Source organism: Streptomyces sp. NPDC093591 (assembly GCF_044764885.1).
Classification (GTDB): domain Bacteria; phylum Actinomycetota; class Actinomycetes; order Streptomycetales; family Streptomycetaceae; genus Streptomyces.
In genome coordinates, this window is the sequence record NZ_JBIWIY010000009.1 from 1 (window position 1) to 112,160 (window position 112,160).

The following is a 112,160-nucleotide window of genomic DNA, read 5'->3' on the forward strand; positions in this document are numbered from 1 at the left end:
AGCCGGTGGCCGTTCATCTATGCGGGCACCATCCCGATGCCGGAGCAAACCCCCGGATCAGGTCGAACCCGTACACCATCTCCCTGGACGCAACCGCGCCAGGTCATGGTCCTGGCGAGCGAGATTCTTGCATCTACTGCTCTGCGCGCGCGTTCGGCGATCTCAGATTCAGACAACTGACCGGCGAACAAGGAACGCAGGCTTGCGGCTTCCTTCTGTTCGTCGTCCGCTCGTTGCGATTCCAACTGAGCAAGGAAGGCAGGGTTAAACGACCATTTCACCGGCCCCAGGCGTGCAGAGTCAGGCGATTTGGGCTCAGGCGTAGGTTTCATGCCTGCCTTGGCCTGTTGCTTCCTCAGCCTCCCATCTTCCTTTTCCCGTTCGTGTCCTTCGTCGACCGCAGGCATGTCGTCATACCCGAAGAGCACACTCACGCTGATGGAGCCCGTTCCGTCGTTGCTTGGCACTGCCATGGCGAACTGGACCCCGGCTCGGCGTAGCGCTCCGTAGGGACACGAAGGGTCATGAAACGGTTCGGAGAAGCAGGTGCTTCCCACAGGCAGTTCCGACACACCTCGTCGTTCAAGTTCGGCCAGAGCCGGGCCGACTGATGCGAGGAAGTCCTTGGAATCTCGCGCCCCCTTCTTACCGCGGGGGGCTTTGGCTCTTGCCCTGCTGGCCACCGTGACGTGCCATCGAGCACGCAGTTCCGGGGCCGGATGAGGTGTGATGTAAGGGTTCCAGGTGTGTTGGTTTCGTTCGGCAACGCTGCTGGTCGCAAACGTGACTTCCAGCGCACCGTCCTCGCCGTGGTGGAAGTCGTACCGGCCGTCGGTGGGGGTACCTCTGTCGTGGAAGTGGTCACACTCGACGCACCTGTCGTACGGCTCAATTCGACGGCCGGTCACGTACTCCACTGCGCGTGCGGCCTGCAGCTCACTCTCGTCGGTTCCACGCGACATTACGGCTCCTCGGCAGGGGCAGGAATTTCCCAGGGGAGTGATAGTTGCTGGGGAAGGCGAGAGAGAGTGAGTAGGAGATCGTCGCGGCGAAATCGGATGCCGGCTGTGAGCAAAGTGCGAGCGTGTCGGTCGAGTGCGGCGAGGAGGTCGGCGGGCAGACCGACAGTGATGGGAATTCGCCAGGCATCACTGAGCAGGGCATCGAGCTCGTGCGCTTCTGCGCGCAGATACACGTGAATCGACCACGGCTCAACGGACTTCATAGGTCCGCGGACGGAACGGCCACGCTTGCCCAGGAGTCGGTTTCCGGCAAGTTCGAGCGCACGCAGTACTGCCATCTCCGAGACGGCAGCGACTAACGGGCCATGGCCCTGTTGGCTCATGTTGCTTCAGCTCTTCCATTCCTGGGTGCGTTCGCCATCGTACTGACGCCGTGCTAGTTCAGACGATCGAATTTCGTTGAGCTTTACCGCCGGGCCAGGCGTCATAGCCCGTGCGGCACGTGGTGCGCAGGGCAAGACGCTGAATCCGGCTGAGTCGGCGAGGAAGGCGACCGGGTTCCCCCCCGCCCACTGAGATGTCCCCTGACGGTTCTGACCGTCCTCTGCTGGGGTTGACCTTCCAGCTACACCCGCGTGAGATCTCGCAGTACCGGCGTGAGCTGCACCGCTCCTGCTATCCGTCGGACGGGCCTGTGACCCGTCCGACGGGCCACTGCTGGTCAGGCGGGGTCTGCCCGACAAGTCGGCCAGGAGTGCGTTGATGACCCGGTCCGTGGGGGCGGTCATGTTGACGGATTCGGGGGCGAGCAGCCACTGGATCTGCAGGCCGTCCATGACGGCGATGATCGCCGTGGCTGCCTCTTCGAGGTTGAGGTCGGGCCGTGTCTCACCGAGTTCGGATGCCTCGGCGAGGGCCTCGGTGACGAACGCGCGCAGGCCCGCGTAACGCTCGCGGAAGTAGTCCTGGGCAGGGTGACCTTCGGTGACGCTCTCCGCCGAGAGGACGGCGTAGAGCCGGACGATGCCTTCGCGTTCGGTGTTGCGGCGGACGGTGTCGACCAGGTGGCGCAGGAAGGCCAGGCCCCGGGGACGCTCCGGGCCGAGCTGTTCGATGTCCGTCTCGTTGCGCAACGCCAGAACGCTGGTGAGCAGTTGGGCCTTGGAGCGGAAGTAGTGCAGGACGCCGGCCTGGGTGACACCGGCGCGGTCGGCGATCTCCTGTAGGGAGGCGTTGTTGTAGCCGCGGGCGGGAGAAGGAGCAGGAGTTCGAGCGCCAGGCGCTGGCGAACCGGACCAAGGACTCGAATCTTCTGCAATACCTGGGAGCGACGCCGACTCCGCAGCCCGCCGACGACTCGACCGGCCGCTACACCGTCTTCGAGGACACTCTGGAGACCTTCCTCGACCGTTACTGGACAGCCTGGGAGGAGCGGCGACAGGAACTCGTCCGCGCGGGCGATGGCATCGATGGGAAGAACGCGGCCACGTATCTGGAGACGACCCGCACCGTCGCGGTGGAGCCGCCCTTCCTGCTGCATGCGCTGCTGGAGAACGTTCGGCCGCTGTCAGGACGGCGCTAGCCGACTCGTCGACCGGCTGGCCACGCTGTACGCGCCCGAGTTCGCGGCTATTCGGCGAGAGTGATTTCGGTCCGCCTCCACTCGGACAGCGGAGCCCGCGGTCCACGAACGACAACACGGCGCCCATCCGCGAACTCAAGAGGCCCCGGATGCCGCACTCTTGCGCACCAGACACAGTTGATCCCTATGGTCTGCTCATGCCTGCAGGGGGATGGGGGATCGCGTGGACGGTTGGCTCCTTCATGCTGGGGATCGTCGCAACCCTGGCGTCAGTGTTCATCAACAATCGGCATACGCTCCGACGTGAACGGATCGCTCGGGCGGCAACCCGTGGTGGTACCTTCCAGGACCGCCGCGATGAGTTCGAGACCACGCACCTTCTGGACCTGCACACAGCTGTCGCAGATCAATACGATGCTTGGATCGAGATGGCCCACAACCGTGGCAAGAGGGCCACCCTGCGTGGAGGAGACCCGCACAGCGACCAGGAGTCCCAGAGCAACCCGGAGCTCGATCAGGAACTCTCGGCGGAAATAGCCGAGTTAGCCCCACGACTCGATGACGCCGAACGTCGGATCCGTCGCCTGGTCGGCCTGGTCCTGCATGACGAAGTGCGTGGATACGTCCGTGACTGTCTCACCGACCTCAACCGCTTCCATATCCACTACCCCGAGATGCAGCTGCCCGAGATGCTGGAGCAAGCAGACGCAATCGCTGGCAAGCTCCACGCCCTGCGCGAGGTGATTGCCGCGCGTCTCCGCCACGTCTACACAGGCATTCGTCCGCGCGGCATCTGAGCGCGCCGTCCTTCGCCGAGGAGCTGCGTGCGGGATCGGCCGTACCCTCGCCCTGCACGACCTCAACCTCGCCGCCCCTCAGAGGCGCGATGACGCCCTGCTCAAGGCTGTCGTCCGTTCAGCGCTCGGGAGAGGTCAACACCACGCGGGCCGCCATGGCGCGGTCGGCCTCCTCGGTGTGGACGAACATGCCCATCAGGGTGCTGGCGGCGGCTAGCGGCTTCATCTGGTCGACGAGGGCCTGGTGGTACAGCACAAGTGCGGCTTCCAGAGGAGCATCGCCGTCGCCCACGGTCTCGGCACCTATGTGCAGGCCCTTCAATACGAAGGGGAGGGTCGACGGTGAGATCCAGGGCTGGATGAGGACCTGGAGCGAGTACGCCCGGAGGTTGCGTTGCCGGTGCAAGGGCAGTGTGGCTCGGTGTAGACCGCTGTAGGCGGTGCTGAGCCATCCTGCGGCCTCGTGCGGAAGGGAGCCGATAGTGCGGGAGGCGGCGTTGAGGGCGAAGGCGGCTGTCGCCGCCGCGTCGGACCATGCGGAGGGCCGGGACAGGGCTACGGCGACTGCCTTCGCCTGCCAGCTGTCTGCCAGTGCTGCGGTGCGATAGAGGTCGGTGGCGAAGGGGATGTCGACGTAGTGGTTCCGCAGCAGCTCAGCCTTAATGAGCACGCCTTCCTCGGGCGTGGTCAGGCCGGCATTGAGGCGGGCGTCGACGAGTGCGAGGGTGCCGAAGGCTGGCACGCCTACAGACAGTGCGAGGGCCCGCAGGATCCGATCGTCGCACCACAGGGCAAGACCGTGATCCTTGGCGTAGTCGAGGGCTGTAAGCCAATGTGTGGCGCCCCGGCCTGAGGGCAGAGGCGGAAGGCTGCGCAGTTCCGGCCGAGGTGCCCGGGGGATCGCTCGAAAGACCTCGACCAGGCGTGCCGAAGTGGACCGTAGTTGAGCGAGATCCTCGGCGGAGGTGGTCAGGACTGCTGGGCGTGAGCTCTCTTCGTCCCAGGCAAGGGTCATGTCGGATCGCAGTGCGATTGATTCCTTCGCATGCAGCGCGTCGGTGAGGAGTTGGTCGGTCGTTACGAGTGATCGGGGGTGGCCCATGAGTTGCTCGGCCACGCCTGGCTCCAGCAGAGCGAGGGTGACGGCTGCACTCGTATCCACGACTACTCGGCCGCTCTGGGCACCCAGGGCAGCAGCGGTCTCTGCTGGGGTCAGGAGGACGTCGGCGGCGTAGACGTGTGGGCGTTCAGCGGTAGGACGCAGCAGGACTTCGGCGTAACTGCGGCCGGAGAGCAGCGTGAGAGAGCCGGCGGGCAGTTCACCCGCGGCGGTCTTGTTGCGCAGGTCCTTGAGGTTCTTGGCGCTCTCGTGGGAGCGGCGCAGTTCTTCGGCGATGTTCTTGAGAGGGTCTTCGTCGGGCCCGAGCTCGACTGCACGGAAGGCAGTGCTGTCGGGGAAGCGCTCCAGATAACTGGCCGTGGCGGTGCGGAGTTGTTCGGCTTCTTGATCGGAGAGGGGTGGTGTGGGCTTGGCAGCGCGCCAGTGCAAGATGGAAAGGATCTTGCCGACCAGGTCGCTGTCGTCCTGCCAGCGTTGTGTCAGAGTGAGAGCCCGCCCGATGAACTGAGGGTCGGTGGAGAACCGTGCCCCCAGTGTGACCCACAGGGCTGTTTCGTTCGGGGTACGTGGGTCGAGCGGCTGGCCCAGCTCGGTGAGTGTCTGCCAAGCTTGATCCAGTAGGGCCCGTTCCACATAGCACTTAGTCAGAGCCCAGCGGGCGTTCGCGTCCAGGCGGTCGAGCTCGAGAAGGCTCAGAGCCGCGTCTGTGGCGCGGTCGATGCGCCCATCGGCGAATTCGGCCTCGATGAGCAGTGCGTACATGCGGCCCCGCCCCGCCCAGCCGGATCCGGCCATCCGTAGTGCATCCTGTGCGCACTCGCGGGCGGAGGGGTAGTCCTTGGTCTCCTGGAACAGGCCCGCAGCCATAGCCATCAGGCGAGCGTCGTGCCACTGGGCGGCACCGCTCTTCAGGGTTTCAGCTGCCAGACCGAGGTCTCCGCTGCGGTGGTAGCTCTCGGCGAGCTTGACCACGATTGCCGGGCTTTGGGTGACGTTGGCGCGCAGCAGGGCCTGTGGATCGTCCTCGTTGGCATGTAGTGCCCGGGCGAGCAGTTCCAGTTCTTGGACGCGGTCGGGGAAGACAGCTTCAAGTTGTTGAAGGTCGGGCAGGTCCGCTCCCGCTGCGACCAGGCCGGCCGCAGCCGTGAGCTGTTCTCCTTCTGTGCCGGCGGCTTCCCAGGCCCTCTGCCACAGCTCTTTCGCGTCGACGGTGGCCTCGTCCTGCGCTGCCCTCGATTCCGCGAGGACCGCCGCGACATGAGCACGCCCGAATCCTTCGGGCATTTGCCGCACCAGTTCTTCGGCTTCTCCCCACCGACCCGTCAGGGCGGCGACCAAGGCAGTCTGCTCCTGCATACGGGCGTCTTCTGCCTCGTACTGCTCGGCTTCCCCCTCCGGCGACGGCTGCGTCAGCTTCCATGCCAGGGCCATGTCCTCGCTTATCACCGCCGCGTGCACCGCCAGCACGGCTGCTTCGGCGCTGTCCCCGAACCAGGAACGGCGGCTGTTTCTCACGCGAATGGCTACTGCCAGGGCCTCCTGGCCGGCACCAAGCCTGTTCGTGGTGTGGCTGTGGTGGGCGTATTCCAGAAGCGCCCTGGCCAACGCCATGCCAGCACCACTGGACGCTTCGTCCGTTGCCCGCAGTACAGCCAGTCCTTCATTCATCCGCTCCAGATGGAACAGGGCGTTGGCCTCGAACTGGGCCTTGATTGCCGACGCTCGCGCATGGTGCGGCTCCCACTGCCTGAGATCCTCCAACCCGCTGGCCCATGTGCCGTCCAGCAGCCTGCGCAGTGCTGCCAGCAACGGGGACGAACGGTTGTCCTCGTAGGCGGCTAGGTAGCGGAGCGCAGCCTCGTCTGTGCCGTCTTCCTCCTGCAGCACCGCCAGCGCCGTGTAATAGTCTCGGGGGTGTCCCCCTTCGCCCAGGCACTGCTCGAAAAAGTGCCGGGCTGCGGCAGTAGCGTCGTAGTCGGCGGCGAGGTGTCCGAGCCAGGCGTACGCGTCCGCAGGGGCGTCCTTGAGCCACGCCGGTTCCTTGTCTGCCCACTGCCGCAAGACTTCACCGCGCGCCCGCCCGGCAGGAGACAGGGTCGCCATCGCCTTCGTCACTCCCGGCCACGACGCGGCCAGGAGAAGTGCATCTTGGGCAGCCCAGGGGCTGAGCGTGCGGACATCCTTCTCAAGATCGTTTCTGCCTCGCACGTCTTTTTGCAGTTCCTGGAACTGGTTCCGGGTCTTCTGCCCTTCTTCCTGAGTGGTCTGCCGCCCCCAGAGGCCGACCAGGAGTGCGGCCTCTGAGGGATCAGCAGCGCGTACCGACTCCTCCATCACGATCTGCAGGACTTGCAGCGCATTGCTGCGGCGTTCCTCGGTGTTGTTACCGGGCATGACGAAGGCGAGGCGTCCGGCCGCCTGGTTGAGAGACGACTCGGTGCAGTCGCGCAACTGTGCGCCGGTGTCACTGCGCGCCAGCCACACCCGTAGCGACTTCGCAGACACAGGAATCCCCGCCGTTGCGGCCCGTTTGGCTGCGGCGCGCGCCACTCTGGGCCTACGGATGACCTTCTTGAAACCGCTCAACCCGAGCTTGCTGGCCCAGGGCGCGGCTGTCTTCGCCAACACCGCAGAAGTGATCACATCCACGCGTCCCTCCCCAACAGGGCCCAGGCTCACTCAATCCTGACGCATGGACCCTACGGCGGGGGTCTGACAACGACCCCTGATCCCGATGCACATGCGCTCGGGTCTGACTCCGAGCCGGCGAACGAGGTCTACGCGACCACGATGAGGCCGCCCCAGTCGTTGGATGCGTGCTAGGAGGGTGGAAAAGCTGGCCGCCCCCGAATACTGATGTTGCTCCCCAGCTGACGGCCATCCTCAGACGAGAGAAGTCAGTCCAGCCGGTCCATATCTGGCCGCAACGCGTGGCTGACTGACCCATCACTCGGGGTGGGCCTGACCGGTGGACAGGCCCCAGCAGGTCCGAGCCAGCTCAGAGGCCCGTCACGGGCTGTCCAGTGAGTGCTTGGGCGATCTGCCAGAGCTGGCCGCCGCGCGACGCCTTCACGAGGACGACATCGCCAGGGCGGATGACGGACTTCAGGTACGCGGCGGCGGTGGCGTTGTCACCGACCATCGCGATGTCTGGTACGCCCGCCGCTCCGGCCGCGAGGGCGAGTTGCTTGGCGAGTGCGTCGCCGACCGCCACGACGAGATCGACGCCATTCTCGGCTGCCATACGCCCGACTTCGCGGTGGGCTTCGACGGACTCGTCACCCAGTTCCAGCATCTCTCCGAGTACGGCGATCCTCCGGCCGGCTGCGGCCTCGGTCGTGTCGCCGTCTGTCTCGCTCATCAAGACTCTCCGTTGTGAATGAGGGGCGCGAAGGTGATCGCGCGGCCGGTGTAGGAAGCGGAGACGCGGCTGAGAGAGACGCGATCGTGCGTCTGGCCCCAGGCCGACGGGTCTCGGAAGTGGATCGCCGGGTCGGGGCCGTCCTCGTAGCCACGAAGGATGACGAGGTGGCCGCCGACGCGGCCGTCGTCGGGGAGCTGCTCGGTTACGGAGACGATGAGCGGGGCGTCGTCGAGCCGCCTCGTCAGGTCTTCGACCGGGACGGGCTCGGCGGTCGAGGCAACTCCGAGTTCGGTTGCCAGGCTCGCGATCCCCGCGTGGAGTGCTCCACGCGGGGTCAGGACCTCATTCTTGACCGCGAGTTTCAGGAGTTCCGTGACCGTGGGTGCTTCGCGCCCGTAGGCGAGCAGGATCATTCTCAGGGACGCCAGGCCGCACGCCCGGTTTGACCACTCGATCCTGTCGCCTAGTGCCCATCCTCCGTGCAGTTCCCATTCGGTGGGGTCGATGAGCTGACGGCACATGGGGACTTCGTGGACGCGCGGCACAGCGGCGGGCTCCTACGGCGAGACGGCAGCCTCCCGGGTCAGCGTGGTGCTGGCGAACGCGGGAGTGGGCAGGGGCACATCGTATGGCGGGCGTGCCAGGGCCTCGTGGAGCATCGCCAGTACGACGTCCGTGTGCGTGAGTCCGACCATCGCCGCTCCCACTGCGAAGTTGCTGTCGCGGGACATGCCCGGCGTGGTGTTGACCTCCAGCACGTACGGCTCGCAGTCATGGGTGAGGATGAAGTCGATGCGCGCCGAACCACGCAGCCCGAGTCCGTCCCAGAGTGTCTGCGCGTGCTCGGTGATCTTGTCCAGCGCATCGGGCGCCACGTCGGCCACGCGCAGGGTCACCGTTCCCCGGGAGTCCACGTCGAGCTTCGTGTCGGCGTCGTAGAAGTCGGCTTCGGTGGCCTCTGTGATCAGCGGCGGGAAGACGACGACCGAGCCGCCCGGCAGTTCCAGCAGCCCCACCGTCATCGGCGTGCCCGTCACGTACTCCTCGACGAGCACGGCCGCGCCCTCGTCGCCTGCGGCGTCCGCCAGAGCGCCAGGCAGGTCCGCCGGATCGCGTACGAGGCTCATGCCGACGCTGGATCCGCCGAAGGGTGGTTTGACCATGACGGTGCGCCCGTTCCAGGTCGTGGGGCCGCCGGACCAGACGTGCCAGCCGGGTGTAGGGACGCCGAGGGTGAGCATCACGCGCTTGCAGAGGATCTTGTCGGCGGCGACCGCGGATGCTCCGACGCCGCTGCCGCAGTAGGGCACGCGTAGGTAGTCGAGCAGGCCCTGCAGTCGGCCGTCTTCGCCGTACGGGCCGTGCAGGTTGGAGAGGGCCACGTCGTATTCGACCAGCTCCATGATGAAGTCGGGCTCGCACGGGTTCAGCACTTTCCAGCGGGCGCCAATCTCTTCCAGTGCCTCGGACAGGGCGGTGGCTGATCGCTGTTCGACGGGGCATTTCGAGTGGTAGAGCCTGTCCTCGGTGGACACGGGCCCGTAGACGAGCGCGACGCCGAGGCCCTGGCGGCTCTGCCCCCACTCGCGAAGCTCCTCGGCGGACTTCTGCACCGCACGGTCCGAGCTGGGGTTGAGGAAGAGAGTCATGCGAGTACCCCTTCGAAGGTGTGGGTGACCGGGCCGCCGACCCAGTGAGTCCGGTTCGGCCGGGCGTCGTGCGGCCGGACCGTGAGCGGCTCCCCGGCAAGGTTGTGGACGGTGACGGCGCGTCGCGCCACTAGTCCGCGCATCGTGGCGACGACGACGGCTGCCACTGCCCCGCTGCCGCACGACAGAGTCTCCGCCTCGACCCCGCGCTCGTAGGTACGGATCTTCAGGGCCTGGTGGCCGGCGGGCTGAACGAAGTTGACGTTCGTCCCCAGTGGAGCGAGGTCGGCGTGGTGGCGGACGAGGCGCCCGACCATGACCGCGTCGATGGCGTCTACGTCGTCCACGATGGCTACGACGTGTTCGGTGCCGGTGTGGGCGCTGTCGAACCAGGTCGGCCTTCGATTGATAACGGCCTGTAAGCGCCGAGGGAGAACGTCACCACCTCGGCCGTGACCCACACGGAGTCATCGGAGACGACCGCATCGTGCACCACGCCGGCCATATGGAGACTCATCTGCTGGAAGCCGTGATCACAGTGAGCGGCCCAGGCGGAGCACCGCAGGGCATTGCCACACATGGTCGCGATCGAGCCGTCCGCGTTGAAGCAGGCGACTTCGAGGACGGCAGGGCTGTCGCTGATCAGCCTGCTGATGACCAGGCCGTCCGCGCCAACCCCGGTGCGCCTGGCACACAGACGTTCCGCCTCCTTGGGCCACTCGATGTCGTCGTCCGGGCCGAGGTCGGAGAGCAGGATGAAGTCGTTTCCGGCGCCATGGATCTTGCGAAAACGCATGGCAAGGCTCCTCGCATGGTGAGGTGGGAGTGACGATGCGACGCCCGAACAGGGCGGAGGTCAGCGGAAGTCGATGGGCCGGTACGTCGTGCGGGCTTCCCGCATGACCCAGGGCTCCCGCCCGGCAAAGATCAGTACGCGGTGGGCTGCGGTGCCGACCGACCGCATGTCCCGGACTCGCTGGTAGGCGCCGTCGAGGTAGATGAAGTCACCGATACGGACGTCGCTCGGCGGCCGGGTGCTTCCGATTGTTCCGCGAGGCGGAGGCGGTATGGAGGGCGGCTCCTTGGTCCTGCGCTCGTGCATCAGCCCCTCCAGACTCCGAGCAGGAGGGAGCCGCTGATGGCGATGAGGCTTAATACGTAGGCGAGTTGTTGGCTTCGCGGAGTCATCGGGTTCCGATCAGGTGGTGCTCCACGCGGCTGCGGACCGACGGGATGCCTATCTCGGTGAGGGGCACCCAGGCCGCTGCACCCGTCTCGATCACCGAAGGGAAGACCGCGCCCGAATGGGCCCGGAAGAGGTAGCGGATGCCGACCCGGAGGCGCGGCCCGTACCTGTGCTGGCCCGGCCTGGTCACGTCGATCAGGAAGGGTCCCTCGGAGCCGGGCTGCGTCCATACGTCCCGGATACCGGCCTCCTCGGCCAGCAGGCGCAGGGCTGCCTCGCTGAGGGAGTCGTCCGCGTCCTCTGGCTCCGCCTCCGCGAGGGCATACCCGTTCTCGTGCCGCAGGCACAGGACGCGGTTGCGTTCGTCGAGGACAACGGCTCCTGTGACAACGAGGGGGCAGCGCTGGCCGTGGGTGCAGGTTCGGCGCTGTGAGTGGTCGCGGGCCGCGTCGTAGACCGGCAGCAGCGCCATCCTGTCGGCGGGATGCTCGTGGAGGTAGTGGGAGAGCTCCCGGATGATCTGGTCGTCCCTGACGCTCACGGCGCATCCAGCCCGTTCCGCTCGACGTAGATCCACAGCAGGCGCTGCGTCAGTAGGGCGACATCGCGGAGGTAGAGGTACGTCCCGAAGGCGGGCGTCTCGGCGGTAGGCCGGTTCGTGAGGTCGACCAGCCTGGTCCCCTGACGAAGCAGTTGCCGCACCTCGTTGTCGTCGGCGGCGCCCAGGTCCTCGCGGAGCAACCGGTTCAGGTCACCAGCGACGGCCGGCAGCTGCCTGTCCATCGCCGCGCGGGTCGTGGTGTCCATTCGCAGGCCGAGGACGGAGTTCGTTCGGGAGGAGATCGCCTCTACATCGATGAGGGTGTTGTCGCCGTCGGTGTCCTCGGCCGTCTCGATCGTCTTGCCGGTACTTGCCACAGTCATCTCTGGCCCTTCCGGAGCACGCTTTCAGCCGTGCCTATAAAGCTAGGAAGGGAGTTGGACAGGGCTCCATGAGTGTGCCGGAACTTGCCGGGCATTCACCCTAGAGATTCGATGGCAGCGGTGATGAGTTCACGCGCTGCGGGGCCGTAGACGGCAAGTTCGGCCAGCTCGCTGAACGTTTTGGCATACATGGCAAGTTCGTGCCTCTGTACGACGCTGAGATGGGCCGAGGTCAATTCGACGTTCACCAACTCGTCGTCGTACAGGAAGAATCCCTCGACGGGCCAGAGTCCCGAACGGTCGGCGTCCTGGGGGATGATGCCGATGCTCACTGAGGGGAGAGCCATGGCACTGAGGAGATAGCCGAGTTGGCCCGCCATGACGTCGGTGCCACCGATGCGATACCGCAGAACGCTTTCCTCCAGGAGGATGGCGAACGTGTGGTTGCCGTAGACGACCTGTTGCTTCTCCACGCGCACCTTGACGGCCGCCGGCACGTCGTCGATGAGTCCTCGGCGGTCACGAATGGAGGTCAGAAGCGCGGTGATGTACGACGCCGTCTGCACGGGGCCGGGGATGAGCCACGGCGAGTAAATGCGAAAGCGCTCGGTGCGCTCCCACAGGGGAACGACGGACTCCTGCGCCCACTTGAGTCCGTGGCGCTCCATCTTGCGCCACTCGACATACATGCCCTCAATTCCGCGGGCTGTCGAGACGAGGTCCTCTGCCTCGCTCTCCGCACCGCAGACGGAGCACCAATCGCGAAGGTCGCGCTCCGAGGGGGCGCGGGCGCCGCTCTCGAAGCGCGAAGCCTTCGACTCGTGCCAGCCCAGGCTCTGGGCCAGCGATCGCTTGGTGAGACCAGCCGCTTTCCGGATCTCGGCCAGGCGTTGCCCGAGCGCCTTGCGGGCTTCCTGGACGCTCGAAGAGGGTGATGTCATGTCGGTGCGAGGGTGCTGTTCGAACCGTCAGGCCAGCTCGAACTGCGCATGCGGCGTTGCCCGCTTCCACACGGCTTCGAAGGCCGACTCGCAGAGCTTCGCCACTTCAGCGTCCTCGGTGAGTTCGACCTCCATGTTCTCGCCCTCGCCGTCGAAGTGGTTGACGAGGACGAGGCTGGAGTCGAACAGCCAGAAGTCATTGCCCGGCAGGGCGATATCGGTCGCGTTGCGCCGCGAGAGCCACCGCACGCTTTCGCCGGCGGCGATGTTCAGTCCATCGGTCACGTCGTACTCGAAGCGGATGTACTCGCTGACCGGTGTCGAGATGACGCGTGCGCGTCGAACCTCGACGCCTCGTGAGCTCGCATCCGTGACGATGGCGTGCCAGTCGGCCCAGCGCTCCGCGGGATCGACGACCACACCGGCCTTCCAGTCGACGAAGGCAGGGTCCGACTTCATGTAGGCGTCGCGCATCTCCAGATGGACAGCCGTCCTCTGGCAGTCGCGGAACAACTCCTCAAACGTCGGGGTCCTCGTCATCCTTCTTCACCTCCAGGAAGAACTGCACCATGCGACGGGGGATCTCCACCACCGACTCGTGGCCGGGGATGTCCATCTGGCCGAGGCGCTCGGCGTCCTCCACCCTCCACCCCTGCACCAGGTAGCTGTCCTTCTCCTCGTCGAGGTAGATGGTGGGCGAGCCGCCACTGGGACTCTCCGGGTCCTTGCCGAGCTTACGCAGGGCCATGATGTCCTCCTCGGAAGCCGGTAACGATCTCTGTGCCAGAGCTTGCCCGCGAACGCGCTGTCGAGCCAGGAACTTGCCCAAACTTGCCAGGACTTCGGGTGGTAACCCGACCGGGAAACCTTGTCGGGGCTGGCCGTGTGGATGCGGTCCGCGTGTGTAGGTTCTCACTTTCGACGTCATGTGCCGACGCTGCGACCTGGACGTTCCCTCCTCAGTCTCACGACATGTCGGCAGGCGGCTGTCGCAGAGCGGTGTCATTTCCTCGAGCTGTCCAGCCGCCTCCACCACTGTCCAGGGCGTCACGAACCTGCATCGGCAACCATCCGTTCCACCCACTCATGCACCTTCACTGCTCGCTCGATGCGGCTGAGGAGGTCCTTCTTGGACGCCGTGTCCCAAGGTCTCCGGGATCTTGTCGAAGGTGTCGGGAAGAACGTTGAGGAGACCCCAGATCTGTTCGCCGGTGCTGACGGTCAGCGGTTGCTGGCACCTCCACTGCAGCGGCGTCTCGGGCCGGTGCGTGAGCCACTGCACGAGCGTCGGGAACAGGTAGTGCGTCGCATCTGCGGCGAGGTGCTCTCGAAGCCAGTCGACCGGGAGCCGCTGGCTGAAGCCGTGCATGGCGGCCTCCTGGGCCAGGTCCAGGAGCTGAGCGGTGTCGACGGCTCGGACGGTGCGGGGAAGGGTCGGGGGCATGCCGAGATGATCCCAAGAAGCCTCCGCGGCGCCGAGAGGTCGGATTGGCCGGGACGCGATCTGCGGACGGGCAGAAGCCCAGACTTCCTCGAACTCCTCGTAGGCGAGTTGTTCGGGGTCGTGGCCTTCCCATTCCGAAACGGGCAGCTCGGCTGTGATCCCGAACCTGCTGTCGTACTCACCGAGGCGGCCTGCGTCGCGGGCCCGCTGCCACTCGGCGAGGCAGGCAGCTGTGATCGGGATCAGCTCAGGCCCTTCGAGTCCGACCGCCGAGTCACCCGCGGGTGTCCGTACCGGGAGGGCCGCACGGGAGGAACAGTAGGGCCGGGCTCGGACATCGCCGAGTCACTGCCGTCGGTGTCGTCCGGGTACAGGCGGCGGTTGAGGAGGCGGCCGAGCGTGTGCACGGCGGTCTGGATCGCCAGGCGGTCGGCGGCCGTGAGCTGGGGGCCCAGCTGCGGGTGGTCGCTGCTCACGGCGGTCCATCCGGCGGGCTCGAAGGGATCGGGGTCGAACCTGACGCTGAAGGTCTCTCGGGAGCCTGACAGGCCGAGGGTCAGCTCGACGCCGTGGATCACGGCCTGGCCCTCGCCCCCGACGGGGACGGCGGTCCGAAACGCCGTCAGATGCTCTTTGCGGGGGGTGTCCAGTTCCGCCCAGTGCTTCTGCGCGGCCTCCTGGGCAGCAGCCAGTAGCGCGAGAAGGCTCTCGCCCGCGTCCACCTTCCGGTCGGAGTTGGTGGAGTCCTCCAGCAGGATGCCGATGCGGTCCAGGGCGATGCTCAGGTGCCAGGCGGCCCAAGTCGCCCAGTCGGGCCGGCAGGTGAGCATCGCGGGCCGGACCAGGGACCATGCGTGCTGGGCGAGTTCCCGCACGGGGTCGGCGGTGAGCGGTGCGTAGGGCGGAAGGATGCCGACGCCTTCGGCTGTCTTGTCGGTGGGTTCGACGCCGCGGGCGCGCAGGTCGTCGTAGACGGTGTCGCGGGAGACGTCGGCGGCGCGGGCGAGTTCGGCGACGGTGCGGGTGCCCGCCCACCAGGCGGCGGCCATCAAGTCGGCGCGGTTGTCGGCGAGGCGGTCGCGGCGGGTGGCCCAGCCGCGCAGAGCGGCCAGCGCCGCGCCGCGCACGTCTGTCGGTTCGGTGTCGAGTGGGTCGACAGTGGAGTTCATGCCCCTCACGGTATGTCGAGCGATTCGACATGTCGATTGGTTCGACGCTTTCGGGGCCTTTCCGGGAAGCGGAGTTGACGATTCGTGACCTGCCTCACCGGAGTTGGGCCGTGTCTCACTGAAGATGGACGGAGGCTGGTCCGTCTCACCGAAGGTGGACAGCAGGCGCGCGACCGGCTCGAAATTGGAAGGGCCAGAGTGCCCTCGTTGGGGAAAGCGCCGTCCGTGCGGTACGTGTCGCGCTACTGTCCCCACCTTGCGGCACTGACATGTTGGGAGATGACGATGGACCGGACAGAGCTAAAGGCCAAGATCGACGAGCTGATGCGCCAGTACGACGAGGAGGAGATTGACGGCGCAACCTACGCCCAGGCGATGATGGAGTTGACCACCTCCGCCCAGGAGTGATGACCGGTCCGCAGTTGATCCCCTCGTCATAGGTGAGCAGCCGACCCATCTCACCGAAGGTGTACAGATGCGCGGTAGCGCTGGTCACGCCTGATCTATCGCGTACTTGGCCAGAGCCTCGGCGTCGGCGCGAGGCTACGGTCGTCTCACCGGCAGGCGCCTCTCCGGTGTCGGCGCACCATCGACGGTGAGTTCCGACTCCATCCCCACTCCCGAGTTGGAGTTGCCCCCCCCGGCAGCACGATGCTCCCGCCCAAGACGCCGACGGGAGCACACCCGCAACGCTTCCACTCGAATGAGGTGCAGCAGCGACCTGCGAATCTCATCACTGACCACCAGTTCGCCGGAGGCAGACGGGGAAGATCCCACAACTACTGGTGCGCCGCGTACAAGCATGTCAACGTGGACGACCTTATGAAACCCCAGGTCAACGACCGTCAGCGACCTGTCCCGAGCCTACGGAGGCGCCTCTGCACCCGCACCACCCCAGCGATCCCTTCCGACCCGAACTGCCGGACCCGGTGTACTGGGTCACCCCGCGCCACTTGGCCGGAGATGACGATGCGCTCGCCGAGCGGATCGGCGAAACCCTGGTCGGCCTCGGCTGGCGCATGTGGCCCACCGCCCGTCACACCCTGCTGTACGTCAGCCCGGACGGGCTGTGCGGCGCCGAGTGGATCCTCGCGGCCTACCCGTTCGAACTGGGCGGGCTGCCGGCGGCCTGGCAGTTGAGTGCCCGCTCCCGTGCCACGTCCGTGATGACGGAGTGGAACGCGTACTTCACTACCGGCGTCCCGTACGAGGCGCTCGCAGACCTCCTCGTGGCCATCGATGCCCGTGAAGCAACCGATGCCGACTTCGAGGGGCCCGAGACGGTCCTCCACGCGCTCAGCTCCTGCGGCTGGATCCGCGACGTGGACCGCCCCCGCACCACCGCTATGGACCCCGGGTTCTCCTCCTGTGTCTCCCTGGAGATGCTGCCGCCGCTCATCGAGGACGCCGACCCGCGTCCTGACTTGGTGGGCTGGCAGGCGTGGGCGGAACCGGCTCTCGGGAGCCCGTAGTTGTGGTGCGCGAGCTTCAGCGCCAGCGTCCCCCACGGCCTGGTCGCGGCGTTCGCCTCGTCCCTCGCCTCTCCGGCCCCGGTACCCCGCTGCACTGTGCCCAAGAACGCTGAGGGCCGGCTCACCGTCGTCCGCCGCAGCTGACGACCCCTGCCTCCGGCGGATCCGCTGGCGGGCGGCTCGTCGCCATCCCTCTGAGCAGAGGCACATTCGTAGTGCCCGCCAGAAGACAGAGAGGAAGAGATCTTGTTCTTTCGACGTGCTCGCGAGGACCGGGTATTCCGTGAAGCCCAGCGCGCGGGTTACGAGTTGATCCTGCAGCTACAGGCCACGCAGCCGTGGCCTGACTTCCCCGAGCAGACCGCACCAGGTCCGGCTGAGGAAGCAGTGGCGGCGGACTTCCTGCCGCCGGACCTGCGGGTGCCGTCGCGGCAGGAGATGGCCGGGTTGATGATGCGCTGGCTGCAGCCGCTCATCATTGAGGACGAGGTCCGTACATGCCCAGGCTGTGGCGCATACCGGGACTGGATCGTCTTTTGCATGCGCGATGACTCGGTGTGGCTGCGCTGCCGGTCCGGTCACGAGACGAAGGAGCCCGGTCTGGATGCGGCTTGGTACAACCGCAACTCCGGTCCGGTCGAGCGGTTCCACCCCACTCTCGAAGAGGGTCTGCGTTACCTCGGCCACTGAATCCCGGAAACCTCTTCACCTCTCCGCGATGCCGGTGCCTGGAGGGCTGGCTCGGTGAGCCCGTCTGCTTCGAACTGGCTCTGAGGCAGGTGTGCCCTACCGAGGCCACAGCGCGACGGCTGCAGCGCCGTGTTGGCCGGGCACACCTGTTCATTCAGGAAACGAGAGGAGCGTTCACTCGGTGGACGTTCGATCTGTTCACTCAGGAAACGCCCGGAGCTCCTGTCCCGATTCGGAATGGCCGTCGTGTCCCGAGACGGAACGGCCGTGGTGTCCCGATTCGGGACGGCCGCTGTGTTCCTAATCGGAACGGCGGTTGTGTTCCGAGGCGGAACGGGTTTGGTGTTCCGAGACGGAACGGGGCTGTGTGCTGTCACCGCGGCGGTTCCGTTGACCGTCTCCGGCTCCCCTGGGCTCGTGGACGCCGTCCTGGAGAATACGTACACCGAGGCCCGGGTCACGCCCCAGGTCCTGTCCCCTCTGCCTTGGCCTCGGCAGAGGGGCTCGGGGTATGTGCTGAATCATCGTGCCCTGCCGGGTTGATCGCTTCGACTCGCGGCAGGCCGGGCGGTGCGATCGTTGCCCGGGGCCGAGGTGGTGGTGCGTTGTGGCATCGCGGTGGCGTCGGCGGGCAGGTCTGCCATGCGGCGCAGCCGCCACATCAGCACCTCGGAGACCGAGTCCGCGGTCGCAAGCTCCCGCCGTCCAGCCGCTTCGGACAGGAGCCCGGCAGGGTCGTGTCCGGCGGCCTCGGCGTCGGCGAGCGTGGCGGCCAGCGCGAACCAGCCCGGCTCGGCCAGAGCCTGTTCCGCCAGCTCCGGTACTGCCTGGCGGAGGTGAACAGCCTGTCTCTCGCGCAGTGGCTGGGACAGATGCCGGCCCCGCAGATACAGCGCGCCCAACGGGATGTCGGCGGCGGCCCGGTAGGCGGTGCGCAGGTGCTCGGCGGCCTGGCGGGCAGCAGCGGCCTGCTGGGCGTGGTTCTTCTTGGCGTGCCAGTGGGCGGCGGCGGTGACAAGGAAGAACAGCATGTCGATGGCCATGGCGGTGGTGGCGCCGTCTTCACCGCGGCCGAGTGCTGGCCCGCTGTAGACAAGGTCGCGGGCGGCTTGGCGCAGGGCGCGGTCGTGGCCTCGTTCGGCCTGGACGTGGGAGCGGGTTGCCCGCTCGAACGCGAAGGCTGCCTCGCGTAGTTCGGCGCGGGTGTGGGCGGCGGAAGTCTTGGCGAGCGCATCCAGGACCTCCGCTGCCGCCGCAATGTGCGCGGCCACCTGCGCATCCGAACCCTGGTCGATGACCAGCACCGCCTGCCAGGTCGCGGTGGCGGCTCGGCGCCGCGCTGCCGCTGGGCTACTTGATGCCGGGATCGCGGTCCGGTCCGGTGGCTCGGCGGGGTCCTGGGCGGCGGCGCCGTCGGACCAGCGTCGGCGGATGCGGGGCAGGGACAGGTCGGGGGAGAGCGTGGAGCCCGCGTAGAACACAGGCTCTTTGTTGCCGTTGCGGTCGTCGGGGAGTGCGACCTTGTAGCCGAGCAGGTCACCGGAGGGTGCGACGCGTTTGTGGATCAGCACGCCGGCAGCGGCCAGCCGGTCGAAGAACTCCTCCTCGCTGGTGGCGCCGGCCACCGCGCGGCGCACCGTCTCCCGCAGTTCCTCGCGGGAGGTACGGTCCTTGCCCTGGCGCTTGGCCTTGTGGCGTTCGGCGCTGGTGGGGCGCTTGGCGGCGGTGCCGTCCCCCGTCGGGACACGGCGCAGGTTGTAGTCGGCTTCGATGCGGCGGCATTCGGTCTGGGCGCGGCGGGCCTCGTTGTGCAGGCGGGGCCGACGGCCGTCGTCGCGGACCAGGGTGGCGATGATGTGGATGTGGTCGTCGGCGTGGCGGACGGCGGCCCACCGGCAGGCTTGCTCGTCGCCGTCGGGGGCGATGCCGGTGGCGGCGACCATGCGGCGGGCGATGGCGGCCCAGTCCGCGTCGGACAGGACTGGGTCCTCAGGGGCAGTCCGCACCGACAGGTGCCACACGTGCTTCTTGGGACGGCGGCTGGCGGGCAGGGCGTTGACGGGCTGGTCGAGCAGGCGCTGAAGCTGCTCGTAGGTGGCCTTGGGGTCGCGGCCGGGGTCGGGGGTGAGTGGGTCGAAGGCGGCGACCAGGTGGGGGTCGATGTGCTCCTCTTCGGTGCCGGGGCCGTACAGGTAGCGGATCAGCCCGATCGTCTCGCTGCCGCGCTCGTGGATGCTGGGGATCACTCAGCGGCACCGCCGTCATAGCGGGCGAGCAGGGCATCGGCGGCGTCCTCCATCCGGCGGGCAGCGCTCCGTACGGCCTCGGCTGCGGCATCCAGGTGGGGTGCATCGGCGCCGGAGTTCAGGGCCTTGGCGACCTGGTTGAACAGGCCGTGGATGCGGCCCAGGTGCCGACGGGCGGCGAACAGCTCCTCGATGGCCTCGCGTTCGGTGGCGATCTCGGCGGCGGTGCGGTTCAGGTCGCGGGTGGCCTTGTCGACGGCGTAGGCGAGGAATGCGGCGTTGGACATCTTGCACTGGGCGGCGGCGTCGGTGAAACGCTTGAACTCGGCGTCGTTCATACGGCAGCTGGGCTGCTTCAGGCGCTTGCGCTTCTTCGGCTGACGGGCGCGCTGACGTCTCTTCGACAGGGACTCGGCCTGCCGATCCCCTCCCGGCTGCGGTCCGCCCTCGGTCGCAGCCTGACGGTCCGGTGCCCCCTGGCGCCGGACCGAACCCGCCACCCCCGGGGCGGGCACACCGGGAGCATTGCTCCCGGTACAACTTGCTGGGCTGGCTGGGGCTGAGGTGGTTGATATCGCCTGCTGGGCAGTGGGGAGTTCGTGGTGCTGGTCGGGCATAGAGCGTGTCTCCAGGGGGTGTGCGGGGAAGCGGATGCGTGTGTGGTGAAGCCGGGTAGGAAACGCTGTTCGTCGCCCTCGTGGAGGGAGGCGTTAGGAAGTACCGCGGCGGAGTTGGCTGAGCTGTTGGCGCAATCGAGTTGAGCCGCCCAGTGGTGTGAGCGCTGGTGGCGGAGTTCGAATGGCGGCGCCCGGCGTTGACGGGTCGTCTTCCGCCAATGCCCAGGCATTCCGCCATGGCGGTTATGCGGCAGCGTCGGTGTTGGCGGCGGAGGAGAGCTCCGCCGTGACGGCGTTGGCGATCTCCTTGGCGCGGTCCTTCTGGATCGTGTAGCCCTCGGCCCTGACCTTGTCCTCCAGGGTGGTGCGGGGGACCGTGCCGAGCTCGGCGCCGATGGCGCGGGCCATTGACCACAGCACCTCGTCGGGAACGGTGGTCTTGCGCCCACCGGGCTTGGGTTTCGCCTTGGTCGGTGGCGCCGGGGCGATGGCGGTCTTCGCCTCGGGCCCAGGTACGTCGGCCTTGGCGGAAGGAGCGGTGGTGCCGCCGTCTGGCGCTTCTTGGCGGACCCGGTGGCTCGGCTTCTCTGCCCGTGCCGTTGCCGTGCTGGGCGGACGGGCGGGCGTGGCGTTGCCCGAGCCGTCGGCCGTGGGATCGGGCCAGCGCGCGGGCAGGGCGATGGCGGCCAGGGCGAGGGCCTGTTGGCGGGTGGCGAGCTTGCGCAGCAGCAGCTCGTCCTGGCGTTCGTCGCGGTCGACGTCGGCCTGCTCCAGTGCCTGGTGCAGTCGGCGGGTGAGGCGCCGGCCTCGCCACTTGGTGCGCTTCTCGGGCTTCATGGCTTCTGCCCGGAGGATCAGGGTGACGGCTCGGTCGATGGCGCGCTCGCGGATGATCCGGGCGGCGTCCGCGTCCCGGTCGGCGATGCCGAGCCGTGCCAGCAGCCGCTCGCGTATCTGCCGGGCGAGGACGGCGGTCAGACTGCGGGAGTCGGAGTGCGGGCTGCGGTTGCGCAGTTCGATGCCCATGGCCAGGTGCCACAGCACGGCCGCCAGGACCGGGCCGACGAAGGCACGTACGGTTCCGCCGAGCGGCCCGGATTCCGCGTAGGCGGGCAGGATCTGCACGCCGGTGATGACCCAGGTGAGAGTGCCGGGCACTCCGGGCGCCCGCTTTGGGCCGTTGAGGTTCTCCCGGGCGAGCAGGGCAGTGGAGAACAGGGCGAGCTCGGCGGCGGCGAACATCGCGGCGCGTTCGAAGGCGCTGCCCATGTCGAGGTAGTCGGCGGCGAACCGCCAGCTGGTGTCCGCGCTGTAGGCGGTGCAGCCGATGGCGGCGACGGCGGCAACCCGCACTGCGGCGGTGCCCCGGCGCTGCCCATCGCCGGACTTCCGTAGGCGTCGCCATAGCCATGCCGTGAACAGGGCGACGACGAGGAGCAGGACCGCGATGGCCGCAGGTGCAGTGATCCAGTGCCACAGGGTGTCTGCGCCTTGGGCGCTGGTGAGCATGGTGTTGCCAGGTGTCATACAGGGGCTCTCCAAGGGGCCCGCGCGAGCGGGGGCAGGCGTGAGCGCGGCGGGCGATGCGAGGGTGGAGGTGGGGAGGAAGTCCGCGGGCCGGTCAGGCAGTGGGCGCGGTGCGGCGCCGGTCGGGGCCGGTGAGGATGACGCGTTCGGTCATCTCGGCGAGGCGGGAGGCGACGCGGTCGCCGAGCGCGGTGCGCAGCTCGGGGATCGGCAGGTTGGTGGTGATGAGGGTGGGGCGCAGGTGCTCGTACCGGTGGTTGATCAGCCGGTAGGTGAGCTCCTCGGTCCACTCGCTGGTTTTGGCCGCGCCGAGGTCGTCCAGGAGGAGCAGCGGGCAGCGGGCCAGCGTCTGCAGGTCGCGTTCGGCGTCGTGGCCGGCTCGGGGACGGAGCCGTGCGTGCAGGTCGGCGGAGGTGGTGGCTTCCCAGCGCAGGCGGACGCCTCGGGTGAGGAGGGCGCGGATGGCGCCGTACGCCTGGTGGGTCTTGCCCGTGCCTGTGGGGCCGGCGATCAGCAGCGACGGGCCCTCGGCGATGCCGGGTCCGCCGGGTCCGGGGCGTCCGGCGCGGGCGATCTGGTCGGCCCAGGCAGTGATCTGGGGGTGGTCGGCCATGGCGCGGCGGTAGCGGGCGGGGATGCGGGCGTCCGCGAGTTCCAGTGCCGTGACGGGCTCCGCCGGCGGTTCCTCGGCTGTGACACCGGGGTCGATGCCGCGGCTGGCCAGGATGGTGTTGAGCCGGTTGGCGAGCGGGCCGACGTGGTGGGGCTCGCGGGTGAGGGTGGCGGTCAGAGGTCACCTCCGTAGGCGGCGTCGACATCGGCGGGGTTCGTCCACGGCCTGTGGACAACCGCCGCCGTGGCTGTGGCGTTCATGGCCTCGTGGACGAGGCTCGGCAGGGTGCTGGGGTGCAGTCCCTTGGCCCGGTGCCGTTCGAGTCCGGCTCGGATGTGGGCGGGGGCGATGCCCTCGCCGAGGAGCTTGTGCACCTCCCGGCCCAGATGACCCAGGACGTCCCTGGGCGGGCGGTGGGCACAGGCGGCGGCGTACTCGGAGATGAGCTGCTGGGCCGAGATGGTGTCCGGTGCGGGGGCGCTCGCGCCCCCCGAAGGGGTATTTCCTAGATCCATGATCCTAGGTCCTAGATCCGGACCGTGAGGTGTCACTGCCGCCTCACGGAGTGCTCCGCGCTCCCTCACGGAGGACTCCGTGATTTCGCTCTGACCTGCAACTTCGTCATCTGCGCCGGGATTCGGCGCGGGCTGGTGTACTTCTCCGGAGCGTTCACGGAGGGTTCCGTGAGGCTGCGGTGAGGGCTCCGTGATGCCAGGCCCCGCAGCCGGCGCGGCGACGCCTGGCGCGGTGCCGACGGTGGCGTCGTGGTGGGGGCAGGCGGGGAGGCGGCTCTTGCTGGGCCGGTTGATCTTCTGGTGCTGGTGCCAGGTGACGATGTGCAGGTGCCGCTTGTCGTCCGGCCCCGTGTAGCGGCAGATCAGTCCGGCGTCGGCGAGCTGGGCGAGGTCCGTCTCGACGTTCGAGGGCCCGTGCTCCGGGCGCAGCACCCACAACTGCCCGGCGATGATCGCGGCGTGGTCGCGGTGGCGGCCCTGGTCGTCGGCCTGCGTGAGCAGCCCGAGGAAGGTGCGCTCGGCGGTCAGGGAAACGGCGGCCAGGGACTCGGAGACGAAGGCTTCGGGCTTGATGGTGCGGATTCGGGCCAAGAGGGGCGGTTCCTCACTCGGTGCAGGCGGGCAGGAGCCCACGGCTCACCGTCGATGGGCGGTACGGGCGTCAGGGGAGGGGGAGTTGGCCGGCCAGCGGCACAGGGCGCGCTGATGGCCGCTCACGCTTTCCGGGGGTGTCGTCAACATAGCCACACCCGGGCCGCGCAAGTCCAGCCCAATCCCGCGCAATCTCTGACGGCAGAAAGGCTGCCGAAAAAGAAGGCGGTGGAGGGCGGTCCCAAAACTGTAGGGCACGATCGCCGGTTGCCGAAATAATGCCCCGTCAGATGAAGCCAGAAGCATCACATCGGGAAGCTGTTGACGTACTGCAGACGGGGAAGCTACAACACAACACCCCATGTCAGAGCATCCTTGGAGTGTCGATTGATGTGCCGGTTTTCGGTACTTCCCGACCTCCGGTAAACCGCTTCGCGTCGAACTGCGGAGCGCAACATAGACCACGATCGCCGGTTAACCAAACCGGCGAATGGACGCTACAAATGGAGCCATGGCAGCACGCTCATTGGAAATCGGCCCGGCAGGTATACGGGCGGCCCGCACCATCGAAATCCTCCGCACCCAACGCGGTCTCGCTCAGCGTCAGTTGGCAGACCGCGTCACGGCCCTCGGCCGTCCGATGTCCAACACGATGCTGTCCCGAATCGAACGTGCCCAGCGGCGCTGCGACGTCGACGACCTCGCCGCCATCGCCGAAGCCCTTGCCGTATCGCCCCTCGTGCTGCTGCGAGGACCAAGCGCCACCTGAGACGAGCCGCCGGCGCCGCTACCCGAGCACCCTCCACCGACGTAAGGATTCATCGCACTTGCCCCACCCCGCGATACCCCACGCCCTTCCCCGTATCCAGCGCCCCACCCCGAAGGAGGTGATCGTGAATGGCTGACCGCCTCCTCACAGTGGCCGAGGCTGGCGAGATGCTCGGCACCGGCGAGCGCTTCGTCCGCCGCCTCATCGCCGAGCGTCGCATCCGCTACGTCAAGCTCGGCCGCCCCGTCCGCATCCCCGAGAGCGCGGTCGCCGAGTACGTCGAGGCGCGCACCGTCGAGCCGGTCCGCCGCATCCGTGCCCGCTACGGGAAGGCGGCCTGATGGCGGGACGCAAGCCGCAGCGGCGGCGCGAGTTCGGCACGGTGCGCAAGCTGGCCTCCGGCCGGTGGCAGGCCCGCTACATCGGCCCGGACGGCGAGCGGTACACCGCCCCGGAGACCTTCGAGACCAAGTCCGACGCCCAGGACTGGCTTAACCTCGTCCGCGCCGACATCGAGCGCAACGTCTGGCGCGACCCGGATGCCGGAGCGGTCAACTTCGAGAAGTACGCACTGCGTTGGACGGAGGAGCGCGGCCTGGCCCCGACCACGGTCGACCGCTACGACGGCCTGCTGCGCCTGCACATCCTGCCCACCTTCGGGGGCAAGAACCTGGACGAGGTCAGCCCGCCCTCCGTCCGCACATGGAGGGCCGAGCGCTTGAAGGCGACCGGTGCCACCACGGTCGCCAAGTCGTACCGGCTGCTGAGGGCCATCCTGCAGACAGCGGTCGACGACGACCTGCTGCCCAACAACCCGTGCCGCATCAAGGGCGCAGGCAAGGAGGAGGCCGACGAGCGCCCCACCGCTACCATCGAGCAGGTCTTCGACCTTGCCGATGCCATGGGCCCGCGCTGGCGTCTGATGGTCCTGCTCGGCGCCTTCGCCTCCCTTCGCCCGGAGGAACTGGCCGAACTGCGCCGTCACAGTGTCGATCTCGACGAATGCTCGCTGCGCGTCACGCACGCGTCCCCCGAGCTGACGAACGGCAGGCGGGTCACCGGTGACCCCAAGACCCGAGCAGGCAAGCGCACCGTGTACCTGCCGGACTTCATGCTCCCGGAGCTGCGGCGACACCTTCAGTGGTTCGCCGAGAAGGAGCGCGACGGCCTCCTGTTCGTCGGCGAGAAGGGCGCCCCGTTCCGTCGGTCGACCTTCGGCCGGAAATGGCGCAGGGCGCGCACCAAGGTCGGCATGCCGGACAACTTCCGCTTCTACGACCTCCGCCACACCGGCAACACCCTCGCCGCCGACACCGGCGCCAAGCTGAAGGACCTCATGGTCCGCGCCGGCCAGTCCTCGGAGCGGGCCCAGCTGATCTATCAGCACTCGACGGCGAAGCACCAGCGCAGGCTGGCGCAGGGCATCGATGCCGAGGTGCGGCAGCAGCTGCGAGAGTCCGCTGCCGGGCAGCGGCGGAGTGCGGAGGCATGACCACGCCTTGCTGTTCGGACCCGGCCGGGGTTTCTCCGACCCGGGTCCGGTATGCAGTCCCCAGGCCACGCCGCGTGCACGGTTTTCGGCAAGGGAATCGCCTTCCGTCTTTGCTGTGCGTCCTGTGTTCTGTGGTGTGCACGGCGGCTCCGAAGCCGAAGTGAGGCACTGCCCGTCCTGTGTGGCGTCGCGAGTGCTCGGCCCCATTCGTGTGCACTCAGGCCGCCCCGAACCTGGAGGTGGCCTGTGAGTAGAGCGGAATGACTGACGCCTCGCCAGCTCGCCGGATCGCGGGATCTGCCTTTCCGCTCCATCGACTTTGAGCCGCACTAGCAAATGATCGGGTGGACTTGAACATCGGCGCAGGCGGTCACGTGAACATGGGCATGGAGCCCTCTACCCCCGCCCTTCCTGGAGCGGAGCGATCACCCTCCGTGACGGCGCAATTACCTGTACCCGCCGCGGCAGCTCATGCATCGCGGTTGGCCTGGCTGGACGCGCTGCGCGGCATCGCGGCACTCGTTGTGGTGTTCGATCACTCGTCGTACTCGTTCCTGGCAGAGTTCCGGCGAGAACTGATGCCGGAGTTCAACACCAGCCGGTACGGCATCATGGTGTTCTTCCTGGTCAGCGGCTACATCATCCCAGCATCGCTTGAACGTCGGGGATGCGTCCGAAGGTTCTGGGTTGGACGGTTGTTCCGCATCTACCCGCTGTGGGCCGTGGTCGTCACCGCGGTCCTCGCTGCCAACCTGATGGGTATTGCGCAGGTCCGCGACTTTGGCGGCCAGAGTGCCGCGTCCGTGGCAGTCGCCCATGTCACCTTGCTCCAAGAGCTGCTGGCGACACCCAACCTGCTTCTTGTCCTGTGGACGCTGTCGTATGAGATGGCGTTCTATCTCCTGGTGGTTGCTCTCTTCACGGTCCGTCTGCACCGGCGTTCGGCGGAAGTATCCGTCACCCTGGCCGTACTTGCCGCCATCAGTGTGCTGGCGGGTGTCACGCTGCCGGCCTCCGCCCTGTCGGGTGCGCTGGGCGCCGGCCCGCTCGTCGCGATCGCCGCGATCGCCATGGTGGTCGCCATCTGCTGTGCCAGCGCCAAGGCGCCTGCGCTACGGGTGTTCGGGGGCGTGCTGGGCGGCGTGTTGGCGCTCGTCCTGGTCCCCTTCAACAGCGGGGTCCCCATGTGGGAAGGGCTGGTGATTCTGGCGGTGATGTTCCTCGGCACTGCCATCTACCGGGCCCAGCACGGTGAGAGCACGTGGCGGTACGCGGCCTGCGCCGCCATCGTTGTGGTCGCCTGTGCTGTGGGGAGCGCGTACCAGTACGGCGACGGCAGCAATTTCACCCGCCGCGGTTGGATCGTGGCATTCTTGTTGGCCGTGCTGACCTTCGGTGCCGGGCTGGCGTTGCGGCACCGGCGGATACCGCGCTGGCTGATCGGGCTAGGGACGATCAGTTATTCGGTCTACCTGGTGCATCCGGTGCTCCTGGCGGTGAACGATGGCACCATCGGCAGGTGGCAGCGGGACAACCCTCTGCTGGAAGTCGCGTTCTATGCCGTGCTCCTGCCCCTGTGTGTGCTGACCTACCGCTACATCGAAGCGCCGGGCCAGGCATGGGGCCGGAAGCTGGCAGGTCGCATGCAGCCGCCGTGATGACGGACCGTGCCGCGAGCGCGCCGCATGATTGCCTGGAGCACGCGGCGCCCCGTGACCGACAAGGTCCCGGGGCGCCGTGAAGGTAGATCCTGGCGGGAACTGCTCAGTTTCACCCCAAGAGTCCCGACCGCAAGCGAGCTCGGGTGCGCTATGGAGCCCTCGAAGGTGGGGGCGGTCAGTGCGACAGTATCCAGCCCTGGTTCGCCGACCCGTCGCAGCGGAACTGGGCCGCCTGTGCACCGTTGGCTGTACTCGCACCTGAAATGCCCAGGCACAAGCCGCTCTTGCGATTCCTCAGCGCGAAGTACTCCCCGCTGTAGGCGTCGTCGTCCTTCACCCAGTCTTGGTTGGTGTCGCTGGATCCCCTCGCCGTGATGGCCGCCGCGCCTACAGCGGTGCTGGCACCGTCGATACCGAGATTCAGCCCCGACTGGAAGTTCTCGAAGCTGCGATAGGGCTCGTCCAAGATGAGGAACCAGTCCTGCAGGTTGACGCCAACCTCTCTGGGCTGCTGGACAACCTTGGCGCCGTTGGCAGAGCTCACGGCCTGCAGGACCTTTCCGGACTTGAGGTTCTTGATCGTGTTGAACTCCTGGCGGGGCTGTCTGGTGTCACTGCTCTGCGGCTCCTGGGCCTGAGCGACGGCCGGGCTCGCCACAGCCATCAGCGCCCCGGTAACAACCGCAGCAAGGACACTCCTAGCTCGTGTTGCGTGCATGACATCTCCCTCTGTGACGGGTCGTGGTGATGTTGCCGCGAGTACTCAACCAGCCAACCGAATGATTCGTGAGCTTGTTCGATAATTTGGGCTGAAAGCGCTCGCTAACTGGCGTGATCCCCAAGACGCGTCCGCGGGTGCCCGCTAGGAAGTGGGCGTCGACCCCTACCGAGTGCGTGCACCACGCATCAAGGCCGTCTTCGGTCGCTGAACATGGCGCTGGCCCGTCGTGCCGATGGCCTGCTCCGCGGTCATGTGTGTGGGGCCTGGTTCTTCGCGGCGACCGAGTATTGGGCGCGCAACGCTCCGCAGGACACCCTGACCCGGTCCGGGTCAGGGCGCAGGGCGGGCAGCAAGCGCGACCGAGTCGGCGGGCGGAGGGCAGGGCCACATGCAACACGCAAGCGTCAAGTAAGCGCTTTCAGTCAAAGCGTTCGAACTCTCTTGCGACCTCGATGGCGGGCCTGATTGGGTGCTCTCGGTAACACCAAGAGCACGCAACGCAAGGAGACATAACATGCGCAAGAGATGCACCAGGAACGTCCTCGGGGCGGTTCTGGCTGGGGCGCTGATGGCGGCGGCCAGTCCGGCCGTGGCTAACGCCCAGTCGTCGCAGGGCAGTGACCCGACGCCCGTGGCGCGCACGGACATCCAGTCTGCGGCGCGCACGGACATCCAGTCTGCGGCGGTCGTAAGTTACAGGGTCAAAAACACCAAGTCCCAGAAGTACCTGCAGCCTTCAGGCGGTAGCAGCGCCGTAGGCGCCAAGATCGTTCAGCAGCCCTTAAGCTCCGCTTCGTCGCAGCGATGGGCGCTCGTCCCCGACGGCAGCTACGTCAGCTTCTGGAACCAAGGGTCAGATTTGAACATGGGCATCGACGGCGCCAGCACCTCGGCCGGCGCGGCGGCCATCCAGGCGACCCCTTCTGGCGACGCCAATCAGGACTGGCTGATTACTTGGCGCTCGGACACGGTCTTCGAAATGAAGAACCGCAAGAGCGGGCTGTGTCTGGGTATCTCGGGCGCGAGCACCGCGAATGGCGCACAGGCCGCCCAGTTCCCCTGCGATGGGACGGCGAACCAAGGCTGGGCGTTCACCGAGTAACCACGGCGGCAAGAAGACAGCGAAGAAGCAGCTGACCAAGAAGACCGCCAGGAAGAAGACGTCTGTGCCGCGACCGCGCAGTGCTTGATCTTCCAGGGCGAGGACGTCGCCGCGTGCAGCGTCGATCACTGGTCTGCGGCCGTGAGGGTGGGAACATCTGCCGGGCGCTGTCGGCTGATGGAGGTGTGGCGATGAAAGGGGCAATGCCCCCGGGCCTCACCTATCGCCAATGAGGGCGATCATTCTGCTGAAGCCTCATGGAGCCTTTCATCGCGTAGGCGACCACCCTTCGCGACCACGCACGCTGATCGGCCCCGACCGGCGCCCTCGCCGGCCGGGGCTGATGCGCTTCAGCGCGCCCGGCCCCGGGCCCCCACCCCCTCGTGCGGCACCGGTCTGCAGGTTGCCATGAGGATGTCCCGGATCCACTGGGTCTCCGGGACCTCCCGTGCTCCGGGCGTCGTCAGGCCAACGTGTGCTCGGGCTCTTGTCGCGGCGGCTGAGCGCGGAACGCCGTCAAAGGCCCCTTGACCCACGCGCCCCCTCCCCCCTACCTCGACGGTCACACCCTCAACCCTCGACACGGTTCACGAGACGGCCGTCGCCCCCCGAAGCCACGCATGCGCCCTGACCGGCAGAGGCCGTGCACCTGACCATGCCCGCCGGGTCCTTCTCTCGCTCCACCGAGTCCCACAGCCAGATCAAAGTCGGCATGGGCACCATCGCCGCCCGGCACGCCCGTACCGCAATCGGTCTCGCTGTCCAGGTCGCCGCCATCCACCTTCTGGCCCTCGCCCAGGCCACCGACCTGCACCGCCCACCCCACCTCGCACCCGCCACCCGCACCGCCCACACCGTGCTCCGCCAGCACAGCGCCTCCGTCGAACAGGACCGCCCCCTGGACGCCGACATCCCCCTTGTCACGGACCTCATCAACACCGCCGCGATCAGGTCCCAGGTCAGCATCGCCTGACAAGCGGTACGAGCCACTCAACTACCGCTTTGCTTACGCGACTTAATTGCATTTGCGCGAACCTGTGATCCAGGTCACCGAAACTGTATCTCGATATTTGAGACAACCTGGCGCGATCGCGTCCGAGTCGACGCCTGAAGGCCCCTGGAATGGCTGCTCGACCTGCACTTAGGGCACGCAGAGGGCACGCCGCCCTCAAATTGGTCTAGATAACAAACAAACCCCAGGCCGCTGACCTGGGGTTTCTCTCTGGAGCGGGTGACGAGAATCGAACTCGCGCTCTCAGCTTGGGAAGCTGATGTTCTACCATTAAACTACACCCGCGTAAGACGCCTGCCCCGAGATCATCCGGAGGCGGTGTCCGATCGCCTGGTCACTGTACCCCATCACCGGCCCCCGGCGCTGACGCCGTGGGGCCTGAGTGCGTTTCAGGGGGCGGGATGTGGCTGCGGGGTACCGGAGTTGGGGCGTACGGTGGAGGGGTCGGAGAGGGTCCGGGTGGGGGCGGAGTGCCGCCTGGAGGGCCGTCCCTTTGATCCCGTAATGTGGCCTCTCGTCGTCAGGCAGGTAGCAGCCGACGCGGCTCTTGGGGAAGGGACTCTAGGACTTGATGGAGCGCACCGTCGTCCGTTGTGCCGATGGGCACGTGTTCAGCACCGCTTCGTTCCCGATGCAGCAGGCCGAGCGACTCGGTCCAGGCCGGCTCCTCCGGTGTCCCCGGTGTGCCCGGCTCCGCAGTGTGGTGCCGGTGCCGGTGGTGCTGGAGAAGCGGTAGCGGTGAAGGCCGGCTGTAAGGGGTAGCGGGAGCACGTGCCGTAGGAGCAGTACTACCAGTACCAGCAGTACCAGCAGGTGCAGTGCCGGGCGCGCGGGCGGTCAGGATTGTGGCCGTTCCGCGCGCCTTGCGTATCCTCGGGGCGTGCTTCTCTCAGACAAGGACATCCGGGCCGAGATCGACGCCGGGCGGGTACGGATCGATCCCTACGACCAGACCATGGTGCAGCCGTCCAGCATCGACGTACGGCTGGACCGGTACTTCCGGGTGTTCGAGAACCACCGGTACCCGCACATCGACCCCTCCATCGAGCAGGCGGACCTGACCCGGCTCGTGGAGCCCGAGGGCGACGAGCCGTTCATCCTGCACCCCGGGGAGTTCGTGCTGGCCTCCACGTACGAGGTCATCACGCTGCCCGACGATCTCGCCTCCCGGCTGGAGGGCAAGTCCTCGCTCGGGCGGCTCGGGCTGGTCACCCACTCCACCGCCGGGTTCATCGACCCGGGCTTCAGCGGGCACGTCACCCTCGAGCTGTCCAACCTCGCCACGCTCCCGATCAAGCTCTGGCCCGGCATGAAGATCGGGCAGCTGTGCATGTTCCGGCTCAGCTCGCCCGCCGAGTTCCCGTACGGGAGCGAGCGGTACGGGTCCCGGTACCAGGGGCAGCGCGGGCCCACCGCCTCCCGGTCCTTCCAGAACTTCCATCGGACCCAGGTGTGAGCGACGGGATGGGTGACAACAGGGTGCGGGAGAATCTGACCTACGAGCGGTTCGGTGTCGCCGTCCGTGAGCTCGCGCAGACCATCGCCGATGACGGGTATGAGCCGGACATCGTGCTCAGCATCGCCCGTGGGGGCGTGTTCGTCGCAGGTGGGCTCGCCTACGCCCTCGACTGCAAGAATCTTCATCTGGTGAACGTGGAGTTCTACACGGGCGTGGGGACCACCCTCGACATGCCCGTCATGCTCGCTCCCGTCCCCAACGCGATCGACTTCACCGACAAGAAGGTCCTGATCGCCGACGACGTCGCCGACACCGGCAAGACGCTGAAGCTCGTGCACGACTTCTGCCTCGACCATGTCGCCGAGGTGCGGTCCGCCGTGATCTATGAGAAGTCCCACTCCCTCGTGAAGTGCGAGTACGTGTGGAAGCGCACCGATGAGTGGATCAACTTCCCGTGGAGTGTGCTGCCTCCCGTGCGCAAGCCGGGAGAGGCGGCGCCCAGGGAGAACAAGGAAGCCCTCTGACCTGGAAGCCCTATGAGCCGTCCGCGCGCGGGTCGTCGGGTCGTCGTCAGTCGTGACGGCGGCGGGCGTTGAGGCGGGCGGCCTGGCGGGTCAGGTGGTCGCGTTCGGCGATGTTGGGTGCCTTGTGGGCTGCCTCGGCGTACAGGCGTGCCGCCGTCGGAAGGTCGCCGTCGCGCTCGTGGAGGTACGCCGCCACCGCGGCATAGCGGGGCAGTGAGGCGTCCAGTTCCGAGAGTGCCGCCAGGCCTGCGCGGGGGCCGTCCGCCTCGGCGACGGCCACCGCGCGGTTGAGCCGGACCACGGGGCTGTCCGTCAGGCGCGTGAGCTCGTCGTACCACTCGACGATCTGCACCCAGTCGGTCTCCTCGGCGGTGGGCGCGTCGGCGTGGAGGGCCGCGATGGCGGCCTGCGCCTGGAACTCGCCCAACCGGTCGCGGGCGAGGGCCGACTGGAGGATCTCGATGCCCTCCGCGATCGACGTGGTGTCCCAGCGGCCGCGGTCCTGCTCGGCGAGCGGTACGAGGCTGCCGTCGGGGGCGGTCCTCGCGGCGCGCCGGGCGTGGTGGAGCAGCATGAGGGCGAGCAGCCCCGCCACCTCGGGGTGGTCGATCGCGGCCGCGAGCTGCCGGGTGAGCCGGATCGCCTCGGCGGCGAGGTCGACGTCCCCGGAGTAGCCCTCGTTGAAGACCAGGTAGAGGACGCGCAGCACGGTGGCGACGTCGCCGGGCTGGTCGAACCGTACGCCGGAGACGGTGCGCTTGGCCCGGCTGATGCGTTGCGCCATCGTCGCCTCCGGCACCAGGTAGGCCTGGGCGATCTGGCGGGTGGTGAGCCCGCCGACCGCGCGCAGCGTCAGCGCGACGGCGGACGACGGGGTCAGCGACGGGTGGGCGCACAGGAAGTAGAGCTGGAGTGTGTCGTCGACGTCGGGGGCGGGCCCGGGCGCCGGTTCCTCGTCGACGAGGTCCTCACGCCGGCGGCGGGCCTTCTCCGCCCGGGCCTGGTCGAGGAACTTGCGCCAGGCGACCGTGACCAGCCAGCCCTTCGGGTCGCGCGGCGGGTCGGCGGGCCAGACGCGGACCGCTTCGACCAGCGCGTCCTGTACGGCGTCCTCGGCCGCCGCGAAGTCGGCTCCGCGGCGGACGAGGACGGCGAGCACGCTCGGGGTGAGGCTTCTCAGCAGCGCCTCGTTCATCAATGGCACTCGGTGATGGTGGGCGACGCGGTCAGGAACGGGCGGACCTCCAGCCACTCGTGGATCGGCTTCCCGCCCGCCCCGGGAGCGGCCGACAGCTCTCCGGCCAGCTCCACGGCGCGCTCGTAGCTGTCGACGTCGATCACCATCCAGCCGGCGATGAGGTCCTTGGTCTCGGCGAACGGGCCGTCGGTGACCGGCGGGCGCCCCTCACCGTCGTACCGGACCCACGCACCCTCGGGAGCGAGCGCCTGACCGTCGACGAACTCGCCGGTCTTCTCCAGCCGGGCCGCGAAGTCGCTCATGTACTGCATGTGCGCCGAGATCTCCTGCGGCGTCCACTGGTCCATCGGCACGTCGTTGACCGCCGCCGGAGCGCCACGGTAGTGCTTGAGCAGCAGGTACTTGGCCATCGTGTCTCTCCTCGGTACTGGTGCGACCATCTTGGCCGCGTTCACCCCGGGGACGGAGCCGGACGCGGGTTCTCGACATCGATGCCCGAGATTTTTTGAAAAAAGGGCCCCCGGCGCGAACGCCGGGGGCCCTTGTGTACGTCGGCGGGCCCTAGAAGGTGCCCAGCTTCACGATCGACAGCAGCGCGACCAGCTGGATCGCGCTCGCGCCCAGCGCCTTCGGCCAGGGCAGGTCGTGGGACTTGGAGACCATCACGGTCAGCAGCCCGCCCGCCGCCACCCAGGTCACCCAGCCCAGGATCTGGACGAACGTCGCGTCGCCGCCGGCGAACATCGCGAAGACCAGGCGGGGCGCGTCGGTCAGGGACATGATCAGCATGGAGAGGCCGACCGTCGGCTGCCAGGCGCCGTCGCCGCCCAGCTGGCGGGCCAGGGTGTGGGTGACCACGCCCAGGACGAAGGACGACAGGACCATCGCCACGGCCGTCGTCAGGACGATCGGGACCGCGTTCGACAGGGTCGCGTTGATCGCGTCGTTGCGGGCGCCGTCGAAGCCGAAGACGGCCAGCAGGCCGTACAGGAAGGTCACGACGAGGGCGGGGCCCCACATCGTGTAGTCCCGCATCTGCAGGAACGTCTGGGCGGGGGACAGGACGATGCCGCGCAGCAGCTGCTTCCAGTGCAGGCGGGGGCCGATCGGGGCGGCCGGGGCCGCGCCCGCCTGGTAGGTCTCGCCCCGGCTGTAGGGGTCCTCGCCGACCGAGAAGGCCTGGGTGTGGCCCGGGTTGTTCGCCGCGTACGGGTCCGGGGCGCCGCCCGGGTCGTGCGGGTAGCCGCCGTCGCCGAAGTACTCCGGCTCGTCGTGACCACCCTGGCCACCGTGACCGCCGGCGCCGTAACCGCCGTGGGCACCGCCGCCGTTCGCCTGCGGCCAGCCGCCTGCGCCGCCGCCCGAGCCGCCGTACGGCTGCTGCGACGGCGGGGGATAGCCGTACGACGGTCCCTGGGGCGCCTGCTGCCCGTACGGAGGTTGTTGGGGGCGCGTCTGCGGGGTGCCGTTGTTCCGGCTGCCCCGTCCGATCCTGAATCCAGCCACGTCTTCGAACGTACCTGGTCCCGGAGAGTCGCGTGCCGGGCCCTGCGGTTCGGGCCCGGCTTTGCGGCCGAGCTGTGACATCCCCTAAGGGAAGCCTATTAAGGGTTCAGGGAGCCGCTAGCGCAGCATCACCTGCCCCAGCCTCAGGTAGCCGGACGTCGGCAGGCCCGTCGAGCCGGGGCCGAAGCTGACCGCCTTGTTGGTGGTCACGCCCGAGGCCGAGCCGCGCAGGCTGTAGACCGAGCCCGCGGGGTGGTTCTCGCCGTCGGCGCCGACGGACAGGTCCGCCTTGCGGTCGCCGTTGAGGTCGGACAGCCGTACCGACGCGCCGAAGCGGTCGGCGGACTCCGCGGTGCCGGGGACGCCGGCCGTGTTCTGGGTGAAGGACTGGACGCCGGTGGTGGTCAGGCCGGCGGCCGAACCGCGCAGGACGGTGACACTGCCGGCGATCTTGGCGGCGCCGATGGTCTCGTGGATCGTGCCGACGGCCAGGTCCCCGTAGCCGTCGCCGTTGATGTCGGCGATGGACAGGGCGTTGCCGAACCAGTCGCCTTCCTCGTCCGAGCCGGGGACGCCGGGGGTGTCCTGGGTGATCGTGGTCTGCGGTCGGGTGCGGACGCCGTCCGCGCTGCCGAGGTAGGCGTTGACGGAGCCGCCGATGCTGGTCACGCCGTCATCGCCGTACGTCGACGTGACCACGTCGGCGTAGCCGTCGCCGTTGAGGTCGCCGACGGCCGCCAGCTCGTAGGCGCCGTTCTTCAGGAACGTCTGGCGGGTGAGGCCGGCGGTGGAGCCCAGGTAGACGAAGGTGCCGTCGTCGTACGTCTCCGCCTGGCTGCCGCTGACGACCAGGTCGGCGGTGCCGTCGCCGTTCACGTCACCGGCGGCGAGGCTCTGGGCGCCGTAGATGCTGCTGCCGGGGTACAGGTCGGTGGCGAGCTGGTAGCGGGACGCGGCGCCGGAGGCCTTGGTGAAGCCGCCCTTGTGGATCCAGATGTCGCTGCCGGTGCTGCCGACGGCGAGGTCGGCCCGGCCGTCCCCGCTGAAGTCACCGACGGCCAGGGACATGCCGTACTCGTCGTGGGCCGACGGGGCGGGGTCGGGGACGACCTGGCCGCCGGAGAGGCCGCTCGCGCCGCCCCAGACGATCACCACGGCGCCGGCGTCGGCGTTCTCGCCGTTGCTGCCGATCACGAGGTCCGCGTACCCGTCCCGGTTCAGGTCGCCGGACGTGAGGGAGGTGCCGAACTCGTCGCCCTGCTCGGCGGCGCCGGGGATGCCGGCCGTGTTCTGGGTGAGCACGGTGCGGCGCGCGGCGCTGATGCCGTTCGCCGAGCCGTAGTTGACGACGACGGCGCCCGCGTCGGTCTTGCCACCGACCGGGGTGTACGGCGCGGCGGTGGCGAGGTCGCGGTAGCCGTCGCCGTTGAAGTCGTCGGCGTACTTGGCGGGGGCCGCGGCGGCCGGTACGGCGGTGAGCAGCGGGACGGCCGTCAGCGCGGCGGCGACGGTGGCCGTGGCGAGGGCGGGGAGGCGTTTGCGGCGGTGGTGCTGGAGCATGTGGGGTTCTCCTGCGGTCGGGTCGGGTCTCGGGTCGGGTCGGGTGGTCGAAGGGTGGATCGTGAAGTCCCTTTCGTGGGTCAGGAGTTGAGAGCCGTTCCGTAGCCCGGGCTGCCTGCCGTGGACACGCCCGTCGTCGCCGGGCCGAAGCTCGCCGCCCCGCCGGTCGTCACGCCGCCCGTCGCGCCGCGCAGGGACCAGATCGCGCCGTCGCCGTTCTCGCCGGTGGCGGAGACGGTGAGCTCGGCGCGGTGGTCGCCGAAGCGGTCGTTCGACTCGGCGGCGCCGGGGACGCCGACCGTGGCGCCCGGTGCGCCGATCGCGAGGTCGACGCGGCCGTCGCCGTCGAAGTCGTACGGCTTGGCGGCCGTGGCGGCGTGGGCGCCGAGGGTGAGCCTGAGCGGGGTCAGGGCCGCGGCGAGGAGGGTGACGGAGACGCCGTTCCGCAGGGGAGTGCGGGCCTCGCAGGGGAGCTGACGGTACGTCACTGGGCGATCACCGAGCCGAAGCTGCGGCCGTACTTGAGGGAGACGTCCGCTGCCGTCAGGCCCTTGGCGCCGGTCGTGGTCGGGCCGGTGGAGGCGCCCCGCAGGGTCCACACACCGCCGGCCGAGTTCTCGCCGTCGACGCCGATGACGAGTTCGGCCTTGCCGTCCTTGGTCAGGTCGGTGAGGTCGACCGCGGAGCCGAAGCGGTCCCAGGACTCGGCGGTGCCGGGCACGCCGGTGGTGTTCTGCGTGTAGGACAGGGCGCCGCTGCTCTTCAGACCGGAGGCCGAGCCGAACAGCACGGTCACCGAGCCCGCCTCCCCGGCCGAGCCGAGGTCCTCGCCGGGGACGCCGACCGCGACGTCCGCGTAGCCGTCGCCGTTGATGTCGCCGGTGCTCACGGCCGAGCCGAAGGCGTCGTCGGTCTCGCCCGAGCCGGGCACGCCGGTGGTGTCCTGGTGGACGACGGTCGGCGTCTGCGCAGGGTCGGGGCCGTTCGGGCCGCCGTACCAGACGGTGATCTGGCCGCCCTTGTGGCCGCCGGGCTTGTGGCTGCTGGGGTCCGTGGCGTCGCCGAGGACGAGGTCGCCGTAGCCGTCGCCGTCGATGTCGGCGATGGAGCCCGGGAAGCCGTCGGCGTTCGGCAGCTCGTTCAGGGTGTACCCGGCGCCGGGGCCGGAGCTGCGGTAGTAGAAGATCTGGCCGCCGGAGTCGCCGTCCACGGCGTGCGGGTAGACGCGCTCGGCCGCGCCGTCGCCGGTCATGTCGCCCGCGGTCACCTCGAACGTGGTGCCGAGCTCGCCGACGCGGTAGTGGCTCAGCGGGCCGCCGGTGCGAGTGAAGGGGCCCAGGTACAGGCGGGTGTGGCTCTGGCCGGTGAGCGTGACGTCGGTGTCGCCGTCGCCGTCGAAGTCGCCGGCCGCGATGCCCCGGGAGAAGCCGCCCCACTCGGCGAGCGTGGACGGCTGCGGCAGCCCCTTGCCGCCGGACAGGCCGGAGCTGGAGCCCCACAGGACGGTGCCGGAACCGACGCCGTCCCGGTCGCCGATGCTCTCGCCCGTGGCGCCGACGACGAGATCCGAGTAGCCGTCGCGGTCCAGGTCGGCGGCGGCGAGGGCGCCGCCGAACACGTCTCCCGACTCGGCGGTGCCCGGCACCCCGGCCGAGTTCTGGGTGATCACGGCCTTGCGGGTGGCCGAGACACCGGTCGACGAGCCGTACAGCACGACGACGGCGCCGGCGCAGCTCGCGGAGCCGACGTCGGTGCAGGGCGCGCCGACCGCGACGTCGCGGTAGCCGTCGCCGTTGAAGTCGCCGGCGAGCCCGGAGGGAGCGGCGGAGGCGGTGGCCGCCGGGAGGGCGGTGAGCAGGCCGGTGGTGAGGGTGGCGGCGAGGAGAAGGGGGCGCTTGCGCAAGGTGGGTGCTCCTGGGAAAGGGGTGCCGGGCCCGTGGGGACGAACGGGCCCGGCAGGTGGTGTCCTACGGCTGCTCAGTCCGCGAAGTTGGCGCCGAAGTACGGCGTGCCCGTCGTGGAGACGCCCGAGGTGCTCGGGGCGATGGAACGGGAGCCGGTGGTGATGATCTTCGTGCCGTCGGAGGGCAGGTAGGTGACCCCGCCGTTGCCGGCGTTCTCCATGGAGCCCACGACCAGGTCGGCCTTGCCGTCGCCGGTGACGTCGTCGAGCTTGACGTCCATGCCGAAGTTGTCGTCGTCCTCGTCGTTGCCGGGGACGCCCGCGGTGCTCTGGGCGAAGCCCTGGGTGCCGGAGGTGGTGTTCAGGCCGTCGGCGGTGCCGTAGAGGATCGTGACCGCGCCGGTGTTGGCGGCGCTGCCGATGTTCTCGCCGGCGACGCCGATCGCGAGGTCGAGGAAGCCGTCGCCGTTGATGTCGCCGAGGTCGAGCTCATGGCCGAAGCTGTCGTTGGTCTCGGCGGCGCCGGGGACGTTGCCGGTGTCCTGGGTGATGCCGGTGGCGTACGAGGTGAGGGGACCGTCGTCCGAGCCGTAGGTGACCCAGACCTTGCCGCCCTTGCCGGAGTCCGGGATCGCGGTGCCGTCGCTGGTGGTGGTGTTCCAGTAGGCGCCGCTGACGACGTCGCCGTAGGCGTCGCCGTCGATGTCGCCGATCGCGGTGATCACGCCGGGCTTGAGGGCCTTCGCACCCGCGGTGCTCAGGCCGGTGGGGCCGCCGGGGATGAAGTAGTTGCGGTTCCAGCCGTTGCCGGTCTCGGTCTCGTAGCCGTCGACGACCAGGTCGGTCTCGCCGCCGTTGATGTCACCGGCGGTCAGGTTCATCGGGCCGCCCGCGTCACTGCCCATGATCGGGGGCTTGATGGTGTAGCGGCCGCCCGCGACGCCGGAGGCGTTGAAGCCGCCCTTGAAGACGTGGATGGTGGCGGTGCTGTTGCCGACGGCCAGGTCGGCCTTGCCGTCCGCGTCGAAGTCGCCGGCGGCGAGGTTCTTGCCCCACCAGTCGTGCGAGGACGGTGCCGGGTCGGCGACCGTCACGCCCTTGCCGGTGATGCCGGAGACCGAGCCCCACAGGATGGCCAGCCCGCCGCCGTCGACGTCGCTGCCGACGTCCTCGCCCCAGGCGCTGACGGCGATGTCGTCGTATCCGTCGCCGTTGAAGTCGGCGTAAGCGGTCTCCGCGCCGAAGTTGTCCCCGGCCTCGGCGGTGCCCGGGCTGCCGGTGGTGTTCTGGCTGATCGTGTGGCGCTTGGCGGACGAGACGCCGCTCGTGGTGCCGTAGAGGACGACGAGCTGGCCGGCCGCCTTCTTGCCGCTCACGTAGGCGCCCTGGGCGGAGAAGGCGACGTCGCCGATGCCGTCGCCGTTGAAGTCGGCGTGCGGGACGTCGGTGGAGTCGGCGGCGGTCGCCGTGGACGCCGCGAAGGTGAGCAGACCGCCGGTCAGCGTGGCCGCGGCGGCCGTCGCGAGGGCGAGCCGTGCCGTGCGGCGCGGGTGGTGCTTGTGCATGCGGGATCTCCTGCTGCATGCGGGGATGCCTGGCGGGCATCCGCAGTCGATGGGGTGCGACCGTGCGCGTTTGCCCGGAGTTGTCCTCAGGTTCATGGCACGGTCGGCGATCAGGAGACCGGCGAGGGGGCGTAAGGGTTGTACGTGAGTTCGGTAATTCTTTGAGGCGTCCGGGGCTGTGGGGGCGGTGGTGGTCGGCCGTCGTGGGAGGTCCTCCGGGGAAGGCCCTCCGTGGGGGAGGTCCTCTGTGGGCGGTCGCGGGGCTGGTCCGGCGGTTGCGGGACGACATCGAAGAAACAGCCGTCCGCTGAGGCCTTCAGGTGAGGCCCTCGAGGAACACCGAGAGCGCGGTGTGCAAGGTTTCGGGCTGTTCCAGGTGCAGGTCGTGGCCGGTGCCGGGGATGCTCAGTGACACGGTCTCGGGTCGCTGCCGGAGCATCTCGTCGGCTTCCCGCGCAGGGATGAAGCTGGACTGGGCGAGGACGGCGAGGGTGGGGCACGCGACCTGCCCCCACTCCTGCCAGAACGACCGCCGGGCGTTCTCCGCCAGCGAGCGGACCATCACGTCCCGGTCGAAGCGAGGCCACCACCCGCCCTCACCGCCTTCACCGCCCTCGCGTTCCTCCAGTCCGGCCGCCCAGCCCGCACCGACCCGTCCGCCGCCGAGGAACGCGGCTGCGGCTTCGCGTGAGGGAAACGGCGTCGGCCACGAGTCGAGCCATCCGCCGATGTCCACGGGCCCGTCGGGGTTCGGTCCGCCGGGGCCCGCCTCGACGAGGACGAGCACGCGGACCACTCCGGGATGTGCGGCGGCGGTGAGCATCGCCGTGTGCCCGCCCAACGACTGGCCGACCAGGACAGGTCGCCGCAGCGCCAGTTGCTCGACCACCGCGATGACGTCGGCGACGTAGGCGGCGCGGGAGACGTCCCGCGGGTGCCGTTCGCCGGCGCCGTGCCCGCGCTGGTCGACGGCGACGACGCGGTACCGGGGGCTCAGACGCCGCGCCGCCACGTCCCATTCACCGGCGTGACCGGCCAGGCCGTGCAGCAACACGACGGGCTGCCCCGGCCCGCCCCAGTCCCGGCAGACAAGCCGGACACCGTCTCGCACCACCACGCGTTCGGACCATGTCATGCCGGGCCTCCAGGGAGGGACGGTTCAGTCGAGGTCGTCTGTCTCCACGAGGTGTGCCGTGAAGGCCGAGGTGGTGCGCCTCGGTCCTGAGCCACCTGGCGACCGTGGCTGTCAAGCCCTCGTACGGCAGGCGGGCCCCAACTCTGCCCGTCCGGCGGGGCGAAGACGTACGTGACGCGTCGTCACCTCCTGCTCCTCCGGCTCCCAGGCCTGGAGCAGGTCGAAGAGACGCCGGTCGCCGTCGACCTTCAGGGGGTCCACCGTAATGCGGCCGTACAGCAGCTGCGGGGCACCCACGGTGCCCTGGGCGTCGTAGGGCCTGCGGCGATGGTGGCGGTCCAGACGCGGCGCCCGTCGCCCAAGGGTGCTGCGCCAGATCGAACAGCGTCCACTCGGGGCAGGTCGTAGGCGCACGCAAGCCATGGTGAAACTTTGTGTGCTGATGTGTTGACCTCTGTTCGGATCGTCTTCTAGTTTGCGGGAGCTATCCCAGTCGTCGACCGTGTCTGCGGGTTTCGCGAACGCAACTGCTCAAAAGGAGACGCCGTGTTGCAAAAGGACCATCGCCGGACAGCCTGCCTCGGTGCATTGCTGGCCTGCGCCACGGCGTTCGGGGGAGTACTCACCTCCCCCGCATCCGCCTCCCCCGAAGCCGCATCCCCCACATCCGGCAAGGCGGCCGTGATCCCCGTCAGCGACTTCCGTGGGGTCAACTGGGCCGACCCGCGGGACAACTACGCCGATGACGCGGTCGTGCCGTCGGGGCTGTCCACCTCCGACAGTTACGCCACCACCTACGCCAAGTCCCAGGCCATCATTGGCGGGTTCGCCAAGCTGGGGGCCAACACCGTCCGGCTGCCGGTCAACCCGACCTCCGTCAACGGCCCGTTCTGGAAGTCGTACAAGGGAGCGATCGACGCCGCCACCGCCAAGGGGTTCAAGGTCATCCTGGGCTACTGGGAGGCCGACAACGCCAAGGACGGCAAGATCGACAACCAGGCCGCCTACGACCAGATGTGGGCGCGGATCACCTCCTCCTACGTGGGCAACTCCCGCGTGTACTTCGAGCCGATGAACGAGCCGTTCGGCTACACCTCCCAGGAGTGGCGCGACATCGCCGCCCGCTGGGTGACGACCCACCGCTCCGTGCCCCGCGACCGGATCCTCGTCGGAGGGGTCAAGTACAGCGAGGACGTCAAGCCCGTGTGCGCCGACAGCCGGCTGGACGGCACCCGGCTGGCCCTGCACAACTACGGCTTCTGGCACACCGACTGGACCAGCTCCGACCAGTGGAAGCAGGACTTCAAGGCGCGCATCGGCGACTGCGCCTCGCGCACCATCCTGGACGAGTTCGGCGCCACCATGACCTCCGGGCTGAACTACAACGGGCCGATCAACGGCTCCAGCGAGATCGCCTACATCCAGGCGGCGACCGACACCATCCGTGAACTGGGCCTGGGTTCGGTCTACTGGCCCGGCCTGCGCAACGGGGACACCTACTCCCTCACCACCCTCCAGGGCACAGGCACCGACCTCAGCCTGCGGGTGAACAACCAGAGCGGGCTGGACCGCCTGCACTGGGCCTGGAGGCAGTGACCGGCGAGACCGCGGGACACCCGGGAGCGCCCTCGTGGGTCGAGCCGCGAGGGCGCTCCGGCGTAAGCCGTCAGGTCAGCCGGTCAGGCCCGCCCCGAAGCCGCCACAGGTCCGAGGCCGCGTGGCGAAGGCGGCGAGCCCGGCACGGTACTCGAAGCCACCCGCGCCCGACTCGCCGCCCTCATACGCCACCTCAGTCGCTGAACGGCCCGCTCATCTCCGGCAGTTCCGTCAGCCCACTCGTCGTCGGCCCACCGCTCGCACCGCGCAGCAGCAGGCCGCCGCTCACCGCGCCGATTCCCAGGTCCGCCTTGCCGTCGCCCGTCACGTCGCGCAGGCGGAGCGTGTGGCCGAAGGACTCGAGCGAGGCGGCCGCACCCTGCACCGTCTGCGGGATCCACGAGGACCGCACACCGTCCAGGCCGCCGGAGCCGCCCCGGAACACGTGGACGCCGCCCTGGTCCTCCAGCCCGTTCACGTCCTCGTGCGGTACGCCGACCACCAGGTCCGCGTACCCGTCGCCGTTGGTGTCGCCGGCCGAGACGGCGTAGCCGAAGTTGTCGTCCGCCTCGGGGCTGCCGGAGACGCCGGAGCTGGCCTGGTTGTACGTCATCGAGCCGCTCGGGCCCGAGGACGTGCCGCGCCAGACGCTGACGATGCCCTTGCCGCTGTTGTTCTCGGGCAGGCCGACGGCGATGTCGCCGTAGCCGTCCTTGTTGAAGTCGCCGATCGCCGCGTTCCAGGGATCGCTGATGTACGTCTTGGAAGCGCCGGAAGTGAGGCCGCCCGAGGCGCCCTTGAGGAACCAGACGCGGGGGGTCGGCTTGTTGTCGATGAACTGCGTGCCGAGCACCACCAGGTCGGTCTTGCCGTCGCTGTTGACCTTGCCGGCCGCGAGGCCGGACGAGTACCAGCCCTGGCCGGTCTTGTCGATCTTGCTGACGCTGCCCGTCGTACCGGACTTGGTGAAGCCGCCGCGGTACAGCCAGGCCTCCTCGCCCCCGATGGCCGCGAGGTCGGGCGAGCCGTCGCCGTTGAAGTCGCCGGTGGCGAGGTCGCGGCCGAAGTAGCTGCCGGCGCCGGACTTCGGGGTCACGTTGGTGCCGCCGGACAGGCCGGACCCGGAGCCCCAGACGATGGTGACCGAGCCGCGGTACTGCGTGCTGCCGACCGCCTCCATCGGGTTGCCGACGATCAGATCCGCGTAGCCGTCCTTGTTGAGGTCGGCGCTGGTGATCGACTCGCCGAACATGTCGTCTTCTTCGCCGGTGCCGGGGACGCCCGGGCTGTCCTGGTGGATCACCTGGGTGCGGGAGGTGTCGAGGCCGCCGGCCTTGCCGTAGACGACGTTGACGGCGCCGCCCTCCCAGCCGTCGGCGCCGGAGATGCCCTTGTAGTAGTGGCCGTATGCCACGTCCCGGTAGCCGTCACCGTTGAAGTCGTCGTAGTGCTTGGCGACCGCGGCGGACGCCGGGGTGCTCAGGGCGAGCGGGGTCAGGCCCGCGGTGAGGAGGGTGGCGGCCAGGGCCGCCGAGGTGTGTCTGCGCATGGGTGGAGGGTGCTCCTTGTGTCTAGCCGGCCATGATCATGCCGAGTCGGGGGTCGTCGCCGGTGGAGATGCCGAAGCCGCTCGGGCCGTACGTCGCCGCTCCGGACGTCGTGATGCCCGAGGCCGAGCCCTTCAGGACGGTGACGAGGCCGTCGAAGTCGTTCTCGCCGTTCGCGGCGGTCACCAGATCGGCCTTGCCGTCCTTGTTCAGGTCGGTGAGCAGGGTGCTCTCACCGAAGAAGTCGTTCATCTCGGCGGAGCCGGGCACACCGGCGGAGTTCTGGGTGAGGGTCACGGCGTCCGTGGTGAGGCCCGCGGCTGCGCCGTAGTGCAGGTGGACGGCTCCGGCGACCCCGCCCTGGGTGGAGTCGTCGGGGTCCCCGAGCGCCAGGTCCCGGTAGCCGTCGCCGTTGATGTCGCCGGCGGAGGGGATGCCGGGCCACGGCAGCTGGAGCGTGGAGGAGACGCCGGAGGAGGTGAGGTACGACACGACCGCCGGGCCGTTGCCCGCCATCGTGCCGCCGGTCGCGGTCTGGGTCCAGCCGGTGACGACGTCGCCGTAGCCGTCCTTGTTCAGGTCGGCGACGGTGAGCTGAGTGCCGTACGGAAGTTCGCGCTGCCTGGTCGGTGCCGACGTCGTGCCGAAGTAGAGGTGGTTGTGGTCGAGGTAGTTCTCGGAGGAGAGCTTGGAGCGGCCGCCGACGACGAGATCGGCCTTGGTGTCGGTGTTGACCTTGCCGGACACGAGTCGGCGCACGCCGCCGCTGCCGGTCCACGTCGTCGTGTAGGTGATCTTCGAGCCCGTCGTACCGGACTTGGTGAAACCGCCCTTGATGATCCACTGGGTGGTGCCGGTGGCGCCGACCGCGAGGTCGGGCCGCCCGTCACCGGTGAAGTCGCCGACGGCCAGGGCCTGTCCCCAGCGGTCGTGCTTGGTGGGCGCCGGGTCCTTGACGGTGGTCGCCCCCTTCAGGCCGGTCGACGAGCCCCAGACGATCACCACGGCACCGCCCTCCTCGTCGTCGCCGACCTTCTCCGCCGGTGTGCCGACCACGAGGTCGCTGTAGCCGTCCTTGTTGAGGTCGCCCACCGCCACGGCCTCGCCGAACAAGTCGTTGTGCTCGGCCCCGCCGGGCACACCGGTGGTGTTCTGGCTGACGGACGCCGTACGGCCGACGCCGCTCGACGAGCCGTACGCGATGCCGACGGCACCCGCCCACCACATCCCGCCTACCCGGGCCTGGGTGGCGGAGGCGACGGCGTCCTTGTAGCCGTCACCGTTGAAGTCGGCCGCGTACTGTCCGGTCGCGGCCGTCGCCGGCGCGGCCGCCGTGAAGGTGAGCAGTCCGCCTGCCAGCGCGGCGGTGGTGGCCGTCGCGAGGGCGAGGCGCAGGGGGTGGTGCTTGTGCATGCGGGGGTCTCCTGCGGCATGCGGGGATGCCTGGCGGGGCATCCGCAGTCGGTGGGGTGCCGGTCTGCCCGCGTTCGCCGGGAGTCGTCCTCGGCCTCACCGGGTGATCGGCGATCAGGAGACCCTTGGAGGGCGGTAAGGGTTGTACGAGTGTTCGGGAAATTCGTGAGGCGGCTGAGGCAGGCTGTCTGTCGGCTGTCGCCCCCGGTCCTAGGCCGTGGGCGCCGGGGTGAAGTCGTCCGGCAGCCGTGGAGGAGTGCCCTGGGTCCACACGACCCGCAGTGCTGAGGCGGAGATCCGCCAGCCGTCAGCCGTCCTGACCAGTTCGGTGTCGGCATGGCCGGCGGAGATGAAGACCTCGCCCGAGCCATCGGCCAGGACGTGGGTGCTGAGCTGGGCGCCACGGGCAGTGGCCCGGGCACCGTCGACCTCGATGACGGTGTTGGTGCCCAGATGCACGGTTCGGTCGAACAGCGCCATTCCCCGCCGGACATGAGCCATCAGGGCGTCGCGGCCATGGACGGTGCCGATGGGCAACTCCGCGGTGACGTCTTCGGTGTGGAACGTGCGAGCCCACTCCTCGTCGAAGACCCCGTCGTCCAGGGAACGCAGGTAGCGGTCCATCAGGTCGGTGATCTCAGCACGGTCGGTCAGGGCCTGCAACTGTCGCTGCATCTCTTCGGTGTCCATGACGGAAGACTCCTTCCTCAAGCATGCTTGAGGTCAAGGTGCCTTCTTCGAGCTACGGCCAGTTCCTAGTCGCCTCCACCACCTCCACCACCTCCACCACCGTCTCCGCCCCCACTGTCGCCCCCACCGCTGTCGCCGCCACCTCCGCCGTCCCCGCCCCAGCCGTCGCCGCCGCCAGGTTCGTTGTCGGCGCTGCTGTTCCCGAGGTTGCTGAACCAGGCACGGTCCCACCACTCGTCGAGGGCGATCGGCTCACCGCCGTCCAGCGGGCGCCGCTGCGAGCGGAACCGCGCCCAGCCCGTCGTGTCCCCGAGCCCGAAGGCGACGGCGAAGGCCTGCGCCATGACGGCATCCAGCGGGTCGGGGCTCTCGTACCGCACGGGGGACAGCGGCCGCAGCACCGCGCCCGGCTCCAGTACCGGCCGGCGCGGGGGCCGCTCCAGCAGGGCGACGGGTCGTTCGTTGCGCAGCAACCGCGAGCTCACCGCGTTCTCCCGCCGCAGCACCCAGTGCTGCCCCGGGAGTCGTACCTCCACGGAACTCTTGGACCTGCGCAGCTTCTTGCTGAGTTCGAGCTCCGCCGCGACGTCGCCGATCGTCAGACGCAGGCCCTGTGCAGGGTCGGGGGCGTCGCGGCGGAAGCCGTACGGCGCTCGGATCCGTACGGCGGGAGCGTGCGGCCCCCAGACGTCCACACGCACCAGGCGCCGGTCCACGGCAACGGCGATCGGCCCGGCGGGCCCCGGCGCGATCCGCCGGGCGATCCACAGCGGTACGCCCTCGGCCCGGGCCAGGGTTGCCAGGGCCGCCACCTGGTCGGGCCCGCCGCACCGCCATACCGCCAGCTCACCCAGCCGGTGTGCGAACTCGGCCGCCTGCCGCACCCGCACCGGAGAGGTGGTGCCGGTGACGCGGGTCACGGGAACGACCCCGGTCCCGTGCGTCAGCCGCTGCAGCGGGCGCTCCGACCCGCCGCCCCCGAGCCAGCACCCGCGCAGGAACGCCTCGGCCATGGCGCCGAGGTTCAGCTCACTGAGCGGCGTGGACCTGCCGCCGTTGCGCAGCCGGTCCTCGGTCAACTCCACGGTCCGGGCCAGCGGATTCCATGACTGCTCGCTGTAGCGCACCTGGCTCACGACACCCCCCGCATTTCCCGTATTCAGTGGGCCTACAAGGCAGAGCATGCCCGGCCCCTCCGCGGTTCCCGAGGCGGCCAGAGCTTCCGAGCGACCTTCGCGACCTCGGCACAGGGCATCGCTCTCCGACACCTTGATGCCGTGGGCTCCCGGAAGCACTACCGCGACATGATGGCGGGCATCGCGCACACGGTGTCTTCCACGACCCGATGCCGGAGATCGAGCGCGCCGCACCAGGTGAGCCCGACGGCACGGGGGGCATCGCGGGCGACATCGCATCCGACTTCGGCTGACCGGGACGGGCACATGGCCATGGACCTCGACAAGCAGGGCTTCGACGGCCCGGTGGCATGGGACACACCGGGCACTCGAAGCGCACTCCACCGCTGGGCGGCGTGGAACCTGGCCAAGGCGCTCGGTTGGGTGGTGTGGTGGGTGGGGGCGCTGTATGTCACCCTCCTGCTGCCCGTGGCCGCGGTGGTACCCATGGTGCTCGTTCTCTTGGCGATCACGGTCCTGGCGATCCAGGCCCTCAGCCGACTCGCCAAGGGGGTGCGGATGCGGCGCATCCTCGCCGTCTACCCCTGGCGTCAGCAGCGGGGTGCCGTCCGGATCAACAAGGGCAAGGCGGTCTTCGTGTTGCCCGACCCGGACAAGCCCGATTCGACGGTGTCGCTGAAACCGGCTGCCGGGCTGTTCAGGTCCTGGACCCATGAGGCCCTCAAGGCCTACGACCACGAACTCTGGTATGCGGGCGACCCACGCTTCGCCTGCGTGGTGGCCAAGCCCGGCCTGCGCGGCTTGAGCTGCCTCGCCCAGCCCACCGCCTACAACTACCGCACCTCTCCCCGCCGCAAAGGCCTCAGCCCCGAAGCCCGCCGCCGCGCCCGGGCCGTCGGAGCGCGCGTCGCCGACTGAGCGGGTCCGGGCGTGGCTACCGCTCCCGGAACCCCGAGCTGGAGAACCTGACCGACGGTTCCGCCGCCACCAGCCCCTGCTTCCTCCCCGGGTACACGGCCACGGTGTCCTTCGTCTCGCCGGCGGACGTCCGCACCACCAGGTCCGCCCGCCCGTCCCCGTCGAAGTCGCCGACCGTCACGACGCGGGTGGTGCCCTGCGCGGGTGGCTCCACGGTCACCATGCCCGCCGCCGCGATTCCTGTCGTACGGCCGCGGAAGACCCGCAACTGCGAGCCGCTGGAGACGAGTTCGCTCCGCCCGTCGCCGTCGAAGTCGGCGGCGTCGAGCACGGAGCCGGGGACTTCGAGGGTGCCGCGTACGGCCGCGGACGGGAGGTCGTAGCGCAGGAAGGTTCCGTCCATCGTGCCGACCGCCGCGTCCAGGTCGGCCTTGTCCTTGCCGAAGGCGCCGAGGGCCACGTCGATGCCGGCGGGCAGGACGACTCCGGTGCGGGTGGGACCGTTCGGGCCGCCGAGGACCACCGCCGATGTGCCTGTGCCCTGTGCCGTACGGACCACCAGGTCGTCGTACCCGTCGTGGTCGACGTCGGCTGCCGGGCCCGTGGGGGCGTTGCCGGGGGCCGGGATGGGGGCGGCCGCGGCGGTGGGCTTGCCCTTGCGGGAGAACGGGCCCCGGAGGAAGGTCAGTTGGACGTCCGAGGCGTGGACGACCAGGTCCTGCGCGCCGTCGCCGTCGAAGTCGCCGCACACCGGCTGGTCGGGCCAGTCGTTGCCGGCGCGGGCGGAGGCGGGGATGGTGAGCTTGACCGCCTTGCCGGTGAGGCCGTTGGGGGAGCCGAAGAGGAGCTGGAGGGGGACCGGGGGCCGGCCCTGGCCGTCGTAGGGCGGGTCGGTGGAGGCGACCAGGTCGGTGAAGCCGTCGCCGTTGAGGTCGCAGGTCTCCTCCGCGTCGAAGACCGCGGGGAGTTGGCCCCTCGTCGGGGCCGCCTGGCGCCGGGGGCTGAGCAACTGCCGTGCGCCCGGGGCGAGCCCGCGGTCACCGCCGTAGACGATGCCGATGCCCGGGTCGTCGGCGTGGGCCTGCGACTTGACCAGGTCGTTGAGGACGAGGTCGCGGTGGCCGTCGCCGTTGAAGTCATCGGGGGTCTTGCTGCCCTTGCCGTGAGGTACGGGGAGTTGGGCGGGGGCGTCGGCTATCTGGACGGGGGTGTGCGGGGCGGGCTCGGCGTTGTCGCTGTGCGGGCCGGGACCGCAGGCGGCCAGGGCGAGGATGCCGAGAACGCCGAGGGTGGCGAGTGTGCTGGTCCTGGCCGCCGTACACTTCCCGCTTCTTCGCGCGCGCACCGCTCACCTCGTCAGCACCAGGGGCAACAACTGGGTAATCATGCACGCGTTCGAGAACGGGCGACAGTCCCTTTGCGGGCATGAGTGCGGTCCGTGTGCGGAAGGTTGGTGGCGCGCGGGCTTGATGACCGGGAACATCCCGGCAGACCGCCTCGTTGACCTCAAGCCTGCCGCTGCTGCTGCGGCTATCGCCGCTGCCGTGACCCGCGAACCGAGGAGTCCTGTGCCCGACAGTTCGTCCAACGCCACCGTGACCTCGCTCCCGCCGCTCACCACCCAGGCGGAACGCCTGATCGAGCTCGGGGTGCACGACCTCGCGGGGATACCCGCCGACGAGATACGCACCTTCGCGCAGGACGCCGGCAGCGGAGGCAGCGACGCGCTGCTCGCCGTCCACCCGGACCGCGCCCCCGCGTCCGCCCTCGCGCCGCTGCTCCGTCACGACGGCAAGCCCGGCTTCGTCGTTGTCGACATGCCCGACGTCGACCGTTTCGCCCCCGACACCGTCGAACTGCCCGACAGCCCCCTCTACATCGTCACCGGCGTCGACCGCGGCGACCGCATGGCCAACTGGAGCCCGGAAGAGGCGCTGCCCGCCCTGACCAAGGAGGACCGCACCCCGCTGCTGCTCACCGAGGGCATCCACTGGGTGCTCCAGCAGCCGCCGATCCTCGAGCGCAACCGCTGCTTCATGACCATCGGCTCCCGCCTGCGCAAGCCGAACGGCACCCTGGACACCCGCACCCCGGCGATCTGGATCAGCAACGGCACGGGCCGCGACGGCCGCGAGCGGCGCAACGCCCCGAAGGTCGGCTGGTGCTGGTGGGGCAACCGCCATACATGGCTGGGCTTCGCCTCCGGTACGGGACGCAGGGGCTAGGCAGTACTCGCTGGTGCCGGCGAGGCCGCCGGCACCACACCCTGGCCCCGCTGACCGCCATCAGCGCAGTCCGCGCACCATGAACACGTCCACCGCGTCCTCGGCCTCGACGGTGAACCCGTGCCGCTCGTACAGCCGTTGGGCCGCACTGCCCCGCAGCACGTTCAACCGGACGAGGAGGCCGCGGCGGTCGCACCGCTCCAGCAGCTCGCGCAGCACGCCCGAGCCGATACCGCTGCCCTGAAGGCGCGGGGCCAGATAGAAGTGCTCCAGCCAGTGGGCATCCACGGCCGGTCGCAGTGCCACACAGCCGGCGAACGCGCCGCCCACCTCGATCACCCAGGTGTGGGCCGGATCGAAGCCGTCCCGCAGTCGCTGCCGCACCCGCTGCTCGTCGTAGCGCCCGAGCCGTTCCAGATCCGCCCGCAGCACCACGGCGCGCAACTCGGCCACCGCCTCGACGTCCGACAGCGACGCCTGCCGAATCCCCCAGTCCGCCATGATCACCACGCTAACGCGCCCTCCCCTGAGGGGCGGAACGGTTGCTACGTTCCCCTGTGTGACTGGGAACGCCGTATCCCGGGGCAGCGACGCGCGAGACGAGGCGCGTCGGATCGTCCTCGTCATCAGGGCCGTAACGGACGTGCCGGTGTGCGGTGCCGGGATCGCCCGGGCGCCGGAGTGGGCCCCCGAGCTTCCGCACCCCATGCCCTCGCACCCCAAGCCCCCCAAGGACAGCGAGCACATATGACCGCAACGCCGGAGCGACGATCCGCCGCGACCCCGGCCTCCGCCCCCGCCCCTCAGATGTGGCCCCTCTACGCCGCCGGCTTCACCACCGCCTTCGGGGCGCACGGCATCGCCGCCAACCTCGGTGGGTACTCCGACGACGCCGTGACCTCCCTGCTGGTCCTCGGCGGGCTGCTCGCGCTGTACGACGGTGCCGAGGTCGTGCTCAAGCCGCTCTTCGGCACGCTCGCCGACCGGATCGGGGCGCGTCCGGTGCTGCTCGGCGGCCTCGTCGCGTTCGCGCTGGCCTCCGCCGTGTACGCCGTGGCCGACAGCCCCGGCTGGCTCTGGGCCGCCCGGCTCGGCCAGGGCGCCGCGGCCTCGGCGTTCTCGCCGTCCGCGTCCGCGCTGGTCGCCCGGCTGAACCCGGCGGCGGGGCACGGCCGGGCGTTCGGCAGTTACGGCTTCCACAAGTCCATCGGCTACACCCTCGGCCCGCTGCTCGGCGGCGTCCTGGTGTGGGCCGGTGGCCTACGACTGCTGTTCACCGTGCTGGCGGTACTCGGCGCGGCGGTCGCGCTCTGGGCCGCGCTCGCCGTGCCGCACGTACCGCCACTGCCCAAGCGGCGGCAGACGGTACTGGACCTGGCCCGGCGCCTGGCCGACCCGGCGTTCCTGCGTCCCACGGCCGCCCTGGCGGGCGCGACCGCCGCCCTCTCCGTCGGCGTCGGCTTCCTGCCGGTCTCCGGCGCCGCCGCCGGGCTCGGCACGGTCGCGACCGGCGCCGCGGTGTCGGTGCTGGCGGCCTGCGCGGCCGTCGTACAGCCCAAGGCCGGGCGGGCTTTGGACGACGGCCGCCTCACCGCACGCACCGGTCTCACCGCCGGCCTGCTGATCACGGCGGCGGGGCTTGCCTCGGCGATGCTGCCCGGCCTGCCCGGCGTCCTCCTCGCCGCCACGCTGATCGGCGTCGGCACCGGCCTGATCACCCCGCTCGGCTTCGCCGCGCTGGCCGCGTCCACGCCCGCCGAACGGCTCGGCCAGACCATGGGCTCCGCCGAGCTGGGCCGCGAACTCGGCGACGCGGGCGGCCCGTTGCTGGTCGCCGCCGTCGCCTCCCTGGCCACCCTCACCTCCGGCTACGCCGCCCTCGCCCTCCTCCTCGCCGCCGGCCCCGCCCTCGCCGTGATCTTCCGGAACCGGACTGCCGGATATCAATAACACCGCATCACACATATTCTGAATTTCACCGTCCGGGGCCTGTCGTTGGATATTCCTGATAATCACCGTTGACGGATATTCCCCCGAATGCCAGATGTCCTGCGCGGCGTGGCGCTCGTTGAGTGGGCGTGACTTGGCGGGAAACACACGTAGATGATGATCATCCGTTCCGCTTGCGGCAGGCGGTTGATCAGACCGCTGCGGAAGGCATCACGCACTGCTCTGATCTGCTCGACGATTTCCTCAGAACCATCAGCCGTATGGAGAGTGAATATCTTCGGGCCGCGATGGAGGGGGAGGGGTTCTAGAAATGCGAACCGACTACGAGGCGGTCGACGAACAGCCTCATTACACGCAACAGCTCGACATGCAGAACCTCTGGCACGTCCCTGATTCGGCGATCTCGTCGTCGGGCGGCTGGGATCTGGATGAAGAGCTCGCCCAGATGCTGAACACGACGCAGGGGCTGACGGTGCCGGGCCTGGCGGGTCTGGCGGGGCAGGGCCTGGATCCCGCTCCCGCCCCGGCTCCCGCTCCGCCCGCGCCGGACAGCGACAGGCCGCTGCCCCGCCCGGTCCATCGACGGCGGCCTCAGCCCAGCGCTCACGTCCTTCCCAGAAACCCGAAGATCATCACTGTCGCGGTCCTGGTCACACTCATCACCCTGTGCGCGGGCACGATGCTCACCTGGTCAATTTCGTATTCGTACGATCAGCTGCGCTCCATCGCGCTGCTCGTGGTCTCGCCGAAGCTGGCCCATTGGTGGCCGTTGACGGTGTACGGGCCGTGGCTGCTGGCAGGGCTGTCCATTCTGCGGGCGTCCGTTCAGCGCCGAACCGCTCGCCGGTCCTGGGCCGTCATGCTCGTCTCCTCCGGCACTGCGGTGGCCCTGTGCATCGGCCAGTCACCGCATTCCCTGCTCGCGATGGTGGTCGTCGGAATTCCGCCGATCACCGCCCTGGTCTGCTTTCGCGAGCTCGTCGGCCAGTTCTCGTCGCGGCCCGGCCCCCGGCACGCCGCTGACGCGGTGAACGGGCCCAAGCAGCCGAGGTCGTGACGGCGCGGGGGCTCAGGACTGGTACGGCTGCTGCGGCTGGCCGTACTGCTGCTGACCGCCGCCGGCGGCGGACTGCGTCTGGAGCTGTTCCGCCTGCTCCTGGGTCACCTTCTGATCGGCGCCGCAGAAGGTGCACTGCGTCGCGTACTTCGTCGAGATCGGGAACAGCGGCACGAAGAACAGCGTGAACTTCGTGACGCGCTTCCTGAGCGTGTGCGCGGCGGGGTTCCCGCACTGGCCGCACACCAGCGTGAGTATCGCCAGCTGGTAGAGGTAGCCCTTGGTACCGAAGATGATCACGCTTGGGTCCTTTCTGATCAGGTTCTGCCGTACAGTGCCCGCGGCGGGCGAGGGACACGCCTCGTCGGGGAGGGCACATGCGTACCGCGCTGGTGTGGATCGTACGGCTCTGTGCGTCGGCGGGGTGGATCGCGACAGCTGTCGCGTGTGCATGGCTGCTGGGGGCGACCGCCATGTCGCGGCCCTGGCACGAGCCCCTCGTCTGGGGTTCCGTCGCCGTCGGATGTGCGGTGGTGCGTGCGGTCGCGCTGTGGGTGCTGCGCGACGAGCCCGACGGGGACGTCTTCACGGGCGGCCTCTGGGTCAAGCTCCGCACGGGTGCCGTCTGGGTGCTCGTGACGTTCTCCTCCGCCGTGTTCTTCGTCGCCCTGCTCACCTCCGCCGACGCGGGCGGGAAGCTCGACGCCCTGCGCGACGCGGGCGCCGAGGTCAGCGCCGCGAGGGTGGTGGAGCGGCAGTCGACCCGGGAGGAGTCCGACGGCGAAGGCGGCGTGAAGGGATACGCGTCACGGCTGGTGGTCTCCGTGCCCGGCGGGGCCGAGCGGCTCACCGTGCGCGGCGCGTACACGTTCGAGGAGCCGCGCCGGGGAACCGAGCTCGACGTCCTGTGGGCCCGGTCGGCGCCGGAGCTCGGCGGTTACGCCAACGAGAGCAAGGACATGCACGCGCTCGCCGGGAATCGCTGGAGCGCCTTCCAGGACGACGAGTTGGGCACCGGGTCGGTGATCGCCTTCGTCGTCATCGGGCTCGTCGGCACCGTCCTGGGCCTTGTGTTCACCCTTGTGCCCGACGGCGACGACCTCCAGGAACTGGCCTGGTCGGCCCCGCTCCAGACCGTGCGCGCCGCGCTGGCCGGGGCGCTGTTCTGGGGCTGGCTTCCCCTGCTGCTGGGGCAGACCCCGAGCATCCCGCAGATGCTCTGCGTCGTCGGCGCGTTCGTCGTCGTCCTGCTCGCCCACGTCTTCACCTCGGTCCGCAGCATCGGCTGATACACGACGGCGCCCCCTGCCCGCGTACAGCAGGGCAGGGGGCGCCGAACAGAGCCGAACAGGACGGCCGTAGCGGCTACTTCACCGGCTCGGGCTCCGGCTCGCTCTCCGTCTCCGCCGCGTCCTCGGGGTCCACCGGCGTCTTGACCGACTCCAGCAGCAGCTGGGCGACGTCGACGACCTGGATGGACTCCTTGGCCTTGCCGTCGTTCTTCTTGCCGTTCACGGAGTCCGTGAGCATGACCAGGCAGAACGGGCAGGCCGTGGACACGATGTCCGGGTTGACGGAGAGGGCCTCGTCGACGCGCTCGTTGTTGATGCGCTTGCCGATCCGCTCCTCCATCCACATCCGCGCACCACCGGCGCCGCAGCAGAAGCCGCGCTCCTTGTGGCGGTGCATCTCCTCGTTGCGGATGCCCGGGACGCTGGCGATGATCTCGCGCGGGGGCGTGTAGATCTTGTTGTGCCGGCCCAGGTAGCAGGGGTCGTGGTAGGTGATGATGCCCTCGACCGGGGTCACCGGGACCAGCTTGCCCTCGTCCACCAGGTGCTGGAGCAGCTGGGTGTGGTGGATGACCTCGTAGTCGCCGCCGATCTGCGGGTACTCGTTGCCGATCGTGTTGAGGCAGTGCGGGCAGGTGGCGACGATCTTCTTCGCCGACTTCGGCTTCTTCGACTCGGGCGTGACGTTGCCCTCGTCGTCCATCTCCTCGCCGAACGCCATGTTCAGTGCCATGACGTTCTCCATGCCGAGCTCCTGGAACAGGGGCTCGTTGCCGAGGCGGCGGGCGGAGTCACCGGTGCACTTCTCGTCGCCGCCCATGATGGCGAACTTGACGCCCGCCATGTGCAGCAGCTCCGCGAAGGCCTTGGTGGTCTTCTTCGCCCGGTCCTCCAGGGCGCCGGCGCAGCCGACCCAGTACAGGTACTCGACCTCGGTGAGGTCCTCGATGTCCTTGCCGACGACCGGCACCTCGAAGTCGACTTCCTTGAGCCACTCCAGGCGCTGCTTCTTCGCCAGGCCCCAGGGGTTGCCCTTCTTCTCCAGGTTCTTGAGCATCGTGCCCGCCTCGGACGGGAACGCGGACTCGATCATCACCTGGTAGCGGCGCATGTCGACGATGTGGTCGATGTGCTCGATGTCGACCGGGCACTGCTCGACGCAGGCGCCGCAGGTGGTGCAGGACCACAGGACGTCCGGGTCGATGACGCCGTTCTCCTCGACGGTGCCGATCAGCGGACGCTCGGCCTCCGCGAGGGCGGCCGCGGGGACGTCCTTGAGCTGCTCCTCGGAGGCCTTCTCCTCGCCCTCCATGGTCTTGCCGCCGCCGGCCAGCAGGTACGGGGCCTTGGCGTGCGCGTGGTCGCGCAGCGACATGATCAGGAGCTTCGGGGAGAGCGGCTTGCCGGTGTTCCAGGCGGGGCACTGCGACTGGCAGCGGCCGCACTCGGTGCAGGTGGAGAAATCCAGCAGGCCCTTCCAGGAGAACTGCTCGACCTGGGAGACACCGAAGACGTCGTCCTCGCCGGGGTCGGTGAAGTCGATCGGCTTGCCGCCGGAGGTCATCGGCTGCAGGGCGCCGAGGGCGGTCTCACCCGTGGCGTTGCGCTTGAACCAGATGTTCGGGAAGCCCAGGAAGCGGTGCCAGGCGACGCCCATGTTGGTGTTGAGCGAGACCGTGATCATCCAGATCATGGTCGTACTCAGCTTGATCATCGCGAAGAGGTAGACGAGGTTCTGCAGCGTCGCGACGCTCAGGCCCTTCAGGGCGAGGATCACCGGGTACGAGGCGAAGTAGGCGGCCTCGTAGTGGTCCACGTGGTGCAGCGCGCCCTCCAGGGCCCGCAGCATGTAGATGGCGAGCCCGATGGTGAGGATGATCCACTCGACGAAGTACGCCTGGCCCATCTTCGAACCCGCGAACCGCGACTTGCGGCCCGCCCGCGAGGGCAGGCTCAGCAGCCGGATGACCATCAGCACGGCGATGCCGAGGGTGGTCATCGCGCCGATGAACTCGATGTACATCTCGTACGGCAGGAAGCCGCCGATGACCGGCAGCGTCCAGTCGGCCTCGAAGAGCTGGCCGTAGGCGGTGACGATGGTCGGCGGCAGGGTGAGGAAGCCGACCGCCACGAACCAGTGGGCGAAGCCGACGATGCCCCACCGGTTCATCCGGGTGTGGCCGAGGAACTCCCGCACCAGGGTCACACTGCGCTGGTAGGGGTTGTCGGTCCGGGTGCCGGCGGGCACGGGCTGGCCGAGCTTGAAGTACCGGACGAACTGGCCGATGGCGCGTGCGAGCAGCGCAACGCCGACCACGGTCAGCACCAGCGACACGATGATCGCGGCGAGTTGCATTTCGGGGCTCCTCGGGCCTGCGAGGGGTGGTTCGAGGGGGTCCCTCGACATTACTGAGAGGACATTACTAAGCGGTAACTTATTCAGTCTGTCTGAGACTACCCGCATCCTCCGCCGCACTGTAGCCAGGTGTGGAGTGATGTGAGTCGCTGAGGGTTGCCTTAAGAACCGATCGTGTTATTCATCCCGAAATGGTATATACGGCACTAACCTAGCCCCGTGCTTTACGGGATCGCAGCAGCCACCACCTCTCTCCTCCTCGCCGCCTTCCTCGCGGCGCTGCTCCGGCTGCCCGCCCTGCGCCTCGGCATCGTCGACCGTCGTCGCCAGCGGCCGCTGCCGTTGCTCGGCGGTGCCGGTGTCGTGCTCGTGACCTGCCTGGTCGTCGCCGCGGGGGAGTGGACGGGCTTCGCCCCGCTGGGCCCCGAGATCGAGCGGCTGCTGATGGCCGCGGGCGCCGTCGCCCTGCTCGGGCTGGTCGCCGACGTGCGGCGGGTGAAGGCGCGGTTCCTGGCCTGCGGTACGGCCGTGGCGGCGGCCTGCGTGGTGCCGTACGGCGAGACGGGCTTCCTGCTGGGGGTGCCGGCCGTCGGCTGGATCGTGCTCGTCGCCGTCGGCTTCAAGGCGCTCGACCATGCGGACGGGCTGGCCGGCACCGTCGGGGTCGTCACCGCGTTCGGTGTCGGACTGCTGGCGGCGGCCGAGGTGATGGACGAACTGGCCGTGCTGCTGAGCGTGCTGGCCGCCGCCCTGACCGGTTTCCTCATGCATAACTGGCACCCCGCCCGGGTCGGGCTCGGGGCGTGCGGATCCCTGTTCATCGGGTTCGTGCTGGCGTCGACGGCCGTGATGACCCGTACCGGACACGACCCGGTGTCGAGCATGGGCGTGCTCTACGCGCTCACCGCGCTCGCCACCGCCGACGTCCTCCTGGTGGCGCTGTCCCGCCGGCTGGTCGGACGGCCGCTGCTGCGGGGCGGCCCCGACCATCTCGCCCACCGCCTGCGCCGGCTCGGCCTCACTCCGCCGGCCGCGACCGTCGTCCTGGGTGTGGCGGCCTTCTGCGGGGTACTCGTCGCCGTTCTCGTGCACATGGGATGGCTTGCCGAGTCGGGGGTGTTCTGGGTGGGGGCGGGGGCCCTCATCGCCGTCTTCGGACTGCTGCTCGTCAAGCCCTACGCGCCTCGGCGTCAACCCTCATTTCCCGTGGGGGGTGCTGTTCGGCCGCCCGCTCAAGCCACATCTACGCAGGTCGGAGCCCAGTTGCGTGTAAGGAACGGATAAGAGTTGAGTGGGGTCGACTCAGCTCTGTTGACCGGGCGGGGGCCGTCATGCACACTTGAGTCCGTTCCACTCAAGTCAGCTGGAGGAATCAACCATGGCACGTGCGGTCGGCATCGACCTGGGCACGACTAACTCCGTCGTCAGCGTTCTGGAGGGCGGCGAGCCCACCGTCATCACCAACGCCGAGGGCGCCAGGACCACGCCTTCCGTCGTCGCCTTCGCCAAGAACGGTGAGGTGCTCGTCGGCGAGGTCGCCAAGCGTCAGGCGGTCACGAACGTCGACCGGACCATCCGGTCCGTGAAGCGTCACATGGGCACCGACTGGAAGATGGAGCTCGACGGGAAGCCCTTCAACCCGCAGCAGATCTCCGCCTTCATCCTCCAGAAGCTGAAGCGGGACGCCGAGTCCTACCTGGGCGAGAAGGTGACCGACGCGGTCATCACCGTCCCGGCGTACTTCAACGACTCCGAGCGCCAGGCGACGAAGGAGGCCGGCGAGATCGCCGGTCTGAACGTCCTGCGCATCGTCAACGAGCCGACCGCGGCCGCGCTCGCGTACGGCCTCGACAAGGACGACCAGACGATCCTCGTCTTCGACCTCGGTGGCGGCACCTTCGACGTGTCCCTCCTGGAGATCGGCGACGGCGTCGTCGAGGTGAAGGCCACCAACGGTGACAACCACCTCGGTGGTGACGACTGGGACCAGCGCGTCGTCGACTACCTGGTGCAGCAGTTCAAGTCCGGCCACGGCGTGGACCTCGCCAAGGACAAGATGGCCCTCCAGCGCCTCCGTGAGGCCGCCGAGAAGGCCAAGATCGAGCTGTCCTCGTCCACCGAGACCTCGATCAACCTGCCGTACATCACCGCCTCCGCCGAGGGCCCGCTGCACCTGGACGAGAAGCTCACCCGGGCTCAGTTCCAGCAGCTGACCGCGGACCTTCTGGAGCGCTGCAAGACCCCGTTCTTCAACGTCATGAAGGACGCCGGCGTCTCCATCAACGAGATCGACCACGTCGTCCTCGTCGGTGGCTCCACCCGTATGCCCGCCGTCGCCGAACTCGTCCGCGAGCTGACCGGTGGCAAGGACGCCAACAAGGGCGTCAACCCGGACGAGGTCGTCGCCATCGGCGCCGCGCTGCAGGCCGGTGTCCTCAAGGGCGAGGTCAAGGACGTCCTGCTCCTCGACGTGACCCCGCTGTCCCTCGGTATCGAGACCAAGGGCGGCATCATGACCAAGCTCATCGAGCGCAACACCACGATCCCGACCAAGCGGTCCGAGATCTTCACCACGGCCGAGGACAACCAGCCGTCCGTGCAGATCCAGGTCTACCAGGGCGAGCGCGAGATCGCGGCGTACAACAAGAAGCTCGGAATGTTCGAGCTGACCGGTCTGCCGCCGGCCCCGCGTGGCGTCCCGCAGATCGAGGTCGCCTTCGACATCGACGCCAACGGCATCATGCACGTGACCGCGAAGGACCTGGGCACGGGCAAGGAGCAGAAGATGACCGTCACCGGTGGCTCCTCGCTGCCGAAGGAAGAGGTCAACCGGATGCGCGAAGAGGCCGAGAAGTACGCGGAGGAGGACCACGCCCGCCGCGAGGCCGCCGAGTCCCGCAACCAGGGCGAGCAGCTCGTCTACCAGACGGAGAAGTTCCTCAAGGACAACGAGGACAAGGTCCCCGGCGAGGTCAAGACCGAGGTCGAGGCCGCCGTCGAGGAGCTGAAGACCGCGCTCAAGGGCGAGGACACCGCCGAGATCCGCACCGCCACCGAGAAGGTCGCCGCGGTCTCCCAGAAGGTCGGCCAGGCCATGTACGCCGACGCCCAGGGCGCGCAGGCCGCCGGCGGTCCCGAGGGCGCCACGGCGGGCGGCAAGGCCGCCGACGACGACGTCGTGGACGCCGAGATCGTGGACGACGAGCGCAAGGACGGTGCCGCGTAATGACGGAGGAGACCCCGGGCTTCGAGGAGAAGCCCGACGTCCCCTCCGGCGCGACCCCTGACGACGCCGAGTCGAAGGCCGCCCCTCAGGAGGGGGCGGCCCCGGCCGGGGACGGAGCAGCAGACGCGGGCCTGGTGGCCCAGCTGGACCAGGTGCGTACGGCGCTCGGTGAGCGCACGGCGGACCTCCAGCGGCTCCAGGCCGAGTACCAGAACTACCGCCGCCGCGTGGAGCGCGACCGGATCACGGTCAAGGAGATCGCCATCGCGAACCTCCTGACCGAGCTCCTGCCCGTGCTCGACGACATCGGCCGCGCGCGGGAACACGGCGAACTCGTCGGCGGATTCAAGTCCGTCGGGGAGTCGCTGGAGACCGTCGCGGCGAAGATGGGCCTGCAGCAGTTCGGCAAGGAGGGCGAGCCCTTCGACCCGACGATCCACGAGGCCCTGATGCACAGTTACGCGCCGGACGTCACCGAGACGACCTGCGTCGCGATCCTCCAGCCGGGGTATCGCATCGGCGAGCGCACCATCCGCCCCGCGCGGGTGGCCGTCGCCGAGCCCCAGCCGGGCGCGCAGACGGTCAAGGCCGACGAGGCGGCCGAGGCGGGCGACGACAAGGAGAGCGGTGGCCCGGACGAGGGCTGACGTTGAATTGACGAGGGACTACGGGAAGGGGGTACGTCGAGGATGAGCACCAAGGACTTCATCGAGAAGGACTTCTACAAGGTCCTCGGCGTCCCCAAGGACGCCACCGAAGCCGAGATCAAGAAGGCGTACCGCAAGCTCGCTCGCGAGTACCACCCGGACGCCAACAAGGGCAACGCCAAGGCGGAGGAGCGCTTCAAGGAGATCTCCGAGGCGAACGACGTCCTCGGCGACCCCAAGAAGCGCAAGGAGTACGACGAGGCGCGCGCCCTCTTCGGCAACGGCGGCTTCCGCCCGGGGCCGGGCGGCGCGGGCGGCTCCTTCAACTTCGACCTGGGTGACCTCTTCGGAGGCGGCGCCCAGGGCGGGCAAGGGGGAGCCGGCGGCTTCGGCGGCGGACTCGGTGACGTCTTCGGGGGCCTGTTCAACCGCGGTGGCACGGGTACGACCCGTACCCAGCCCAGGCGCGGCCAGGACATTGACACCGAGGTCAGCCTCAGCTTCACCGAGGCGATCGAGGGGGCGACGGTCCCGCTGCGGATGTCCTCGCAGTCTCCCTGCAAGGCCTGCGCCGGCACCGGCGACAAGAACGGCACACCGCGGGTGTGCCCGACCTGCGTCGGCACCGGCCAGGTGGCGCGGGGTTCCGGTGGCGGCTTCTCCCTCACCGACCCGTGCCCGGACTGCAAGGGGCGCGGCCTGATGGCCGAGCACCCCTGCCTGGAGTGCAAGGGCAGCGGCCGGGCCAAGTCGTCCCGGACCATGCAGGTCCGCATCCCGGCCGGGGTCTCCGACGGCCAGCGCATCCGGCTGCGCGGAAAGGGCGCACCCGGTGAGCGCGGCGGCCCGGCGGGCGACCTGTACGTCACCGTGCACGTCGCCGCGCACCCGGTGTTCGGCCGCAAGGACGACAACCTCACGGTGACCGTCCCCGTGACCTTCACGGAGGCGGCCCTCGGCGGCGAGGTCAGGGTCCCCACCCTGGGCGGACCGCCGGTCACCCTGAAACTGCCGCCCGGCACCCCCAACGGCCGCACCATGCGGGCCCGGGGCAAGGGCGCGGTCCGCAAGGACGGCACCCGCGGCGACCTCCTGGTCACCGTCGAGGTGAGTGTTCCGAAGGACCTGACGGGGAAGGCTCGTGACGCACTGGAGGCGTATCGCGAGGCGACCGCGGGCGAGGACCCGCGGGCGGAGCTGTTCCAGGCCGCGAAGGGAGCATGAGTCAGATGGACGGTCGTCGACGCAACCCGTATGAACTGACCGAGGAAACCCCGGTCTACGTCATCTCGGTGGCGGCCCAGCTCTCCGGCCTGCACCCGCAGACGCTGCGCCAGTACGACCGTCTGGGCCTCGTGTCTCCGGACCGCACGGCCGGCCGGGGCCGCCGCTACTCGGCCCGCGACATCGAACTGCTGCGCACCGTCCAGCAGTTGTCGCAGGACGAGGGCATCAACCTGGCCGGCATCAAGCGCATCATCGAACTGGAGAACCAGGTCGCCGCGCTCCAGTCCCGGGTCGCCGAACTGCAGTCGGCCCTGGACGGCGCGGCGGCGGCGATGCAGCAGCGCGAGGCGGCGGTGCACGCGTCGTACCGTCGGGATCTGGTGCCGTATCAGGAGGTCCAGCAGACGAGTGCGCTGGTGGTGTGGCGGCCGAAGCGGCAGCAGTCGTCTGATTGACGGAGCGTCAACTCGGGCCCCTGGGCCCGCAGGTTCACGGATTCACCGGATCCACGGATTCACCGGAACCTGCGGGCCCAGGGCTTTTTGACCTCAAGCTCGGTTGAGGTCCTAACGTCACGCTCATGATTCTCGTGACCGGAGCCACCGGAAACATAGGCAGCGCCCTCTTGAAGGAACTCCGGGGGACGGGCGCGGGCGGACCGTTGAGAGGGCTCACCCGGGACGCCGCGCGGGCCGTGTTCCCCGCGGGGGTCGAGGCGGTCGAGGGCGATCTCGCCCGGGCGGCTTCACTGAAGCCGGCGCTGGACGGGGTGCGTTCCCTGTTCCTCGTCTCGCGCGTGGGCCCGGACGCGGAGATCCTCGACGCCGCCCTGCGGGCGGGGGTGGAGCATGTGGTGCTGGTGTCGTCCATCACCGTGCTGACCCATCCGCGCCTCGGCCCCGCCGCGGAGAACCTGGCTGTCGAGCGTCTGCTGCAGGACAGCGGTATGGCATGGACGATCCTGCGGCCGACGCAGTTCGCCTCGAACGCCTTGTGGTGGGCGGGGGCGATCCGCGGCGGCGAGACGATCCGTGTGCCCTATGCGGACATCGGCCTGCCCACGATCCACCCCGCGGACATCGCCTCGGTGGCCCGGGCGGCGCTGACCGAGCCCGGCCGTCGAGGACGGACGTACGCGCTGACCGGCCCGGAACGGATCACCGCCCGGCAGCAGGTCGAGACCCTCGCGGAACTATTGGGCCGGGAACTGCCGTTCACCGAGATCAGCCGGGCGGAGGCCCACCGTGACTTGGCCGCGTTCATGGGCGACGAGACCGCCGACGCGGTGCTCGATGTGACGGGCGGCGACGTCAACGACGAACTGCTCCTGGTGCGGGACACCGTTTCCCGGATCACCGGTGCCCCCGCCAGGACGTTCCGGCAGTGGGCGTCGGAGAACGCCGCCACTTTCCGCTGAGCTTCTGGTCGATGTGCAGGTCGTCGCGGCTGCGGGGGCGTGACGGCGGTGAGGAGGCCGCCTGCCTCGGGGAGCGCCCCAGGGCTGTACACCTCAGTGCGAATCCCCGCGCGTGCGGATGTAGCGCCAGCCGAAGTACAGCGTCGCCAGCGCTCCGCCGATCGCACCAGCCCAACACAGTGCGATTGCCCATAGGTCCTTGTTTTCCGTGAGCCATAGCAGGCTCACTACGACCAGCGCTATGGAGAGCGCGAATCGCTCTCCATAGCTCCAGTCATGGCGACCGGTCAGTCCCCGTTTGCTGTGCATGTGTAGGTCACGCCCCTCATTTTGATATCCGTCCAGCCTATCTTCGTGTTGAGGGGGGCGACATCAGTGCCGCCGCCACCGCCGCCACTGTCCTTCTTACGGCAGTAATAGCCGAGCGCATCGAGCTTCTTGAGATCGCTCATCGCGTGGTACTTCTTGTACGACGCGATCATGGCGGCCCGCCTTTGCGCAGGCGTGGCTTCCTTTGCCTTCGAGTACAAATAGCATCCAACGGCGGCACCGATTCCTGCCACCGACGCACCCTTGGCCAGCGCCTTGGCGAGACCTGCCGCGCCAGTGCCGATCCCCAGGATCGTGCAGATGTCATTGGCGTCGACGCGAACGTGTCCTGCCGTTGTCGCCCGCGCGACCGTTGCGGTCCTCTCGCCTTCCGGTGAAGCTGCATGTGCGGCGTTCGCGCCAATGCCGCAAAGCGTGCCGGTCATAGCGACGGAAATCGCGGCGGAAATTCCCTTGCTTCGTATGCTCACGAAGTCGATCCCCCATTTAATTCGCAATTACTGGTCAGGCAATTGCTTGATCAATTACGGGGGACGCTACCAGTGGTCACATGCCTACGCAATGGCGAACTTTGCTCGCAGGGAAACTCCTTAACGTTTCCTTACCGAGGCCTCACTTACCGGAAACGGCACGGTTGGAGACGGGCGGGGCCGGCCTAGGGAATCAGGTCGCCGATCGCATCGCCGACCAGCATCCACATCGGCTGGGCGCCCGTGCCGAACGCGGCGGCGAGGGCGTAGCCCAGGGCGGCATCCGTGGCGTCAGGCGCGGTGTCAGGCCCGGATTCCGGTCGCCACTCCGCCGTCACTGCCCCGTCGCCCTCGGAGCAGAAGTTCCCCAACCGCCGCCCGTCCCGCAGGAACTCGCTCCCCGGCAACGAGTCGGGCACCAGCCGCCAGACGTGGCCCGCATGCCGGACATCGACCCGGAACGAACGCCGGGTCAGCCGGCCCTTGGCGGGGCGCACGGAGGCTTCCTCGCCGTCGACGGTGAGGGTGAGCCGGCCGCCGTCCCGGGTACCGACGGGGATGTGGTCGTCGGTCTCGGTGCCGGCGGCACGGCTCAGCACGATCCGCGGTAGCGCCTCGCCCCCGACGACGACTTCGCCCCGCTCGGTGTCCAGACGGACGGTGAGCGGGCCGAACAGGCTGTCCTCGACGGGGGTTTCAGTCACGGTCATGCGGATGATCTTCGCAGGTGGGGCAGGGGGCAGGGGGGCAGGGGGGCAGGGGGCAGGGGGGGCAGGGGCAGGTCAGGCGGCGGGTGCGGTGACCGTCCAGTCGCCCGCGGGCACGGACTCGGTGCCGTCGGCCTGCACACCGGTCACCCAGTAGTAGGACGTGGTGCCGCGCCGCGCGCCCGTGTCGGAGTACGTGAAGGCACCGGCCGGAAGTTCGGCGATCTTCTCGTACGCCGAGGAGGCCGGGTTCCACCGGTAGACGCGGAAGCTCTCCGCGGGGTCGGTGGACTCCTCCTCGCCCGCGCCGAGCCCGGACCACTCGAGGCGGTTGCCCTCGTCGCCCTCCGCGCCCGTGGCCGTCAGGCGCAGCGGTGAGCCCTCGGGCGTCGCCACGCTCGGCGTCATGTCGAGTTCGGTGACCCGCACGGCCTGGATCGGGTCGTCGCTCCACTTGTTGGCGGAGTTGCCCTCGTCGTCCACGGCGTCGACGAAGAAGCAGACCTCGTCACCGTCGGGGAGCGTGGTGTAGGCGTAGGAGGTCTTGTCGGGGGAGACGTAGTCCACCAGGCTCGCGGCGCAGACCTGTTCGCCCTCGTCGCCCCACAGCTCGCCCCAGTGGATCGTGTAGTGCCGCAGATCCCCGGCCGGGCTCTTGTCCCAGTCCAGCTGGAAGCCGTACTCGGTCGGCGTGACGTTCAGCCCGGTGACCAGCGGCGGCGGGTCGTTGTCCCAGATCTTGCCCCGCTGGGGCTCGGTCAGGGCGGACTCGTTGCCCGCCGCGTCGACGGCCGAAAGCCGGTAGTAGTACACGGTGCTCTCGACGGCCGAGGTGTCCAGGTAGGACAGCTGGTCCGTGCTCGCGACCTCGGCGTACGTGCCGTTCTGGCTCGCCGCCCGGAAGACGCGGTACGTCGCCGCGTCCGCGACCTTGTCCCAGCCGACCAGCAGTCCGCCCGTACCCCCGGTCGGGGTCACCTCGCCCGTCGCGCTCGTGATGGTGGGCACGCCCGGTGCGGTCCGGTCGGCGGTGGTGACGGCCTGGTCCGCGGTACCGGTCGAGACGTTGCCGGCCTTGTCGTAGGCGCGGACCTCGTAGTAGTAGACGTCGCCGGTGACCGGGAGGGTGGCGTCGGTGTACGTGGTCGTGGCGGTGGTGGTGGTCGCAAGAGGCGTGCCGGGGAAGGCGGTCCCCTTGAGGCGGCGGAAGACGCGGTAGCCCGCGAGGTCCATCTCCTTGTTCTTCGCCCAGGTGAGCTTGGCCTTGCCGGTCGTGGCGTCGTACGACACCGACGTTCCGGTCGGAGTCAGGGGCTTGACCGTGTCGACGGACGCCGAAGTGCGCGGCGTGTAGCCGAACTTGACCTTCGCGCTTCCGGTCCAGTTGGCGAAGTCGATGCGCAGGGTGTGCTTGCCGGAGGGAATGGTGACGTTGACGGTCTTGCTCACCGTCGTCGACACGTTCTTCCACAGGTCGATCTTGCGGACACCGTCCAGGTAGACGCGGATGCCGTCCTGTGCGGAGGCGGCGAAGGAGAACGGTCCGCCGGAGCCGAAGTCCCGTGTCACGGTCCAGCGGACGGAGAAGTTGTCCTTCGGCAGACCGGTGACGGGAACCCCGCTCCAGCTCTGGTCGATGGCGCTGTCGCAGTCCGTTTTCTTCGCGGTGCCCGAAAGGGTCGTATTCGCGAAGAACTGCCGCTTGAAGACGGGTGAGGTGCAGGTCACGGCGGCGGACGCGGGGGTCGTCGCGAGCAGGGTGCCCGCGGTGGCGAGCACGACCGTCGTCGCAGCTGCGGCGGTCGTACGTCTGGCTGGGTTCATTCGATCCTCTGGTCGAGTGCGGGACAGCGGTCGGGGAGCTGTCCTGATCACGACTCGTGAGGAATGGCATTGGTTGTACGGATCTTGGTCGACCCTTCGAGCAAGGTTCGATGGAGGGTGTGTAATGGGCGTTTGGAGGGGTTCCGTGTTGTCTTCACATGGGCAGCGGAGCGTGGTGTTGCGCACTCGTTAAGTAGTTCCGCTTGACGCTGGGGGCCGTCGCCGCGTTGTCTTTTCAGACATCTGGGCGCAATGGCGCGTCCGAGTCCCGAAGGCATCAGAAGTGAGCTCCTCTATGCGTCCCATGCGCCCCCTGCGCCGCACCGCCACAGCCGTGGCCGCCGCGTCGACGATGACCCTTTCGCTGGCCGCGTGCGGGGCACTGGGCGTCACCGGGGACAGCACTGAGGCGAGCCCGACCAAGGGCAACGACATCACCGTGGGACTGCTGCTGCCGGAGACGGCGAACACGCGCTACGACAAGTTCGACTACCCCATCATCCGGAGCAAGGTCCAGGAGCTCACGGACAAGCAGGGCCGGGTCGTCTACCTGAACGCGGACGCGGACGCGAAGAAGCAGGAGAGCCAGCTGCAGAAGATGATCGACGACCAGGTCGACGTCATCCTGCTGGACGCCGTCGACGCGAACGCCATCGCCGACGGCGTGCAGAAGGCCAAGGACGCCGGGATCCCGGTCATCGCCTACGACCGCCTGGCCGAGGGGCCGATCGACGCGTACGTCTCCTTCGACAACGAGCTGGTCGGCGAGGTGCAGGGGCGCAGCCTGCTGGAGGCCATGGGCCCGAACGTGGACTCCTCCGACAAGATCGTCATGATGAACGGCTCGCTCACGGACCCGAACGCCAAGCAGTTCAAGGCGGGCGCCCTCTCCGAGCTCAACGGCTCGGTGGACATCGCCAAGTCCTACGACACCAAGGACTGGAAGCCGGAGAACGCCCAGGCCAACATGGCTCAGGCGATCAAGTCCATCGGCGTGAACAACATCAAGGGCGTCTACTCCGCCAACGACGGCATGGCCGGCGGCGTCATCAAGGCCCTGAAGGCCGCGGGCGTCACCGAACTGCCCCCGATCACCGGCCAGGACGCCGAACTGGACGGCGTCCAGCGGATCGTGAGCGGCGAGCAGTACATGAGCGTGTACAAGTCGTACCCGCAGGAGGCGGAGAGCGCCGCGGAGATGGCCGTGGCCAAGGTCCAGGGCAAGGACATCCAGTTCGACTCGCTCACCCAGGACCAGGTCGACAGCCCGACCCACAAGGGCATCCGGGCCCTGCTGGTCCCCGTGGTCGCCCTGACCCAGGACAACATCAAGGAGACCGTCGTCGCCGACGGTATCTACAAGATGTCCGAAATCTGCACCGCCAAGTACAAGGCCGACTGCCTGTCCATCGGCCTGAAGTAGCCTCCGCGGCTGACGTACAACCAACCCCGCCCCTCGTGAGTCGTGATCAGGACAGCCCACTGGCGGGCTGTCCTGATCACGACCTGAGGACTGAATGAACCCAGCCAGACGTACGACCGCAGCGGCCGCGTCCGCCGTCGTACTCGCCACCGCGGGCGGCCTGCTCACCGCCGTCGCCACGCCCGCCTCCGCCGCCGTGACCTGCACCTCGCCCGTCTTCAAGCGGCAGTTCTTCGCGAACACCACCTTCTCCGGTACGCCGAAGAAGACCGACTGTGACAGTGCCATCGACCAGAGTTGGAGCGGGGTTCCCGTCACCGGTCTGCCGAAGGACAACTTCGGTGTGCGGTGGACGCTGACGCGGGACTTCGGTTCCGGCGGGCCGTTCTCCTTCGCCGCTTCCGGGCTGGACGGCATCCGGGTGTATCTGGACGGTGTCCGCAAGATCGACTTGTGGAAGAACGTGTCGACGACGGTGAGCAAGACCGTCAACGTCACCATCCCGTCCGGCAAGCACACCCTGCGCGTCGACTACGTCAACTGGACCGGAAGCGCGAAGGTCAAGTTCGGCTACACGCCGCGTACTTCGGCGTCCGTCGACACGGTCAAGCCCCTGTCCCCGAGCGGGACGTCGGTGTCGTACGACGCCACGACCGGCAAGGCCAAGCTCACCTGGGCGAAGAACAAGGAGATGGACCTCGCGGGCTACCGCGTCTTCCGCCGCCTCAAGGGGACCGCCTTCCCCAGCGCGCCCCTGGCGACCACCACCACCGCCACGACCACGTACACCGACACCACCCTCCCGGTCACCGGCGACGTCTACTACTACGAGGTCCGCGCCTACGACAAGGCCGGCAACGTCTCGACCGGTACCGCGGACCAGCCCGTCACCACCGCCGACCGGACCGCACCGGACAAGGTCACGGGGCTGTCGGCACTGGGCACCACCGCCGGTAACTCGCTGATGTGGCAGGCCGCTTCGGCGAAGGACGTCGACCACTACGAGGTGTGGGCCGCGCCCGTGGGGGAGGCGGATCCGGACGGGCCGCAGCCGGTCTGGGGCACGTCGTGGACGGACACCACGGCCGACCCGGGGAAGGCGTACACCTACACGGTGCAGGCCGTCGACGCCGCCTCGAATTCCGCTCCGCTCTCCGATCCGGCGACGGTCACCCGACCCGTGGCGTCCGGCGTCCCCGCCCCGACCGCGGTGCAGGCCACGCCCGCCGACGCGCACACCCGCCTCACCTGGGCCCCGGCCGAGGGCGACACCACCGGCTTCCGTGTCTACCGGCGCACCGAGGCCATCGGCGGCTGGGCGCTCCTCGGCAGTGCCGGTGCGTCGGAGACGTCGTACGACGACACCTCCGCCCCGCAGGGCAAGGCGTACTACTACGTCGCCGCCGTCGACAGCGCGGGCGCCGAGTCGGTGCCGTCCGGCGAGGTCGTCGTCGACCGGCTCACCCCGGCCACGGCGAGCGGGCCGGCGGCGCCGCGGCTGACGTTGGTCTCCGCGGGCGGCACCCGGTTCCCCATCCAGGTCACGGCCAAGCCCGGTGCCGGGGACGAGGGGCGCCTGCTGAAGGGGTACTCCTGGGAGATCGACGGTGCCTGCGGGTCCAGCGGTACGCGGCTGAGCACGACGGGCGGCATCGAGTGGATACCGCCGTACAACGGCCCGTGCATGGTCACCGTGTACGCCGTGGACGCCTATGGGCGGGTCGGTGAGCAGAGCTCCTCGCTGGAGTTCATGGTCGCCCGCTGACGCGCGAACGGCCGGGAGGGAGGCCGCACCAGCTCAAGCCCCTCTCCCGGCCGTCACCCGCCCCGGTCCGCTCACGCCACCCGCGTGAACTCCACCGTCACTTCCGGCGGCCCGCCGGGCACACCGCGGTAGATGCCCTTGTGCGGGGTGACGTCGTCGTAGTCGCGGCCGCGGCCGACGACGACGTGGGACTCGTCGGCCCGCGTCCGGTTGGTGGGGTCGTAGCCGCACCAGTCGCCCGCCCAGTACTCGATCCAGGCGTGGCTCTGCCCGGCGACCGGCCGGTGCAGCTCCGCCTCCCGCTCGGGATGGAGGTAGCCGGAGACGTAGCGGGCGGGCAGGCCCACGCCCCGCAGCAGCGCGATCGTGAGATGGGTGAGGTCCTGGCAGACGCCCGCGCCCTGCTCCCAGGCCTCGGTGGCGGAGGTGTTCACGCTCGTGGTGCCGGGGAGGTAGGACACCCGGTCGGCGACCAGCGTCGACACCGCGAGCGCCGTCTCGTGCGGATCGAGCCCGGCCGCCGCTTCCCGCGCCTTGTCGAGGAGCGCATCGGGGACGGTCGTGCGGGAGGTCGGGCCCGCGAACTCCAGCAGCCGGGAGGACGCCACCTCCTCGGCCAGTTCCCGCCAGGTGGGCGCCTCGGGGAGCGGGCCCGGCGGGTGGGTCTCCACCAGGCTGGACGCCGTGATGGTGAGGTCGGCGTGCGGGTCCATCAGGTCGAAGCCGGTGACCTGGGTGCCCCAGTAGTCCCAGTACGCCCAGGTGGTGGCCGTCGGGCTGACGGTGACCCGGGCGTCCAGGGTGGTCTGGCCGGGCAGCGTCAGCGGGGTCATCCGGACCTCGTTGTGCGAGGACGCGGCCGGCTGGGCGTACGAGACGCGGGTGATGTGCTTGATGCGGAGACGGCGAGTTCCCTGGGCGGTCATCTCACGCTCCTTCCTGGGCCCACTCGACGGGCCCCTGGTACGGGAAGAACCGGTCGGCCACCGCGTCCGCCGAGGCGATGCAGGCCTGCTGCAAGTCCCTCAGCAGCTGGGGCAGTTGGTCCTCCAGCGCGTGGGTGTCCAGGTATTCGAGGCGGGTGCGCATCCGGCCGATCGGGCGGCGCGCCGGGTCCTGGCGGGGACGGCCCAGCGCCGTGAGGCACTCCTCCGCCGTGGTCAGCGCGTGCAGCGCCGAGCGCGGGAAGTCGCGGTCGAGGAGGAGGAATTCGGCCACCCTCGGCGTGTCGCCGAAACCGCCGTACACGCGCGCGTACGCCTCGTCCGCGCCGGACGCGCTCAGCAGGGTCGGCCAGTCGGGCGCGTGCGCGGCGTCCAGCACCCGCACCGACAGCAGCCGTACGGTCATGTCCACCCGCTCCAGGCTGCGGCCCAGGACGACGAAACGCCAGCTGTCGTCCCGGCTCATCGTGGAGTCGGCGAGCCCGAAGAACAACGCCGCGCGGCGTCGCACGAGTTCCAGGTAGGCGTACGGGCCCGTCCGCCGGGCCGCCAGCCGCTGGTCGGCGAGCGCGTGCCACGTCGAGTTCAGGCACTCCCACATCTCCGACGACACCGCCTCACGGGCGCTGCGCGCGTTCAGCCGGGCGGCGCCGAGGGCGCCCTCGATCGAGCCGGTCGAGCGGGCGTCGAAGGCCAGCTGGTCGAGGACCTGCTGCATGTCGACGGGCCGGCCGCCGGCGTCCATGCCGAGGATCGCGTACAACGACCGGCACGCCACGTCCTCGTCACGCCAGGGGTCCTCCAGCATGCGGTGGAGGTAGGCGTCGAGGATGCGGCCCGTGGCGTCGGCACGCTCGACATACCGTCCGGTCCAGGTCAGAGCCTCGGCGATACGGGAGAGGATCACGTCGTTCACTGCTGTTGCGCCCCTTCCTGTACGACGGTGGGGGCGCCGTCGGGTCCGAGCTGACGCGGCGCGACGGCGAGCGGATCGCCGGCGCTGAGGGGCGCGGGCGACTCCGTCGGGCCGTCGGCCAGCACCCAGGTGTCCTTGGAGCCGCCGCCCTGGCTGGAGTTGACGATCAGGTTGCCCTCCTGGAGGGCGACCCGGGTGAGGCCGCCGGGCAGCACCCAGACATCGTTGCCGTCGTTGACGGCGAAGGGCCGCAGATCGATGTGGCGCGGTGCCATGCGCTCGCCCGCCAGAGTGGGCGAGGTGGACAGGGCGACGGGGCGCTGGGCGATGAAACCGCGCGGGTCGGCGATGACGGCTTTGCGAGTGCGTTCGATCGTGTCACGGTCGGCCTTGGGCCCGATGACGATGCCCTGGCCGCCGGCGCCGTCGACGGGCTTGATGACGAGCTGCTCGATCTGGTCGAGGACGGCATCCAACTGGCCTGGCTCGTCGGGCCGGTACGACTCCACGTTCGGGAGGATCGGCTCCTCGCCGAGGTAGTACCGGATGAGGTCCGGGACGTACGTGTAGAGCAGCTTGTCGTCGGCGATGCCGTTCCCCACGGCGTTCGCGAGTGTGACCGTCCCCGCCATGGCGGCGCCCATGATGCCCGGGCAGCCGATCACCGAGTCCGGACGGAAGTGGAGGGGGTCCAGGAAGTCGTCGTCGAGCCGCCGGTATACGACATGAACGGGCACCTCACCGCGCGTGGTCCGCATCCACACCCGGTTGTTGCGGCACACGAGGTCGTGCCCCTCGACGAGCTGCACACCCATCAGCCGGGCCAGCAGGGCGTGTTCGAAGTAGGCGGCGTTGTTGGGTCCGGGAGTGAGGACGACGACGCGCGGATCGTCGGTCCCGTCGGGCGCGGCGGCCCGCAGGGCGGCGAGGAGCCGCTGGGCGTAGCCGTCCACGGGCAGCACATGCTGCTCGGCGAAGAGGGAGGGGAAGATCCGCGTCATCGCCCGCCGGTTCTCGATGACGTACGAAACCCCGCTGGGCACGCGCACATTGTCTTCCAGCACCCGGAAGTCCCCGGCCTCGTCCCGTACTAGGTCGATCCCGGCGACATGGATCCGCACCCCGCCCGGTGGCTCGACCCCATGGGCCGCTCTGTGGAAGTGCGGGGAGTTGAGCAGCAGCCGCCAGGGCACGACGCCGTCCTCGAAAGCGCGGGCGTGCCCGTAGGCGTCGGCGAGGTACGCCTCCAGGGCGCGCACTCTCTGCCCCACCCCGCGTTGTATGAGATCCCACTCGAGCGCGTCGAGGATCCTGGGCACGAGGTCCAGCGGCCAGGGCCGCTCCTCGCCCGCGAAGGCGTACGTCACGCCCCTGTCGGTGAACGCCCGGGCCATCTGGTCGGCCCGGAAACGCAGTTCACTCGGCTCGATCGGCTGAAGTGCAGCCAGCACCGGCTCATAGGCGGCCCTGACCTCACCCGGCCGCTCAAACATCTCGTCCCACGCGTCGGCCAACGCGTACGCGTCAAATATGTCCGCCATGGCCTGACGTTAAGTGGGGTGTGTAACACGGCGATCACTGGGGGATTTCCGGGAGGTGCACGCGGAAGCGAAGGCTCCGGGTGCCGGGGGCGGTCGGTTCACCCATTCGTGTGCGGGATTTGCGCGCACACGGCGAAGGCCGGGCGCCACACCATCAGCTTGTTGCAACTCGACGGACGGAGGCCCGGAAATAGCGGGACGTACAGGTGGTTTACGGCGGCCGGCCCGGCGCGAGCCGTGTTGCGGAGCACGGCCTGTCCGCGCATAGTTGCGCTGCGGAAGCGCGAGCGAACCGTAGGCCCGAAGGGCTGAGCACGGTGGGCCTGTCGACCAGGGCCACGCCCGGCCCGGGTGTCCCGGCGCAGGTGTCGACACCGCGCTCCGGAGGTGGGCGAGCCGGCGAAAGAGGCAGGAACCGGGGGTGGATGGGCGATGGCCGGGCAGGGGGCGCAGGAGCATCCACACGGTGCCGACCGGCTGTGCGCGGCCGGGGATCGCGTGTATTCCCGGGCGGTACGGCACGGCCGGGTGCCGCGCCGGGACGCGGACCCGGTGCCCTGCCTGCTGGATCTGGCGCTGCTGCACCCCGACCCCGACGACATGGACTGGCTGGTGCCGACGTCCCCGCAGGAGGTCATGACCCGGCTGCTGCGCGGGGTGTACGACGAGGTCAGCGCGAGCCGGCGGCGGATGGGCTCGGCGGTGGCGGCCTTCGAGTGGTACGCCCGGCTGGGCCCGCAGCCGGCGCGGGCGCCCGGCGCGGAGGGCACGGCGATCCGGGTGCTCGACGGGGCCTCCCGTATTCAGGCCGCCCTCGACGAGGCGACCCAGGCGTGCGCGACGGAGGTGCTGACCGTGCAGCCCGGCGGCATCCGTCCCGAGCACGAGCTGACGGAGGGGCTGCACCGGGCGATGGCGCTGCGGGGTCGGGGCGTGCGCATGCGGGACCTGTACACACACGTCGCCCGGCACGGCCACGGGCTGCTCAACTACCTGGAGCTGATGGGCGATTCGGTGGAGGCCCGCACGCTGGACGAGGTGATCGACCGGCTGATCCTCTTCGACCGAACGGTCGCGTTCATCCCGGCGAACGCGGACCGCACGATGGCCCTGGAACTGCGGCATCCGGCGCTGGTCCACTACCTGGTGACGGTGTTCGAACGGCTGTGGCGGCTGGCGATCCCCCTGACGGCGCCACTGCCGGACACGGGCATCGAGGGCATCTCCCACCGCGAACAGTCCATCGCCGCGCTGCTCGCCGAGGGCCATCAGGACGCGGTGATCGCGGAGCGGCTGGGGATAAGCGTGCGTACCTGCCGGGCGCACATCGCGCGGCTGTCGGAGACGCTGGGGGCGGCGAGTCGTACGCAGTTGGGGGTGCGGATCGCCCAGGTGGGACTGGACCGGTCGCGCGCGTCGTCGTCGGAGGCGGCGGTGATCAGCCTCGCCGGGGTGCCGGGGGCTCCCGGGGTTCCTGCGGTTCCTGGTCAAGAATCCCCGACCGGCCGATGAGATAGCCGAGTTGGGCCCTGCTGTCGCTGCCGAGCGTCGCCGCGAGTTTGGCGATGTGGACGCGGGCGGTGCGGACGTTCATGCCGAGACGGTCGGCTATCACGGCGTCGGTGTGGCCTTCGACCAGGAGGGCGGCTATCGCGCGCTGGCGGGGGGTGACTCCGTTGAGGGTGGGCTGCTGGACGGCTTCCGGGTACATGGGGGTGGCCAGGCGCCAGAGGCGGTCGAAGGTGGTGGCCAGGTAGGTGACCAGGGCGGGGTTTCGGATTTCCAGGGCGAGGGTGCGGTCGCTGCTGGCGGGGATGAAGGCGACGGCGCGGTCGATGACGATGAGCCGGTCGGTGACCTCGTCGAGGGTACGGGCCTCGGCATCGCCTCGCAGTTGTTCGTACCGGCCCATGACGGCGAGTGAGTGGCGCTGCGTGTGCTGGTAGAGGGTGCGGATGCGGCCCCCGCGGTCCAGCAGGCCCTGGTCTCGCCCCAAGGACTCGGCGAGGCGGGCGGCCGACTTGGTGCCGTAGTGGGGCTGAATGGCGAGGAGTTCCCCGGAGGCGGCTGCCATGGCGTCGGCGATGGCCAGGTTGATCCGTTCGAGGCCCCTCAGGAGACTGACCCCGGTGGGCTCCGCCGGGTTCGCCTGTTCGATGTCGAGCGCCAGGAGCGGCTCGAACGCCTCGGTCAGCCGGCTTTCGGCCCGGCGCCGCTGGGCGATGTCCTCGGCGATGGGCCGCAGCAGCCTCGGGAGGACCAGGGCGGGAGCCACGGGCTTCAGCCGGCGTGGGTCGTCGGTGTCCGGGCGGAGCAGGTCGGCGTGCAGCAGGCAGGGCACCGGCGAGGCGGCGCGCTCGGGCACGGATCCCTCACGCAGGGCACGGGCGTACACCTCCAGGCCCGCTTCGCACGGGTTCTCCGGGTCGTGGCCGTGCGCCTGTGCCGTCACGCCCGGGTCTCTCCCGTTGCCGTGCGCTGGTCCTGGTTGAGGATCCCTGACTGGGCTATCAGGAAGCCGAGCTGGGCCCGGCTGCCGCTGCCCAGGGCCGTGGCCAGCTTGGCTATGTGGGCGCGGCAGGTGCGTACGTTCATCCCCAGGCGGCGCGCTATGGCCTCGTCGACGTGGCCCTCGATGAGGAGTTTGGCGATGGAGTGCTGGACGTCGCTGATGCCGTCGGCAGCTGTTTCGTACGGGGTCCCTACTTTCAGGGGCACCGCGCGCGCCCACATGAACTCGAAGACCTTGACCAGGTAGCGGACCAAGCCGGGGTGACGGATCTCCAGAGCCACCTGTCGGTCTTCTCGTATGGGGATGAAAGCCGCAGTCTCGTCGCAGATGATGAGGCGCTCGACGAGCTCGTCGATGGTGCGGACCTCTACCTTGCCGTTGGAGATCTGCTCCACGTATGCCAGAGTCTCGGGGCTGTGCCGCGCGGTGTGTTGGTACAGCGTGCGGAATCGGACTCCGCGTTCGATCAGAGGCCTGTCACGGTCCAGGCCTTTGACGAGGTTCCCCTCGCGTCGGCGGCCACCGGGCTGCACCGTGAGCACCTCGGTTTGACACTCGGAGGTCGCCAGGTTCAGTGCCGCGTTGATCCGGTCCCGGCCCTCCAGCACCGTGATGGCGTGGGTTGTCGCGGTGCTCTGCGCGCTGGCGGCCATGTACGGCTCGAAAGCATCGGCCAGCTGAACGGACAGACGCCTGCGTTCCGTGATCTCTCGCTCGAGGGGATAGAGATGCTGAGCCAGAGCTATCGACGGCGGTACGGGACGCAGCCAGTTCGCGTCATCAGGGTCCGGGTGCAGGAGGTCGAACTCCATCAGGCATGGGGCACACTCCACGTCAGCCCGGGCGATGCGGCCTGCGCGGAGCGCGCTCGTGTAGAGCCGGTTGCCTTCGTCGCACAGGTCGGTTATGGCATGGGGATGTCCCGCTTGCATACCATTTGTGCCCAATTCTCCACCCCCCAGGGTCCTGAACATGCAGGAACATGATGCATCGATAGTGTGGCCATGACGTGCCTGAATAAGCCATCGTCTTGTCCGACGGGGGAAGAGGAGACCATCGAGTGAGGACGAAGCCGACTATGCGTAAGAGAATGCTTCGCTCGGTTCTTGCCGCTGCTCTTTCCGCCGTCGTTGTTTTCGGGGTCGGGAGCGGCCTGGTCGGCAAGGCGAGTGACGTGCGGGCGGTCAGTAGCTCGGCTGCGGTAGCCGGCGGTGGCGAGCACACCGAAGACACCTCCTGGGACTGATCGCGATGACGACTCCACCCGACGACCGCTCCTTCCGCAGAGAAATGGCCACCGCCTACCGCTCCGGCTGGCACTTCATCGACCTTGTCACCGCGATCCCCCACCCCGGTGACTCGTTGATGGTGACAGTCTTCGGTGAGCCGGTCGTCGTCACGCGGGACGAGGACGAGGACGTACGGGCTTACCGGTGTCTGCGGCGGCCTCGGGGGGCGCCGCAGCCCGTGCGGTGTGCCATCCGGTACGGAATGATCTTCGTCAACCTGGATCAGCGCGACCACCGACTGGTGGAGCCGGAAGCCCCGGCCCAAAGGACCATCTCAGCCACCCCCCGCAGTGCCTGACGCGATTCCCCCGTCGTAACAGATCGCTCAGGTGCTTCCCCCCGCAGCGGCGTCACCGTGACCTGAACACGGTGACGCCGCTGCAGTTTTCGGAGGACATTTCCCCGTATCGAGCAGTTCCTGCGGTGGCTGAAACCGGTCGCCCGGTATCCGGCCGACCCGGCACCCCGGCCGACCCGGCACACCCCGGTCACCCGCGCCCCATCCCCCGCCGCAACTCGATCTCGATCACCACTCGGTCGGGATTCGGCGCCGGCGTCCGCCCGTACCGCTGTGCGTACCGCCGTTCCGCCTCCGCGACCCGCTCGCGCTCGGTCCGGACCCGCGCCATCCCCTCCAGCGTCGCCCACCGCCCCCCGTCCACCTGGCACACCGCCACCCGCGCCCCCTCCGGGCCGGCGGCCAGTACATGGCCCACCTTCGCGCTCGACTTGTTGGTGATCACCCGAGCAAGTCGCGCCTCGGGGTCGTATGTGACTCCGACGGGTACGACATGGGGGGTGCCGTCCGGGCGCAGTGTCGTCAGAGTGCACAGGTGCCTCTCCTGCCAGAAGGTGAGGTACGGCGCGTCCGGCGCGCCCGGGTCCTGCGGGTGTGCGGCCATGGTCCGGAAACCTAGCCGCCGCAAGCCTCCTCGACCACCTTGAGCGGAATAGACTCAACTTTGTGTACGCTGACTCAGTCAGTACTCAGTCGGTACTGCGAGACGCTGACGCCAGGAGGAGAACGCCAACGTGGACGCCGAGCTGACCAACAGGAGCCGGGACGCGATCAACGCGGCCAGCAACCGGGCCCTTACCGAGGGCCACGCGGACCTCACCCCTGCCCACCTGCTCCTCGCTCTGCTCCAGGGGCAGGACAACGAGAACATCGTCGATCTTCTCGCCGCCGTCGACGCCGACCAGGCCGTCGTGCGCGCCGGTGCGGAGAAGGTGCTCGCCTCGCTGCCCAGCGTGACCGGGTCCACCGTCGCGCCCCCGCAGCCCAACCGCGAGCTGCTCGCCGTGATCGCGGACGCCCAGGCGCGGGCGAAGGAGCTCGGGGACGAGTACCTCTCCACCGAGCACCTGCTCATCGGCGTCGCGGCCAAGGGCGGACACGCGGGTGAGGTGCTCAGCCGGCAGGGGGCCACTGCGCAGAAGCTGCTGGACGCCTTCCAGAAGGCGCGCGGCGGGCGCCGGGTGACCAGCGCCGACCCCGAGGGGCAGTACAAGGCGCTGGAGAAGTTCGGCACCGACTTCACCGCCGCCGCCCGGGAGGGCAAGCTCGACCCCGTCATCGGGCGGGACCAGGAGATCCGGCGGGTCGTGCAGGTGCTGTCCCGCCGTACCAAGAACAACCCCGTCCTCATCGGTGAGCCCGGCGTCGGCAAGACCGCCGTCGTCGAAGGGCTCGCCCAGCGCATCGTCAAGGGGGACGTGCCCGAGTCCCTCAAGGACAAGCGGCTCGTCGCGCTCGACCTGGGTGCCATGGTGGCCGGGGCCAAGTACCGGGGTGAGTTCGAGGAGCGGCTGAAGACCGTGCTCGCGGAGATCAAGGGCTCCGACGGGCAGATCATCACCTTCATCGACGAGCTGCACACCGTCGTGGGCGCCGGTGCCGGTGGGGACACCGCCATGGACGCCGGGAACATGCTCAAGCCCATGCTCGCGCGCGGTGAGCTGCGCATGGTGGGTGCCACCACGCTGGACGAGTACCGGGAGCGGATCGAGAAGGACCCCGCGCTGGAGCGGCGGTTCCAGCAGGTGCTGGTCGCCGAGCCGACCGTCGAGGACACCATCGCGATCCTGCGCGGGCTCAAGGGGCGCTACGAGGCCCACCACAAGGTGCAGATCGCGGACAGTGCGCTCGTGGCGGCGGCGACCCTCTCCGATCGGTACATCACCTCCCGCTTCCTGCCCGACAAGGCCATCGACCTCGTCGACGAGGCGGCCTCCCGGCTGCGGATGGAGATCGACTCGTCCCCGGTCGAGATCGACGAACTCCAGCGCGCCGTCGACCGGTTGAAGATGGAGGAGCTCGCGCTGGAGAAGGAGACCGACCCGGCCTCCCGCGAGCGCCTGGAGCGGCTGCGCCGTGACCTCGCCGACAAGGAGGAGGAGCTGCGGGGGCTGACCGCCCGCTGGGAGAAGGAGAAGCAGTCCCTCAACCGCGTCGGCGAGCTGAAGGAGAGGCTCGACGAGGCGCGCGGGCAGGCCGAACGCGCCCAGCGCGACGGCGACTTCGACACCGCCAGCAAGCTGCTCTACGGCGAGATCCCGGCCCTGGAGCGGGACTTGGAGGAAGCCTCGCAGGCCGAGGAGGCAGCCGCCAAGTCCACGATGGTCAAGGAGGAGGTCGGCTCGGACGACATCGCCGACACCGTCGCAGCCTGGACCGGCATTCCGGCCGGGCGTCTCCTGGAGGGCGAGACGCAGAAACTCCTGCGCATGGAGGAGGAGTTGGGCAAGCGGCTCATCGGGCAGACCGAGGCCGTGCGGGCCGTGTCCGACGCCGTACGGCGCACCCGCGCCGGCATCGCCGACCCCGACCGGCCGACCGGCTCCTTCCTCTTCCTGGGCCCGACCGGCGTCGGCAAGACCGAACTCGCCAAGGCCCTCGCCGACTTCCTCTTCGACGACGAGCGGGCGATGGTCCGCATCGACATGTCGGAGTACAGCGAGAAGCACAGCGTGGCCCGGCTGGTCGGCGCGCCCCCCGGGTACGTCGGCTACGAGGAGGGCGGCCAGCTGACGGAGGCGGTGCGCAGGCGGCCGTACAGCGTCGTGCTCCTCGACGAGGTGGAGAAGGCGCACCCGGAGGTCTTCGACATCCTGCTCCAGGTGCTGGACGACGGGCGGCTGACGGACGGTCAGGGCCGTACGGTCGACTTCCGCAACGCGATCCTGGTGCTGACGTCGAACCTGGGCAGCCAGTTCCTGGTCGACCCGATCACCAGCGAGGCCGAGAAGAAGGAACAGGTGCTGGAGGTGGTCCGGGCCTCCTTCAAGCCGGAGTTCCTCAACCGGCTGGACGACCTGGTGGTCTTCTCGGCCCTGATGAAGGACGAGCTGGGCCGCATCGCGCGGCTCCAGATCGACCGCCTGGCCAAGCGGCTCGCGGAACGCCGCCTCACCCTGGAGGTCACCGACGAGGCCCTGGCCTGGCTCGCCGACGAGGGCATGGACCCGGCCTATGGCGCCCGCCCCCTGCGCCGCCTCATCCAGACCGCGATCGGCGACCGTCTGGCCAAGAAGATCCTTGCCGGCGAGGTCAAGGACGGCGACACGGTCCGGGTGGACACCTCCGGGGACGGGCTGACCTTGGGCCCGGCGGCCGGAAAGACACTGTGACCCGGCAGGAAGCCGTCATCGCGGGTACCCGGTGGGTCCGGGTACCCGCACGGAGTGACCGGATCGAGTCAGCCGAGGGCTGACAGCCCCGTCCGGGCTTGCCACCCCCCTCCCCGCATGGGGGAGGATGGCGGAATCCGTACGAAGGGAAAATCACGGTGAGCATCGACCCGTCCTCGATTCCGAACTTCGGGGGTCAGCAGCAGCCGCAGCCCGGCCCGCCGCCCGGCCCCGTTGTCCCGGATCAGGACCTCGTGAAGCAGCTCCTGGACCAGATGGAGCTGAAGTACGTCGTCGACGACGAGGGTGACCTCGCGGCGCCGTGGGAGCAGTTCCGTACGTACTTCATGTTCCGCGGCGAGGGCGACCAGCAGGTCTTCTCGGTGCGGACGTTCTACGACCGGCCCCACCAGATCGACGAGAAGCCGCAGCTCCTCGAGTCGATCGACGACTGGAACCGCCGGACCCTGTGGCCCAAGGTCTACAGCCACACGCACGACGACGGCACCGTCCGCCTGATCGGCGAGGCGCAGATGCTGATCGGCACCGGCGTGAGCCTGGAGCACTTCGTCTCGTCGACGGTCAGCTGGGTGCGGGCCGCCATCGAGTTCGACAAGTGGCTCGTCGAGCAGCTCGGCCTGGAGCAGGAGATCAACGAGGCGGAGAAGCCCGAGGACGAAGACGGCGAGTAAGCCGCGACAGCAGGCGTGGCCCACGGCGGCGTACCGGCGAACACGACCGGGCACGCGCCGCGGGCGAGGCAGAGCCCGGCCCAGGGCACCGGCCGGCACGGCCGCGTGCCGGGCCGGGCTCTCGCCGTCCACAGCCTGTGGACAACTGTGGGGCCTCAGCCCGCCAGGGCCTTGAGCCGCCGCACCGCCTCCTCCAGCACCCCCGTCTGCTTGCAGAACGCGAACCGCACGAACGGCGCCCCCGCCTCCCGGTGGTCGTAGAAGACCGCGTTGGGGATGGCGACCACCCCGGCCCGCTCCGGCAGCGCCCGGCAGAAGGCGAAGCCGTCGCTCTCGCCGAGGGGCCGGATGTCGGTGGTGATGAAGTAGGTGCCGGCGGGCTTGAAGACCTCGAACCCCGCCTCCGTCAGCCCCGCCGCCAGCAGGTCCCGCTTGGCCAGCATGTCCGCGCGGAAGGCCGCGAAGTAGCTGTCGGGCAGGGCGAGCGCCTCGGCGACCGCGTACTGGAACGGCCCCGACGAGACGTAGGTCAGGAACTGCTTCGCCGACCGCACCGCCGTGACCAGGCCGGACGGCGCGGTCACCCAGCCGACCTTCCAGCCGGTGAAGGAGAACGTCTTGCCCGCCGACCCGATGGTCACCGTCCGCTCCCGCATCCCCGGGAAAGTGGCCAGCGGCAGGTGCTCGGCGTCGTCGAAGACCAGGTGCTCGTACACCTCGTCGGTCACCACGAGCAGGTCCCGCTCGACGGCCAGCTCGGCGATCGCGGCCAGCTCCTCGCGGGTGAGGACCGTGCCGGTCGGGTTGTGCGGGGTGTTGATCAGCAGCAGTCGGGTGCGGTCGGTGACGGCGGCGCGCAGCTCGTCCAGGTCGAGCCGGAAGCTGCCCTCGCTCGGCCGCAGGGTGACCGGCACGCGCGTGCCGCCCGCCATGGCGATGCAGGCCGCGTAGGAGTCGTAGTACGGCTCGAAGGCGATGACCTCGTCGCCGGGCTCCAGCAGCGCGAGCAGTGTGGCCGCGATGGCCTCGGTGGCGCCCGCGGTGACCAGGACCTCCGCGTCCGGGTCGTACGACAGCCCGTAGCGCCGCTCCTGGTGCGCGGCGATCGCGGTGCGCAGCTCGGGGACGCCGGGTCCCGGCGGGTACTGGTTGCCGCGCCCGTCCCGCAGGGCCCGTACGGCCGCCTCACGGACCTCCTCGGGGCCGTCGGTGTCGGGGAAGCCCTGGCCCAGGTTGATGGACCCGGTCCGCAGGGCCAGCGCGGACATCTCGGCGAAGATCGTCGTCCCGAACTCGGCGAGACGGCGGTTGAGCAGGGGGCGCGAGGTGGAGGTCATGCCGGTCATCCTGCGCCCAAGCTCTGGAGTTGCTCAACTCTGCTTTGGGTCGTGAGACGGCCGGGCATCTCACTGCCACGCACCGAGCGGGAGGCGCCCACGGGGGGACGCCTCGGTCCGCTTCGGGGGAACGGAAGGAGGCTGACGCCATGACCACAGTATTCGTGGGGGCGCTGGTCGCAGTGGGGTTCGTGGTGATCGTCGTGTCCATCGCACGCGCCGGCGGTGGCGGTTCGGCCCACCGCACGCGTAGTCGCCGGGGGAGCTCGCACGACAGCTCGGGCGCGTCCGGCGGCAGCTGGTGGGCCGGCGGGGGAGACGGCGGCTCGGGGGGTTCGTCCTGCGGAGGCGGCTCGTCCTGCGGAGGCGGGTCGTCCTGCGGAGGAGGGGGCGGGGGCGGATGCGGTGGCGGAGGCAGCTGACACGGGGCAGCTGAGTTCCCCCAGGGGGAACCGCATCCGGAAGGAGCGGGGCCGGTGCCTGGACCGGCCCCGCTTTGCTGTTTTCCGTACGGCTTTCGCGGCGGGCAGATGCGCCCCGGCGTACGCCGGGGTTGAACAGTTGAGCTGATAAGCCCTCTGAGGGATGGAAACCCTACGAACTTGGGTAAAAACGCTGTGACGGCGCCACCGTTCATGATTCAGTGAAATTCACCAACGCAGCCCCTCGGACGTCCCGCGGACACCTCTTCTGACCGGCCGACTGGGCTGACCCGGCCGACCTCCCGGTGTCGGCCGGGGGTGCGCCGGAGACCGATACCTCCCTTTCCTTGCGTGCTAGCGGAGCCCATCCATGCTCACGACCCTGAACACCGCCTATACCGACACGCGCGCGGCAGACCTCGCCTGGGCCCTGGGGCGGGAGCCGCTGCCCGCACTGGCCACCCTCGACCTCGAACTGACCGGCGCGAAGCTCGAGTTGAGACTGCTCGGCGCGTCCCATCAGGTACTCCTGCAGGAGGAGCGGGGCATCTGCTCGGAGACCGTGGCATGCATGCCGGGCAGCAGCACGCCGCTGCCGCTCGGGGTGGCCAAGCGGGTGGGCGACTGGGAGTACGAGTTCGCGGCCCGGGTGGAGGTGCTGTCGCCGGGTCAGTTCGCGGGCCGCGCACAGGAGTTGCTGGCCCTGGTGGCCGACCACCCGCACGGCCTCGCCGGGGTGTTCCCCGGCAGCCCGCACGCCTTCACCGCGCTGCTGGCCCAGCACCACGAGGGGCAGATGCACTGGCGTACGTGGCACGCGTATCCGCAGGACGGGCAGTTGGTGGCCACCCGGACACGGGTGGGGGTGCGGGTGGTGTCGGGTACGTCCCGGCGCCGGGGAGGGGATCTCAGCCCGTCCGGCGTCTGAGGCGACGCAAACGTCCCTCGCATCAACACCACACGTGTGGGTGACCCAGCGTGCCGCAGGCGTAACGTACCGTCGGCAACGTGATCGAACCGCACGCACCCGCCCCACCCGGCACAGCGCCGCCCCGGGGCGGCTGCGCGCGGCTCCCGGTCCGGCCGGGCACGGCCCGGTTCCTGGTCCTCGCGGGCGTCTTCGTCTGCGCCGCCTGCGGGCTCGTATACGAACTCGAACTCGTCGCCCTCGCCTCGTACTTGATCGGCGACTCGGTCACCCAGGCCTCCGTCGTGCTGTCCGTCATGGTCTTCGCGATGGGCCTCGGCTCCCTCGTCGCCAAACGCCTGCGCCCGCTCGCCGCGGCCGGGTTCGGCGCCATCGAGGCCGTACTCGCCCTGGTCGGCGGCTGCAGCGCGCTCGCCCTGTACGCCGTCTTCGCCTGGACCGGCGACTGGGGCGGTATGTGGGCCAACGGCCCCCGCTGCCTCCTCGTCGCCTTCTCGCTCACCATCGGCCTGCTGATCGGCGCCGAAGTGCCGCTGCTGATGGAGCTGATCCAGCGCATCCGGCGCCAGGACGCGGGCGGCGCGGTGGCCGACCTGTTCGCCGCGGACTACGTCGGCGCCCTCGTCGGCGGTCTCGCCTTCCCCTTCCTTCTGCTGCCTCTGCTGGGCCAGTTGACCGCGACCCTGATCACCGGCGCCGTCAACGCCGTCGCGGGCGGCGCACTGGTCCTCGGCCTGTTCCGGGGGGACCTGACCCGCCGCGCCCGCTGGCTGCTGGTGATCGCCAACCTCACGGTGCTCGGCATCCTCGCCTCGGCCGCCGTCCTCGTCGACGACTTCGAACGGGCGGCCCGGCAGGCGGTGTACGGGCGGGACGTACGCGTGGCGCTCCAGACGGACGTCCAGGAGGTCGTCATCACCGGCGGCACCCACGGCCGCCCCCTCGATCTCTTCCTCGACGGCCGCCTGAGGGTCAGCGGCCGCGACGAACGCCGCTACCACGAGGCGCTGGTCCACCCCGCGATGAGCGGCGACCACACACGCGTACTGATCCTCGGCGGCGGGGACGGGCTGGCGGCGCGCGAGGTGCTGCGCCACTCCGGGGTGCGGCGGGTCGACGTGGTCGAGGCCGACGCCGGGGTGGTGCGGTTGGCGCGCCGGGACCCGCCGCTGTCGAAGCTGAACAGCCATGCCTACGACGACCCTCGCGTCCACGTCATGACGGGCGACGCCTTCCGTCGGCTGCGGGCGGCGCCGCCGGGGACGTACGACGTCGTCATCTCGGATCTGCCCGACCCCGGCATCACCGCCAGCACGAAGCTGTACTCACAGGAGTTCTACGGCCTCGCCCGCCGCGTCCTGACCCCGCACGGGCGCCTCGCCGTCCACGCCGGGCCGGTCTCCTCCCGCCCCCGCAGTTTCTGGACGGTCGACACCACACTCCGCGCGGCCGGTCTGCGCACGGTGCCGTACTGCGTCAGGGGCCGCGACTCCGGCTTCGCCCCGGGCCCCGACCGCTCGGCAGGCCCTACGCGGGCACCGCACGACTGGGGGTTCATCCTCGCGGGGCGGGGGGAGCGGCCGGCGCTGCGGCTCCGGGAGGGGGAGGGGGCGCCGCGGTTGGGGACGTTGACGCAGGAGGGGCTGGTGCGGCATGCGGGGGTGGCGGAGGGGACTCGGGTCGGGGGGCTGGGGGTGTCGACGTTGGTGCATCCGCGGTATTGAGGGCGGGGGCAGGGCAGGGGCAGGGGTGCAGGGCGTGGGCGGGGCGGAGGATACGCCCGGCGGGTCCGGAGCCGGTGAGAATCCCCGGATGTGCGGGTGCGCTTCGCGCCATGCTGGGTAGGCTCGCTCACCATGGAGCATGAGGTGTTCGTTCCGGTTGCGGCCGAGCGGCTCAGGGAGGTGCTGGCCGATCCCGTACGGGTTGCCCGGGCGGTCCCCGGGCTCCAGCAGGACGCCGGGGCCGAGCCTGTCGCCGGGCGGCTGAAACTGCGCGTCGGTGGTCACACCATCACGTACCGGGGTGCTGTGCGGGTGTCCGAGCGCGAGGACGGTTCGTACGCCGTCGAGGGCGACGCCACCGAGGCTCGGGGCAGCGGTTCGGTGAAGCTCGCCTTGACGGTGCGGGTTCGGGAGGCCGACGGGGGCTCCGCCGTGACGTTCGAGGGGGCCGCTTCGGCGGACGGGCGGGTCGCGGAGTTCTCGGCGGAGGCGGTCGGGACGGCCGTGGCTCGGTTGCTGAGCCGGTTCGGGGAGCAGCTCGGGGTGGTCGCGGGGGAGACGGCTTCGGTGGTGGGGGAGGACGAGGCAGGGGACGCCGAGGACACCGGGGAGACTCTGGAGACCCTGGCTCCGGGGGAGTTCGAGACGCGGGTCACCAGTGACTTCGAGACGACGCCGGATGCGGATGATGCTGCGGCGCCTGAGCCTGCGGCGCGTGAGCCTGCGGCGCCTGAACCGGGTGCTGAAGTGAGCGAACCTACGGATGCTGGTGCCGATGGTGGTGCCGATGGTGGTGAGCCTGCCGTCGCTGAGGCGGCTCATGCCCGGCGGACGATGATCGGGCGTAGTGCGGAGGAAGTGGACCATGCTCCGCCGCGGGGGCGTTATGCGCCGGTGCCGGCGCCGCAGACCGTCGCGCCGAGTTCCGCGTTGCGGTGGGCGGCTCCGGCGGCGGCCGTGGTGGTGGCGTCGGCGATCGTGGTGGGGCGGATGCTGCGGCGACGGCGCTGAGGGTTTTCGCCCCCGCCGCCCCTACCCGTCCCGTCCCCAGGGGCTCCGCCCCTTCGACCCCGGGCTCCCCGGGGGCCTGCGGCCCCCAGACCCCCGCTTCGGCCCTGAACGGGCCTCGTCCTCAGACGCCGGACGGGCTGAAATGCACGGGCCGGCGTTGAGAGGTGAAGCCCCCGGCGGGTGGGGGGTAGGAACGGCGTCGTCCTCCACCGCTGGACGGGCTGGATACGCCCCCTTGATCACCCCAGTAGGGTCGTCCCGTGAGTAACGAACACATCACGCTGACCGCGGGTGACGCGGAGGTGGACGTGCTGCCGGGGAACGGCGGGCGGGTCGGGGGGCTGCGCGTCGGGGGGAGGGAGCTGTTGCGGCAGGGGGAGCGGTTCGGGTGTTTCCCGATGGTTCCCTGGTGCGGGCGGATCCGGGACGGGCGGTTCCTGGACGGGGCCGTGGTGCGGCAGATGCCGCTCAACGCCCCGCCGAACGCCATCCACGGCACCGTACGGGACGGCGCCTGGCGCGTCGCCCGGGTCGCCGGCGACGAGGCGGTCATCACGTACGACCTGGTCGAGCCGTGGCCCTACGCCGGCCGTGTCACGCAGGTCGTGCGGCTCGCGGAGGACAGTCTCAGCCTCACCATGTCCGTCGAGACGTACGAGACGTCCTTCCCGGCGCAGATCGGCTGGCATCCCTGGTTCAACCGGAACCTCGGAGGGGAGGGGGCGCAGGATGTGCGGCTCGACTTCAGCCCGGCCTGGCAGGAGGAGCGCGGGGACGACCACCTTCCCACCGGGAATCGGATCGAGCCGAAGCCGGGGCCCTGGGACGACTGCTTCGGTATGCCCGACGGCGTCGACGTCACGCTCACCTGGCCGGGGCAGTTGGAGCTGAAGGTGAGCAGTCGGGAGGAGTGGGTCGTCGTCTACGACGAGCAGGAGGCCGCCGTCTGCGTCGAGCCGCAGACCGGGCCGCCCAACGGGCTCAACAGCATGCCTCGCCTGGTCACGCCTCTGGAGCCGCTCGAGGCCACGACCGTCTGGAGCTGGCGGCGCCTCTAAGCTGGCGGCATGACTGACGTACGTGGCGATCTGCTGCAGCAGATCAAGGACAAGGCCGTGGTGCACGGCAAGGTGACCCTGTCGTCGGGGCTGGAGGCCGATTACTACGTCGATCTCCGGCGGATCACCCTCGACGGGGAGGCGGCCCCGCTCGTCGGGCAGGTGCTGCTCGATCTGACCGCGGAGCTGGAGTTCGACGCGGTGGGCGGGCTCACCATGGGCGCCGACCCCGTCGCCGCGGCGATGCTGCACGCCGCCGCGGCGCGCGGGAAGAGGCTGGACGCCTTCGTCGTGCGCAAGGCCGCCAAGGCGCACGGGCTCCAGCGGCAGGTCGAGGGGCCGGACATCGCGGGGCGGCGGGTTCTCGTCGTCGAGGACACCTCGACCACGGGCGGTTCGCCGCTCACCGCCGTCGAGGCCGTGCGGGAGGCGGGCGCCGAGGTCGTCGCCGTCGCGACCATCGTCGACCGGGCCACCGGCGCCGCCGAGAAGATCCAGGAGGGCGCGGGGGTGCCGTACCTCTTCGCCTACTCCAAGGACGAACTCGGGCTCGACTGACCGAGGTCCGGCGGGCGTCCATCTCGGCTGATGACAGACGCTCGGACCATCCCGGTTCGTCTGGAAAGATGGGGCCGACGACGACGTCGCAACCCCCCCCAAGGTCTAGGTCAGGGCCGTAAGAAGAACGCCGTACGCAGTTACGTACGTAGTACGTCAACCCGCACACTCCAAGGAGCGGACAGATGCCCATCGCAACCCCCGAGGTCTACAACGAGATGCTCGACCGGGCGAAGGCAGGCAAGTTCGCCTACCCGGCCATCAACGTCACGTCGACCCAGACCCTGCACGCGGCCCTGCGCGGTTTCGCGGAGGCGGAGAGCGACGGCATCATCCAGATCTCGACGGGTGGCGCCGAGTTCCTGGGCGGCCAGCACAACAAGGACATGGTCACCGGCGCCGTCGCCCTGGCCGAGTTCGCGCACATCGTCGCCAAGAAGTACGACATCACCGTCGCCCTGCACACGGACCACTGCCCGAAGGACAAGCTCGACGGGTACGTACGGCCGCTGCTCGCCGTGTCCGAGGAGCGGGTCGCGCGCGGTGAGAACCCGCTGTTCCAGTCGCACATGTGGGACGGCTCGGCCGAGACCCTCGCCGACAACCTGTCCATCGCGCAGGAGCTGCTGGAGCGCGCCCGCGCCGCGAAGATCATCCTCGAGGTCGAGATCACCCCGACCGGTGGCGAGGAGGACGGCGTCTCGCACGAGATCAACGACTCGCTGTACACGACCGTCGACGACGCCATTCGGACCGTTGAGGCTCTCGGTCTCGGGGAGAAGGGACGCTACCTGCTCGCCGCTTCCTTCGGCAACGTCCACGGTGTCTACAAGCCGGGCAACGTCGTGCTCCGCCCCGAGCTGCTCAAGGAGCTGAACGAGGGCGTCGCCGCCAAGTACGGCAAGGCGTCCCCGTTCGACTTCGTCTTCCACGGCGGCTCCGGCTCCACCGCCGAGGAGATCGCGACCGCGCTGGACAACGGCGTCGTCAAGATGAACATCGACACCGACACGCAGTACGCCTTCACGCGTCCGGTCGCCGACCACATGTTCAAGAACTACGACGGTGTCCTCAAGGTCGACGGCGAGGTCGGTTCGAAGAAGACCTACGACCCGCGCACCTGGGGCAAGCTCGCCGAGGCGAGCATGGCCGCGCGCGTGACGGAGGCCTGCTCGAACCTGCGCTCCACGGGTACGAAGATCAAGTAACCCGAGCGTTCACCCACCTCGCAGCGAGCCCGGTGCCATGGCGCCGGGCTCGCTGTATACCTGGGGGCATGCCCGACGTCCGGCTGGCCTCCCCGCAGGGCAAGTGGATCCTGCTCACCACCGTCCTCGGCTCCAGCATGGCCATGCTGGACTCGACCGTCGTCAACGTCGCCCTCCCGCGCATCGGCCGCGACCTCGACGCCGACCTGGCCGCGCTCCAGTGGACCGTCAACGCGTACATGCTCACGCTGGCCGGGCTGATCCTGCTCGGCGGTTCCCTGGGGGACCGGTACGGGCGCCGCAAGATCTTCGTCGTCGGGGTCGTGTGGTTCGCGGCGGCCTCGCTGCTGTGCGGGATCGCCCCGAACGCGGGGGTGCTCATCGCCGCCAGGGCCTTGCAGGGGATCGGCGGGGCGCTCCTCACGCCGGGTTCGCTCGCGCTCATCCAGGCGTCCTTCCATCCCGACGACCGGGGGCGGGCCGTGGGCCTGTGGTCGGGGTTCGGGGGCGTCGGCGCGGCGGTCGGGCCGTTTCTGGGCGGGTGGCTGGTCGACGGGCCGGGCTGGCGGTGGGTGTTCCTGCTCAACGTCCCGCTGGCCCTGCTGTGTGTGCCGGTGGCGCTGCGGCATGTCCCGGAGTCGGGGGACGGCCGTAAGCACGGGCGCTTCGACGTGCTCGGCGCGGCGCTCGGTGCGGTGTCCCTCGCCCTGGTGACGTACGCGCTGATCGAGGGCCGGTCGGGCTCGCCGGTCGTGGTCCTCACCGCGGTGGGGGGCGTGGCGGCCGGGGTCGCCTTCGTGTACGTCGAGCGCCATCGCCCCGACCCGATGATGCCGCTGGACATCTTCAGGTCCCGCCAGTTCACGGCGGTCAACCTCGTCACCCTCTGCGTCTACGCGGCCTTCGGCGGCTTCTTCTTCCTCGCCGCCCTCCAGCTCCAGGTCGTCGTCGGCTACTCCGCTCTCGCCGCCGGTACGGCCCTGCTGCCGACGACCGCCCTGATGCTGCTCTTCTCGGCCCGCTCGGGTGCCCTCGCCGACCGGATCGGCCCCCGGATCCCGCTGACGGTGGGACCGCTGCTGTGTGCGGCCGGGATGCTGCTGATGCTGCGGGTCGGGCCGGACGCCTCGTACGTCGGCGACGTGCTGCCCGCCGTGCTCGTCCTCGGTCTCGGCCTGGTGACCCTGGTCGCCCCGCTGACCGCCACCGTCCTCGCCTCGGTGGACGTCGCGCGGGCGGGACTGGCCAGCGGCATCAACAACGCGGCGGCCCGGGCGGCCGGGCTCGTCGCCGTGGCGGCGCTGCCGCTGCTCACGGGTATGGGTCAGGAGGCATACCGCTCACCGGACGCCTTCGACGACGCGTTCGGCCGGGCAATGCTTCTGTGCGCGGGCGCACTTTCGGCCGGGGCACTGCTCGCCTTCGCGACGGTACGACGCCCGCCCCCGGACTGCACCCGCCCAGAGTGCCGCACCCACGGCGGCGTGACGGCACCGCCACTGGAGGGACGACCGACGCGGCGCCGCGTGCCGTAGCCACCGGGAGTTTCCTCGCCCCTGCCGCCCCTACCCGTCCTGACCGCCGCTTCCGTCGCCCAGAGCTGAGTCGTAGACCGACAACGACAAGAGCGCGCCGTGCGTACGGGCGGCCGAGGGAGACGACCGGTTCTTCGTGCCGTAGGCCTTGCCGGCCTGAACCTGTGGCCGCAGACCTGGATGGTGCCGCGGGCGATGCCCGAGTCGCCGGGCCGCCGGAACCGCTCCACCCGCTCGCCCACACACGTTGATCATTTTTATCTCGACTTTCACGTAAAAGTGGGTTAGTTTTCGGTCTGAGACGTCGCCGGGGGGTGGCGTCGACAGGGGGAGTCGGGGGATTTTTACCCTCGACCTGGCATGCCTGACCTAGCATGCGACAATTCCCTGTTGCCCCGTATCGCATAGAACTGCTATGCGACGATCGAGGAGTAACAGAGTGCGTACTTTCTGCGCAAGTTTTCTGCCGGTGCAATAGTGAGCGTTGCCGTGGGGACGATGACGCTGGGAACTCTGGCGGGCACCGCCACGGCGCGAACGCGCGGCCAATGTGGCCAGGCGAAGACCGCTGAGACCGACGGCGCTACGGCGAAATGGACTCTGGACTGCAGCGGTGGCCAGATCACGGTATCGGGTTGGTATCAGGACGATGAACCCGACGGGGACTGTGTCGGTGTGAAGGCGTACTTCGCTGACGGTTCGACCAAGCGCAATCAGACGTGCGACGGGTGGGGGTCCAAGAGGACCTTCAAGTGGACGGCTCCAGGCGCCCTTGCTGACGTCTATCTGTACGAGTACTGAGAAGAACCTGTGTCGCACGTACTTGAATACAGAAGGAGCCACCACGCCAATGGCCGAACTCAATAACCTCCGCAACAAGGCGCTCAAGGCCGGCACGTCGGTCGGTCTTGCGCTGGCAGCAGTGCTTACCGTCGTAGGCTCTTCCTACGCAGCGGTCGATTCTCAGATGGGCTCGTCGCAGACGGCTGAGGCCGGCGTGCGGGCTTCGGCGCCGCGGTTCATCTCGGGCTACAGCCTTCACTGTTCCGAGGAGATGGCCAAGGACAGCATCACGGGTCCCGAGGCTCAGAATGTAGTGGCCACCAAGTATTCGGCAGCCAGGTACGACAGGGCTCGGAAGACTTGGAAGTACACTGGCTCAAAGGTAGTTGTGGTACTCAACGACAATGGCTATTGCGTGACGGCCTGGCGACGCTAGCCCTACACACTCGGGAGTCGAGGGGATTTATATGGCAAGTCGCATAGATTGCCACATTCGCTACGATCCAGAAGTTGACGTGGCGCTGCTTTCCTTCACGGAATCATTGTCCAGTTCGGGCGGTGTAGCGCTGGAGTTTGATGACGAGACCGGGTTGGCAGGCCTTCTTCGTCTTGACGTCGAGGGTAAATTCGATCACCTGGAACTCTTGGGGGCGAAGCGTGCACTCCCTGAACTCGTTGCAGGACTGCACAGACCTGCATCAGGGGTACGGGATTACTACCGAGGTCTAGTGAATGTGCGTATGGCGGCGGCCGAGCAGGGCGCCGTTCGCTTTGATCTCGTCGACACCGCCGCCAGAGGCGGCGAGTGCGAGGTTTCGGTAAGAGCGAAATCGTCGTCCTCAATTCTTGCCACCCTGAGGTACGACAGAGATTCAGGTGCGCTCCGTTCGCTGACCCTCTGCGCTGATGTGAATTAGCAATGAACAAGCCCCCTCAAACGCCGGACGGGCCGACTTACCCAGCCCGTCCGGCGTTTGAGGACGAGGCCCCTTCAGGGCAGAAGCGGGGGTCTGGGGGCGGTAGCCCCCGACGAAGGTCCGGGGCGCCCCGGGATGGGACGGGTAGGGGCGGCGGGGGCGAAACACGGCTGACCGCCGGGCGCGGCGATGCCTCACACTTGAACCCATGGCCATTCACGAAAACCTCCTCGGGGGCCCGCCCCCGACCCACCTCCCCGACGACCCCGAGCCGCGTGAGCTGCTCGCCGGGGGCACCGCGCCCGCGGACGTCGCCGCGAAGTACCCGACCTCCTCGCTGGCCTGGGCACAGCTGGCCGACGACGCGTTCGAGCGGGGCAGCGTCGTGGAGTCGTACGCCTATGCCCGTACGGGCTACCACCGTGGCCTGGACTCTCTGCGCCGTAACGGATGGAAGGGGCACGGCCCCGTCCCCTGGGAGCACGAGCCGAACCGCGGCTTCCTGCGCGCCCTGCACGCCCTCGCCCGCGCCGCCGGAGCCATCGGCGAGCAGGAGGAGTACGAGCGCTGCAGCCAGTTCCTGAAGGACTCCTCGCCGACGGCGGCCCAGACGCTGGGCTAAGGCCGCCCTAGGGGTGTCTTCTGCCGGGCCCGCCTGTGTGATCAGGCGGGCCTTGCCTTTTCGGCGGACCATCGAAGAAGATGCCCGGCGGGGACCGGGGCCCCCGTGTCGATAACGGCAGGGGCGGACCGCTACCCGGAGTTACAACAGGAGACAGCGATGTCCCACGAGGCTCACGAGGCTGAAGAGCCGTCGACTCCGCATCTCGACTTCGCAGGCACCACGCCGTACGAGGACTACGTACAGGCGGACGTCCTCACCCACCTCCAGCACACCCTCTCCGACGATCCCGGAGAGATGGTCTTCCTGGTCACGACCCAGGTGATGGAGCTGTGGTTCACGGTCATCGTCCACGAGTGGGAGACGGCGGCGAACGCCCTGCGCGAGGACCGCGTGCCGGTGGCGATCGACGCGCTCAAGCGTTCCGTACGGGAACTGGAGGCCCTGAACGCCTCCTGGAAGCCGCTCGGCCAGCTCACGCCTGCCCAGTTCAACGCGTACCGCAGCGCCCTCGGCGAGGGCTCCGGCTTCCAGTCGGCGATGTACCGGCGCATGGAGTTCCTGCTCGCCGAGAAGTCCGCGTCCATGCTGGTCCCGCACCGCGGCGCCCCGCGCGTCCACGCGGAACTGGAGAAGGCGCTGCACGAGCCGAGCCTCTACGACGAGGTGCTGCGCTTCCTCGCCCGACGCGGCTGCGCCATCCCGCAGAGCGTGCTCAAGCGCGACGTGTCGCGGCGGTACGAGCCGTCGGACGCGGTGGAGGCCGTCTGGACCGAGATCTACTCCGGTGACCAGAACGGCGAACTCGCCCGCCTCGGCGAGGCGTTGACCGATGTCGCCGAGCTGGTGTGGCGCTGGCGCAACGACCACCTCGTCGCCACCCGGCGCGCGATGGGCGCCAAGGCCGGTACGGGCGGCTCGGCCGGGGTGGCCTGGCTGGAGAAGCGCGCGCAGAAGAACGTGTTCCCGGAGCTGTGGACGGCGAGGTCTCATGTCTGACATACGTGACCTCGGCGTCAGGGCGGCGGAGCTGGACGCCCGCGACGAGCTGGCAGGGCTGCGGAAGCAGTTCGTGCTCGACACCGTGTCCGATCATGCGGCTGACGCCGCGGGCGTCTACCTCGACGGCAACTCCCTGGGCGCCCTGCCGGCCAACGTGTCGGGGCAGGTCGAGGACGTCGTACGGCGGCAGTGGGGCGAGCTGCGTATCCGCTCCTGGGACGAGAGCGGCTGGTGGACCGCGCCCGAGCGGATCGGTGACCGGATCGCTCCCCTGGTCGGCGCGGCGCCCGGCCAGATCGTGGTCGGCGACTCGACAAGTGTCAATGTTTTCAAGGCGGTTGTCGCCGCCGTGCGGATGGCGCACTCCGCGGACGGCGGGGCGGGCCGGGACGAGATCCTGGTCGACGCGACGACCTTCCCCACGGACGGGTACATCGCCGCGTCGGCGGCGCGGATGACGGGGTGCGCGCTGCGGCCCGTGACGCCCGCGCAGGTGCCGGCCGCGCTGAACGACCGTACGGCCGCCGTCCTGCTGAACCACGTCGACTACCGCACCGGCCGGCTGCACGACCTGCCGGCCCTCACCGCCGCCGTGCACGCGGCGGGGTCGTACGTCGTGTGGGACCTCTGCCACAGCGCGGGCGCGCTGCCGGTGGGCCTGGACGAGCACGGGGTCGACCTGGCGGTCGGCTGTACGTACAAGTACCTGAACGGCGGGCCCGGTGCACCGGCGTACCTGTATGTGCGCAGTGACCTGCAGGACCGCTTCGACTCCCCGCTCCCCGGCTGGAACTCGCACGCCGAACCCTTCGGCATGCGCGGCGACTTCGAACCGGCGGCGGGCGCACTGCGCGGTCGCGTCGGCACGCCGGACATCCTCTCCATGCTGGCCCTGGAGGCCGCGCTGGAGGTCTGGGACGGCGTGTCGATCGAGGCGGTGCGCGCCAAGTCCCTCGCGCTGACGGACTTCTTCCTGGAGTGCGTCGGGGCCTATGTGGGGGAGGGGCGCGTGGAGTCGGTGACTCCGGTGGCGCACGCGGAGCGCGGCAGCCAGGTGGCACTGCGTTGCGAGGGCGCCGGGGAGGTCATGAAGGCGCTCATCGAGCGGGGCGTGGTCGGCGACTTCCGCCATCCGGACGTGCTGCGCTTCGGTTTCACGCCGCTGTACGTCGGGTTCGCGGACGTGGAGCGGGCGGCACGGGTGCTGGGCGAGGTGCTGGCGCAGGTGCCGGGGGAGGTGCTGGAGGAAGGGTTGCCGGAGGGGGCGGCCTAGGTTCCGACGCGCTGACCGACGTACACCCCCGCCACGGCAGCCGCATGCGCGGCCCGCGCGGCGCGCTCCGCGGCGGGGGCGTCGGGGACCACCCCGGTCGTCAGCAACTGGTAGTACAAGGGCGCCGACACCGCCCGTACGACCGCCGCGGCGTCGGTCCCGGCGGGCAACTCCCCCCTGGCGACGCCCTGTTCCACGCACGGCGCCCACTCCGCGACCCGTACCTCGTAGAACCGCCGCAGCGCCTGCGCGGTACGTTCGTCGCAGGTCGCCGCGGCGATGACGGCGCGGAACAGGGCGCCCTGCCGGGCGTCCGCCAACGTCCGCCGCACCAGCGCCGCGTTGGCCCGCAGGTCCCCGAGCACGGACCCGGTCTCCTCGCGCGGCAGCGACTGTTCGGCCATGTCGGCGAGCAGGTCGGCCACCAGGCCCGTCACCGAGCCCCACCGGCGGTACACGGTCGTCTTGCCCACCTCGGCGCGCCGGGCCACGTCCGCGAGGTCGAGGCCGGCGAATCCCTGCTCCGCGAGCACATCTCCGGCCGCCCGCAGGACGGCCGCACGGACACGCGCGGTACGCCCTCCGGGACGTACGGTGCCGGGTTCGGCGGACATATCGGCCTCCTTGGTGCACGTACGGGCTGCGGTGCGAGCTGTGTGCGGTCCGTGAGGTCAGCGTAACGAAACGACAGAACCATTTAACCCTCACCGAGCGTGACATCCCTGTGTTCGCGCACGTCACCAGCCTGATACCGTCCCCGCCAGCGCGCCGAATTCCCAACCTGGTCCGCCACCCCCTTTCGTTCAAATCCGTTCCATCGCTGAGAGGTTGGAGCATGCCGGACGACGTCGCAGCAGCCCGGGCCGCTGCCGAAGAGGAGTCGGCCTTCTCGCACCCGCCCGTCGATCCCGACGCCATCGCGTCGTACGGCGACCACCCCGACCAGGTGATCGACTTCTACGCGCCGCGCGGCGTGGCCGGGCCGGGCGGCCTCGCTCCGCTGGTCGTTCTGCTGCACGGCGGGGCTTGGCGGGCTCCGTACGACCGGCGGCATGTCACGCCGTTCGCGGACTTCATGGCTCGGCGGGGGTTCGCCGTGGCCAATGTGGAGTATCGGCGGGGCGGGGAGGGCGCCGCGAGCGCGCAGGGTTCGGAGGGCGCGGACGGTGTGGGGGGCGGGCCGGTCGCCGGGCGGTGGCCGGACACCTTCGACGACGTGGCCGCCGCGCTCGACGCGCTGCCCGCGCTCGTACGGGAGATGCTCCCGCAGGCCGACCCGCGCCGCATGGTGCTCACCGGTCACTCGGCCGGCGGCCACCTGGCCCTCTGGGCGGCGGCCCGTCATCTCCTGCCCGCGGACGCCTCCTGGCGCACGGACCGCCCCGCCCCCCTGCGCGGTGTGGTCGCCCTGGCCCCGATCGCCGACTTCACGGTCGCCGACAAGCTGGACGTCTGCGGGGGTGCCGCGCGGCAACTCCTGGGCGGAGCGGTGGAGTTCGCCGAGCGTCAGCCCTACGCCGATCCCGCGCTCCTGCTCCCGACCGGCATCGCCACGACGCTCGTCCAGGGGCGTACGGATGTCGTCGTCCCGCAGGCCGTCGCCGAGTCGTACGCGGACGCGGCGGCGAAGGCGGGGGAGGTGGTCGGTCTTACGCTGCTGTAGGACGTCGGGCACTTTCCGCTGATCGATCCGGCGGCGGACGCGTGTGCGGTGGTGGTGGAGGAGATCGCGCAGTTGGCGTGGTGAGGCGGGGCTCCTCCCGGGGGAGACCCCTTCATACCCGTAATACCTGAGAGCTACGTCGCAGGTGAGCTCCCTGGCGGGACGCGGGTGACGAGGCCGGATCCGTAATTTCCCATCCAGACAAGCCCGATGGCCGGGCGGACTGGAAGGGAAGACGACCATGGGGCGGACCGCGGGGCGTACCACGGGGCCTACCGAGGGGGTCGGCGCAGCCGGGGCGAGCGAGCCGAGGCAGACGAGCGAGCCGAGGCAGACGAGCGAGCCGACGAAGAAGGCTCCCCGTACTCACAGATGGCGCCGAGCTCTGCTCGCCACGCTGATCACCGGTGCCGTGGTCGTCCCGCTGTCCGGTGCCGCCCGCCCCGAGATCCCCGCACCGGCCCCGGCCGCCCTCGCGCCGGTGACGGCGGCGACCCTGGACGAGACGTACGCGGCCAACCGTGCCAACGCCGCCGAGGCCTCCAGCATGGCCGCGGCGCACGGCAACCGCGAACGGGCCGCCGCGGACCGCGAGATGGCCGACCCGTCCCGTCACTTCCTCTCCTTCGACGGCCGCGGCCCCGGCCTCGCGACAGAGGTCTTCGGCGACCTGGCCCACGCCGACCGCATCGCGGTCCTGGTCCCGGGCTCCGACACATCCCTCGACACCTACGACCGTTTCCGCGACGCCGCCCGGGCCCTGTACGAACGCCTCACCCGGGAGGCCCCGCAGGGCACCGGCACCGCGGTGGTCGCCTGGCTCGGCTACGAAACCCCGGCCACGGTCAGCACCACGGTCACGACGGCGGGCCGAGCCGAGGAGGCCGCCCCGAAGCTGCGGGAGTTCATACGGCAGCTGCGTGCCGTCGCGGACCGCTCGTCGGTCAAGGGCCACCGCGCGTCGAACACCGACGGCAGGCCGTACGACGGCGGGGCGTACTGGCCGGCCGGCAGGAAGCCGCACATCTCCCTGGTCTGCCACTCCTACGGCTCGGTGGTCTGCGGCCGTGCGGCCTCCCACCTGGACGTGGACGACATCGCCCTGGTCGGCAGCCCCGGCACCGGCGCGGACACCGCGGCGGCCCTGCGCACGCCGGCCCGCGTCTGGGCGGCCCGCGGCAGCGACGACTGGGTGGCTGAGGTGCCGCACGTCAGGCTCGACCTGTTCGGCACGGTCGTCGGCTTCGGCACCGACCCGGTGTCCCCGTCCTTCGGCGCCCGGGTCTTCGCGGCGGGCGACGGCGGCCACAGCGACTACTTCCGGCCGGGCTCGACGTCCCTGGCGAACCTGGCCCGCATCGTCCTGGGCGAGACCTCGGAGGTGAGCCATGGCTGAGTCCTCGGCCGAGCTTTTCGTCGAGCCCGCGGAAAAGCCCGTGGCCGATCCCGTGGCCGACCCTCGCGCCGAAGGGCGCCTGCGCGGCGCGTGGCAGGGCATACGCCGGGGCGCCGCCCGTGTCGACGCCGTCACCCCCGCCGACCGGGACCGGGCCGTCGACGCCCTGCGGGCCTTCGCCATCCTCGGTGTCGTCCTCGGCCACTGGCTGGTGACGGCCCTGGTCGCGGACGGCGGGACCGGCCTGCGCACCGCGAGCCCGCTCCACTACCTGCCCTGGCTGGCCCCCATCTCCTGGGCCTTCCAGACCCTCGCCGTGTTCTTCCTGGTCGGCGGCCATGTGGCCACCCGCGGCTACACCTCGGCCCGAGCGCGCGGCGTGACGTACGGACAGTGGCTGACGTCCCGGTTGTCCCGCCTGTTCAAACCGGTGGCGGCGGTCCTCACCCTGTGGACGGTGGCATCGGTCCTGCTGCTCGTCTCCGGCACGGACGCCGACACCATCCACACCCTGGTCAAGCTGGCCCTGTCCCCTCTGTGGTTCCTCCTGCTCTTCGCCGCGCTGACGGCGGCGACGCCCCTGCTCCTCCGGCTCAACCCGCTCTGGCCCCTCGCGATCGTCCTCCATGTGGACCTGCTCCGCTTCGGCCTGGGCGGCCCGGCCTGGCTCGGCTGGGTGAACGTGGCGGCCGGCTGGCTGGTGCCGTACACCCTGGGCGCGGCCTGGACCCGGGGCGAGCTGGAGCGCCTGCGCGCGGGCTGGATCCTGCTGACGGGCGGCGCGGCGGCGACGGCCGCACTGGTCGCCTGGGCGGGCTACCCGGCGTCCATGGTCGGCGTCCCCGGCGCCGCGATCTCCAACCTCAACCCGCCCACGCTGGCCGCCGTCACGTTCGGCCTGGCCCAGTGCGGTCTGGCCCTGCTCCTGCGCGGGCCGCTGCGCCGCACGATGCGCCGCCCCCTGGCCTGGGCGGCGGTGGCCCTGCTCAACCTCTCGGCGATGACGATCTTCCTCTGGCACCAGACCGCCCTGATGGCGACCACGGCCACGGGCCTGATGGCGGGCCGGCTCCCCGGCCTGCACACCGTTCCCGACCACCTGGGCTGGGTGGCGGCCCGTCTGGCTTGGCTCCCGCTGTTCACCCTGGTCCTGGCGCTGTGCTGGACCACGTTCCGCACCTACGAACAGGGCCCGCGGCGTCCGACCGGCCGCCCGTCCCGGGTGATCCGATCCCAGCCGGCCGCTCACGGCACCGAAGCGGAGGCACAGCACCATGCCTAGGGTTGACCCTGTGACGGAGGCGGGGAATGGGCGGGATTCGACGAGTCGAGTCCGGCGCTGGCTGCGAGTACTGCGCGACGACCTGTGGACCACCCAGCCGGATCCGCTGCCCCCCTCCACGTGGCTGCGCTGGCTGCCGCACGGCCTGCTGTGCCTCGTCGCGTTCGGCGTCACCATCGGCGCGGTGGCACAACTGATGGACAACGGCGGGGTGGGCGGTCAGATCGCCACCCTGATCGGGCTCGCGCAGGGCGGTGCGGTGGTCCTCGCGCTGTGGCGGCCGGTCCCCGGGTGGTGGCTGTCGATGGCGGCCACGGTGGTGGGTGCCGTCGAGGTGCGTCGTCAACTGCTGGCCGGTGGCGCGCACGACTTCGTCTGGCCCTGGACCGCGGCCGGGATCATCGGTCAGATGGCCGTGCTGCTGCTGCTCGCCCTGCGCGTACGCAGCCGTGTGTCCTTCGAGGCGCTGGCGCTGACCGCGCTCGCCGCCTACGTCATCCAGGGGCTGTGGGGGGCGCGCGACTACCAGCCCACCGGAGTGCTCGCGATCGTCCTGTTCACGGTCGTCGTGGTGCTCGGCATGGCGCTGCGCGGCCGCCGCGAGGCGCGCGCGGAGCTGATGCAGCAGACCACGATCACCGCCGAGGAGCGGGCCCGGCGCACCCTGCTGGAGGAGCGCAGCCGTATCGCACGCGAGCTGCACGACGTGGTCGCCCACCACATGTCGGTGATCTCCATCCAGGCCCAGGTCGCCCCCCACCTCGTCGAGAACCCGCCCGACGAGCTGAAGGAGAACCTCGCCGGCATCCGGCAGAACGCCTTGGACGCGCTCACCGAACTGCGCCGCGTGCTGGGCGTCCTGCGCTCCGAGAACCCCGAGAACGGGGAAGACCCCTACGGTCTCGGCGAACCCGGCAGCGCAGCCGCCCCCGACGCCCCCCAGCCCATGCTCGACCGGCTCGACGCACTCATCGACAACACCCGCGCCGCCGGACTGGACGTCGTCACCGACATCAGGGGCGAGGCCCTCTCGTACCCCACGGGCGTGGAGCTGTCCGCGTACCGGATCATCCAGGAGGCGCTCAGCAACGCCCTGCGGCACGCGCCGGGTTCGGAAGTGCGCGTCGAGATCTCGCACGACTTCCACGGCCTGCATCTGGGTGTGGTCAACTCCCGTCCCCAGCGAACCGTTCCACGTTCCCCGGGCGCGGGTCACGGACTGCTCGGCATGCGTGAGCGGGCGGCTATGCTCGGCGGCCATCTCACCGCGGCCCCCACCCAGCACGGCGGTTTCGCGGTCTCGGCCTTCCTCCCGCGGGGCGACACCTCGCCGACCGCCCACCCCTGACAGGAGAACCGACCCCATGACGAGCAGCCCCATCCGTGTAGTCATCGCCGACGACCAGCAGATGGTCCGGCAGGGGTTCACCGTGCTGCTCAACACCAAGCCCGACATCGATGTGATCGGCCAGGCGGTCGACGGGCTGGACGCGGTCGCGAAGGTCGCCGAGCTCGTCCCCGACGTCGTCCTGATGGACATCCGCATGCCCGAACTCGGCGGCATCGAGGCCACCCGCCGCATCACCACCGAGTTCCCGCAGATCAAGGTGCTGGTGCTGACCACCTTCGACCTCGACGAGTACGTGTACGAGGCGCTGCGTGCGGGAGCCTCCGGCTTCCTCCTCAAGGACGCCTCCGCCGACCAGCTGGCCGAGGCGGTACGTGTCGTGGCGGCCGGCGACGCGCTGCTCGCGCCGGGCATCACCCGCCGGCTGATCACCGAGTTCTCCCGCCTGGACAACCGGCCCCGCGCCCCGCTCAAGGAGCGCGTCGGCGATCTGACCGAGCGCGAGACGGAGGTCCTCGCGCTGATCGCCCAGGGCCTGTCGAACGCGGAGATCGCCGAACGCCTCGTCGTGGCCGAGCAGACCGTGAAGACCCACGTGGGCCGGATCCTGGTGAAGCTGGGGCTGCGGGACCGGACGCAGGCGGCGGTGTTCGCCTACGAGTCGGGACTGGTGCGGCCCGCCGGGTATTGAGCGCGGGTCCCGGCGGGTCCCGCACCGGGCGCGACCAGCGGGGATACCCGTAGTACCTGAGATGGATCCGCCGGAACCCCTCTCACTGGGGACGACCGCTACAGGGCCCTGCGCCTACCGTTCTGTACGTGACCGAGACGACTCACCCGCAGACCCAGCCGCCGGTGGACAGGGCCAAGCCGCGCAGCCCGGAGTTCCGGATGGCCTCCGAGGCCCTGCGCGGGCTGCGCCAGGACCTGATCCACGACGCCTTCGCCTACCGTCCGCTGCCCCGCATGCGGGTCGACGGCCCGCTGACCAGGCGGCTGCCGGCGCGCCTGCGGGAGCACGCGTCCTGGACCCCGCACGCCCTGATCGGCGTGGCCGCCATGTTCACGCTGATGTTCGCCACGGTCGACTCCAGTGGCTCGGCCCTGCTGCTCGGTCCGCTCTGTGTGATCCCTGTGCTGCTGACCATGGTGCGGCCCGTAGGAGCCTTCTGGCTGTCCATGGCCGCCACGCCATTCACGGGTGTGCTCGGCCACAGCGTGGGCGAGTGGCCGTGGGTGCCCGGCGCCCTCGCCTGCCATTTGACGGTGCTGACGGTCGTGGCCATGCGCACCCGGCCGCGTACGGCCCTGTGGATGTGGCTGGTGACGGGGGCGTACGGGCTGGCCGCGGGGGCCGGTATAGGCCCGGGCTACTACGGCGCGAACACCGGACCCATGATGGTCATCTCCGCGATGATCCTGCTCTGCGTCGCCCTGTGGCACATACGCCGGGAAGCGAGGCAGGAGGTCACCGCCCAGCAGACCGTGACCGCGCAGGAGCGCTCCAGGCGCACCCTGCTGGAGGAGCGCACGACGATCGCCCGCGAGCTGCACGACGTGGTCGCCCACCACATGTCGGTCGTCGCCATCCAGGCGGAGGCCGCCCCCTACCGGGTGGAGAACCCGCCGCCGGAGCTGGAGCGGGCCTTCGTCACCATCCGGGAGAACGCGGTGGCGGCGCTCACCGAACTGCGCCGCATCCTGGGCGTCGTCCGCGCCGAGGACTACGAGGCCCCGGACGCCCCGCAGCCCACCCTCGCCGACCTGGACGCGCTGCTGGCCAATGTGCGGGACGCGGGCCTGGACGTCGAGAAGACGGTGACCGGGGCGGTGCGCGCACTCCCGCAGGGCGTCGAGCTGTCGGCGTACCGCATCGTGCAGGAGGCACTGAGCAACAGCCTGCGCCACGCGCCCGGCGCGAGCGCCCGAGTCGAGATCGGCTATGTCCTCGGCGGTCTGGGCCTGCGCATAGTCAACGGCCCGCCGCCCGCGTCGGCCCTGCTGAAGCCCTCACCGGGTGCGGGGCACGGCATCACCGGGATGCGGGAGCGGGTCAGCATGCTGGGCGGCGAGATGACGGCGGGCCGGATGGAGGACGGCGGCTATGAGGTGGCCGTGTTCCTGCCGGTCACCACGACGGCGGAGGACGGCTCATGACCATCCGCGTACTGATCGCGGACGATCAGATGATGGTCCGCGAGGGCTTCTCGGTCCTGCTGAACGCGATGCCGGACATCGAGGTCGTCGGCGAGGCGGTCAACGGACGCGAGGCGGTGGACCGGGTCCGTGAACTCTCCCCCGACGTCGTGCTGATGGACATCCGCATGCCGGAGCTGAACGGCATCGAGGCCACCCGGGAGATCGTCGCGGCCGACAGCACGTCCAAGGTGCTGGTGCTGACCACCTTCGACCTCGACGAGTACGTGTACCAGGCGCTGCGCGCGGGAGCCTCGGGCTTCCTGCTCAAGGACGCCTCGGCCCGCCAACTCGCCGACGGGGTAAGGGTGGTGGCGGCCGGCGAGGCCCTCCTCGCCCCCTCCGTCACCCGGCGCCTGATCACGGAGTTCTCCAAGCTGTCCGACTCCCCGCGCCTGATGTCCTCCGCACACGCGGCGTACGGGGAGCTGACCGAGCGGGAGACGGAGGTGCTGGTGCTGATCGCGCAGGGCCTGTCGAACGCGGAGATCGCCGAGCGGCTGGTGGTCGCCGAGTCGACGATCAAGACCCACGTCAGCCGGATCCTGGTGAAGCTGGGCCTGCGGGACCGTACCCAGGCGGCGGTGTTCGCGTACGAGGCGCGGCTGGTCACGCCGGGCTGAGCCGACACCCGCCGAACCGACACCCCTGGTCAGGGAGGGGGAGGCCGGGCTAACGTCCGGTCATGGCAGCTCCTTCCCCCTTCGCCTTCGACCCGTGGGACCCGGCGTTCCTGGCCGACCCGTACCCCGCCTACGCCGAACTGCGGTCCCGGGGCCGGGTGCACTGGTTCGAGCCCACGAACCAGTGGCTGGTGCCACACCACGCGGACGTCTCGGCGCTGCTGCGCGACCGCCGCCTCGGCCGCACCTACCAGCACCGGTTCACGCACGAGGACTTCGGGCGGACGGCTCCGCCGCCGGAGCACGAGCCGTTCCACGTCCTCAACGACCACGGGATGCTCGACCTTGAGCCGCCGGACCACACCCGGATCCGCCGGCTGGTGTCGAAGGCGTTCACTCCGCGCACGGTGGAGCGGCTGAAGCCGTATGTGCGCGAGCTGGCCGGTGACCTGGTGGCGGCGCTGGTCGAGAAGGGCGGCGGCGACCTGCTGACCGATGTGGCGGAGCCGCTGCCGGTCGCGGTGATCGCCGAGATGCTGGGCATCCCCGAGTCGGACCGGGCGCAGCTGCGGCCCTGGTCGGCGGACATCTGCGGGATGTACGAGCTGAACCCGTCGAAGGAGACGGCGACCAAGGCGGTCCGTGCCTCGGTCGAGTTCTCGGAGTACCTCCGTGAGCTGATCGCGGCCCGCCGCGAGGAGCCCGGCGACGACCTGATCTCCGGGTTGATCGAGGCGTACGACGAGGGCGACCGCCTGACCGAGCAGGAGATGATCTCGACGGCGGTCCTCCTCCTCAACGCCGGCCACGAGGCCACGGTGAACGCCACGGTCAACGGTTGGTGGGCCCTGTTCCGCAACCCCGACCAGCTGGCGGCCCTGCGCGCCGACCACTCCCTGATCCCCTCGGCGATCGAGGAGCTGATGCGCTACGACACCCCGCTCCAGCTCTTCGAACGCTGGGTCCTGGACGAGATCGAGATCGACGGCACGGTGATCCCGCGGGGCGCGGAGATCGCGATGCTCTTCGGCTCCGCGAACCACGACCCCGAGGTCTTCGCCGACCCCGACCGCCTGGACCTCACCCGCAAGGAGAACCCGCACGTCTCCTTCAGCGCCGGCATCCACTACTGCATCGGCGCTCCGCTGGCCCGCATCGAGCTGGCGGCGTCGATGACGGCGTTGCTGGAGCAGGCGCCGACGTTGCGGTTGGCGGCGGAGCCGGAGCGGAAGCCGAACTTTGTGATCCGGGGGTTGGAGGGGTTGCGCGTCGAGGTGGGGTGATCAGTCGTTCGGATGATCGCTGAGCGAACCCCGGTTCATGGTCGTCGACGGCTCGTCAAGCTGGTGCCTGCCTGCGAAGGGAGGCACCATGACGGTCATGGCAGAGCGTGCGTCGTCTCAGTTGTCTGTGGACATGTTCGAGCGGATCGCCGAGTTCGCCGAGAGGGAGGACGAGACCGTCAGGTTCGAGTTCATCGACGGACGGATCGGGCTCAAGAAAGTGACGAACGGCAACCACAACACGATCACCATGTGGCTGATCCGTCAGTGCATGCGTGCCCGGCCCGACTTGGACCTCAACCCTTTGCAAGGGCTCAAGGTGGAGGCCTACCGCAAGGGCCGGGCCCGGCCTGATGGGGTTCTCGCCCCTGTTGATCACTTCGTGGGCCAGGGGGAGTGGGCCGACCCCCGGGGCGTGCTTATGGCGGTCGAAATCACGTCCTACGACTCGGACACCCATAAGCGCGACCGGGTCGAGAAGCCTCGGGCGTATGCCGAGGCGGGTATCCCGGTCTATCTGCTGATCGACCGGGACAACCTGTCCATCCTCGTGCACAGCGATCCGGACCTGGAGGATGGATACCGGGACATCCATGTGGTCAGGCTTGGCGGCAAGGTCACCCTCCCAGATCCCGTCGGCATCGAGCTCGACACCGAGGAACTCAAGCAGTACGTCGACTGAGCCGCCCCTCACGTCGACATGTCCCGCCGCCGCACCCCCGCCAGCCCCCCGGCGGTCAGGGCCACCGCCAGCCCCATCAAGACCAGCACCGGCCCCCACTCCATCCCCCCGCCCGGCAGCTTCGGCAAGTGCCCGAACGGCGACAGATCCAGCACCGCCTGCGGAACATCGAGCGCAGGCCCCACCCAGCCGATCAGCAGCACAGCCCCGGCCACACCCCACGCCGCCATCGCCGCGCGCGGCAGGACGCCGTAGAGCAGGACCGCCAGCCCGCCGACGACCCACACCGCGGGGAGCTGCACCAGGCAGGCGCCCAGGATCGGGCCGACCTCCTTGCCGTGGCCGACGGCGAAGCCCAGACCCGCGAGCAGCATGATCAGCGCGGACCCGGTGAAGGCGATCGCCAGGTGACCGGCGGCCCACCGCAGCCGCCCCACCGCGTTCGCGAGGATCGGTTCCGCCCGCATCGAGGTCTCCTCCCCGTGCAGGCGCAGCACCGACGCCACCACATACAGCGCGGCGATCAGGCCCAGCATCCCCACCATCGAGGCGAGGAACGCGTCCGTGATGCCGGACTGCCCGCCCATCCGCCGGAAGATCTCGCGGGCGTTGTCGTTGTCGCCGACCAGGTCGGCCACCCCGTCCGTCAGCCCGCCGTAGATGACCCCGGCCAGGAAGAAGCCGATCGACCAGCCGAGCACGCTGCCGCGCTGCAGCCGCCAGGCCAGCGCGCCCGCCGTGCCGAGGCGGCCGTCGGCAGGACCCGGCCGGGCGGGCAGGAAGCTCATGCCCACGTCCCGGCGCCCGGCGAGTCCGTACGCCACCACGCCCTGCACCACGGCCGCCGCCGCGAACAGCAGCAGCACCCACCACCGCTCGCCCGCGAAGGCCCGCAGATTCTCCAGCCAGCCCAGCGGCGACACCCACGTCAGCACCGATGAACCGTCGGCCGCAGCCGAGTCGCCCGCCGCGCGCAGCACGAACGCCGCGCCCACCAGCCCCGCCGTCAGCCCCCGTGCCAGCCGGGCGCTCTCCGTGAACTGGGCGACGATCGCCGCCAGCGTCGCGAAGACCATGCCGACCCCCGCGAGCCCGAGCCCGAGGGCCAATGCCCCGGAGGCGCCCTGGGCGGACAGCCCGACCGTGACCAGGAGGGCCAGTACGGCGTTCGCGACCCCCGCGGTCAGCAGCGCCGCCGTCAGGGAGGCCCGGCGCCCCACCATCCCGGACGCCACCAGCTCCTGACGGCCGCTCTCCTCCTCGTCCCGGGTGTGCCGTATGACGAGGAGCAGGCTCAGGACGGCCGCGAGCGCGCCCGCGTAGACGCCGACGCGCCAGGCCGTCAGGGCGCCGATCGAGTCGTCGAAGGCCGGGCCGATCAGCGCGCGGAAGGAGGCGTTGGCGGCGGTGTTCTGGACGAGGTCGGCGCGTTCGGCGGGGGTGGCGTACAGGTTCTCCAGCGTGTTCGGCATGGAGAGGATCATCAGCGCGTTCACCGCCACCCAGACCGGGATCATCACCCGGTCGCGGCGCAGGGCGAAGCGCAACAGCGTGCCGGTGCCTGCCAGTTGGCGCGAGCCGGACGGCCGTACCCCGAAAGTCGTGGCGGTCATCGGGCCACCTCGCTCACGTCGGCCTGCTCGGGCTGGTCGGCCTGGTAGTGCCGCAGGAACAGCTCCTCCAGCGTCGGCGGCGTCGACGTCAGCGACCGCACGCCGGACTCGCTGAGCGAGCGCAGTACGGCGTCGAGTTGGTCGGTGTCGACCTGGAGCCGGACCCGACGGCCTTGGCCCCTCTCCATGGGCTGAATGGCGAGGTCGTGGACGCCCGGCAGACGGGACAGCCCGTTGGGCGGACCGGCGAGTTCGGCCGTGACGCTCGTGCGCGTCAGATGGCGCAGGTCGGCGAGCGAACCGCTCTCGACGGTGCGGCCCTTGCGGATGATGCTGACCCGGTCGCAGAGCTCCTCGACCTCGCTGAGGATGTGCGAGGAGAGCAGGACCGTACGGCCGCGTTCGCGCTCCTCCTCGACACAGCGCTGGAAGACCTCCTCCATCAGCGGGTCCAGGCCCGAGGTCGGCTCGTCGAGGATCAGCAGGTCCACGTCCGAGGCGAACGCGGCGACGAGGGCGACCTTCTGCCGGTTGCCCTTGGAGTAGGTGCGGCCCTTCTTGGTCGGGTCCAGCTCGAACCGCTCGATCAGCTCGGCCCGGCGTCGTGTGTCGAGGCCGCCGCGGAGACGGCCGTAGAGGTCGATGACCTCACCGCCGGACAGGTTCCGCCACAGGGTCACGTCCCCCGGCACGTAGGCGATGTGGCGGTGCACCTCCACCGCGTCGGTCCAGGGGTCGCGGCCCAGCACCCGCGCGGTCCCCGCGTCGGCGCGCAGCAGGCCGAGCAGGACGCGGATGGTGGTGGACTTGCCGGCGCCGTTGGGGCCGAGGAAGCCGTGGACCTCGCCGGTCTCGACGTCCAGGTCGAGGCCGGCGAGCGCGTGCGTCTTGCCGAACGACTTGTGCAGTCCGGATACCTCGATGGCGAGGTCGGCCTTCGTCATGGTTCAGAACGTACGCTTCATTCAGAAATTTGTGAAGTTAAGGAAACGTATAAAGGCCCGATAGGATGGCGGCATGACGGAATCAGCCGGGGCCGGCCGCGACGCGGAGTCCGTGTCGAAGTTCGTGGAGTCCTTCGCGGCGCAGCTCGTGGAGGCCGGGATGCAGCGCATGGCAGCCCGCGTCTTCGCCGCGCTCCTCGCCTCCGACAAGGGCGTGCTGACCTCCGCCGAACTGGGCGAACAGTTGCAGATCAGCCCCGCGGCGGTCTCCGGCGCGGTGCGTTACCTGGCCCAGACGCACATGGTGTCGCGCGAGCGGGAGCCCGGCTCGCGCCGGGAGCGCTACCGGGTGCACGGCGACCAGTGGTACGAGGCGCTGACCAACCGCGAGGCCGTCCTCAAGCGGTGGGAGAGCGCCCTGCGCGAGGGCGTGAGCAGCCTCGGCGCCGACACCCCGGCGGGCCGCCGCCTGGCCGAGACGCTCGCCTTCTTCGAGTTCATCGAGGACGAGATCGCGGCCATGATGGAGCGCTGGCGGGTCCATCGCGAGCAGACCTTCGGCCAGGGCTGACGCGCTCGGCGTGGCTCAGACCGGCATGCTGCGGGACAGGGCGGCGGCCGACTCGCGCAGGGTGTCCCACCGGGTCCGCTGATCGGGCATCGGCACCTGCACGTCCGACCGGCCCTCGGGGCCGGGCGACGGCTCCGGCCACCGCACCTCGATACGGGCGCGCTCGGCGAGCACCAGGACGGTGGCGGTGAACCCGCGCGACAGGGCGTCGATCACTCGGTGCGACCTGCCGGCGTGCCAGAGCAGCAGGGTGTTCACGAACGACTCGAAGACCCGCGGGTCGATCGCGCACTCGTCGTTCTCCATCGCCCCGAAGCCCGAGGGGACGCCCAGCTCCTCCTCGTACAGGCGCACACAGCGCAGGAACAGCCGGGCCGCCCCGTTGGACGGGTTCCACAGGGTCTCGTCCCCGATGTCGAAGTACTGGCTCACCGCGGCCCCCATGATCGACGGCGGTCAGCGTAACGGGACCCGCACCCCAGGCGCCCGGGATTTCCCGCTCACCGGCCTCGCCCCCCTGACCGGCCTCGCCCCGCTCACCGCCCCGGCAGCACCAGCCGCAGCCCGCCCTCCCCCACGGTCCACGTCTTCCTGCGTACCGGCCCCGACACCACCGCGTCCGCCCGGTACCGGAAGTGCGCACCCGACACGGTCACCGTCCGCCCCTCGGCCCGCAGCGGCGAGGCCTCCGCCCCCACCGAGGCCGGCCGTACCTCCACCTCGGCCACACCGGCGAACCCCGGCGCCACCGACACCGCCTCCACCGGCTGGTCGAGGTCCACCAGCGTCGTTCCGTCGACCTCGACCCGCAGTCGCGACGGCCCGGATTCGGCATCGGCTGCGCCCCGCGCCGGCACCAGCGTCCGGACGAGCGACTGACACGTCCGCAACCAAGGCCGCCCCGCGACCGGCCCCACCGCCGTCGCCCCGTTCACGCCGCTCGCCCCGTTCGTCCCGGTCGGCTCGGCCGGGTCCCGTATCGGCGGGATCCGCAGGGCACCCAGCACCACTCCGTCACTGTCGTCGACGAGCAGATCCAGCCGCCGCTCCCTGCCGTCCAGCACCGCCCGGGCCGCCGCCACCGCCCCCGTCGGCACCCCCAGGGATCCGGCCAGCGACAGCGCGGCCCCGACCGGCACCACCGACAGCAGGCATTCGGCCAGCTGCCGCTGCCGGTGCAGCACCGACACGGCCCGCATCAGCGCCCGGTCGTCACCGACGACCACGGGCCGCCGCGACCCGCGCCGAGCCAGTGCCCGGGCAAATTCCTCCGGCCCCTCCGGCAAGCACACTTTCGTCGCCGCACCCGCGCTGAGCACGTCTTTCGCGATCCTGACGGACTCCCCGTCCGTCCGCCGGGCAGCCGGATCGATCACCACCAGCAGCTGATCGGACATCGCGAAAGTCGCCACCTCGGCCATGCCTCGCTTCCTCGGGTAGCATCTTTGTGCAAGAGCCCCTTGCGCTATTGCGCCAGGGGCTTCGTCTATTCCGGGGCCATCCGGTCCGACGGTTCACGGCCAACGACGGCCGCGACCTGTCGTGGTCTACACGGCGGAGACCCTCCGTGTACACCCCTGACCTTGGACATGCCCCGCCCGGAAGGGGTGTACGCGCGTGCCCGCACTTGTGCTGCTCGGTGCTCAGTGGGGTGACGAAGGCAAGGGAAAGGCGACGGACCTGCTAGGCGGCTCCGTCGACTATGTGGTGCGCTACCAAGGCGGCAACAACGCCGGCCACACGGTAGTCGTGGGTGATCAGAAGTACGCCCTCCACCTGCTCCCTTCCGGAATCCTGTCCCCGGGGTGCACCCCGGTCATCGGCAACGGTGTCGTCGTCGACCCGTCGGTCCTGCTCTCCGAGCTGAGCGGTCTGAACGAGCGCGGCGTCGACACGTCCAAGCTCCTCATCAGCGGAAACGCGCACATCATCACGCCGTACAACGTGACGGTCGACAAGGTGACGGAACGCTTCCTCGGCAAGCGGAAGATCGGCACCACCGGTCGCGGCATCGGCCCGACCTACGCCGACAAGATCAACCGCGTCGGTATCCGCGTGCAGGACCTGTACGACGAGTCGATCCTGACCCAGAAGGTCGAGGCGGCCCTCGACGCCAAGAACCAGATCCTCACCAAGCTCTACAACCGGCGCGCGATCGCCGCCGAGCAGGTCGTCGAGGAGCTGCTGGGCTACGCAGAGAAGATCAAGCCGTACGTCGCCGACACGGTCCTGGTCCTCAACCAGGCGCTGGAGGACGACAAGGTGGTCCTCTTCGAGGGCGGCCAGGGCACGCTCCTCGACATCGACCACGGGACCTACCCCTTCGTCACGTCCAGCAACCCGACCGCGGGCGGCGCCTGCACGGGCGCGGGCGTGGGCCCGACGAAGATCAGCCGCGTGATCGGCATCCTCAAGGCGTACACGA

The 112,160-nt window shown here is 69.7% G+C and carries 104 protein-coding genes, 1 tRNA gene and 5 pseudogenes (1 of these 110 running past the window's edge); 54 read left to right on the plus strand and 56 right to left on the minus strand.

Annotated features, from left to right (window positions below; genetic code table 11):
• Window positions 1-17: 17 nt before the first annotated feature.
• Together ACIREI_RS19860 and ACIREI_RS19865 are read right to left on the minus strand one after the other, a co-directional pair.
• Complete coding sequence (locus ACIREI_RS19860) at window positions 18-962, minus strand: hypothetical protein (RefSeq protein ID WP_403334379.1); 945 nt, start codon at window positions 960-962, stop codon at window positions 18-20.
• Window positions 963-1,699: 737 nt separating this feature from the next.
• A pseudogene (locus tag ACIREI_RS19865) lies at window positions 1,700-2,212 on the minus strand (TetR family transcriptional regulator); the annotation flags it as partial.
• 574 nt (window positions 2,213-2,786) lie between these two features.
• Here ACIREI_RS19865 and ACIREI_RS19870 point away from each other — a divergent pair.
• The gene (locus ACIREI_RS19870; protein WP_403334381.1) at window positions 2,787-3,341 is read left to right on the plus strand and encodes a hypothetical protein; all 555 of its coding nucleotides are present in this window, start codon (window positions 2,787-2,789) and stop codon (window positions 3,339-3,341) included.
• 118 nt (window positions 3,342-3,459) lie between these two features.
• On the opposite strand, the gene ACIREI_RS19875 is transcribed toward ACIREI_RS19870, so the two are convergent.
• The 15 genes and pseudogenes from ACIREI_RS19875 to ACIREI_RS19945 all read right to left on the minus strand — a co-directional run bounded on the left by ACIREI_RS19875 (window position 3,460) and on the right by ACIREI_RS19945 (window position 15,138).
• Window positions 3,460-7,110, minus strand: coding sequence for a hypothetical protein (locus ACIREI_RS19875; protein ID WP_403334383.1), 3,651 nt, complete (start codon window positions 7,108-7,110; stop codon window positions 3,460-3,462).
• A gap of 349 nt (window positions 7,111-7,459) precedes the next feature.
• Window positions 7,460-7,822: a glutamate ligase domain-containing protein gene (locus ACIREI_RS19880; RefSeq protein WP_403334385.1), complete on the minus strand. Its 363-nt coding sequence runs from the start codon at window positions 7,820-7,822 to the stop codon at window positions 7,460-7,462.
• Complete coding sequence (locus ACIREI_RS19885; RefSeq protein ID WP_403335081.1) at window positions 7,822-8,346, minus strand: C39 family peptidase; 525 nt, start codon at window positions 8,344-8,346, stop codon at window positions 7,822-7,824. Before ACIREI_RS19885 ends, ACIREI_RS19880 begins: the two co-directional genes overlap by 1 nt.
• Before the next feature lie 36 nt (window positions 8,347-8,382).
• Window positions 8,383-9,474: an ATP-grasp domain-containing protein gene (locus ACIREI_RS19890; protein ID WP_403334387.1), complete on the minus strand. Its 1,092-nt coding sequence runs from the start codon at window positions 9,472-9,474 to the stop codon at window positions 8,383-8,385.
• A complete protein-coding gene (locus tag ACIREI_RS19895) occupies window positions 9,471-9,821 on the minus strand; it encodes a hypothetical protein (protein ID WP_403334389.1) in 351 nt (116 codons plus the stop codon). Before ACIREI_RS19895 ends, ACIREI_RS19890 begins: the two co-directional genes overlap by 4 nt.
• Window positions 9,822-9,826: 5 nt before the next feature.
• Window positions 9,827-10,270 (minus strand): hypothetical protein, encoded by a 444-nt coding sequence (locus ACIREI_RS19900; RefSeq protein WP_403334391.1) that lies wholly within the window; start codon window positions 10,268-10,270, stop codon window positions 9,827-9,829.
• Window positions 10,271-10,330: 60 nt separating this feature from the next.
• On the minus strand, window positions 10,331-10,576 hold the full coding sequence (locus ACIREI_RS19905; RefSeq protein ID WP_403334393.1) for a hypothetical protein: 246 nt from the start codon (window positions 10,574-10,576) through the stop codon (window positions 10,331-10,333).
• A gap of 82 nt (window positions 10,577-10,658) precedes the next feature.
• Complete coding sequence (locus ACIREI_RS19910; protein WP_403334395.1) at window positions 10,659-11,201, minus strand: NUDIX domain-containing protein; 543 nt, start codon at window positions 11,199-11,201, stop codon at window positions 10,659-10,661.
• Window positions 11,198-11,584 (minus strand): hypothetical protein, encoded by a 387-nt coding sequence (locus tag ACIREI_RS19915; protein ID WP_403334397.1) that lies wholly within the window; start codon window positions 11,582-11,584, stop codon window positions 11,198-11,200. The genes ACIREI_RS19910 and ACIREI_RS19915 overlap by 4 nt, the downstream gene beginning before the upstream one ends.
• A 95-nt stretch (window positions 11,585-11,679) precedes the next feature.
• Entirely contained in the window at window positions 11,680-12,525 is an 846-nt protein-coding gene (locus ACIREI_RS19920) for a helix-turn-helix domain-containing protein (protein WP_403334399.1), read from the minus strand.
• A gap of 27 nt (window positions 12,526-12,552) precedes the next feature.
• On the minus strand, window positions 12,553-13,065 hold the full coding sequence (locus ACIREI_RS19925; protein ID WP_403334400.1) for a DUF6879 family protein: 513 nt from the start codon (window positions 13,063-13,065) through the stop codon (window positions 12,553-12,555).
• The gene (locus ACIREI_RS19930; protein WP_403334402.1) at window positions 13,043-13,273 is read right to left on the minus strand and encodes a hypothetical protein; all 231 of its coding nucleotides are present in this window, start codon (window positions 13,271-13,273) and stop codon (window positions 13,043-13,045) included. The genes ACIREI_RS19925 and ACIREI_RS19930 overlap by 23 nt, the downstream gene beginning before the upstream one ends.
• 299 nt (window positions 13,274-13,572) lie before the next feature.
• A pseudogene (locus tag ACIREI_RS19935) lies at window positions 13,573-13,969 on the minus strand (hypothetical protein).
• A 45-nt stretch (window positions 13,970-14,014) separates the two neighbouring features.
• Window positions 14,015-14,236 (minus strand): annotated as a pseudogene (locus tag ACIREI_RS19940) (hypothetical protein); the annotation flags it as partial.
• Window positions 14,212-15,138, minus strand: coding sequence for a hypothetical protein (locus tag ACIREI_RS19945; RefSeq protein WP_403334404.1), 927 nt, complete (start codon window positions 15,136-15,138; stop codon window positions 14,212-14,214). The gene ACIREI_RS19945 and the pseudogene ACIREI_RS19940, both read right to left, overlap by 25 nt.
• A gap of 285 nt (window positions 15,139-15,423) precedes the next feature.
• On the opposite strand from ACIREI_RS19945, the gene ACIREI_RS19950 reads away from it, so the two are divergent.
• The 3 genes and pseudogenes from ACIREI_RS19950 (at window position 15,424) to ACIREI_RS19960 (ending at window position 17,300) form a co-directional block, all read left to right on the plus strand.
• A complete protein-coding gene (locus tag ACIREI_RS19950; protein ID WP_261679182.1) occupies window positions 15,424-15,546 on the plus strand; it encodes a hypothetical protein in 123 nt (40 codons plus the stop codon).
• A gap of 521 nt (window positions 15,547-16,067) precedes the next feature.
• Window positions 16,068-16,754: pseudogene (locus ACIREI_RS19955) on the plus strand (DUF317 domain-containing protein).
• A 102-nt stretch (window positions 16,755-16,856) separates the two neighbouring features.
• Window positions 16,857-17,300 carry a hypothetical protein gene (locus tag ACIREI_RS19960; RefSeq protein WP_403334406.1) on the plus strand — a complete coding sequence of 148 codons (444 nt, stop codon included), beginning with the start codon at window positions 16,857-16,859 and terminating at the stop codon, window positions 17,298-17,300.
• 521 nt (window positions 17,301-17,821) lie between these two features.
• Here ACIREI_RS19960 and ACIREI_RS19965 read toward each other — a convergent pair.
• The 5 genes from ACIREI_RS19965 to ACIREI_RS19985 all read right to left on the minus strand — a co-directional run bounded on the left by ACIREI_RS19965 (window position 17,822) and on the right by ACIREI_RS19985 (window position 23,409).
• Complete coding sequence (locus tag ACIREI_RS19965) at window positions 17,822-19,546, minus strand: relaxase/mobilization nuclease domain-containing protein (RefSeq protein WP_403334408.1); 1,725 nt, start codon at window positions 19,544-19,546, stop codon at window positions 17,822-17,824.
• Entirely contained in the window at window positions 19,543-20,061 is a 519-nt protein-coding gene (locus ACIREI_RS19970; protein ID WP_403334410.1) for a plasmid mobilization relaxosome protein MobC, read from the minus strand. Before ACIREI_RS19970 ends, ACIREI_RS19965 begins: the two co-directional genes overlap by 4 nt.
• Before the next feature lie 345 nt (window positions 20,062-20,406).
• Entirely contained in the window at window positions 20,407-21,690 is a 1,284-nt protein-coding gene (locus ACIREI_RS19975) for a hypothetical protein (protein WP_403334412.1), read from the minus strand.
• Between the two features lie 94 nt (window positions 21,691-21,784).
• Window positions 21,785-22,480, minus strand: coding sequence for an ATP-binding protein (locus ACIREI_RS19980; RefSeq protein WP_403335084.1), 696 nt, complete (start codon window positions 22,478-22,480; stop codon window positions 21,785-21,787).
• The gene (locus ACIREI_RS19985; RefSeq protein WP_403334414.1) at window positions 22,477-23,409 is read right to left on the minus strand and encodes a hypothetical protein; all 933 of its coding nucleotides are present in this window, start codon (window positions 23,407-23,409) and stop codon (window positions 22,477-22,479) included. The genes ACIREI_RS19980 and ACIREI_RS19985 overlap by 4 nt, the downstream gene beginning before the upstream one ends.
• A gap of 511 nt (window positions 23,410-23,920) precedes the next feature.
• On the opposite strand from ACIREI_RS19985, the gene ACIREI_RS19990 reads away from it, so the two are divergent.
• The 4 genes from ACIREI_RS19990 to ACIREI_RS20005 all read left to right on the plus strand — a co-directional run bounded on the left by ACIREI_RS19990 (window position 23,921) and on the right by ACIREI_RS20005 (window position 27,328).
• On the plus strand, window positions 23,921-24,178 hold the full coding sequence (locus tag ACIREI_RS19990) for a helix-turn-helix domain-containing protein (protein WP_403334415.1): 258 nt from the start codon (window positions 23,921-23,923) through the stop codon (window positions 24,176-24,178).
• A 128-nt stretch (window positions 24,179-24,306) separates the two neighbouring features.
• The gene (locus ACIREI_RS19995; RefSeq protein WP_067436922.1) at window positions 24,307-24,519 is read left to right on the plus strand and encodes a helix-turn-helix domain-containing protein; all 213 of its coding nucleotides are present in this window, start codon (window positions 24,307-24,309) and stop codon (window positions 24,517-24,519) included.
• Window positions 24,519-25,670, plus strand: a complete 1,152-nt coding sequence (locus ACIREI_RS20000; protein WP_403334417.1) for a tyrosine-type recombinase/integrase — start codon at window positions 24,519-24,521, stop codon at window positions 25,668-25,670. The genes ACIREI_RS19995 and ACIREI_RS20000 overlap by 1 nt, the downstream gene beginning before the upstream one ends.
• Window positions 25,671-26,152: 482 nt before the next feature.
• The gene (locus tag ACIREI_RS20005) at window positions 26,153-27,328 is read left to right on the plus strand and encodes an acyltransferase family protein (protein WP_403334419.1); all 1,176 of its coding nucleotides are present in this window, start codon (window positions 26,153-26,155) and stop codon (window positions 27,326-27,328) included.
• A 178-nt stretch (window positions 27,329-27,506) separates the two neighbouring features.
• Here the strand turns inward: ACIREI_RS20005 and ACIREI_RS20010 are convergent, their stop codons facing one another.
• Entirely contained in the window at window positions 27,507-28,049 is a 543-nt protein-coding gene (locus tag ACIREI_RS20010; protein WP_403334421.1) for an RICIN domain-containing protein, read from the minus strand.
• Window positions 28,050-28,566: 517 nt separating this feature from the next.
• On the opposite strand from ACIREI_RS20010, the gene ACIREI_RS20015 reads away from it, so the two are divergent.
• Both ACIREI_RS20015 and ACIREI_RS20020 read left to right on the plus strand, forming a co-directional pair.
• Window positions 28,567-29,154 carry an RICIN domain-containing protein gene (locus ACIREI_RS20015; protein WP_403334423.1) on the plus strand — a complete coding sequence of 196 codons (588 nt, stop codon included), beginning with the start codon at window positions 28,567-28,569 and terminating at the stop codon, window positions 29,152-29,154.
• Window positions 29,155-29,797: 643 nt separating this feature from the next.
• Window positions 29,798-30,127 carry an aromatic amino acid lyase gene (locus tag ACIREI_RS20020; protein ID WP_403334425.1) on the plus strand — a complete coding sequence of 110 codons (330 nt, stop codon included), beginning with the start codon at window positions 29,798-29,800 and terminating at the stop codon, window positions 30,125-30,127.
• A 250-nt stretch (window positions 30,128-30,377) separates the two neighbouring features.
• On the opposite strand, the gene ACIREI_RS20025 is transcribed toward ACIREI_RS20020, so the two are convergent.
• A tRNA-Gly gene (locus tag ACIREI_RS20025) sits at window positions 30,378-30,451 on the minus strand.
• A 595-nt stretch (window positions 30,452-31,046) separates the two neighbouring features.
• Here ACIREI_RS20025 and dcd point away from each other — a divergent pair.
• A complete protein-coding gene (gene dcd, locus ACIREI_RS20030; protein WP_301998720.1) occupies window positions 31,047-31,622 on the plus strand; it encodes a dCTP deaminase in 576 nt (191 codons plus the stop codon).
• Between the two features lie 8 nt (window positions 31,623-31,630).
• Window positions 31,631-32,149 carry a phosphoribosyltransferase gene (locus ACIREI_RS20035; RefSeq protein WP_403334427.1) on the plus strand — a complete coding sequence of 173 codons (519 nt, stop codon included), beginning with the start codon at window positions 31,631-31,633 and terminating at the stop codon, window positions 32,147-32,149.
• Between the two features lie 46 nt (window positions 32,150-32,195).
• Here ACIREI_RS20035 and ACIREI_RS20040 read toward each other — a convergent pair whose 3' ends face one another.
• The 9 genes from ACIREI_RS20040 to ACIREI_RS20080 form a co-directional block, all read right to left on the minus strand.
• Complete coding sequence (locus ACIREI_RS20040; RefSeq protein WP_403335087.1) at window positions 32,196-33,344, minus strand: RNA polymerase sigma factor; 1,149 nt, start codon at window positions 33,342-33,344, stop codon at window positions 32,196-32,198.
• Complete coding sequence (locus ACIREI_RS20045; RefSeq protein ID WP_403334429.1) at window positions 33,344-33,757, minus strand: YciI family protein; 414 nt, start codon at window positions 33,755-33,757, stop codon at window positions 33,344-33,346. Before ACIREI_RS20045 ends, ACIREI_RS20040 begins: the two co-directional genes overlap by 1 nt.
• A 151-nt stretch (window positions 33,758-33,908) precedes the next feature.
• Window positions 33,909-34,934 (minus strand): Yip1 family protein, encoded by a 1,026-nt coding sequence (locus ACIREI_RS20050; protein ID WP_403334431.1) that lies wholly within the window; start codon window positions 34,932-34,934, stop codon window positions 33,909-33,911.
• A gap of 36 nt (window positions 34,935-34,970) precedes the next feature.
• Complete coding sequence (locus ACIREI_RS20055; protein WP_403334433.1) at window positions 34,971-36,413, minus strand: FG-GAP repeat domain-containing protein; 1,443 nt, start codon at window positions 36,411-36,413, stop codon at window positions 34,971-34,973.
• A gap of 80 nt (window positions 36,414-36,493) precedes the next feature.
• Entirely contained in the window at window positions 36,494-36,901 is a 408-nt protein-coding gene (locus tag ACIREI_RS20060; protein WP_403334434.1) for an FG-GAP repeat protein, read from the minus strand.
• Window positions 36,898-38,316 (minus strand): FG-GAP-like repeat-containing protein, encoded by a 1,419-nt coding sequence (locus tag ACIREI_RS20065; RefSeq protein WP_403334436.1) that lies wholly within the window; start codon window positions 38,314-38,316, stop codon window positions 36,898-36,900. Before ACIREI_RS20065 ends, ACIREI_RS20060 begins: the two co-directional genes overlap by 4 nt.
• A 74-nt stretch (window positions 38,317-38,390) precedes the next feature.
• Entirely contained in the window at window positions 38,391-39,881 is a 1,491-nt protein-coding gene (locus tag ACIREI_RS20070; RefSeq protein WP_403334438.1) for an FG-GAP and VCBS repeat-containing protein, read from the minus strand.
• 316 nt (window positions 39,882-40,197) lie between these two features.
• On the minus strand, window positions 40,198-41,016 hold the full coding sequence (locus ACIREI_RS20075; RefSeq protein WP_403334440.1) for an alpha/beta fold hydrolase: 819 nt from the start codon (window positions 41,014-41,016) through the stop codon (window positions 40,198-40,200).
• Between the two features lie 111 nt (window positions 41,017-41,127).
• The gene (locus ACIREI_RS20080; protein ID WP_403334442.1) at window positions 41,128-41,430 is read right to left on the minus strand and encodes a hypothetical protein; all 303 of its coding nucleotides are present in this window, start codon (window positions 41,428-41,430) and stop codon (window positions 41,128-41,130) included.
• A gap of 132 nt (window positions 41,431-41,562) precedes the next feature.
• On the opposite strand from ACIREI_RS20080, the gene ACIREI_RS20085 reads away from it, so the two are divergent.
• Complete coding sequence (locus ACIREI_RS20085) at window positions 41,563-42,612, plus strand: glycoside hydrolase family 5 protein (protein WP_403334444.1); 1,050 nt, start codon at window positions 41,563-41,565, stop codon at window positions 42,610-42,612.
• Between the two features lie 193 nt (window positions 42,613-42,805).
• On the opposite strand, the gene ACIREI_RS20090 is transcribed toward ACIREI_RS20085, so the two are convergent.
• From ACIREI_RS20090 to ACIREI_RS20105, 4 genes are all read right to left on the minus strand, one after another.
• Window positions 42,806-44,161, minus strand: coding sequence for an FG-GAP-like repeat-containing protein (locus tag ACIREI_RS20090; RefSeq protein WP_403334446.1), 1,356 nt, complete (start codon window positions 44,159-44,161; stop codon window positions 42,806-42,808).
• 22 nt (window positions 44,162-44,183) lie between these two features.
• A complete protein-coding gene (locus ACIREI_RS20095) occupies window positions 44,184-45,572 on the minus strand; it encodes an FG-GAP repeat protein (RefSeq protein WP_403334448.1) in 1,389 nt (462 codons plus the stop codon).
• A gap of 210 nt (window positions 45,573-45,782) precedes the next feature.
• Window positions 45,783-46,262 carry a nuclear transport factor 2 family protein gene (locus tag ACIREI_RS20100; protein ID WP_403334450.1) on the minus strand — a complete coding sequence of 160 codons (480 nt, stop codon included), beginning with the start codon at window positions 46,260-46,262 and terminating at the stop codon, window positions 45,783-45,785.
• 65 nt (window positions 46,263-46,327) lie between these two features.
• Window positions 46,328-47,398, minus strand: a complete 1,071-nt coding sequence (locus ACIREI_RS20105; protein WP_403334452.1) for a hypothetical protein — start codon at window positions 47,396-47,398, stop codon at window positions 46,328-46,330.
• 306 nt (window positions 47,399-47,704) lie between these two features.
• Between ACIREI_RS20105 and ACIREI_RS20110 the strand changes: the two genes are divergently transcribed.
• Window positions 47,705-48,316: a hypothetical protein gene (locus ACIREI_RS20110; protein ID WP_403334454.1), complete on the plus strand. Its 612-nt coding sequence runs from the start codon at window positions 47,705-47,707 to the stop codon at window positions 48,314-48,316.
• A gap of 16 nt (window positions 48,317-48,332) precedes the next feature.
• On the opposite strand, the gene ACIREI_RS20115 is transcribed toward ACIREI_RS20110, so the two are convergent.
• Entirely contained in the window at window positions 48,333-49,661 is a 1,329-nt protein-coding gene (locus ACIREI_RS20115; RefSeq protein WP_403334456.1) for an FG-GAP repeat domain-containing protein, read from the minus strand.
• Between the two features lie 223 nt (window positions 49,662-49,884).
• Between ACIREI_RS20115 and ACIREI_RS20120 the strand changes: the two genes are divergently transcribed.
• The gene (locus ACIREI_RS20120) at window positions 49,885-50,541 is read left to right on the plus strand and encodes a DUF5701 family protein (protein ID WP_403334458.1); all 657 of its coding nucleotides are present in this window, start codon (window positions 49,885-49,887) and stop codon (window positions 50,539-50,541) included.
• Between the two features lie 60 nt (window positions 50,542-50,601).
• Here ACIREI_RS20120 and ACIREI_RS20125 read toward each other — a convergent pair whose 3' ends face one another.
• Complete coding sequence (locus tag ACIREI_RS20125; protein WP_403334460.1) at window positions 50,602-51,042, minus strand: GNAT family N-acetyltransferase; 441 nt, start codon at window positions 51,040-51,042, stop codon at window positions 50,602-50,604.
• A gap of 58 nt (window positions 51,043-51,100) precedes the next feature.
• Here ACIREI_RS20125 and ACIREI_RS20130 point away from each other — a divergent pair, with 58 nt between their 5' ends.
• The 3 genes from ACIREI_RS20130 to ACIREI_RS20140 all read left to right on the plus strand — a co-directional run bounded on the left by ACIREI_RS20130 (window position 51,101) and on the right by ACIREI_RS20140 (window position 53,548).
• Complete coding sequence (locus ACIREI_RS20130) at window positions 51,101-51,292, plus strand: hypothetical protein (RefSeq protein WP_403334462.1); 192 nt, start codon at window positions 51,101-51,103, stop codon at window positions 51,290-51,292.
• Window positions 51,293-51,348: 56 nt separating this feature from the next.
• Window positions 51,349-52,491 carry an MFS transporter gene (locus ACIREI_RS20135; protein ID WP_403335090.1) on the plus strand — a complete coding sequence of 381 codons (1,143 nt, stop codon included), beginning with the start codon at window positions 51,349-51,351 and terminating at the stop codon, window positions 52,489-52,491.
• A gap of 310 nt (window positions 52,492-52,801) precedes the next feature.
• Window positions 52,802-53,548, plus strand: a complete 747-nt coding sequence (locus tag ACIREI_RS20140) for a DUF2637 domain-containing protein (RefSeq protein WP_403334464.1) — start codon at window positions 52,802-52,804, stop codon at window positions 53,546-53,548.
• Window positions 53,549-53,560: 12 nt separating this feature from the next.
• Here ACIREI_RS20140 and ACIREI_RS20145 read toward each other — a convergent pair whose 3' ends face one another.
• On the minus strand, window positions 53,561-53,848 hold the full coding sequence (locus ACIREI_RS20145) for a zinc-ribbon domain-containing protein (protein WP_403334466.1): 288 nt from the start codon (window positions 53,846-53,848) through the stop codon (window positions 53,561-53,563).
• 77 nt (window positions 53,849-53,925) lie between these two features.
• Between ACIREI_RS20145 and ACIREI_RS20150 the strand changes: the two genes are divergently transcribed.
• A complete protein-coding gene (locus tag ACIREI_RS20150; RefSeq protein WP_403334468.1) occupies window positions 53,926-54,837 on the plus strand; it encodes a hypothetical protein in 912 nt (303 codons plus the stop codon).
• 76 nt (window positions 54,838-54,913) lie between these two features.
• On the opposite strand, the gene ACIREI_RS20155 is transcribed toward ACIREI_RS20150, so the two are convergent.
• Window positions 54,914-57,196 (minus strand): (Fe-S)-binding protein, encoded by a 2,283-nt coding sequence (locus ACIREI_RS20155; protein ID WP_403334470.1) that lies wholly within the window; start codon window positions 57,194-57,196, stop codon window positions 54,914-54,916.
• Between the two features lie 219 nt (window positions 57,197-57,415).
• On the opposite strand from ACIREI_RS20155, the gene ACIREI_RS20160 reads away from it, so the two are divergent.
• The 6 genes from ACIREI_RS20160 to ACIREI_RS20185 all read left to right on the plus strand — a co-directional run bounded on the left by ACIREI_RS20160 (window position 57,416) and on the right by ACIREI_RS20185 (window position 63,713).
• On the plus strand, window positions 57,416-58,480 hold the full coding sequence (locus tag ACIREI_RS20160; RefSeq protein WP_403334472.1) for an MraY family glycosyltransferase: 1,065 nt from the start codon (window positions 57,416-57,418) through the stop codon (window positions 58,478-58,480).
• Between the two features lie 94 nt (window positions 58,481-58,574).
• Entirely contained in the window at window positions 58,575-60,422 is a 1,848-nt protein-coding gene (gene dnaK, locus ACIREI_RS20165) for a molecular chaperone DnaK (RefSeq protein WP_403334473.1), read from the plus strand.
• Window positions 60,422-61,069, plus strand: coding sequence for a nucleotide exchange factor GrpE (gene grpE / locus ACIREI_RS20170; RefSeq protein WP_403334475.1), 648 nt, complete (start codon window positions 60,422-60,424; stop codon window positions 61,067-61,069). The genes dnaK and grpE overlap by 1 nt, the downstream gene beginning before the upstream one ends.
• 42 nt (window positions 61,070-61,111) lie before the next feature.
• Window positions 61,112-62,293 carry a molecular chaperone DnaJ gene (gene dnaJ / locus ACIREI_RS20175; RefSeq protein ID WP_403334477.1) on the plus strand — a complete coding sequence of 394 codons (1,182 nt, stop codon included), beginning with the start codon at window positions 61,112-61,114 and terminating at the stop codon, window positions 62,291-62,293.
• A 5-nt stretch (window positions 62,294-62,298) separates the two neighbouring features.
• A complete protein-coding gene (locus ACIREI_RS20180) occupies window positions 62,299-62,751 on the plus strand; it encodes a heat shock protein transcriptional repressor HspR (protein ID WP_403334479.1) in 453 nt (150 codons plus the stop codon).
• Window positions 62,752-62,876: 125 nt separating this feature from the next.
• Window positions 62,877-63,713 (plus strand): NAD(P)H-binding protein, encoded by an 837-nt coding sequence (locus ACIREI_RS20185; protein ID WP_403334481.1) that lies wholly within the window; start codon window positions 62,877-62,879, stop codon window positions 63,711-63,713.
• Between the two features lie 287 nt (window positions 63,714-64,000).
• Here the strand turns inward: ACIREI_RS20185 and ACIREI_RS20190 are convergent, their stop codons facing one another.
• From ACIREI_RS20190 to ACIREI_RS20200, 3 genes are all read right to left on the minus strand, one after another.
• Window positions 64,001-64,513 carry a hypothetical protein gene (locus ACIREI_RS20190; RefSeq protein ID WP_403334483.1) on the minus strand — a complete coding sequence of 171 codons (513 nt, stop codon included), beginning with the start codon at window positions 64,511-64,513 and terminating at the stop codon, window positions 64,001-64,003.
• A 185-nt stretch (window positions 64,514-64,698) separates the two neighbouring features.
• The gene (locus ACIREI_RS20195) at window positions 64,699-65,223 is read right to left on the minus strand and encodes a hypothetical protein (RefSeq protein WP_403334485.1); all 525 of its coding nucleotides are present in this window, start codon (window positions 65,221-65,223) and stop codon (window positions 64,699-64,701) included.
• A gap of 72 nt (window positions 65,224-65,295) precedes the next feature.
• The gene (locus tag ACIREI_RS20200; protein ID WP_403334487.1) at window positions 65,296-67,044 is read right to left on the minus strand and encodes a PA14 domain-containing protein; all 1,749 of its coding nucleotides are present in this window, start codon (window positions 67,042-67,044) and stop codon (window positions 65,296-65,298) included.
• A 304-nt stretch (window positions 67,045-67,348) separates the two neighbouring features.
• Here ACIREI_RS20200 and ACIREI_RS20205 point away from each other — a divergent pair, with 304 nt between their 5' ends.
• Together ACIREI_RS20205 and ACIREI_RS20210 are read left to right on the plus strand one after the other, a co-directional pair.
• Window positions 67,349-68,467, plus strand: coding sequence for a sugar ABC transporter substrate-binding protein (locus ACIREI_RS20205; protein WP_403334489.1), 1,119 nt, complete (start codon window positions 67,349-67,351; stop codon window positions 68,465-68,467).
• Window positions 68,468-68,561: 94 nt separating this feature from the next.
• Window positions 68,562-70,232 carry a PA14 domain-containing protein gene (locus tag ACIREI_RS20210; protein WP_403334491.1) on the plus strand — a complete coding sequence of 557 codons (1,671 nt, stop codon included), beginning with the start codon at window positions 68,562-68,564 and terminating at the stop codon, window positions 70,230-70,232.
• Window positions 70,233-70,303: 71 nt separating this feature from the next.
• Here the strand turns inward: ACIREI_RS20210 and ACIREI_RS20215 are convergent, their stop codons facing one another.
• Genes ACIREI_RS20215 through ACIREI_RS20225 form a run of 3 tightly spaced genes read right to left on the minus strand, consistent with a single transcriptional unit; the run spans window position 70,304 to window position 73,633 of the window.
• Entirely contained in the window at window positions 70,304-71,158 is an 855-nt protein-coding gene (locus ACIREI_RS20215; protein WP_403334493.1) for a transglutaminase domain-containing protein, read from the minus strand.
• Between the two features lies 1 nt (window position 71,159).
• Window positions 71,160-72,092, minus strand: a complete 933-nt coding sequence (locus ACIREI_RS20220) for an alpha-E domain-containing protein (protein WP_403334495.1) — start codon at window positions 72,090-72,092, stop codon at window positions 71,160-71,162.
• Window positions 72,089-73,633: a circularly permuted type 2 ATP-grasp protein gene (locus ACIREI_RS20225; RefSeq protein ID WP_403334497.1), complete on the minus strand. Its 1,545-nt coding sequence runs from the start codon at window positions 73,631-73,633 to the stop codon at window positions 72,089-72,091. The genes ACIREI_RS20220 and ACIREI_RS20225 overlap by 4 nt, the downstream gene beginning before the upstream one ends.
• Window positions 73,634-74,065: 432 nt before the next feature.
• Between ACIREI_RS20225 and ACIREI_RS20230 the strand changes: the two genes are divergently transcribed.
• The gene (locus tag ACIREI_RS20230) at window positions 74,066-75,145 is read left to right on the plus strand and encodes a LuxR C-terminal-related transcriptional regulator (RefSeq protein ID WP_403334499.1); all 1,080 of its coding nucleotides are present in this window, start codon (window positions 74,066-74,068) and stop codon (window positions 75,143-75,145) included.
• Here ACIREI_RS20230 and ACIREI_RS20235 read toward each other — a convergent pair.
• Both ACIREI_RS20235 and ACIREI_RS20240 read right to left on the minus strand, forming a co-directional pair.
• A complete protein-coding gene (locus ACIREI_RS20235; RefSeq protein ID WP_403334501.1) occupies window positions 75,072-76,085 on the minus strand; it encodes a LuxR C-terminal-related transcriptional regulator in 1,014 nt (337 codons plus the stop codon). The two genes, ACIREI_RS20230 and ACIREI_RS20235, sit on opposite strands and share 74 nt — an antisense overlap.
• The gene (locus tag ACIREI_RS20240; RefSeq protein WP_403334503.1) at window positions 76,082-77,119 is read right to left on the minus strand and encodes a helix-turn-helix transcriptional regulator; all 1,038 of its coding nucleotides are present in this window, start codon (window positions 77,117-77,119) and stop codon (window positions 76,082-76,084) included. The genes ACIREI_RS20235 and ACIREI_RS20240 overlap by 4 nt, the downstream gene beginning before the upstream one ends.
• A gap of 277 nt (window positions 77,120-77,396) precedes the next feature.
• Here ACIREI_RS20240 and ACIREI_RS20245 point away from each other — a divergent pair, with 277 nt between their 5' ends.
• Window positions 77,397-77,732 (plus strand): hypothetical protein, encoded by a 336-nt coding sequence (locus tag ACIREI_RS20245; protein ID WP_403334504.1) that lies wholly within the window; start codon window positions 77,397-77,399, stop codon window positions 77,730-77,732.
• A 190-nt stretch (window positions 77,733-77,922) separates the two neighbouring features.
• On the opposite strand, the gene ACIREI_RS20250 is transcribed toward ACIREI_RS20245, so the two are convergent.
• Window positions 77,923-78,336 (minus strand): pyridoxamine 5'-phosphate oxidase family protein, encoded by a 414-nt coding sequence (locus ACIREI_RS20250; RefSeq protein WP_403334505.1) that lies wholly within the window; start codon window positions 78,334-78,336, stop codon window positions 77,923-77,925.
• A gap of 130 nt (window positions 78,337-78,466) precedes the next feature.
• Here ACIREI_RS20250 and clpB point away from each other — a divergent pair, with 130 nt between their 5' ends.
• Both clpB and ACIREI_RS20260 read left to right on the plus strand, forming a co-directional pair.
• Window positions 78,467-81,064: an ATP-dependent chaperone ClpB gene (clpB, locus tag ACIREI_RS20255; protein ID WP_403334507.1), complete on the plus strand. Its 2,598-nt coding sequence runs from the start codon at window positions 78,467-78,469 to the stop codon at window positions 81,062-81,064.
• A 158-nt stretch (window positions 81,065-81,222) separates the two neighbouring features.
• Window positions 81,223-81,756, plus strand: coding sequence for a YbjN domain-containing protein (locus ACIREI_RS20260; protein ID WP_403334509.1), 534 nt, complete (start codon window positions 81,223-81,225; stop codon window positions 81,754-81,756).
• A 155-nt stretch (window positions 81,757-81,911) separates the two neighbouring features.
• Here ACIREI_RS20260 and ACIREI_RS20265 read toward each other — a convergent pair whose 3' ends face one another.
• Window positions 81,912-83,102 carry a pyridoxal phosphate-dependent aminotransferase gene (locus ACIREI_RS20265; protein WP_403334510.1) on the minus strand — a complete coding sequence of 397 codons (1,191 nt, stop codon included), beginning with the start codon at window positions 83,100-83,102 and terminating at the stop codon, window positions 81,912-81,914.
• Window positions 83,103-83,885: 783 nt separating this feature from the next.
• Between ACIREI_RS20265 and ACIREI_RS20270 the strand changes: the two genes are divergently transcribed.
• From ACIREI_RS20270 to kynU, 12 genes are all read left to right on the plus strand, one after another.
• The gene (locus ACIREI_RS20270) at window positions 83,886-84,443 is read left to right on the plus strand and encodes a DUF2617 family protein (RefSeq protein WP_403334512.1); all 558 of its coding nucleotides are present in this window, start codon (window positions 83,886-83,888) and stop codon (window positions 84,441-84,443) included.
• Window positions 84,444-84,523: 80 nt separating this feature from the next.
• Entirely contained in the window at window positions 84,524-86,167 is a 1,644-nt protein-coding gene (locus ACIREI_RS20275; RefSeq protein WP_403334514.1) for a polyamine aminopropyltransferase, read from the plus strand.
• Between the two features lie 132 nt (window positions 86,168-86,299).
• A complete protein-coding gene (locus ACIREI_RS20280) occupies window positions 86,300-87,178 on the plus strand; it encodes an SRPBCC domain-containing protein (protein WP_403334516.1) in 879 nt (292 codons plus the stop codon).
• A 260-nt stretch (window positions 87,179-87,438) separates the two neighbouring features.
• The gene (locus ACIREI_RS20285) at window positions 87,439-88,236 is read left to right on the plus strand and encodes an aldose 1-epimerase (protein ID WP_403334517.1); all 798 of its coding nucleotides are present in this window, start codon (window positions 87,439-87,441) and stop codon (window positions 88,234-88,236) included.
• A gap of 9 nt (window positions 88,237-88,245) precedes the next feature.
• Window positions 88,246-88,794 carry an orotate phosphoribosyltransferase gene (gene pyrE / locus ACIREI_RS20290; RefSeq protein WP_403334519.1) on the plus strand — a complete coding sequence of 183 codons (549 nt, stop codon included), beginning with the start codon at window positions 88,246-88,248 and terminating at the stop codon, window positions 88,792-88,794.
• Between the two features lie 185 nt (window positions 88,795-88,979).
• Window positions 88,980-90,002 (plus strand): class II fructose-bisphosphate aldolase, encoded by a 1,023-nt coding sequence (fbaA, locus tag ACIREI_RS20295; protein ID WP_403334521.1) that lies wholly within the window; start codon window positions 88,980-88,982, stop codon window positions 90,000-90,002.
• 68 nt (window positions 90,003-90,070) lie between these two features.
• On the plus strand, window positions 90,071-91,537 hold the full coding sequence (locus ACIREI_RS20300) for an MFS transporter (protein WP_403334523.1): 1,467 nt from the start codon (window positions 90,071-90,073) through the stop codon (window positions 91,535-91,537).
• A gap of 850 nt (window positions 91,538-92,387) precedes the next feature.
• A complete protein-coding gene (locus ACIREI_RS20305; protein WP_403334525.1) occupies window positions 92,388-92,756 on the plus strand; it encodes a hypothetical protein in 369 nt (122 codons plus the stop codon).
• Window positions 92,757-92,787: 31 nt separating this feature from the next.
• Window positions 92,788-93,237: a hypothetical protein gene (locus tag ACIREI_RS20310; RefSeq protein WP_403334527.1), complete on the plus strand. Its 450-nt coding sequence runs from the start codon at window positions 92,788-92,790 to the stop codon at window positions 93,235-93,237.
• Window positions 93,238-93,445: 208 nt separating this feature from the next.
• Window positions 93,446-93,859 carry a DUF3151 domain-containing protein gene (locus ACIREI_RS20315; protein ID WP_388804048.1) on the plus strand — a complete coding sequence of 138 codons (414 nt, stop codon included), beginning with the start codon at window positions 93,446-93,448 and terminating at the stop codon, window positions 93,857-93,859.
• 159 nt (window positions 93,860-94,018) lie between these two features.
• Window positions 94,019-94,858, plus strand: a complete 840-nt coding sequence (locus ACIREI_RS20320; RefSeq protein ID WP_403334529.1) for a tryptophan 2,3-dioxygenase family protein — start codon at window positions 94,019-94,021, stop codon at window positions 94,856-94,858.
• Window positions 94,851-96,134, plus strand: coding sequence for a kynureninase (kynU, locus tag ACIREI_RS20325; protein WP_403334531.1), 1,284 nt, complete (start codon window positions 94,851-94,853; stop codon window positions 96,132-96,134). Before ACIREI_RS20320 ends, kynU begins: the two co-directional genes overlap by 8 nt.
• On the opposite strand, the gene ACIREI_RS20330 is transcribed toward kynU, so the two are convergent.
• Window positions 96,131-96,748 carry a TetR/AcrR family transcriptional regulator gene (locus ACIREI_RS20330; RefSeq protein WP_403334532.1) on the minus strand — a complete coding sequence of 206 codons (618 nt, stop codon included), beginning with the start codon at window positions 96,746-96,748 and terminating at the stop codon, window positions 96,131-96,133. The two genes, kynU and ACIREI_RS20330, sit on opposite strands and share 4 nt — an antisense overlap.
• A gap of 221 nt (window positions 96,749-96,969) precedes the next feature.
• On the opposite strand from ACIREI_RS20330, the pseudogene ACIREI_RS20335 reads away from it, so the two are divergent.
• From ACIREI_RS20335 to ACIREI_RS20375, 9 genes and pseudogenes are all read left to right on the plus strand, one after another.
• Window positions 96,970-97,881: pseudogene (locus ACIREI_RS20335) on the plus strand (alpha/beta hydrolase).
• Between the two features lie 157 nt (window positions 97,882-98,038).
• Window positions 98,039-99,193, plus strand: coding sequence for an alpha/beta hydrolase (locus ACIREI_RS20340; RefSeq protein WP_403334534.1), 1,155 nt, complete (start codon window positions 98,039-98,041; stop codon window positions 99,191-99,193).
• Window positions 99,186-100,475 carry an acyltransferase gene (locus tag ACIREI_RS20345; RefSeq protein WP_403334536.1) on the plus strand — a complete coding sequence of 430 codons (1,290 nt, stop codon included), beginning with the start codon at window positions 99,186-99,188 and terminating at the stop codon, window positions 100,473-100,475. Before ACIREI_RS20340 ends, ACIREI_RS20345 begins: the two co-directional genes overlap by 8 nt.
• Window positions 100,468-101,823: a sensor histidine kinase gene (locus ACIREI_RS20350; RefSeq protein ID WP_403334538.1), complete on the plus strand. Its 1,356-nt coding sequence runs from the start codon at window positions 100,468-100,470 to the stop codon at window positions 101,821-101,823. The genes ACIREI_RS20345 and ACIREI_RS20350 overlap by 8 nt, the downstream gene beginning before the upstream one ends.
• 16 nt (window positions 101,824-101,839) lie before the next feature.
• Window positions 101,840-102,514 (plus strand): response regulator, encoded by a 675-nt coding sequence (locus ACIREI_RS20355; protein WP_403334540.1) that lies wholly within the window; start codon window positions 101,840-101,842, stop codon window positions 102,512-102,514.
• A 128-nt stretch (window positions 102,515-102,642) separates the two neighbouring features.
• The gene (locus ACIREI_RS20360; protein ID WP_403334542.1) at window positions 102,643-103,980 is read left to right on the plus strand and encodes a sensor histidine kinase; all 1,338 of its coding nucleotides are present in this window, start codon (window positions 102,643-102,645) and stop codon (window positions 103,978-103,980) included.
• Window positions 103,977-104,642 carry a response regulator gene (locus ACIREI_RS20365; protein ID WP_403334544.1) on the plus strand — a complete coding sequence of 222 codons (666 nt, stop codon included), beginning with the start codon at window positions 103,977-103,979 and terminating at the stop codon, window positions 104,640-104,642. The genes ACIREI_RS20360 and ACIREI_RS20365 overlap by 4 nt, the downstream gene beginning before the upstream one ends.
• Window positions 104,643-104,704: 62 nt before the next feature.
• Entirely contained in the window at window positions 104,705-105,925 is a 1,221-nt protein-coding gene (locus tag ACIREI_RS20370; protein ID WP_403334546.1) for a cytochrome P450, read from the plus strand.
• A gap of 88 nt (window positions 105,926-106,013) precedes the next feature.
• Window positions 106,014-106,607 (plus strand): Uma2 family endonuclease, encoded by a 594-nt coding sequence (locus ACIREI_RS20375; protein ID WP_403335093.1) that lies wholly within the window; start codon window positions 106,014-106,016, stop codon window positions 106,605-106,607.
• An 8-nt stretch (window positions 106,608-106,615) separates the two neighbouring features.
• Here the strand turns inward: ACIREI_RS20375 and ACIREI_RS20380 are convergent, their stop codons facing one another.
• Window positions 106,616-108,220, minus strand: a complete 1,605-nt coding sequence (locus tag ACIREI_RS20380; protein WP_403334547.1) for an ABC transporter permease — start codon at window positions 108,218-108,220, stop codon at window positions 106,616-106,618.
• The gene (locus tag ACIREI_RS20385; RefSeq protein ID WP_403334549.1) at window positions 108,217-109,164 is read right to left on the minus strand and encodes an ATP-binding cassette domain-containing protein; all 948 of its coding nucleotides are present in this window, start codon (window positions 109,162-109,164) and stop codon (window positions 108,217-108,219) included. Before ACIREI_RS20385 ends, ACIREI_RS20380 begins: the two co-directional genes overlap by 4 nt.
• Window positions 109,165-109,237: 73 nt before the next feature.
• On the opposite strand from ACIREI_RS20385, the gene ACIREI_RS20390 reads away from it, so the two are divergent.
• Window positions 109,238-109,735: a GbsR/MarR family transcriptional regulator gene (locus ACIREI_RS20390; protein WP_403334551.1), complete on the plus strand. Its 498-nt coding sequence runs from the start codon at window positions 109,238-109,240 to the stop codon at window positions 109,733-109,735.
• A gap of 15 nt (window positions 109,736-109,750) precedes the next feature.
• Here the strand turns inward: ACIREI_RS20390 and ACIREI_RS20395 are convergent, their stop codons facing one another.
• Together ACIREI_RS20395 and ACIREI_RS20400 are read right to left on the minus strand one after the other, a co-directional pair.
• The gene (locus ACIREI_RS20395; protein WP_403334552.1) at window positions 109,751-110,167 is read right to left on the minus strand and encodes a DUF6086 family protein; all 417 of its coding nucleotides are present in this window, start codon (window positions 110,165-110,167) and stop codon (window positions 109,751-109,753) included.
• Window positions 110,168-110,271: 104 nt separating this feature from the next.
• A complete protein-coding gene (locus ACIREI_RS20400) occupies window positions 110,272-111,156 on the minus strand; it encodes a diacylglycerol kinase family protein (RefSeq protein WP_403334554.1) in 885 nt (294 codons plus the stop codon).
• A gap of 196 nt (window positions 111,157-111,352) precedes the next feature.
• On the opposite strand from ACIREI_RS20400, the gene ACIREI_RS20405 reads away from it, so the two are divergent.
• Window positions 111,353-112,160: the 5' portion of an adenylosuccinate synthase gene (locus ACIREI_RS20405; protein ID WP_403334556.1), read on the plus strand. Its footprint extends 476 nt past the window's final position; only the first 808 of its 1,284 coding nucleotides appear in the window; the start codon lies at window positions 111,353-111,355; its stop codon lies beyond the right edge, outside the window.

Excerpts from the sequence above, each read along its gene's own strand:
- ACIREI_RS20375 (WP_403335093.1), top strand. The coding sequence starts at position 106,014 with ATGACGGTCATGGCAGAGCGTGCGTCGTCTCAGTTGTCTGTGGACATG.
- ACIREI_RS20280 (WP_403334516.1), top strand. The coding sequence starts at position 86,300 with ATGGAGCATGAGGTGTTCGTTCCGGTTGCGGCCGAGCGGCTCAGGGAG.
- ACIREI_RS19945 (WP_403334404.1), bottom strand. The coding sequence starts at position 15,138 with ATGAACTCCACTGTCGACCCACTCGACACCGAACCGACAGACGTGCGC.
- ACIREI_RS20230 (WP_403334499.1), top strand. The coding sequence starts at position 74,066 with ATGGCCGGGCAGGGGGCGCAGGAGCATCCACACGGTGCCGACCGGCTG.
- ACIREI_RS19975 (WP_403334412.1), bottom strand. The coding sequence starts at position 21,690 with ATGACACCTGGCAACACCATGCTCACCAGCGCCCAAGGCGCAGACACC.
- ACIREI_RS20200 (WP_403334487.1), bottom strand. The coding sequence starts at position 67,044 with ATGAACCCAGCCAGACGTACGACCGCCGCAGCTGCGACGACGGTCGTG.
- ACIREI_RS20055 (WP_403334433.1), bottom strand. The coding sequence starts at position 36,413 with ATGCTCCAGCACCACCGCCGCAAACGCCTCCCCGCCCTCGCCACGGCC.
- ACIREI_RS20300 (WP_403334523.1), top strand. The coding sequence starts at position 90,071 with ATGCCCGACGTCCGGCTGGCCTCCCCGCAGGGCAAGTGGATCCTGCTC.
- ACIREI_RS19885 (WP_403335081.1), bottom strand. The coding sequence starts at position 8,346 with ATGTGCCGTCAGCTCATCGACCCCACCGAATGGGAACTGCACGGAGGA.
- ACIREI_RS20125 (WP_403334460.1), bottom strand. The coding sequence starts at position 51,042 with ATGGCGGACTGGGGGATTCGGCAGGCGTCGCTGTCGGACGTCGAGGCG.
- ACIREI_RS20400 (WP_403334554.1), bottom strand. The coding sequence starts at position 111,156 with ATGGCCGAGGTGGCGACTTTCGCGATGTCCGATCAGCTGCTGGTGGTG.
- ACIREI_RS20245 (WP_403334504.1), top strand. The coding sequence starts at position 77,397 with ATGACGACTCCACCCGACGACCGCTCCTTCCGCAGAGAAATGGCCACC.
- ACIREI_RS20015 (WP_403334423.1), top strand. The coding sequence starts at position 28,567 with ATGCGCAAGAGATGCACCAGGAACGTCCTCGGGGCGGTTCTGGCTGGG.
- pyrE (WP_403334519.1), top strand. The coding sequence starts at position 88,246 with ATGACTGACGTACGTGGCGATCTGCTGCAGCAGATCAAGGACAAGGCC.
- ACIREI_RS20050 (WP_403334431.1), bottom strand. The coding sequence starts at position 34,934 with ATGTCACAGCTCGGCCGCAAAGCCGGGCCCGAACCGCAGGGCCCGGCA.
- ACIREI_RS20070 (WP_403334438.1), bottom strand. The coding sequence starts at position 39,881 with ATGCACAAGCACCACCCGCGCCGCACGGCACGGCTCGCCCTCGCGACG.
- ACIREI_RS20215 (WP_403334493.1), bottom strand. The coding sequence starts at position 71,158 with ATGACCGCCCAGGGAACTCGCCGTCTCCGCATCAAGCACATCACCCGC.
- ACIREI_RS20225 (WP_403334497.1), bottom strand. The coding sequence starts at position 73,633 with ATGGCGGACATATTTGACGCGTACGCGTTGGCCGACGCGTGGGACGAG.
- ACIREI_RS19995 (WP_067436922.1), top strand. The coding sequence starts at position 24,307 with ATGGCTGACCGCCTCCTCACAGTGGCCGAGGCTGGCGAGATGCTCGGC.
- ACIREI_RS20095 (WP_403334448.1), bottom strand. The coding sequence starts at position 45,572 with ATGCACAAGCACCACCCCCTGCGCCTCGCCCTCGCGACGGCCACCACC.
- ACIREI_RS20135 (WP_403335090.1), top strand. The coding sequence starts at position 51,349 with ATGTGGCCCCTCTACGCCGCCGGCTTCACCACCGCCTTCGGGGCGCAC.
- ACIREI_RS20000 (WP_403334417.1), top strand. The coding sequence starts at position 24,519 with ATGGCGGGACGCAAGCCGCAGCGGCGGCGCGAGTTCGGCACGGTGCGC.
- ACIREI_RS19915 (WP_403334397.1), bottom strand. The coding sequence starts at position 11,584 with ATGACTGTGGCAAGTACCGGCAAGACGATCGAGACGGCCGAGGACACC.
- ACIREI_RS20320 (WP_403334529.1), top strand. The coding sequence starts at position 94,019 with ATGTCCCACGAGGCTCACGAGGCTGAAGAGCCGTCGACTCCGCATCTC.
- ACIREI_RS20330 (WP_403334532.1), bottom strand. The coding sequence starts at position 96,748 with ATGTCCGCCGAACCCGGCACCGTACGTCCCGGAGGGCGTACCGCGCGT.
- ACIREI_RS20110 (WP_403334454.1), top strand. The coding sequence starts at position 47,705 with ATGGCCATGGACCTCGACAAGCAGGGCTTCGACGGCCCGGTGGCATGG.
- ACIREI_RS20240 (WP_403334503.1), bottom strand. The coding sequence starts at position 77,119 with ATGTTCAGGACCCTGGGGGGTGGAGAATTGGGCACAAATGGTATGCAA.
- ACIREI_RS19990 (WP_403334415.1), top strand. The coding sequence starts at position 23,921 with ATGGCAGCACGCTCATTGGAAATCGGCCCGGCAGGTATACGGGCGGCC.
- ACIREI_RS20310 (WP_403334527.1), top strand. The coding sequence starts at position 92,788 with ATGGCAAGTCGCATAGATTGCCACATTCGCTACGATCCAGAAGTTGAC.
- ACIREI_RS20045 (WP_403334429.1), bottom strand. The coding sequence starts at position 33,757 with ATGGCCAAGTACCTGCTGCTCAAGCACTACCGTGGCGCTCCGGCGGCG.
- ACIREI_RS20390 (WP_403334551.1), top strand. The coding sequence starts at position 109,238 with ATGACGGAATCAGCCGGGGCCGGCCGCGACGCGGAGTCCGTGTCGAAG.
- ACIREI_RS20340 (WP_403334534.1), top strand. The coding sequence starts at position 98,039 with ATGGGGCGGACCGCGGGGCGTACCACGGGGCCTACCGAGGGGGTCGGC.
- ACIREI_RS20075 (WP_403334440.1), bottom strand. The coding sequence starts at position 41,016 with ATGACATGGTCCGAACGCGTGGTGGTGCGAGACGGTGTCCGGCTTGTC.
- ACIREI_RS20385 (WP_403334549.1), bottom strand. The coding sequence starts at position 109,164 with ATGACGAAGGCCGACCTCGCCATCGAGGTATCCGGACTGCACAAGTCG.
- fbaA (WP_403334521.1), top strand. The coding sequence starts at position 88,980 with ATGCCCATCGCAACCCCCGAGGTCTACAACGAGATGCTCGACCGGGCG.
- ACIREI_RS20250 (WP_403334505.1), bottom strand. The coding sequence starts at position 78,336 with ATGGCCGCACACCCGCAGGACCCGGGCGCGCCGGACGCGCCGTACCTC.
- ACIREI_RS19920 (WP_403334399.1), bottom strand. The coding sequence starts at position 12,525 with ATGACATCACCCTCTTCGAGCGTCCAGGAAGCCCGCAAGGCGCTCGGG.
- dnaJ (WP_403334477.1), top strand. The coding sequence starts at position 61,112 with ATGAGCACCAAGGACTTCATCGAGAAGGACTTCTACAAGGTCCTCGGC.
- ACIREI_RS20355 (WP_403334540.1), top strand. The coding sequence starts at position 101,840 with ATGACGAGCAGCCCCATCCGTGTAGTCATCGCCGACGACCAGCAGATG.
- ACIREI_RS19950 (WP_261679182.1), top strand. The coding sequence starts at position 15,424 with ATGGACCGGACAGAGCTAAAGGCCAAGATCGACGAGCTGATGCGCCAG.
- ACIREI_RS20350 (WP_403334538.1), top strand. The coding sequence starts at position 100,468 with ATGCCTAGGGTTGACCCTGTGACGGAGGCGGGGAATGGGCGGGATTCG.
- ACIREI_RS19925 (WP_403334400.1), bottom strand. The coding sequence starts at position 13,065 with ATGACGAGGACCCCGACGTTTGAGGAGTTGTTCCGCGACTGCCAGAGG.
- ACIREI_RS20210 (WP_403334491.1), top strand. The coding sequence starts at position 68,562 with ATGAACCCAGCCAGACGTACGACCGCAGCGGCCGCGTCCGCCGTCGTA.
- ACIREI_RS20040 (WP_403335087.1), bottom strand. The coding sequence starts at position 33,344 with ATGAACGAGGCGCTGCTGAGAAGCCTCACCCCGAGCGTGCTCGCCGTC.
- ACIREI_RS20155 (WP_403334470.1), bottom strand. The coding sequence starts at position 57,196 with ATGCAACTCGCCGCGATCATCGTGTCGCTGGTGCTGACCGTGGTCGGC.
- ACIREI_RS20195 (WP_403334485.1), bottom strand. The coding sequence starts at position 65,223 with ATGACCGTGACTGAAACCCCCGTCGAGGACAGCCTGTTCGGCCCGCTC.
- ACIREI_RS20185 (WP_403334481.1), top strand. The coding sequence starts at position 62,877 with ATGATTCTCGTGACCGGAGCCACCGGAAACATAGGCAGCGCCCTCTTG.
- ACIREI_RS19930 (WP_403334402.1), bottom strand. The coding sequence starts at position 13,273 with ATGGCCCTGCGTAAGCTCGGCAAGGACCCGGAGAGTCCCAGTGGCGGC.
- ACIREI_RS20100 (WP_403334450.1), bottom strand. The coding sequence starts at position 46,262 with ATGGACACCGAAGAGATGCAGCGACAGTTGCAGGCCCTGACCGACCGT.
- ACIREI_RS19890 (WP_403334387.1), bottom strand. The coding sequence starts at position 9,474 with ATGACTCTCTTCCTCAACCCCAGCTCGGACCGTGCGGTGCAGAAGTCC.
- ACIREI_RS20205 (WP_403334489.1), top strand. The coding sequence starts at position 67,349 with ATGCGCCCCCTGCGCCGCACCGCCACAGCCGTGGCCGCCGCGTCGACG.
- ACIREI_RS19900 (WP_403334391.1), bottom strand. The coding sequence starts at position 10,270 with ATGCGTTTTCGCAAGATCCATGGCGCCGGAAACGACTTCATCCTGCTC.
- ACIREI_RS20265 (WP_403334510.1), bottom strand. The coding sequence starts at position 83,102 with ATGACCGGCATGACCTCCACCTCGCGCCCCCTGCTCAACCGCCGTCTC.
- ACIREI_RS20035 (WP_403334427.1), top strand. The coding sequence starts at position 31,631 with ATGGGTGACAACAGGGTGCGGGAGAATCTGACCTACGAGCGGTTCGGT.
- ACIREI_RS19870 (WP_403334381.1), top strand. The coding sequence starts at position 2,787 with ATGCTGGGGATCGTCGCAACCCTGGCGTCAGTGTTCATCAACAATCGG.
- ACIREI_RS19880 (WP_403334385.1), bottom strand. The coding sequence starts at position 7,822 with ATGAGCGAGACAGACGGCGACACGACCGAGGCCGCAGCCGGCCGGAGG.
- grpE (WP_403334475.1), top strand. The coding sequence starts at position 60,422 with ATGACGGAGGAGACCCCGGGCTTCGAGGAGAAGCCCGACGTCCCCTCC.
- ACIREI_RS20150 (WP_403334468.1), top strand. The coding sequence starts at position 53,926 with ATGCGTACCGCGCTGGTGTGGATCGTACGGCTCTGTGCGTCGGCGGGG.
- ACIREI_RS20180 (WP_403334479.1), top strand. The coding sequence starts at position 62,299 with ATGGACGGTCGTCGACGCAACCCGTATGAACTGACCGAGGAAACCCCG.
- ACIREI_RS19860 (WP_403334379.1), bottom strand. The coding sequence starts at position 962 with ATGTCGCGTGGAACCGACGAGAGTGAGCTGCAGGCCGCACGCGCAGTG.
- ACIREI_RS19905 (WP_403334393.1), bottom strand. The coding sequence starts at position 10,576 with ATGCACGAGCGCAGGACCAAGGAGCCGCCCTCCATACCGCCTCCGCCT.
- ACIREI_RS20140 (WP_403334464.1), top strand. The coding sequence starts at position 52,802 with ATGCGAACCGACTACGAGGCGGTCGACGAACAGCCTCATTACACGCAA.
- ACIREI_RS20010 (WP_403334421.1), bottom strand. The coding sequence starts at position 28,049 with ATGCACGCAACACGAGCTAGGAGTGTCCTTGCTGCGGTTGTTACCGGG.
- ACIREI_RS20370 (WP_403334546.1), top strand. The coding sequence starts at position 104,705 with ATGGCAGCTCCTTCCCCCTTCGCCTTCGACCCGTGGGACCCGGCGTTC.
- ACIREI_RS20380 (WP_403334547.1), bottom strand. The coding sequence starts at position 108,220 with ATGACCGCCACGACTTTCGGGGTACGGCCGTCCGGCTCGCGCCAACTG.
- kynU (WP_403334531.1), top strand. The coding sequence starts at position 94,851 with ATGTCTGACATACGTGACCTCGGCGTCAGGGCGGCGGAGCTGGACGCC.
- ACIREI_RS20270 (WP_403334512.1), top strand. The coding sequence starts at position 83,886 with ATGCTCACGACCCTGAACACCGCCTATACCGACACGCGCGCGGCAGAC.
- dnaK (WP_403334473.1), top strand. The coding sequence starts at position 58,575 with ATGGCACGTGCGGTCGGCATCGACCTGGGCACGACTAACTCCGTCGTC.
- ACIREI_RS20305 (WP_403334525.1), top strand. The coding sequence starts at position 92,388 with ATGGCCGAACTCAATAACCTCCGCAACAAGGCGCTCAAGGCCGGCACG.
- ACIREI_RS20365 (WP_403334544.1), top strand. The coding sequence starts at position 103,977 with ATGACCATCCGCGTACTGATCGCGGACGATCAGATGATGGTCCGCGAG.
- ACIREI_RS20315 (WP_388804048.1), top strand. The coding sequence starts at position 93,446 with ATGGCCATTCACGAAAACCTCCTCGGGGGCCCGCCCCCGACCCACCTC.
- ACIREI_RS20345 (WP_403334536.1), top strand. The coding sequence starts at position 99,186 with ATGGCTGAGTCCTCGGCCGAGCTTTTCGTCGAGCCCGCGGAAAAGCCC.
- ACIREI_RS20090 (WP_403334446.1), bottom strand. The coding sequence starts at position 44,161 with ATGCGCAGACACACCTCGGCGGCCCTGGCCGCCACCCTCCTCACCGCG.